Genomic DNA, 87422 nt, shown 5'->3' with positions numbered 1-87422 from the left:
GAGGCCGGCCATCCGTGGGATGGCCGGCCTCGCTGCCGGGCGCCTTCGGTGCCTCAGGCCCGCTCCGGATGGGAGAGAACCGTTTCGTCACCGGCCCCGAGGCCGCGTCGTGCGCGGCTGAGTCTGCTGCCGTGCCCCCGAGTAGGACGGCTGCGGTTGACGGCAGGGGCTACGACCCCGCCGACAGCGGGGTGTGACCACCTCCGGTCGGGGTCAGCTTTCGGCGAGGATGTGGGACAGCTCCCGGTCGAGGTCGAAGTGACGGTGTTCGGTGCCGGGGGGAACGGCGGCGTCCGTCCGCTTGAGGAACGACTCAAGCGCCCGGGCCGGTGCCTCCAGCAGGGCTTCTCCTTCCGGAGAGCTCAGGGCGATGCAGACCACCCCTTGCCCGTGGCTTCGCGACGGCCACACCCGGACGTCACCCGTACCGGTGGGTCGGTGCAGCCCCTCCGCAAGGAGATCTCGGGCGAACACCCACTCCACGGTCTCGTCGGCGCCGGTGTGGAAGGTGGCGTGCACGGCATAGGGGTCGGCGGTGTCGTAGCGCAGGCCCGCGGGGACGGGCAGTGAGGACTCGCTGGACACGATGAGGCGCAGGTGCAGCTCGCAGCTGACCGTGGTGTTCATAAGCGCCATGGCCTTTCGCTCAGTGTGCGCTCGGGGAATCGCACGTCGGCGAACGGACCATCCCACCTCCACGACCGATGTAAACCCCTCTGTCCCGATTCGGGCGCGAGTCGTACCCCTTACGGCGCATTGCGGAATCGCCACAGAGTGCCCTGCGGGCGATTACCGGGTCCCTTCTCGGTTAGTTTCCTGGCATGACTGTGCGAAGCGACGAGGCACGCGGGGACGCGGGCGGGAACACCGGAACGGGGGACGGGATCGTGCCGGACGACACGGGGGTGCCGACGGGTGCGGGTGACGAGGGCCGCGGGCCCGGTGCCGGGGGAGGCCCGGAGGGCGGCGCCGACGGCGAGAAGCCGCTCGGCTCGCGCGCGCCGGGCTTCATCCGCCGCTCCCGCCCGCTGCACCTGAGCTGGCAGGTGGCCGTCTTCCTGATCGGCCTGGCCGTGGTGGTGCTCGGCGTGATCATGCTCCCGCTGCCCGGCCCGGGCTGGGTGGTCATCTTCCTGGGCATGGGCATCTGGGCGACCGAGTTCGTCTGGGCCCAGCTGGCACTGCGGTGGACCCGCCGCAAGGTGGCCGAGGCCGCGCAGAAGGCCCTGGACCCGCGGGTCCGGCGCCGCAACCTGACGCTCACCGTGATCGGCCTGACGCTGATCGCCGCGCTCGGCGGCTGGTACCTGTGGAAGTACGGGCTGGTCATGCCCTGGAAGATCAACGAGGACTGAGCCGCCGGCCCGGCCCGCCGCCTCCCGCGGGCGGGGCGGGGTGGGGCGCTCCGGTGGCGGGCGGTGTGTTCGGACCACCCCCCGGGATGCGGTAATGTTTTCCCTGCACCCGGGCGATTAGCTCAGCGGGAGAGCACTTCGTTCACACCGAAGGGGTCACTGGTTCGATCCCAGTATCGCCCACCGGAATGCATTGTGATATGTGAGGCCCAGTCGATTATCGGCTGGGCCTCACATGTATTTCCGCAATCCGGTGAACGGTGCCGGGAATGTGCTGAGGCTCAGTCATCTTCCGCCGTCCGCAGGAGTTCTGCGGACGCGTCGGGCGGCACACCCGAACGAGTTGTACGGCACCCCCCGAATGGTGCTACAGTTCTTCTCGTTGCCCGGGCGATTAGCTCAGCGGGAGAGCACTTCGTTCACACCGAAGGGGTCACTGGTTCGATCCCAGTATCGCCCACCGGACAGCACGCAGGCCCTGATCGGGAGACCGGTCGGGGCCTGCGGCGTTTCCGCGCGCCCGCCCCGGCGGGTCGCCCCGGCCGGTCAGGCCGCCACCTCGCACTCGTGCTCCGGCGACAGCCGGCGGCCGCAGCCGCACCGGGCCGGCCGCAGCGGCCAGGACAGGTCCACCCGCTCGTCCGCCCCCGACCGGTCGAACCACGCCTGCAGCCCCCGCGCCTGCGCCGCGTGCCAGACCGCCTGCCGCAGGTGCAGCTCCGCCGCCGTCAGTCCGCCCAGCGCCCCCGGGTACCGCGCGCCGATCGTCCGCACCACCTCCAGCGCCGCCGTCGCGTCGGCCCCCGCGTCGTGCGCCCCGGTCAGCTCCACCCCGTAGTGCGCGCACAGGTCGGTCAGCGTCCGCCGGCCCCGGCGGTAGCGGTCCACGTACTTGTCCAGCACCCGCGGATCCAGCACCAGCAGCGGCGCCGGGCCGATCGCCTCGGCCAGCGACACCCCCCGGTGCCGGCGCAACTCCCGGTCCAGCAGCGTCAGGTCGTACGGCGCGTTCATCACCACCACCGGCCGCCCGGCCCGCGCCTGCTCGGCGAGCGCGGCGGCCACCTCGGCCACCACCACCGGCGCCGGCCGCCCGTGCGCCCGCACCCGCTCGTCGCTGATCCCGTGCACCGCGCGGGCGCCGTCGGGTATCGGCACGCCGGGATCGGCGAGCCAGCCGGTGGCCACCAGGGCCGCGCCCGGGGCGGATTGGACGACCACGGCGGCCGAGACGATGCGATCGCTCTCGACGTCCACGCCGGTGGTCTCGGTGTCGAAGGAGGCGAGCGGGCCGGTGAACCAGTGCTGTTGCATGACTGCCCCTCCGAAAACGGCGCGTTCCCGACCCGGTGATACCCGCTCCTGACGCTCCCTCAACCGTTTGGCGCAGCACCGGCCGGGCACCCTGCCCACGGGCCCCTGTTCGAATCGGACGGGCCCGGGGGACGGGGGAGGACGGACGGCCATGGCGCTGACGCAGCCGCAGCCCGAAGAGGCGGCGGACGTCCTGCGGGGCGACCTCGCGGTGACCGCCTGCATGGAGACCCTGCAGGTCGGCTACCTGCACGCGGTCGTCGCCGCGGCCGGCTGCTCGCTCTCCCAGCCGTTCCCCGACAACGGCATCGACTGGCAGGTCAGCCACGGCTCGCGCAGCCACGAGGTCGACGACGAGGTCACCGTCAAGATCCAGCTGAAGGCCACCCAGCAGATCGCACCCGACCCGCGCGGCGCGTTCTTCTCCTTCACCCTGGACAACGACCACCTGCGCAAGCTCGCCCGCCCCAGGGTCGCCGTGCCCCGGATCCTCGTCGTCATGCTGCTGCCCCGCCGCGTCGACCGCTGGCTGGCCGCCCGCCCCGACGCCCTCGAACTGCGCCACTGCTGCTACTGGGTCAACCTGGCCGGCCACCCCGTCACCGGGCAGCGCCGGACCAACGTCCGCGTCCCCACCGCGAAGGTCTTCGACGACCGCGCCCTGTGCGACATCATGGCCCGGGTCGGCGCGGGCGGCAGCCCGTGACCGCCGGGGCCCGGCCGGGAGGAGCCGCCCCCATGACACTGCCCCACGGGCCGACGCGTCCCACCCCCGGCGCGCCGCCGCCGACCGGGCCGCTGCCCGATCCGGCCGCCGTCGACCCCGCGGTGCTCGCCACCCTGCTCGCCCGGCACGGCTGGGTCCGGCGCGGCGGACCCTCCGCCCGCTACGGCCGCTGGACGCCCCCCGAGGGCACCGACCCCGGCGTCAGCCTGCTCGTCCCCGCCGGCGACGGCTTCGACGACGCCGTCGAACTGCTCACCGACGCCGTCACCGCGCTCTCCCGCTCCGCCAGCCCCTCCGCCCGCGCCATCCTGCTGGCCCTGGCCCTGCCCGGCGACGAGCTCCAGTGGCACCGCGACCTCGCCGCGGCCCCCGGTGCCACCGCCTCCGGCGCCGCGCCCTGGGACGACACCGAACGGCTCCGGCACGCGGCCCGCGCCATGCTCGCCGCCGGCGCCAAGGCCGGCCGCACCCGCGCCGCCTACTTCGGCGCCCGCCTCGACGCCTGGGCCGGCGACTACCTCGACCGGGTCCTGGTCGTCTCCGGCGGCCCGGGCCTGACCGCGTACACCCCCGCCCCCGAGGGCCGGGCGGCGGTCACCACCCTGGTCCGCGCCCTGGAGGCGCTGCGCGACGCCGTCGACTACCGGCGGGTCAGCGGCGGCGGCGAGGCCTTCGAGAACGCCGTCCAGTCCGGGGTCAGCCGCGAGCTGGTCGAATCCGTCCAGGACCTGGTGCGCGGCGCCACCGCCGGCCGGTTCACCGTCGCCTGGTCGCCCGCCGCCGGCACCCCGGGCGGCTTCGGCGACCGCCGGATCGCCGTCGAGTTCTCACCCGGCGACCTGCCCGCCCTCGACGAGGCCGCCGAACTGCTGGAGCGCATCGAGCCCGCCGTCGCCGTCACCGTCGTCGGCCTCGTCGTCCGCCTCAAGCGCGCCGACCCCGCCGGGCCGGGCAGCGTCCGGCTGCGGGTGCTCGGCGGCGCCGAGGTCGACGAGGTCAAGGTCCGGCTGCCCGATCCCGCCTACCGGATCGCCGCCGAGGCCCACCTCGGCGGCACCCCGGTGCGGATCAGCGGCCGCCTGGAGCGCCGCGGCGGCTTCCGGCGGCTCACCCGGCCCACCGCCCCCGAGCCGTGCGGGCTGGAGGAGGCCGAGCGCGAGCGCCTGCTCAAGACCCTGGGGGAGGGGCGGGGCGAGTAGCGAGGGACGGAGGTGACGGTGGGGTCACCGGTCTCGGTACCATCGTCAGGCGCAGCGCTGTGCTGCGCCCTCTGAATCCAGCACGTCAGGAGAGACCGGTGACGGACGTCCGGGTAATCATCAACCGCGAACCCGATCGGGAAGAGCGCGTGGTGACCACGGGCACTACGGCCGCCGAGCTCTTCGCCGACGACCGCTCGATCATCGCCGCCCGCGTCGGCGGCCAGCTGAAGGACCTCGCCCACGCCCTCCAGGACGGCGACGAGGTCGAGCCGGTCGCGATCTCCAGCCCGGACGGCCTCGACATCCTGCGCCACTCCACCGCGCACGTCATGGCCCAGGCCGTGCAGCAGCTCTTCCCGGAGGCCAAGCTCGGCATCGGCCCGCCGGTCAAGGACGGCTTCTACTACGACTTCGACGTCGAGAAGCCGTTCCACCCCGATGACCTCAAGGCCATCGAGAAGCGGATGCAGGAGATCATCAAGCGCGGGCAGCGGTTCTCCCGCCGGGTGGTCACCGACGAGGCCGCCCGTGAGGAGCTGGCCGGCGAGCCGTACAAGCTGGAGCTGATCGGCCTCAAGGGCTCCGCCGCCACCGCCGGTGAGGGCGCCGACGTCGAGGTCGGCGCGGGCGAGCTCACCATCTACGACAACCTGGACGCCAAGAGCGGCGAGCTGTGCTGGGGCGACCTCTGCCGCGGCCCGCACCTGCCCAGCACCCGGATGATCCCGGCGTTCAAGATCATGCGCTCGGCCGCCGCCTACTGGCGCGGCAGCGAGAAGAACCCCATGCTCCAGCGCCTCTACGGCACCGCCTGGCCGAGCAAGGACGAGCTCAAGGCGCACCTGGAGTTCCTGGAGGAGGCCGCCAAGCGCGACCACCGCAAGCTCGGCAACGAGCTCGACCTCTTCTCCATCCCCGAGGAGATCGGCTCCGGCCTCGCCGTCTTCCACCCCAGGGGCGGCATCATCCGCCGCGCCATGGAGGACTACTCGCGCCGCCGGCACGAGGAGGAGGGCTACGAGTTCGTCTACACCCCGCACGCCACCAAGGGGAAGCTGTTCGAGAAGAGCGGCCACCTGGACTGGTACGCGGACGGTATGTACCCGCCCATGCAGCTCGACGAGGGCGTGGACTACTACCTCAAGCCGATGAACTGCCCGATGCACAACCTGATCTTCGACGCGCGCGGCCGCTCGTACCGTGAGCTGCCGCTGCGCCTGTTCGAGTTCGGCACGGTGTACCGGTACGAGAAGTCCGGCGTGGTGCACGGCCTGACCCGCGCCCGCGGCTTCACCCAGGACGACGCGCACATCTACTGCACCCGTGAGCAGATGGCGGACGAGCTCGACTCGACCCTCACCTTCGTGCTCAACCTGCTGCGCGACTACGGTCTGACCGACTTCTACCTGGAGCTGTCCACCAAGGACCCGGAGAAGTTCGTCGGTGACGACGCGACGTGGGAGGAGGCCACCGCCGTCCTCGCCGCGGTGGCCGAGAAGCAGGGGCTGCCGCTGGTCCCGGACCCGGGCGGCGCGGCCTTCTACGGTCCGAAGATCTCGGTGCAGGCGAAGGACGCCATCGGCCGCACCTGGCAGATGTCGACCATCCAGCTGGACTTCAACCTGCCGGTCCGTTTCGACCTCGAGTACACGGCGGCGGACGGCTCGCGCCAGCGGCCGGTCATGATCCACCGTGCGCTGTTCGGCTCGATCGAGCGCTTCTTCGCGGTGCTGCTGGAGCACTACGCCGGTGCGATGCCGCCGTGGCTGGCCCCGGTCACCGTGACCGGCATCCCGATCACCGACGAGCACGTGCCGTACCTGCTGGAGGTCGCGGCCGAGCTGAAGAAGCGCGGGATCCGGGTCGAGGTGGACACCTCCGACGACCGGATGCAGAAGAAGATCAGGAACGCCCAGAAGACCAAGGTGCCGTTCATGCTGATCGCCGGCAACGACGACGTCGAGGCGGGCGCGGTCTCCTTCCGCTACCGCAACGGCGAGCAGAAGAACGGTGTCCCGGTGGCCGAGGCCGTCCAGGAGATCGTGGACGCGGTGGAGCGCCGGATCCAGGTCTGAGCCGGAGAACGGGTGTGAGCGCGGGGCGGGCTCCTCAGGGAGTCCGCCCCGCGCGGCTCTGCAAGCACGGTTGGGCGAATATGCTGATCAGCATGACGACTGAGCCGGAACTGCAGCAGGGCGTCGGGGAGCCGGACGGCTTCCGCCGCCTGTGGACCCCCCATCGGATGGCCTACATCCAGGGCGAGAACAAGCCCACCGGCCCGGCTCCGGACGACGGCTGCCCGTTCTGCTCGATCCCGTCGCTGAGCGACGAGGACGGGCTGGTCGTCGCGCGCGGGAACGCCGTGTACGCGGTGCTCAACCTGTACCCGTACAACGGCGGACACCTCATGGTGGTCCCGTACCGGCACGCGGCGGACTACACCGAGCTGGACGAGGCGGAGACGGCCGAGCTGGCGGTGTTCACCAAGAAGGCGATGACGGCGCTGCGCGCGGCCTCGGGTGCGCACGGCTTCAACATCGGTATGAACCAGGGCGCGGCGGCCGGTGCCGGCATCGCCGCCCACCTGCACCAGCACGTGGTGCCGCGGTGGGGCGGGGACACCAACTTCATGCCGGTGGTCGGCCACACCAAGGTGCTGCCGCAGCTGCTGGCGGACACCCGCAAGATGCTGGCCGAGGCCTGGCCGCAGGGCTGAGGCGCACAGCGGGGAGGGCCCCCGCCGGCCATCGGGTCGGCGGGGGCCCTCCGTCGTGTCCGGTCAGGCGTCGTACCGGTCGACCTTGAACGGGCGGCTGCCCTGGGCCTCGGCCTTGAGACCGGCCGCGCGGCCCTTGAAGGCGCGCTCGGTGTCGAGGTCGTGCTCGGCGAGGAACTCCAGGGTGGCGGTGTGGACGGCGGCGAGCACCGGGTGGGAGGCGTTGAGCGCGTTGTCGGCCATGGTGCGGGTGCCCCAGGGCTGGCCGGCCCAGGTGTGCCGGAAGCCGAAGGGCTCGGGCAGGCCGAGGCCGCCGCCGAGCCAGGAGAGCAGGCCGGGCAGCCGGTAGAAGGGGGCGCGGACGGCCTGCCGGACGACCTCGTCGTTGTCGATCAGCCGGAGCTTGACCGTGCGCTCCTCCCAGAACCGGAAGGTCTTGGCGACGGACTTCTCCTTGTCCTTGGGCTTGTCGCCGAAGAAGCCGTCGATGGGGCCGAGGGCGTAGCCGGCGACGGTGATGTTGAGGGTGTTGGCGAGCAGCACCACGGTGACCGTGAAGGTCAGGACGAGCTTGCCGTCGTGGGTGATGAACTGGGTGGCGAGGTAGTGGCGGGGGCCGCCGCCGAAGGTCTGCTTGTCGGCGATGGCCTGGACGGCGAAGTCGCGCATGTGGTCGCCGTCCATGTCGGCGTTGCCGGGGCGGCTGATCTCGTCGGCGCTCTCGCCGACCTCGTAGACGACCCACTGCTTGACCTGGACGTTGGGCATGCCGCTGTTGGCGACCTCGCTGATGCCCAGTGCCTTGAGGTGGCCGGAGATCTTGCGGACGAGGTCCCAGGGGTGGAACTGGCGGAAGTCGATCTGGCCCTCGGCGGGGCGCAGGGTGTCGATGAGCTTCCACTCGCCCCAGCGGCGGCCGGCGCCGAGGATGCCCTTGGGGCCGGCGTAGTGCTGGATGTTGGTCTCCTGCTCGGACTCCAGGCGGCCGAGCTTGGCGCGCAGGTCGGCGGCCTTCTTGTCGAGGTCGTCGCGGGGGACGGCCATCGGGACGGTCGCGGCGACGGCGTTGCCCTCGGCCAGCGAGAGCCAGCGGGCCCGCAGGTCGACGGCGGTGCGTTCGACGATGCGGCGGGCGAGGTACCAGCCGATGACCGGGGCGAGCATGACCACGCGCAGGTAGAGGCCGAGGATGCCGCCGGCCGGGGGCTTGACGGCGAGCAGCACGGCGAGCGCGGCGGCGAGGACGAGGACGATCGCCCCGTAGACGCCGGCGTTCTTGGGGTTGTCGCGCCGGAGCCAGGCGCGCAGCTGGAAGGCGCCGAGCCAGACCAGGGTGCCGGGCAGGCAGAGCAGGCCGGTGACGACGGAGATGGTGGACAGCTGCCGGTCGCGGGTGCGGCGGATCTCCTCGGCGGCGAGGCAGTGTTCCACGATCTGGCGGGTTTCGATGCCGAAGGAGGGCACCAGGGGCTTGCGGTCGCCGCCGAGGGTGCGGGAGATGAGCGCCTTGCTCCAGGCCTCGCCGAGGTTGGGCTCGAAGAGGGCGAAGCGGCCCTTCTTGGCGGTGGTCCCGGCGAGCTTCGCGGCGCCCTCCTTCAGCGTGGTGTCGCGGTACGCCACCGAGGAGATCGCCTGGGTGCCGGCGGTCTGCGGGCCGGCGTCGGTCCGGGGTATCTGCGCACCCGGAGTCATGTCGAGTGTGGTCACGGTGGCGTCCCCTCCTCCCCTTTGTCCTGCGGCAGGTTACCGTGCCGGGGCACCGGCGCGGGCATGATCGTCTGAAGTGCCGTCACGAACGGGCCACGGTGGATCTGTGGGGCATGATGCCCAGGTTCCGGCTGTTCGACGCGCCCGGTGGCGGGCCATTGGCGGGGGATGGTGCACGATGGCGGCATGGAGAGCGGTGGGCTGACGGATCCGGTGCTGGTGTTCGACGGGGACTGCGGTTTCTGCACCACGTGTACGACGTGGGCGGAGCGCTACCTGCGGCAGACGCTGGCGTCGGGGGGCTGGGAGGCGGTGCCGTTCCAGTTCGCGGACCTGGCGGGGCTGGACGCGGTGGCCGGGGGGCGCGGGGAGGTGTCCTGGGAGCGCGCGGAGCGCGAGGTGCTGTGGGTGACGCCGGCGGGCCGGGTGTACGGCGGGGCGCAGGCGGTGGCGCGGCTGCTGCTGCGTTCGGGCGGGGTGTGGGCGTACCTGGGCGGGGTGCTGGCGCTGGCACCGGTGCGGCCGGTCGCGGGGCTGGTGTACCGGTGGGTGTCGCGCAACCGGCACCGGATGCCGGGCGGGACGCCGGCCTGCGCGCTGCCGCGCCGCTGAGACGAGGGCCTAGCCGTCGGTGAAGCGGGCGGCGAGGGCGGCGGGCATGGGTTCGTGGCGCAGGTGGGCGCGGGTGAACTCGGCGGTGCCGTGGGTGAGCGAGCGCAGGTCGACGGGGTAGCGGGCGAGTTCGAGTTCGGGGACCTCGGCGCGCAGCAGGGTGAGGCCGGGTCCGCCGGTCTCGCTGCCGAGGACGCGGCCGCGGCGGGCGGAGAGGTCGCCGAGGACGGCGCCGAGGTAGTCGTCGGGGAGCAGGACGCTGACGGCGGCGACGGGTTCGAGGAGCCGGATGACGGCGTGTTCGGCGGCGTCGCGCAGGGCGAGGGCGGCGGCGTTCTGGAAGGCGGAGTCGGAGGAGTCGACGGAGTGCGCCTTGCCGTCGGTGAGGGTGACGCGGACGTCGACGAGCGGGTGGCCGGTGGCGACGCCCTTGGCGAGCTGGGCGCGGACGCCCTTCTCGACGGAGGGGATGAAGTGCTTGGGGACGGAGCCGCCGACGACGTGTTCCTGGAACTCGAAGCCGGAGCCGGCCGGGAGGGGTTCGACCTCCAGGTCGCAGATGGCGTACTGGCCGTGACCGCCGGACTGTTTGACGAGGCGGCCGTGGCCGGCGGCGGCGGTGCCGAAGGTCTCGCGCAGGGCGACCTTGTGGTCGACGGTGTCGACGTGGACGCCGTGGCGGTTGCGGAGCCGGTCGAGGACGGCCTCGGCGTGGGCCTCTCCGGTGCACCACAGGACGAGCTGGTGGGTGTCGGGGTTCTGTTCGAGGCGCAGGGCGGGGTCTTCGGCGGCGAGCCGGGACAGGGCCTGGGAGAGCTTGTCGTCGTCGGCCTTGCTGTGGGCCTCGACGGCGACGGGCAGCAGGGGTTCGGGCAGGGTCCAGGTGTCGAGTTCGGCGCTGTGGCCGGGTTCCTGCACGGTGTCGCCGGCGCGGGCGGTGGTGAGTTTGGCGGCGCAGACGAGGTCGCCGGCGACGGCGTGCGGGACGGGCCGCTGGAGTTTGCCGAAGGGGCTGGTGAGGCCGGTGACGCGCTCCTCGGCGTCCTGGTCGGCGGGGTGCCCGGGGCCGGTGAGGCGGATCCGGGTGTCGGGGCGCAGGGTGCCGGCGTAGAGGCGCAGCAGGCTGATGCGGCCGACGTAGGCGTCGCCGGTGACGCGGACGACCTGGGCGGCGAGGGGGGCGTCGGGGTCGCAGGCGGGGGCGGGGCGGGTGCGTTCGGCGGGGGTGGGGAAGGTGGTGGTGATGAGGTCGAGGAGTTCGGTGGCGCCGAGGCCGTGTTCGCTGGTGGGGACGGCGGGGTGGAGGGTGCAGGCGAGGACCTCGCGGCGCATGCCGGCTTCGAGGGAGCCGGTGTCGGGGGTTTCGCCGGTGAGGTACTGCTCCATGAGGGTGTCGTCCTGGCCGGAGATGGCTTCGACGAGGCTCTCGCGGGCGGGGGCGGTGTCGGGCAGCGGGTCGGCCTGGCCGTAGGTGTGGCCGGTGAGGAGGTCGACGCTGCCGTCGGGGCGGCCGTCGTGGTGGACGGGCAGGAAGAGCGGGCGGAGGGTGTCGGGGCCCAGGCCGAAGGCGTCGTGGCAGGCGGTGAGGATGTCGTCGAGGCTGCCGCGGGCGATGTCGAGTTTGGCGACGGCGATGGCGCGGGGGATGTTCTCGGCGGCGCATTCGCGCCACAGGGCGCGGGTGGGCGCGGTGACGGGGTCGGTGGCGGAGACGACGAAGACGGCGGCGTCGGCGGCGTGGAGGGCGGCGCGCAGGTCGGCGGCGAAGTCGGGGTGGCCGGGCGGGTCGATCAGGTTGATCTTGGTGCCGCGCCATTCGAGGGGGAGCACGGAGAGCTGGACGGAGCGTTGCTGCTGGTGCTCGATGGGCTCGTGGTCGGAGACGGTGGTGCCGTCGGTGACCTTGCCGGGGCGGCCGACGGCGCCGGCGGCGTGCGCGAGGGATTCGGCGAGAGTGGTCTTGCCCACGCCGGCGCAGCCGATGAGGACGACGTTGCGCAGGTCGTCCGGTCCGGCGACGGCGGGGGCCTGGCCGGCTCTGGCGGTGCTGCGGTCGGGCATCGGGGTCTCCTCCCGTCGCGCCGAGGCTGTCGGTGAAAGTCTAGGGGCGGAGGCTTTGGGGGGCGCGCGGCGGCATGCGGGGGGCGGTGTGTGCGCGGGGGAGGTCGGTGGGCGTGGCTACGATGGGTGCGCCGGGTGGGCTGATCCACGCGGCCGTCTGCCGCGCACCTGGGCCGCAGGCGGGTACCAGGGAGATCGGAGCGGTCAGGAAGGCCATGCTCAACAAATACGCGCGTGCCTTCTTCACACGTGTTCTGACCCCGTTCGCCGCGTTCCTCATCCGTTTGGGTGTGAGTCCGGACACCGTGACGCTGGTCGGTACGGCCGGTTCGGTGGCCGGTGCGCTGGTGTTCTTCCCGCGCGGGGAGTTCTTCTGGGGCACCGTCACGATCACGCTGTTCATCTTCTCGGACCTGGTGGACGGGAACATGGCGCGGCAGCTGGGGCGGTCCTCGAAGTGGGGGGCGTTCCTGGACTCCACGCTGGACCGGGTCGCCGACGCGGCGATCTTCGGCGGCCTGGCCATGTGGTACGCGGGCAAGGGCGACAACAACCTGCTGTGCGCGGTGGCGGTGTTCTGTCTGGCGAGCGGGCTGGTGGTGTCGTACACCAAGGCGCGGGCGGAGAGCCAGGGGCTGCCCTGCGACGTGTCGGGGCTGGTGGAGCGGGCCGAGCGGCTGGTGATCAGTCTGGTGGCGGCCGGTGTGGCGGGTCTGCACACGTTCGGGGTGCCGTACGTGGAGTGGCTGCTGCCGGTGGCGCTGTGGCTGGTGGCGGTCGGCAGTCTGGTGACGGTGATCCAGCGGATGCTGACGGTGCGCCGTGAGGCGTTCGAGGCGGACCGCGTGGCGGCCGGGAGCTGAGAGGGGGCGGTTCCGTGGTGAGGGACCGACTGGTGGACCGACTGGTGTACACGGCGTACGCGGCGGGCTGGGGGGCGCTCAAGCACCTGCCCGAGCCGGCGGCGCGGGGGCTGTTCGACCGGCTGGCGGACTCGGCGTGGCGGCGGCGCGGCAAGCGGGTGCTGCAGTTGGAGGCGAACCTGCTGCGGGTGTGCCCGGAGGCGGACGAGGCCCGGCTGCGGGAGCTGTCGCGGGCCGGGATGCGCTCGTACATGCGGTACTGGCAGGAGTCGTTCCGGCTGCCGGTGTGGGGCCGCGGGCGGGTGCTGCGGGATGTTCGGGTCGAGGGTTTCGAGCTCCTCCAGGAGGCGCTGGAGTCGGGGCGCGGCGCGGTGATAGCGCTGCCGCACATGGGCAACTGGGACCTGGCGGGGGCCTGGGTGGCGACCCGGGGGTACCGGTTCACGACGGTGGCGGAGCGGTTGAAGCCGGAGCGGCTGTTCGACCGGTTCGTGGCGTTCCGGGAGAGCCTGGGCATGGAGGTGCTGGCGCTGACCGGCGGCTCGGTGAGCGTGGTCGGCACGCTGGCGCGGCGGCTGCGGGCGGGCGGGCTGGTCTGCCTGGTGGGGGACCGGGACCTCTCGGAGGCGGGCATCGAGGTGTCGTTCTTCGGCGAGGCGACGCGGATGCCGGCCGGTCCCGCGGCGCTGTGCCAGCGGACCGGGGCGGCGCTGCTGCCGGTGTCGCTCTGGTACGAGGGGCGGACCATGCGGGGCCGGGTGCACCCGGAGGTCGTGGTGCCCGCGGAGGGCGACCGGGCGGAGAAGACCCGGGCGATGACGCAGGCGATGGCCGGGGTGTGGGAGTCGGCGATCCGGGAGCACCCGGAGGACTGGCACATGCTGCAGCGCTTCTGGCTGGCCGACCTTCCGGTCCGTGGCACCGTGGAGGCGGGGGCCGGGGCCGCGGGCGCCGCCCGCCGGGCCGTCCGGGAGCCCGCCGCCGGGGAGCCGGCGGCCGAGGCCTCGGGGGCCTGAGGCCAGGCCTTCCCCCACCGTCCGCACCGCCCGCAGGATTTTCGAGGAGACCCGTGAAGATCGGCATCGTCTGCCCGTACGACTGGGACGTCCCCGGCGGCGTGCAGTTCCACATCCGGGACCTCGCCGAGCATCTGATCGGCCTGGGCCACGAGGTGTCGGTGCTGGCGCCGGCCGAGGACGACGAGGCGCTGCCGCCGTACGTGGTGTCGGCGGGCCGGGCGGTGGCGGTGCCGTACAACGGCTCGGTGGCGCGGCTGAGCTTCGGGATCCTGTCGGCGGCCCGGGTGCGGCGGTGGCTGCACGAGGGGCGGTTCGACATCCTGCACGTGCACGAGCCGGCCTCGCCGAGCCTGTCGATGCTGGCCGCGTGGTCGGCGTCGGGGCCGATGGTGGGCACCTTCCACACCTCGAACCCGCGCTCGCGGGCGATGATCGCGGCCTCGCCGATCCTCCAGCCGGGGCTGGAGAAGATGCGGGCGCGGATCGCGGTGAGCGAGTACGCGCGGCGCACCCTGGTGGAGCACCTGGGCGGGGACGCGGTGGTGATCCCCAACGGCGTGGACGTGGGGTTCTTCGCGGGGGCGGAGCCGGACGAGCGCTGGGTCGGCGGGGCCGCCGAGGGGCGGCCGGGGACGATCGGCTTCATCGGCCGGATCAACGAGCCGCGCAAGGGGCTGCCGACGCTGCTGGCGGCGCTGCCGCGGATCCTCGAACAGCGGCCGGGGGTGCGGCTGCTGGTGGCGGGCAAGGGCGACGAGGAGGAGGCGGTCGCCGGCCTGGCGCCGGAGGTCCGGGCGCAGGTGGAGTTCCTGGGCATGGTGAGCGACCGGGACAAGGCGCGGCTGCTGCGCAGCGTGGACCTGTACGTGGCGCCGAACACCGGCGGCGAGAGCTTCGGGATCATCCTGGTCGAGGCGATGTCGGCGGGGGCGCCGGTGCTGGCGAGCGACCTGGACGCGTTCAAGCAGGTGCTGGACGGCGGGGACGCGGGCGAGCTGTTCCCGGTGGAGGACGCGGACGCGCTGGCGCGGACGGCGCTGCGGCTGCTGGGCGACCCGGTGCGGCTGGAGGAGCTGCGCAAGGCGGCGTCCCGGCACGTGCGGCGGTTCGACTGGTCGACGGTGGGCGCGGACATCCTGGCCGTGTACGAGACGGTGACGGCGGGGGAGGCCGCGGTGGTGGAGGACGAGCGCAGCGGGCGGCGCGGCCGGTTCGGGCTGGCCCGGGACTGAGGCGCCGGGGAACCGGAGCCCTGGGGAACCGCGACGCCCGGGGCCGAAGCGCCCGGGTCCGACATCGTCCGCTACTGCACCGGGCCCGGGCGCGGTTAAGGTCGGACGGCTGACCCGTCCGCACGTTCCCGAGCCCCTGGAGGCCCCGGTGCCGCAGATCTCCGTCGACTACTCCCCGAGCCTGGCCGGCTCCTTCGACCGCCGCGAGCTGGGCCTGGCGATCAACCGGCTGGCGGTGGAGACCATCGACGCCAAGCCCGAGGGCTGCAAGACGATCTTCCGGCCGACCGACCCGGAGACCGTGGTCGGCCAGAGCGAGCGCCCCGAGGCGCAGGTGTTCGTGCAGTTCCAGATCTTCCCGGGGCGCACCCCGGAGGCGAAGGCGGCGCTCACCGAGGGGGTGCTGGCGCTGCTGGCGGAGCGGGTGAAGCCGGCCCCGGGGGAGCGGCTGCACCTGGCGGCCGACGTGCGCGACATCGACCGCGGCGCCTACCGCAACACGGCGATCGAGGGATGAACCGGTGGCACCCGGTAGCGTAGCGCCCCGTGACTACCTGGATCTGGGCCGGCGTGGCCGTGGTGCTGTTCGGTATGTACCTGAGCTGGACGGCCGGAAGGCTGGACCGGCTGCACGCCCGGATCGACGCCGCCCGCGCGGCGCTGGACGCGCAGCTGGTCCGCCGGGCGTCGGTGGCGATGGAGCTGGCGACGTCCTCGCTGCTGGACCCGGCGGCCTCGCTGCTGCTGCTGGACGCGGCGCACGCGGCGCGGCAGGCGGAGGACGAGCAGCGCGAGGTGGCGGAGAGCCAGCTGAGCCTGGCGCTGCGGGCGGTGTTCGCGGAGCCGGAGCAGGTGGCGGCGCTGGTGGCGGAGCCGGGCGGCGAGGACACGGTGCGGGACCTGACGGCGGCGGTGCGGCGGGTGCCGATGGCGCGGCGCTTCCACAACGACGCGGTGCGCGCGGCGCGGGCGGTGCGTGAGCACCGTCTGGTGCGGTATTTCCGGCTGGCGGGCAAGGCGCCGTTCCCGATGGCTTTCGAGATGGACGACGCGCCGCCGGTGGCGCTCACCCCGGAGGGCGCACCCGCCTAGAAGCCACCGGTGGTGCGGGTACCACCGGTCGGGAGGGGCGGGTCCGGATACGGCCTCTTTGTCGTATCCCGCCGGGTGGGCTGGACTTGGTGGCGCATGGAGGGGCGCCTTCTTCCGCCTACCATAGGGCGATAGCACTGGTTCATCTTCGAGTGAGGTCTCACGTGTCCACCACCCCCACCACCGCAGACCAGCCGCAGATCGGCACCGCCCGGGTGAAGCGCGGCATGGCCGAGCAGCTCAAGGGCGGTGTGATCATGGACGTGGTCAACGCCGAGCAGGCGAAGATCGCCGAGGACGCCGGCGCTGTGGCCGTCATGGCCCTGGAGCGGGTGCCCGCCGACATCCGCAAGGACGGCGGCGTGGCGCGCATGTCGGACCCGAACATGATCGAGGAGATCATCGAGGCGGTCTCCATCCCCGTCATGGCGAAGTCCCGGATCGGCCACTTCGTCGAGGCCCAGGTGCTGCAGTCGCTGGGCGTCGACTACATCGACGAGTCCGAGGTGCTGACCCCGGCCGACGAGGTCAACCACTCCGACAAGTGGGCCTTCACCACCCCCTTCGTCTGCGGTGCCACCAACCTGGGCGAGGCGCTGCGCCGCATCGCCGAGGGCGCGGCCATGATCCGCTCCAAGGGCGAGGCCGGCACCGGCAACGTCGTCGAGGCGGTCCGCCACCTGCGCCAGATCAAGAACGAGATCGGCCACCTGCGCGCCCTGGACCACAACGAGCTGTACGCCGCCGCCAAGGAGCTGCGCGCCCCGTACGAGCTGGTCAAGGAGGTCGCCGAGCTCGGCAAGCTGCCGGTCGTGCTGTTCTCCGCCGGTGGTGTGGCCACCCCGGCCGACGCCGCGCTGATGCGCCAGCTGGGTGCCGAGGGCGTCTTCGTCGGCTCGGGCATCTTCAAGTCGGGCGACCCGGCCAAGCGTGCCGCCGCGATCGTCAAGGCCACCACCTTCTTCGACGACCCGAAGATCATCGCCGACGCCTCCCGCAACCTGGGCGAGGCCATGGTCGGCATCAACTGCGACACCCTGCCGGAGACCGAGCGGTACGCCAACCGCGGCTGGTAATGCGCTCCGGACGGCCCGCCGCGCGGTGAGAACACCGGCGCGGCGGGCCGCCGCGCGTCGTCGAGTTCGAGAGTCGAGAGGTACGAGAAGTGTCCACTCCAGTCATCGGCGTCCTCGCCCTGCAGGGTGATGTTCGCGAGCACCTGATCGCGCTGGCCGAGGCCGACGCGCTCGCCCGCCCGGTCCGCCGCGCGGAGGAGCTGGCCGAGGTCGACGCGCTGGTGATCCCCGGCGGGGAGTCCACCACGATGTCCAAGCTGGCGCTGCTGTTCGGCGTGATGGACCCGCTGCGCGAGCGGGTCGCCGCCGGCATGCCGGTGTACGGGACCTGCGCCGGCATGATCATGCTGGCGGACAAGATCCTGGACGGGCGCGAGGACCAGGAGACGGTGGGCGGCATCGACATGACGGTGCGCCGCAACGCCTTCGGCCGCCAGAACGAGTCCTTCGAGTCCGGCGTCGCCTTCCGGGGCCTGGACGACGCCCCGGTGCACGGCGTGTTCATCCGCGCCCCGTGGGTGGAGGCGGTCGGCGCGGGCGTCGAGGTGCTGGCCGAGCTCCCGGCCGCGGACGGCCCGGACAGCCGGATCGTGGCCGTGCGCCAGGGCAACCTGCTGGCGACCTCGTTCCACCCGGAGCTCACCGGCGACCACCGGGTGCACGCCTACTTCGTGCGGATGGCCGAGGAGCACCTCGCCGCCGCGTGACCGCGTGTGCGTGACCGTGTGCGGGCGGGCGCCGGCCGCACCGGTAAGATCTCATCTGTTCATTTCCCTTTGGCGACGTAAAGGAGCTGGCGATGTCCGGCCACTCTAAGTGGGCTACCACCAAGCACAAGAAGGCCGTGATCGACGCCAAGCGCGGCAAGCTCTTCGCCAAGATGATCAAGAACATCGAGGTGGCGGCGCGCACCGGCGGCCCCGACCCGGCCGGCAACCCGACGCTCTACGACGCCATCCAGAAGGCGAAGAAGAGCTCGGTCCCGATCGACAACATCAACCGCGCCGTCAAGCGCGGTGGCGGTCTGGAGGCCGGCGGGGCCGACTACCAGACGATCATGTACGAGGGCTACGGCCCGAACGGTGTCGCGGTGCTTATCGAGTGCCTCACCGACAACCGCAACCGCGCCGCCTCCGACGTGCGCGTGGCGATGACCCGCAACGGCGGCTCGATGGCCGACCCGGGCTCGGTCTCCTACCTGTTCACCCGCAAGGGCGTCGTCATCGTCCCCAAGGCGGACGGCGTGGACGAGGACAAGCTCTTCGAGGTCGTCCTGGACCAGGAGCCCGAGGAGATCAACGACCTCGGCGACTCCTTCGAGATCGTCTCCGAGGCCTCCAAGATGGTCGCCGTGCGCACCGCGCTGGTGGACGCGGGCGTCGACTACGACTCGGCCGAGGCCAACTTCCTGCCGAGCATGCAGGTCGAGCTGGACGTCGACGGCGCCCGCAAGATCCTGAAGCTGATCGACGCCCTGGAGGACAGCGACGACGTGCAGAACGTCTTCGCCAACTTCGACATCAGCGACGAGGTCGGTGCGCAGCTCGACGCCGAGTGATCGTGCCCCTCCCGGCCCGGCGGTCCCCAGGACCGCCGGGCCGGTGTCGTTGGGGGCGCTGTCGGTGGCGGAGGGTAGCCTTCGCTGGTCGGAGGAGATCGTGACCGAGGGGGAGCTTTGGTGCGGGTGCTGGGTGTCGACCCGGGGCTGACCAGGTGCGGGGTCGGCGTGGTCGAGGGCGCGCCGGGCCGGCCGTTGCGGATGGCCGGGGTCGGCGTGGTGCGCACCCCCGCCGAGGCCGAGATCGGGCAGCGGCTGCTGCTGGTCGAGCAGGGTCTGGAGGCCTGGCTGGACGAGCACCGCCCCGACCTGGTGGCCGTCGAGCGGGTCTTCGCCCAGCACAACGTCCGCACCGTGATGGGCACGGCGCAGGCCAGCGCGGTGGCGATGCTCTGCGCGACCCGGCGCGGCATACCGGTCACCCTGCACACCCCGAGCGAGGTCAAGGCCGCCGTCACCGGCTCCGGCCGGGCCGACAAGGCGCAGGTCACGGCCATGGTGCAGCGGCTGCTGCGGCTGGACGCGCCACCGAAGCCGGCCGACGCCGCCGACGCGCTGGCGCTGGCCATCTGCCACATCTGGCGCGGCGGCGCCACCAACCGCCTGGAGGCCGCGATCAAGGCGGCCCGCACCACCCCCTCCCCGCACGGCCCGAAAGGAACCATCCGATGATCGCCTTCGTGCAAGGACCCGTGGCGGCGCTGTCCGGCGGCATCGCGGTGGTCGAGGTCGGCGGGGTCGGCATGGCCGTGCAGTGCACCCCGAACACGCTGGCCGGTCTGCGGCTCGGCGAGCCGGCCCGGCTGGCGACCTCGCTGGTGGTCCGGGAGGACTCGCTGACGCTGTTCGGCTTCGCGGACGACGACGAGCGCGGCGTCTTCGAGATCCTGCAGGCCGCGCCGGGCGTCGGCCCGAAGCTGGCGCAGGCGATCCTCGGCGTGCACAGCCCCGACGCGCTGCGCCTCGCGGTGGCGAGCGGGGACGAGAAGGCGCTGGTGGCGGTGCCCGGCATCGGCAAGGCCAAGGCCGCCAAGCTGCTGCTGGAGTACAAGGACAAGCTGGGCGCGCCGAGCGGCGCGGTCCCGGCGCAGAAGCCGGTCGCCACCGGCCCCGCGCCGTGGAGCGAGCAGCTGCACTCCGCGCTGGTCGGCCTCGGCTACGCGCCCCGCGAGGCGGACGAGGCGGTCGCCGCCGTCACCCCGCAGGCCGAGGAGCAGCCGGTGCCGGACGTGGGCGCGCTGCTGCGCCTGGCGCTGCGCGGCCTCAACCGATCTCGCTGAAGCCATCTGACGACCTGTCCTTTTGTCGACACCGATGTGGGAGCCCCCTCCGATGAGCCCGTACGACTCCGAGCCCGCCGACCGGCTGGTGACCGCCGCCGCGGACGGCGAGGACCAGGCCGTCGAGGCGGCGCTGCGCCCCCGGCTGCTGGACGAGTTCATCGGCCAGGAGCGGGTGCGCGAGCAGCTGTCGCTGGTGCTCCAGGCGGCCCGCCGGCGCGGCGCCGCCCCCGATCACGTGCTGCTCAGCGGCCCGCCCGGGCTCGGCAAGACCACCCTGTCGATGATCATCGCGGCCGAGCTGGGCGCCCCGATCCGGATCACCTCCGGGCCGGCGATCCAGCACGCGGGCGACCTCGCGGCGATCCTCTCCTCGCTCGGCGAGGGCGAGGTGCTCTTCCTCGACGAGATCCACCGGATGTCCCGGCCCGCCGAGGAGATGCTCTACATGGCGATGGAGGACTTCCGGGTCGACGTGATCGTCGGCAAGGGCCCCGGCGCGACCGCCATCCCGCTGGAGCTGCCGCCGTTCACCCTGGTCGGCGCGACCACCCGGGCCGGCCTGCTGCCGCCGCCGCTGCGCGACCGCTTCGGCTTCACCGGGCACATGGAGTTCTACGCGCCCGCCGAGTTGCAGCGGGTGGTGCACCGCTCGGCCGCGTTGCTGGACGTGGAGATCGACCCGGCCGGCGCCGCCGAGATCGCCGGCCGCTCCCGGGGCACGCCGCGGATCGCCAACCGGCTGCTGCGCCGGGTCCGCGACTACGCGCAGGTGCGGCACGACGGCGTGATCACCCCCGAGATCGCGGGCCGGGCGCTGGACGTCTACGAGGTGGACGCCCGCGGTCTCGACCGGCTGGACCGGGCGGTGCTGGACGCGCTGCTGCGGCTGTTCGGCGGCGGCCCGGTCGGGCTGTCGACCCTGGCGGTCGCGGTGGGTGAGGAGGCCGAGACGGTCGAGGAGGTCGCCGAGCCGTTCCTGGTCCGCGAGGGCCTGCTGGCCCGGACCCCGCGCGGGCGGATCGCCACCGCGGCGGCCTGGCGGCACCTGGGACTCACCCCGCCGGCCCAGCCCGGCCGCGGCGTGGCGGCTCAGCCGGAACTGTTCGCCCCGGACGGGGAGCGCGCCGCCGACCAGGGCTGACCGGCGCGTCGCGACGGAGGGCCGAACGGGTGACGGCGGAGCGTGTGCGGACCATGCGCCCCCGCCGCCGGGGCGCCGGGAGAAGCCGGGGGAGAAGTCCCGGGAAACTGTGCAGGCGGAGGCTCGCCACTTTCGGCGGCAGGATGCGATGCTTGGCGTTGTCCGATCACTTCGGGGTCGCCTAGACTCCGCCGGACCGCCCCTCTCACCCGACGGGACGACCATTACCACACAGGCCGCCGGCCGGCGGCCCGTAAAGGACCCTGGCTGCAGTGAACCTCATCATCCTTCTCCTCCCGATCCTCGCTATCGTGCTCATGTTCCGGGCGCAGAAGAAGCGCCAGGCGCAGATGCAGCAGATGCAGACCGCGCTGGAGCCGGGGGCGGGCGTGCGGACCATCGGCGGCCTGTACGCGCAGGTCAAGGCGGTCAACGACGAGACCGTCGAGCTGGAGATCGCGCCGGGCGTGGTCACCCACTTCACCAAGAGCGCGATCGCGGCGGTCCTGGAGCCCACGGAGTACGACGCGATCATCAACGGCCGTCCGGCCGAGGACGAGCCGCTCGACGCGTCGGACGAGGACACCGAGGTCGAGGCCGGGTCGGCCGACGCCAAGCCGCTGTCGTTCAGCAAGGACGACGCCGACAAGGGTGACGCGAAGGCCGAGGCCGAGGGCGGGGCTCCCGCGAGCAAGTAGTACGGTCGGGCACCCGCCCGGCCGCGCGGCGTTGTGCCGCGAGCCCACAGGACTCAGGGCCGCAGTTCCGCCACTCCCCGCCCGGCCGCGTGCCGGGCGGGGGTCGGTGGGGGGAAGTGGCATGGACAGGGAGAAACGAGCAAGGTGGCAACACCCAAGTCGCGCCCGCGCGACGGTTACCCAGGGCGGGCGCTGGCCCTCATCCTGGTCGTCACCGTCGGACTGGTCGCCCTCATGTTCGGGACGGGCAACACCAAGCCCCGCCTCGGTATCGACCTCGCCGGCGGTACCAGCATCACGCTGAGCGCGAAGTCGACCGACCCCAAGGCGATCAACAAGTCCAACATGGACATCGCCACCGGGATCATCGAGCAGCGCGTCAACGGTATGGGCGTCTCCGAGGCCGAGGTCCAGACCCAGGGCGACCGCAACATCATCGTGAACATCCCCAAGGGCGGTGACAAGCAGAGCGCGGCCGACCAGGTCGGCACCACCGCGAAGCTCTACTTCCGCCCGGTCCTCGCCCTCGCCCCGAGCGGCATCCAGGCTCCGGCCCCGACCGAGACCCCGTCGGCGGGCGCGAGCGGCACCCCGAGCGCCGCCGCCACCCCGAGCGCGACCGGCACCGGCACCCCGAGCGCCGCCGCGACCGGGTCGCCGAGCGCGAGCGCCACCAAGCAGGGCCGCCCGGCCGGTGAGGCCCTCGCGGCCGACAACCCGACGACGCCCGCCGCCACCACCGGCGCCACCGCCTCCGGCACCCCCTCGGCCGCCGCCTCCGGCGCCCCGAGCGCCGCCGCGACCGACCCGGCCGCCGCGCAGCAGGACCTCTCCGCGGCGATGACCTCCGGCACCGTCCCGCCGGAGCTGGCCGCCCAGTTCGCCGCGATGGACTGCACCAAGCCGGACCAGCGCAAGAACTACCAGACCGCCGAGGGCTCGCCGACCGTCGCCTGCACCCAGAAGGACGAGAACGGCGTCTACTACAAGCTCGCCCTCGGCCCGGTCGCGGTGTTCGGCGCGAACGTCGACAAGGCGCAGGCCACCATCGACACCCAGCAGGGCGGCGGCTGGCAGGTCCAGCTGCAGTTCGACGGCACCGGCACCGACGCCTTCACCGCCGTCACCGGCCAGCTGGCCACCCAGCCCGACCCGACCAACCAGTTCGCCATCGTGCTGGACGGCCAGGTCGTCTCCCACCCGTACGTGCGCAGCGCCATCCCCGGCGGCTCGGCCGTGATCTCCGGCAACTTCACGCAGAGCGAGGCGCAGAACCTCGCGAACGTGCTGAGCTTCGGCGCCCTGCCGCTGGAGTTCACCACCAGCGACGTCACCACCGTCTCCCCGCAGCTCGGCGGCGACCAGCTGAAGGCCGGCCTGGTCGCCGGTCTGATCGGCATGATCCTGGTGGTCCTCTACTCCCTGGTCTACTACCGGGGCCTGGGCCTGGTCTCGATCGCCGGTCTGATCGTCTCGGCCGCGCTGACCTACTCGATCATGAGCCTGCTCGGCTCCGGGATCGGCTTCGCGCTGAACCTGCCGGCGGTCTGCGGCGCCATCGTCGCGATCGGTATCACCGCCGACTCCTTCATCGTCTACTTCGAGCGCATCCGCGACGAGGTCCGCGAGGGCGCCCCGCTGCGCCCGGCGGTCCAGCGGGCCTGGCCGCGCGCCCGGCGCACCATCCTGGTGTCGGACTTCGTGTCCTTCCTCTGTGCCGCGGTGCTCTACCTGGTCTCGGTCGGCAAGGTGCAGGGCTTCGCCTTCACCCTGGGCCTGACCACGGCGCTCGACGTCGTCGTCATCTTCCTGTTCACCAAGCCGCTGATCACGCTGCTGGCCCGCCGGAAGTTCTTCTCCGACGGCCACCCGTGGTCCGGTCTGGACCCGAAGCGGCTGGGCGCCCGCCCGCCGCTGCGCAGCACCCGTCGTCGCACCCCCTCGTCCTCCGCCGCCGTGAAGGGGGCCTGACACCGTGTCGCGCTTCTCCAATCTGGGCCACAAGCTCTACCAGGGCGAGGTCAGCTTCGACTTCGTCGGCCGGCGCAAGCTCTGGTACAGCATCTCCGGGGTGATCGTCCTGGTCGCCGCGATCGGCCTGGCGATGGGCCTGCACCTGGGCATCGAGTTCAAGGGCGGCTCGGTCTACACCGTGTCCAAGCCGGGCCTGTCGGTGTCGCAGACCCAGGACGCGGTCGACAAGATCGTCTCCTCGCACCCGCTGGTGCAGTCGACCGACAACGGCAAGATCCGCATCCAGGTGTCCTCGGAGGACAAGACCACCTCCTCGGAGTTCACCGGCAAGCTGTCGCAGGAGATCGGCGTCCCGGTCGCCGAGATCGACACCCAGGTGATCGGTCCCAGCTGGGGTGAGCAGATCTCCAACAAGGCGCTCACCGGCCTGATCATCTTCATGATCCTGGTGACGATCTACCTGGCGATCGCCTTCGAGTGGCGGATGGCGGTGGCCGCCCTGGTCGCCCTCATCCACGACCTCCTGATCACCATCGGCGTCTACGCCCTGGTGGGCTTCGAGGTCACCCCGGGCACCGTGATCGGCTTCCTGACCATCCTCGGTTACTCCCTCTACGACACGGTCGTCGTCTTCGACACCGTGAAGGAGAACACCAAGGACCTCACCAAGCAGAACAAGCTCACCTACAGCGAGGCGGCCAACGCGGGCCTCAACCAGACCCTGGTCCGCTCGCTCAACACCACCGTGGTCGCCCTGCTCCCGGTGGCGGCGCTGCTGTTCATCGGTGGCGGTCTGCTCGGTGCCGGCACCCTGAACGACATCTCGCTGGCGCTGTTCATCGGTCTCGCCGCCGGTGCCTACTCCTCGATCTGCGTCGCCACCCCGCTGCTCGCGCAGCTGAAGGAGGAGGCGCCGGAGATGAAGGCCCTGGCCAAGCGGGTCGCCCAGCGCCGTGCCGCCGACGCCAAGGCCGCCGCGGCCAAGGAGGCCGGCGACAGCGAGGAGATCGCCGACGAGGACCTGCCGGCGGGTATGGTCGGTCAGCGCGGCGGCCGGGCCACCGGCACCACGCGTGCCAAGGGCCGTCCGTCCACCAAGCGCTGACCCCCGCCGACCCTAAGGACCCTTCGTGACCACCGCCGACACCGCCCTGGCCGAGCTGCTCACCAGCCGGATCCGGGACGTCCAGGACTACCCGAAGCCGGGCGTGCTGTTCAAGGACATCGCGCCGCTGCTCGCCGACGCCGAGGCCTTCGCCGCGCTCACCCGGGCGCTCGCGGACCGGGCCGCGGAGCTCGGGGCCACCAAGGTGGTCGGCCTGGAGGCGCGCGGCTTCGTGCTCGCCGCCCCGGCGGCCTTCGCGGCCGGGCTCGGCTTCGTGCCGATCCGCAAGCAGGGCAAGCTGCCCGGCGAGGTGTTCCGCCGCTCGTACGAGCTGGAGTACGGCTCGGCGACGCTGGAGGTGCAGTGCGACGCCTTCGCGCCCGGTGAGCGGGTGCTGGTGGTGGACGACGTGCTGGCCACCGGCGGCACCATCGGCGCCTCGCTGGACCTGGTCAAGGAGGCCGGGGCGGAACTGGTCGGCGTGGTCGTGCTGATGGAGCTGGGCTTCCTCGACGGCCGCGAGCGGCTGGCCCCGCACCTGGGCGGCGCTCCGCTGGAGACGCTGGTCACGGTCTGAGTCCTCGCAACGGTCCACCACGGCGGGCGGCGGTCGGAATGATCCGGCCGCCGCCCGCCGTTGTGACAGGCGTGTGTCCGCCGCGTGTGCGGGCCCGGCCGACCGAACGTCCCGGCGCAAGGCTCGGTACCATGAAGATTCATCCCCTCCCGGTTGCGCGGGCCGCGGCCCGAGCCGCGCGGCGCCCGCGAGGGGCAGGCCGAGCGCCCTGAGGAGTGTCCTTGCCCGACGAGGTTGTGCCCACGGCTGCGGCCACCCCCGAGAACCGGCCCACGCCCTCGGGGGCCACCCCGGCACGTCCGGCGCCGACCCCGTCCCGCCCGTCCGCCCAGGCCGGCCGGGGCTCCTCGGCCGGCGGCGGCATGCGCGCGCGCCTCGCCCGCCTCGGCGGCCAGCGCTCCAGTGTGCTCAACCCCGTCCTGGAGCCGCTGTTCCGCTCGATCCGGGCCAACGACCCCAAGGCCGACCCGGCGCTGCTGCGCGACATCGAGCGCGCGTACGCGGTCGCCGAGAAGTGGCACCGCGGGCAGAAGCGCAAGAGCGGCGACCCGTACATCACCCACCCGCTGGCGGTCGCGACCATCCTCGCCGAGCTGGGCATGGACGCCCCGACGCTGATGGCCGGCCTGCTGCACGACACCGTCGAGGACACCGACTACGGCCTGGAGACCCTGCGCCGGGACTTCGGGGACTCGGTGGCCCTGCTGGTGGACGGCGTCACCAAGCTGGACCGGGTCAAGTTCGGCGAGGCCGCGCAGGCCGAGACGGTCCGCAAGATGGTCGTCGCGATGGCCAAGGACCCCCGGGTCCTGGTGATCAAGCTGGCCGACCGCCTGCACAACATGCGCACCATGCGCTACCTCAAGCGGGAGAAGCAGGAGAAGAAGGCCCGCGAGACGCTGGAGATCTACGCCCCGCTGGCGCACCGGCTGGGCATGAACACCATCAAGTGGGAACTGGAGGACCTCGCCTTCGCGATCCTCTACCCCAAGATGTACGACGAGATCGTCCGGCTGGTCGCCGAGCGCGCCCCCAAGCGGGACGAGTACCTGGCGACCGTCATCGACCAGGTCCAGGGCGACCTGCGCGGCGCCCGGATCACCGCCTCCGTCACCGGCCGGCCGAAGCACTACTACTCGGTCTACCAGAAGATGATCGTCCGGGGCCGGGACTTCGCCGAGATCTACGACCTGGTGGGCATCCGGGTCCTGGTCGACACCGTCCGCGACTGCTACGCGGCGCTGGGCACCATCCACGCGCGGTGGAACCCGGTGCCGGGGCGGTTCAAGGACTACATCGCGATGCCCAAGTTCAACATGTACCAGTCGCTGCACACCACGGTGATCGGTCCCGGGGGCAAGCCCGTCGAGCTGCAGATCCGCACCTTCGACATGCACCGCCGCGCCGAGTACGGCATCGCCGCGCACTGGAAGTACAAGCAGCGCGCGGTGGCCGGTGCCTCCAAGGTGCGCACCGACACCCCGACCCAGACCCGCAAGGACGACAAGGCCGGCGCCGTCAACGAGATGGCCTGGCTGCGGCAGCTGCTGGACTGGCAGAAGGAGACCGCCGACCCCAGCGAGTTCCTGGAGTCGCTGCGCTTCGACCTGGCCAGCAACGAGGTCTTCGTCTTCACTCCCAAGGGCGATGTCATAGCCCTCCCCGCCGGGGCCACCCCGGTGGACTTCGCGTTCGCGGTGCACACCGAGGTCGGCTACCGCACCATCGGGGCCCGGGTGAACGGGCGGCTGGTGCCGCTGGAGTCGACCCTGGAGAACGGCGACACCGTCGAGGTGTTCACCTCCAAGGCGGAGAACGCCGGACCGTCCCGGGACTGGCTGGGCTTCGTCAAGTCCCCGCGCGCCCGCAACAAGATCCGCGCCTGGTTCTCCAAGGAGCGCCGCGAGGAGGCGATCGAGCAGGGCAAGGAGGCCATCGCCCGCGCGATGCGCAAGCAGGGCCTGCCGATCCAGCGGATCCTCACCGGCGACTCGCTGGTCACCCTCGCCCACGAGATGCGCTACCCGGACATCTCCTCGCTCTACGCGGCGATCGGCGAGGGCCACGTCACCGCGCAGAACATCGTCCAGAAGCTGGTGCAGGCGCTGGGCGGCGAGGAGGGGGCCACCGAGGACCTCGCCGAGACGGCCACCCCGACCCACGACAACCGGCGCGCGGTGCGCCGCCGGGCCAAGGGCGACCCGGGCGTGATCGTCAAGGGCGTCGAGGACGTCTGGGTGAAGCTGTCGCGCTGCTGCACCCCGGTGCCGGGCGACGCCATCGTCGGCTTCATCACCCGCGGCAACGGCGTCTCGGTGCACCGCGCCGACTGCGTCAACGTCGAGGCGCTCAGCCAGCAGCCCGAGCGGATGATCGAGGTCGAGTGGGCGGCCACCCAGTCCTCGGTCTTCCTGGTCGCCATCCAGGTCGAGGCGCTGGACCGCTCCCGGCTGCTCTCGGACGTCACCCGGGTGCTCTCCGACCAGCACGTCAACATCCTGTCGGCGGCGGTGCAGACCTCCCGCGACCGGGTGGCGATGAGCCGCTTCACCTTCGAGATGGGCGACCCCAAGCACCTGGGCCACGTCCTCAAGGCGGTCCGCGGCGTCGAGGGCGTCTACGACGTCTACCGCGTCACCTCGGCCCGCAAGTAGCGGCGCCGCCCGGCCGCGCGCGGCCGGACGCGAGACGGCGAGGGCCCCCGGGGATCGTCCCCGGGGGCCCTCGCCGTGTCGTCCGCGGCCGGATCAGCCGCTGAACTCCTCCTGGCTGCGGTGCGCCTGGTCCAGCAGCTCCTGGACGCCGGCCAGCTCGGACTCCAGCTTCGCCGTCCTGGACGCGTTGCCGGCCGCGCGGGCCTTGTCCAGGTCGGCGCGGAGCTTGTCCGCCTTGGCCTGGAACAGGCCGACCATGCCGGCGGCGCGGGCCTTGGCCTCCGGGTTGGAGCGCTTCCACTCGGTGTCCTCGGCCTCGCGGATGGCCCGCTCGACCGCGTTCAGCCGGCCGTCCAGCTTCGGGCGGACGTCGCGCGGCACGTGGCCGATGGCCTCCCAGCGCTCGTTGACCTCGCGCAGCGCGGCCTTGGCCGCCTTGAGGTCGGTGATCGGCAGGATCGCCTCGGCCTCGGCCGCCAGCGCCTCCTTGAGCTTCTGGTTGGCGACCTGCTCGGCGTCGCGCTCGCTGAACACCGCGGAGCGCGCCTGGAAGAAGACGTCCTGGGCGCCGCGGAACCGCGCCCACAGCTCGTCCTCGACGTCGCGCTGGGCGCGGCCGGCGGCCTTCCAGCGCGCCATCAGGTCGCGGTAGGCGGCCGCGGTGTCGCCCCACTCGGTCGACGAGGAGAGCGCCTCGGCCTCGGAGACCAGCTGCTCCTTGGTGAGCCGGGCCTGCTCGCGCTCGGCGTCCAGCGCCGCGAAGTGCGACTTGCGGTGCTTGGAGAAGACCGAGCGGGCGTGCGAGAAACGGTGCCACAGCTCGTCGTCGCTCTTGCGGTCCAGGCGGGGCAGGCCCTTCCAGGTGTCCACCAGGGCGCGCAGCCGGTCGCCGGCCTCCCGCCACTGGGTGGACTCGGCGAGCTGCTCGGCCTCGGCGACCAGCGCCTCCTTGGCGGTGCGGGTCTCGTCCTGGGCCTTGGCCCGGGCGGCCTTGCGCTCCTCGCGACGGCTCTCGATCTCGCCGGCGAGCGTGTCCAGCCGCTGGGCCAGCGCCGCCAGGTCGCCCACCGCGTGCGCCTCGGTGACCTGCTCGCGCAGGTGCTCCAGCGCGGCCTGGGCGTCCTTGGCGGCCAGGTCGGTGGTGCGCACCCGCTTCTCCAGCAGGCCGATCTCCACCTCGATGCCCTGGTACTTGCGCTCGAAGTAGGCGAGCGCCTCCTCGGGCGAGCCGGCCTGCCAGGAACCCACGACGCGTTCGCCGTCGGCCGTCCTGACGTAGACCGTGCCCTGCTCGTCGACACGGCCCCACGGGTCGCTGCTCATAGCGCGTCCTCCACATGACGTCGCGCCCGCGCCGGGGCGGTCCGCGTCCGTCGTCCACAGTTGATGTGCGGCGGACCGATGAGTCCGCCGTCCCCGTCCGCCGTGTCCTGCTGCCGAGGGTGACGGCCGGCGGGTCTGGGCACCCTACACAACGCCAACATAGGCGACCAGGCCCGGTGCTGTCCGCATCCGGGCCGGGCGATTTCGGGCCGGTGCCGCCCCCGGCGCGCCGCGGCGCGCCGGGGGACGGTTCCGGAGCGGATCAACCCTTGGCGGCCGTCACCGAGTTGAGGGTGACGTCGGCCATCGGGTGGCCGTCCGTGCCACCCTCCAGGGTGCCCGCGGCGGCGATCTTCTGGAGCACGTCCAGGCCGCCGGTGATCGTGCCGAACGGGGTGTAGCTCGGCGGCAGCTGGGTGTCCTTGTAGACCAGGAAGAACTGGCTGCCGTTGGTGCCCGGGCCGGCGTTGGCCATCGCCACGGTGCCGGCCGGGTAGGTGGCGCCGGTGAGGTTCTCGTCGGCGAACTTGTAGCCCGGGCCGCCGGTGCCGCCGGGGGCGGTGGCGCTGGCGGTCGGGTCGCCGCACTGCAGCACGAAGATGCCGCCGGTGGTGAGCCGGTGGCACTTGGTGTGGTCGAAGTACTGCTCGCCGGCCAGGAAGGCGAAGGAGTTCACCGTGTGCGGCGCCTTGGCGGCGTCCAGCGACAGCGTCACCTTGCCGCAGTTGGTGTCCATCGTCACGGCGTAGCTCGCCTTGGTGTCGACGGTCATGGCCGGCTCGGCCTGCCACTGCTTGCCGTTCGGGGTGCCCGGAGCCGGCTCCGCGCAGCCCTCGACCGGCTTGCGGGTCGGCACGGTGGGCTCGGTCGCCTCCGGGGTCGGCGCGGCCTGCGCGGTGGTGTCCTTCTTCTTGTCGTCCGAGTCGAAGGCGCCGGTCGCGAAGAGGGTGCCGCCTCCGGCCAGCACGACCACGGCGAGCGCGGCGCCGAGGATCGTGTTGCGGCGCTTGCGCGCGGCCACCTGCGCGGCCCGGCGCTCCATCTGGCGCTCGTACTTCTCCCGGGCGAGCTGCCGCCGCCGCTGTTCGCTGCTGACCACCGGCTCTGTCTCCTACGGATGTGCTGATCGCGGATGTGGGGGCTTCGTCTGTGTGCGACGCCGATGCGGATCATCGCACCCATTGGCGGCCAAGTGTAGGGACCGCGACCGTAAGAACGGGGTGAACCGTTCAGCTCGAAGTGAACCTGTCACGCGCATCTGGTTCGCAACCGGACCCGCACCGCCGGTAGGCTGCCCCTACATCACAGTTCGTAGCCGCAGCCGGGGCCGTCACGGCGCGCGACGCCGAAGACCCGAAGACCGACACCGAAGGACGCGCGTGTTCATCGCCGGATTCCCCGCTGGAGCCTGGGGCACCAACTGCTACCTGGTCGCTCCGGCGCCGGGCGAGGAGTGCGTCATCGTCGATCCGGGCCACCAGGCCGCCGCCGGCGTCGAGGAACTGGTCCGCGAGCACCGGCTCAAGCCGGTCGCCGTGCTGCTCACCCACGGCCACATCGACCACGTCGCCTCCGTGGTCCCGGTCTGCGGAGCCAAGGGCGTCCCGGCCTGGATCCACCCCGAGGACCGCTACATGATGAGCGACCCGGAGAAGGCGCTCGGCCGCTCGCTCGGCACCCAGCTGATGGGCGAGCTGACCGTCGGCGAGCCCGACGACGTGCGCGAGCTCACCGACGGCAGCGTGCTGGAGCTGGCCGGCCTGTCGCTCACCGTCGACCACGCCCCCGGCCATACCGGGGGGTCGGTGACGTTCCGGACGCCCGGCGCCGAGGACCTTCCCCCGGTGCTCTTCTCGGGCGACCTGCTCTTCGCCGGCTCCATAGGGCGAACCGACCTCCCGGGCGGGGACAGCGCCGCGATCATGCGCTCGCTGGCCCGGGTGTGCCTGCCCCTCGACGACGCCACCGTGGTCCTCTCCGGCCACGGCGGACAGACGACCATCGGCCGCGAGCGCGCCACCAACCCCTACCTCCGGCAGGCAGCGGGGGCGGCCGGCGCCCCGGCTTTCCCGCGACGAGGAATGTGACGGAAGAGAAGTTGAGCACCTTCACCGCCCCCAAGGGCACCTACGACCTGCTGCCGCCCAGCTCCGCGACCTTCCTGGCGATCCGCGAGGCGATCGCCGCGCCCGCCCGCCGGGCCGGCTACGGCTACGTCGAGACCCCGGTCTTCGAGGACGTCAAGCTGTTCTCCCGCGGCGTCGGCGAGTCGACCGACATCGTCACCAAGGAGATGTACACCCTCACCACCAAGGGCGGCGACGAGCTCGCGCTGCGCCCCGAGGGCACCGCCTCCGTGCTGCGCGCCGCGCTCCAGGCCAACCTGCACAAGCAGGGCAACCTGCCGGTCAAGCTCTGGTACTCCGGCTCCTACTACCGCTACGAGCGCGCGCAGAAGGGCCGCTACCGCCAGTTCTCGCAGGTCGGGGCGGAGGCCATCGGCGCCGAGGACCCGGCGCTGGACGCCGAGCTGATCATCCTGGCCGACGACGCCTTCCGGGCGCTCGGCCTGAGCGACTACCGCCTGCTGCTCAACAGCCTCGGCGACAAGCAGTGCCGCCCGGTCTACCGCGCCGCGCTGGTGGAGTTCCTGGCCGGCCTGGACCTCGACGAGGACAGCCGGCGCCGCGCCGGGATCAACCCGCTGCGGGTGCTGGACGACAAGCGCGAGTCGGTGCAGGCCCAGCTCGGCGGCGCGCCGATGCTGCGCGACTACCTGTGCGAGGACTGCAAGGCCTACGACGAGAAGGTGCGCGAGCTGCTCACCGCGAACGGCGTCGCCTTCGTCGACGACCCCAAGCTGGTGCGCGGCCTCGACTACTACACCCGCACCACCTTCGAGTTCGTGCACAACGGCCTCGGCGCCCAGTCCGCGATCGGCGGCGGCGGCCGCTACGACGGCCTGTCCGAGATGATCGGCGGCCCGGCGCTGCCCTCGGTCGGCTGGGCGCTCGGCGTCGACCGCACCTTCCTGGCGCTGGAGGCCGAGGGCGTCACCCTCGACCTGCCGGCCGCCACCTCCGTCTACGCCGTCGCGCTCGGCGAGGAGGCCAAGAACGTCCTGTTCGCCAAGGTGATCGAGCTGCGCCGGGCCGGCGTCGCCACCGACCTCGCCTTCGGCGTCAAGAGCATCAAGAACGCCATGAAGTCCGCCGACCGTTCCGGCGCCCGCTTCGCCCTCGTCGCCGGTGACCGCGACCTCGCCGAGGGCGTCGTCCAGCTCAAGGACCTCACCACCGGCGAGCAGAACCCCGTCGCCCTCGACGCACTCGTCACCACCCTGAAGGAGAAGCAGCTGTGATCCGCACGCACGACGCGGGCACGCTCCGCCCGGAGCACGCAGGCACCACCGTCACCCTGGCCGGCTGGGTCGCCCGCCGCCGCGACCACGGCGGCGTGGCCTTCATCGACCTGCGCGACGCCTCCGGCACCGTGCAGATCGTGGTCCGCGACCTCGACTCGGTGCACGGCCTTCGCGCCGAGTACTGCGTCAAGGTGGTCGGCGACGTCCGCGTGCGGCCCGAGGGCAACGAGAACCCGGAGATCCCGACCGGCGCCGTCGAGGTCGTCGTCAGCGAGATCGAGGTCCTCTCCGAGGCCGCCCCGCTGCCGTTCCCGGTCGCCGAGTACGAGCCCGGCACGGTCAACGAGGAGGTGCGCCTGCGCTACCGCTACCTCGACCTGCGCCGCGAGGGCCCCGCCAAGGGCCTGCGCCTGCGCTCCAAGGTCAACAACATCATCCGCCGGGTGATGGAGGAGAACGACTACCTCGACATCGAGACGCCGTACCTCACCCGCTCCACCCCCGAGGGCGCCCGCGACTTCCTCGTCCCGGTCCGCCTGCAGCCCGGCCACTGGTACGCGCTGCCGCAGTCGCCCCAGCTGTTCAAGCAGTTGCTGATGGTGGCCGGCATGGAGCGCTACTACCAGATCGCCCGCTGCTTCCGCGACGAGGACTTCCGCGCCGACCGCCAGCCGGAGTTCACCCAGCTGGACATCGAGGCCTCCTTCGTCGACCAGGAGGACGTCCTGGCCCTCGGCGAGAAGATCATCGGCGCCATCTGGCGCGAGGTCCACGGCTACGAGATCCCCAACCCGCTGCCGCGGATGACCTACGCGGACGCCATGGGCCGCTACGGATCGGACAAGCCGGACGTCCGCTTCGGCCAGGAGCTGACCGACCTCACCGAGTACTTCAAGGGCACCGACTTCCGGGTCTTCCAGGCCCCGTACGTCGGCGCCGTGGTCATGCCCGGCGGCGCCTCGCAGCCGCGCAAGCAGCTCGACGCCTGGCAGGACTGGGCCAAGGCGCGCGGCGCCCGCGGCCTCGCCTACGTGCTCATCGACGCCGAGACCGGCGAGCTGCGCGGCCCCGTCGCCAAGAACCTCTCCGCGGAGCACCTGGCCGGCCTGGCCGCCGCCGCCGGCGCCAAGAACGGCGACGCCGTCTTCTTCGCGGCCGGCAAGGAGCGCGCCTCCCAGGAGCTGCTCGGTGCCGCCCGTCTGGAGATCGGCCGCCGCTGCGGCCTGATCGACGAGTCCCAGTGGGCCTTCCTGTGGGTCGTCGACTTCCCGATGTTCGAGCCGATCGAGGACGACAAGGGCGCCTTCCAGGGCTGGCACGCCGTGCACCACCCCTTCACCGCCCCCACCGCGGAGTCGCTGGCCACCTTCGACACCGACCCGGGCACCGCCCTGTCCAACGCCTACGACCTGGTGCTCAACGGCTCGGAGCTGGGCGGCGGTTCGATCCGTATCCACCAGCGGGACGTGCAGAAGCGGGCGTTCGACGCGATCGGTCTCTCCGAGGAGGAGGCGGCCTCGCAGTTCGGCTTCCTGCTGGACGCCTTCAACTACGGCCCGCCGCCGCACGGCGGTGTCGCCTTCGGCCTGGACCGGATCGTCACCCTGCTCGGCGGGTACGACACCATCCGGGACGTCATCGCGTTCCCGAAGACGTCCACCGGCGGCGACCCGCTGACCGGCGCCCCCACCCCGATCACCCCGGCGCAGCGGCGCGAGGCGGGCGTGGACGCCCGGCCGAAGGTCCGCGAGGACGGCAAGTCCGAGGGCCAGGCGAACGCCTGACACCCCGTCGGCCGACATCGGCTAACCTTTCACGGCCCCGGACGGCATTTCCGCTGTCCGGGGCCGGTGCACAACGGCGTGCGACAGAGAGAGGGTTCCCTGTGAAGGTCAGTACCAGGATCGAGTGTCCTGAGGACGTCCCCGCCACCAGACGTGTCCACATGGCCGCCTTCCCCGGCCCCGACGAAGCCGACCTGGTCGACGCGCTGCGCCGCGACCCGGCCTGGCTGCCGGAGCTCTCGGTGGTGGCGGTCGACGAATCCGGGCTGGTGGTCGGTCACGCGCTGCTCACCCGGCTGCGGGTCGGCAAGGGCAAGGGGCTGGCGCTCGCGCCGGTCGCCGTCGCCCCGGAGTGGCAGCGCAAGGGCGTCGGCGAGCTGGTGGTCAGGGCCGCGCTGTCGGCCGCCGAGGACGCCGGCGAGAAACTGGTCGTCGTGCTCGGCGATCCCGACTACTACGGCCGTTTCGGTTTCGTCCCGGCCCAGGGGCACGAGGTGAGCGGTCCGTTCGAGGTGCCCGACGGGTACTTCCAGGCGCTCGCGCTGCCGGCCTACGACGGCTCGCCGCGCGGCCTGTGCCGCTACCCCGAGCCCTTCGAGGCGGTCTAGTCCCTACTGCGCCGCCCTGGCCGACCGGGCCGGCTTTCCTCCGAGACCCAGTGTGGCGCGGCAACTGCGCACGAACGCGGTCATGGCGGGCGTCGGCTCCCGGTCCTTCGGCCAGTACAGCCCGACCTGGCTCGGGCTCAACCCCCGCACCGGCCGGTACGCGACATCCTCGCGCGGTGCCAGCCGGCTCATCGTCTCCGGGGCGAAACCGACGCCCTGGCCGCACACCACCGCGGCCAGCCACTCGTCGGTGTTGTGCGCCACCGCGCCGATCCGCACAGGTCGCCCGCCCCGCTCCCGGACCGCCAGCCAGTAGTCGCGCCAGTGCCCGGCCTCGTGCGGGATCGCGACGAAGGGCTCGTCGAGCAACTCCTCGAACTCGATCACCGTCCGCGCTGCCAGCGGGTGCCCGGCCGGCAGCGCCGCGCAGCGCGCCTCCTCGCCCAGCACGGCCACCCCGTACCGCTCGGACAGCGACGGCGGGGCGTGCCAGAGCGTCAGGTCGATCTCGCCCGAGGCCAGGCCCGAGGTCGGGTCGAACCAGTTGTTCTGCCGCAGCTCCACCTGCCAGCCCGGCATCCGGCGGGCGAAGTCCGCCACCGTGCGCTGGGTCATCAGGTTGATGATGCCGCCCTCGAACCCCACCCGCAGCGTCGAGCCCTGGTCCGCCGCGGCCGCCCGGGTGGCGCGCAGCGCCTCCTCCCAGCCCGCCATCAGCGCCCCGGTGTGCGCGGCCAGCGCCCAGCCGGCCCGGGTGGGGGCCATGCCGCGCCGCGACCGTTCGAACAGCTCCACCCCGAGCAGGCTCTCCAGCTGGCGGATCTGCTTGGTCAGCGTCGGCTGGGAGACGAACAGCCGGGCCGCCGCCGCGGTCAGCTGGCCCTCCTCGCAGACCGCGGCGAAGCTGCGCAGCAGGCGGGTGTCGACATCCATGCCCCAAGGTTATGGAACCGGAAATTGGACCGGTCCGGCAGGTGTGGGTCATGGTGGGTCCTCCGGTCCCGGGGGCCGTCCGACGGGGGAGCCGGGCAGCGGCGGTTCAGGGGGCCGCCGCTGCCCGGCCGGACCCCCGGACCTGCGGGAACCCGTTCGAGGACGTACGGTGAAGGGTCATCAGCACCCCACCGAACGAAAGGCACCCGGGTGGCAGCGAAGGCCCAGCGCGAGCAGAGCGCCCCCAGCGGGCGGACCGGTCCGGGCGAGCGCCTGGCGAGGAAGCCCTACGAGCGCGAGCTGCTGCGGCTGCAGAACGAGCTGGTCGAACTCCAGGAGTGGGTGCGCGCCGAGGGCGCCCGGCTGGTGGTGGTCTTCGAGGGGCGCGACGCGGCCGGCAAGGGCGGCGCGATCAAGCGGGTGACGGAGTATCTGAACCCGCGCATCGCCCGGGTCGCCGCGCTGCCCGCGCCCACCGAACGGCAGCGCACCCAGTGGTACTTCCAGCGCTACGTCGAGCACCTCCCGGCCGCCGGGGAGATCGTGCTCTTCGACCGCAGCTGGTACAACCGGGCCGGGGTGGAGAAGGTGATGGGCTTCTGCACCGACGAGGAGTACTGGCAGTTCCTGCAGCAGTGCCCGACCTTCGAGCGGATGCTCATCGAGTCCGGTCTGCTGCTGCGCAAGTACTGGTTCTCGGTCAGCGACACCGAGCAGGAGCAGCGCTTCCGGGACCGCCTGGAGGACCCGATGAAGCGGTGGAAGCTCTCGCCGATGGACGTCGAGTCGATCACCCGCTGGGAGGACTACTCGCGGGCCAAGGACGAGATGTTCCTGCACACCGACACCCCCGAGTCCCCCTGGCACGTGGTGGAGAGCGACGACAAGCGGCGGGCCCGGATCAACATGATCGCCCACCTGCTCTCCACCGTCCCGTACCACGAGGTGAAGCCGCCCACACTGGAGCTGCCGGAGCGCCCGGCCTCCCGCGGCTACCAGCGGCCACCGCGCGACCTGCAGAAGTACGTCCCGGACCACGCGGCGGGCCTCGGCTCGTAGCGGGCCCCGTCCGGTCCGCGCCGTCCGTTCCCGCCGGGCCGTCCGGCCGCCCTGTCGGCGGGCTCGCATAGGCTTCCGGTGTGGACGAACCGGACCTCTTCACCGCCGCCGCCGAGGAACGCCAGAGCAAGGAGCCCGGCCGGGCGCCGCTCGCCGTGCGGATGCGCCCGCGCACCCTGGACGAGGTGGCCGGCCAGCGGCAGCTGCTCAAGGACGGCTCGCCGCTGCGCCGGCTGGTCGCGGGGGCGCGCGGTCCCGCGGCGACCAGCTCGGTGATCCTCTGGGGTCCGCCCGGCACCGGCAAGACCACCCTGGCGCACGTCATCAGCCAGGCGGTGGAGGGGCGGTTCGTCGAGCTTTCGGCGATCACGGCCGGGGTGAAGGAGGTCCGCGCGGTCATCGACGGCGCCCGTCGCGCGGTCGGCATGACCGGCCGCGAGACGGTGCTCTTCCTCGACGAGATCCACCGGTTCTCCAAGGCCCAGCAGGACTCCCTGCTGCCGGCCGTGGAGAACCGCTGGGTCACCCTGATCGCCGCGACCACCGAGAACCCGTACTTCTCGGTGATCTCCCCGCTGCTGTCCCGCTCGCTGCTGCTCACCCTGGAGTCGCTGACCGACGACGACGTGCGGGCGCTGCTGCGCCGCGCGGTCGCCGACGAGCGCGGCCTGGAGGGCGCCGTGGAGCTCAGCCCGGAGGCCGAGGACCACCTGGTGCGGCTCGCCGGCGGGGACGCCCGCAAGGCGCTCACCACGCTGGAGGCGGCGGCCGGCGCGGCGCTGGAGAAGGGCGAGGCGAGCATCACGCTGGCCACCACCGAGACCGCCGTCAACCATGCGGCCGTGCGCTACGACCGGGACGGCGACCAGCACTACGACGTGGCCAGCGCGCTGATCAAGTCGATCCGGGGCAGCGACGTGGACGCCACGCTGCACTACCTGGCCCGGATGATCGAGGCGGGGGAGGACCCGCGGTTCATCGCCCGCCGGCTGATGATCTCGGCCAGCGAGGACGTCGGCCTGGCCGATCCGACGGCGCTGCAGACGGCGGTGTCGGCGGCCCAGGCGGTGGCGCTGATCGGCTTCCCGGAGGCGCGGATCATCCTCTCCCAGGCGGCCATCGCGCTCGCGCTGGCGCCCAAGTCCAACGCGGCCTACCTGGCGATCGACGCGGCGCTCGCGGACGTCCGGCAGGGGCTGGCCGGTCCGGTGCCGCCGCACCTGCGGGACGCGCACTACGGCGGCGCGGGCAAGCTGGGGCACGGCAAGGGGTACCGGTACCCGCACGACCTGCCGGAGGGCATCGCGGCTCAGCAGTACGCGCCGGACGCGGTGCACGGCAAGGCGTACTACCAGCCGACCCGCCACGGCGGCGAGGCCCGCTACGCGGACGTGGTGGAGTGGACCCGGGCGCGGCTGCGGGGGGAGCCGAAGCCGGTTGCCAGGGCGAAGCCGAAGGGCGAGGAGAAGCCCGAGTCAAAGGGCGAGTGATCTGCCGGTATACTCGGGCGGAGTGCCATGTCCCGGGACGGCGGCGGGGGAGACCCAGCCGACCGGCCGCACCAGCGGGGCCGTGGCCGTAGACCTCCTCCGGGAGGTCCGCACCAGGAGCGTCGCGCACCGTTTCGGTGTCGCGGGCGACCCGGTTTCCGGTTCGATCCGTGTGACAAGCACACTTCGTGCCCGGCTCCGGAGAGCGGCTGATCGCACTGCCCTCGGGCGGTGGGGTTTTCTCCGGGCCGCGACGTGCGACCTCCGTCAACACCTGGTGAAGCCGTATTCGTAAGCAAGGAAGGTTTGGTTCATGGCGAACCAGAAGCGCCCCAAGGTCAAGATCGCGCGTGCGCTCGGCGTGCCGCTGACCCCGAAGTCCGTCAAGTACTTCGAGGCCCGCCCGTACCCGCCCGGCCAGCACGGCCGTGGCCGCAAGCAGAACTCGGACTACAAGGTCCGTCTGGTCGAGAAGCAGCGTCTGCGCGCTCAGTACGACCTGAGCGAGAAGCAGATGGCGCGTGCGTTCGACCGCGCGAAGAAGGCCGAGGGCAAGACCGGTGAGGCGCTCGTCGCCGAGCTGGAGACCCGCCTCGACGCCCTGGTGCTGCGTTCGGGCATCGCCCGCACCATCTACCAGGCCCGTCAGATGGTCGTCCACGGCCACATCGAGGTCAACGGCGGCAAGGTCAACAAGCCGTCGTACCAGATGAAGCCGGGCTTCGTGGTCACCGTCCGCGAGCGCAGCAAGGAGAAGGTCCCGTTCCAGGTCGCCCGTGAGGGTGGCAACGCGGGCGAGGGCCAGACCCCGAAGTACCTCGAGGTCAACCTGAAGGCCCTGGCCTTCCGCCTGGACCGCGCGCCGCAGCGCAAGGAGGTCCCGGTGATCTGCGACGAGCAGCTCGTCGTCGAGTACTACTCGCGCTGACCCGCGAGCGGTATCACCTGCGGTACCCAGCGAGCCCCCGTCGCCCTTGTGGCGACGGGGGCTCGCCCCTTGTGCGGGGGGTGGCGGCTCAGAGGTCCTCGCCGGTCATCGCGGCGGCCAGCCGCAGGTGCGGGCGGGCCTCCTCGGCGCGGCCCTGGCGCTCCAGGGTGCGGCCGAGCATCAGCCGGGCGTAGTCCTCGGTCGGGTCGGCCTCCAGCACCCGGAGCAGCTCGGCCTCGGCCTTGCGCAGCTGGGCGGAGTGGAAGTAGCTGCGGGCCAGCAGCAGCCGGACCGAGAGGTTGGTCGGCTCCTCGGCGAGCACGCCTTCGAGCATCCGGGCTGCGTCGGTGTACGCCTTGGACTCGAAGTAGAAGTTCGCCATGCGGTACTCGTCGGCGATGTTGGCCACGGGGTGCTCCTTCCGAACGGTGGTTCCGCCCGCTCCAGCAAGGAACAAGATTCAACTATTCCCGGGGTCCGCCGGTGGTCCTCACCGCCCCACCGGGGAGGGCTGCGGCGGCAGCGGTCCGGGGCCGGGCCGCGGGCCCGGACCGTCCGGGTGCCCGCCGCCCAGTGCCCGGTGCACGGCGGCGTCCAGGTCGAGCCGGGCGCCGGTGGCGAAGGACTCGGTGAACTCCTGCTCGGTCAGCCCGGCGACGGCGCGCTCCTCGCAGGCCCGGTGCGGGCCGTTGAAGGTGCGCGAGCCGAAGAACGGCTCGCCGACCGTCCGCCAGATCCGGTGCGCGGCGCCCTGCAGCACCCGGGCCTCGCGCAGGTTCCCCGGCTCGCCGGGACCGGTCGGCTCGGTCTCCAGCAGCGCCAGCAGGTCGATCGCCAGCACGATGCCCAGCGGGTCGTTGAAGAGGTGGTGGAGCCGCACGCTCTCCCGGGCCAGCGTCCGGGCCGGGCGGACCTCGCCGTTCATCCAGTGCGAGTACGCCAGCGCGTAGAGCCCGTACGCGTACGCCCACTGCTCGCCGTGCTCCTCGCACAGCTCGCGGACCCGGCCGAGCCAGAGCTCGGCGCTCTCCCGGTCGCCCTGGAAGAGGTGGGCGAGGCCCAGCTCGAACATCGCCATCAGCACGTTGCTGTCGAGCTCGCCGATCGTGCGGTAGTGCCAGAGCGCCTCCTCGAACAGCTCGGCGGCGCGGGCCGGCTCGTCGCCGATCAGAGCGGCGCGGCCCTGCCGGTGCACGGCGTGGGCGAGCGCGCGGTCGTCGCCGGTGGCCAGCGCCTGGCGGCGGCACTCCTCCAGGGCGGGGCGGGCGGCGGTCAGGTCGCCCTGCAGGGTGGCCGTGCAGCCGGTCACCCAGAGGGCCTTGGCACGGGCCTCGGTGGGCCGCGGGTCCAGGGCCAGCGCCCGGTCCAGCCAGTGCCGCCCCTCGCCGAGGTGGCCGCAGCCGACCCAGTAGAACCAGAGGGTGCCGGCCATCTGCAGGGCGATCTGCTCCTCGCCGGGTTCGGCCAGGCAGAACTCCAGGGCGGCCCGCAGGTCGGCGTGCACCAGTCCGGTGCGCTCGGCGGTCTCCGCCTGCCGGGGGCCGAACCACTCGACCTCGCCCCAGGTGGCCACGCCCAGGTACCAGTCCCGGTGCCGGCGCAGCAGCCGGCGCTCCTCGCCGGCCGTCCGCAGCCACCGCAGTCCGTACTCGCGGGCCGTGTCCAGCAGCCGGAACCGCGCGCCGTGGCGGCTTTCCACGCGCAGCACGACGGACTTGGCGACGAGCTCGGTGAGCAGGTCGAGCAGGTCGTCCGGGTCGACGCCCTCGCCGGTGCAGACGTACTCGGCCGCGTCGACGTCGAAGCCGCCGGCGAAGACCGACAGGCGCGCCCAGAGTAAACGTTCCTGCACTGTGCAGCGCTCATGGCTCCAGCCGATCGTCGTGCGCAGCGTCCGATGGCGCGGCAGGGCCGCCGGATCGCCGCCGGTCAGCTCGCGCTGCCGGCCGACGGAGCCGGTGGCCTCCGCCGGGAGCCGCCCCGGCGCCGGCCGGTCCGGCCGCGGTGTCGATTCCCCGTCCAAACCCTGCTCCCCGCTTCGAGGCCCGGGCCGGGGCGGCCCGGGCGTCCGTCCGTCTGGGCCGCCTGGGTGGCGGCCTGCCCGGCTGAACGAGGTGACCGGCGGGTAGGTTACGCGCGCGGATCGCACACCCGGTCGGATCGGCGCGCGGCCCCGCGCGGGAAACCCGGTCCGGAAAGTCCGTGCGGTCGCGATAGGGTTCCCTAGGGCATGGGTGCCCGATGAACCGCAAGGCGAGGGAGCGCGCAAAGGTGTCCGTGGGAGAGCTGGCCGGCCTGCTCGTCGCCGTGTTCTGGGCGGTCCTGGTCACCCTGCTCGCGGTCGTGCTGGTCCGGCTGTCGCGGGTGCTCAAGGAGGCCACCGTCCTGGTCTCCGCCGTCACCGAGCAGGCCGTGCCGCTGCTGACCGAGGCCGGGAGCGCCGTGCGCAGCGCCAACGAGCAGCTGGAGCGGGTGGACGAGATCACCGCCAACGTGCAGGACGCGGCGGCCAACGCCAACGCGCTCTCCTCCACCGTCGCGGCCACCCTCGGTGGCCCGCTGGTCAAGGTCGCGGCGTTCAGCTACGGCGTGCGCAAGGCGGTCGCCAAGCAGCAGGGCACCGCCACGCTGCCGACCCAGCCGGCCGAGCGCGAGGAGCTGGCCCGGCTGATCCGGGCCGAGGTGCGCGCCGCGACCGCGCCCAGGAACGGCCTGCTCTCCCGGGTCCGGCGCGCGGTGAGGGGCTGACGGCATGGTGCGACGCATCTTCTGGATGGCGGTCGGCGCCGGCGCCACCGTCTGGGCCGTGAACAAGGCCAACGAGGCCGTGCACCGGCTGACCCCGGACAGCCTCTCCGGCACCGCCGCCCGCGGCGCGCTGCACCTGGGCGACCTGGCCAAGCAGTTCGCCCAGGACGTGCGGGCCGGCATGACCGAGCGCGAGGAGCAGCTGCGCGAGGACCTCGGGCTGGACGGCACCGCCGTCGTCGAGCCGCGCCGCCGCAGCGGGGTGCTGCGCGGCGAGCCCCAGTACCGAGCTATCTCGGCGGCGCCCGGGAGCCCGGCCGCCGCCCTGCCTCCGCCCAGCCGTGCCCGCGGGTCCTCCGACGGGACCGGCACCACCCCCCAAGCCATCGAGAAAACGCCCCGGCGCGCGCTTCCGCCGCGGGGCGGTACCAACCGGAAGGACCACTAATGGAGTCGGCAGAGATCCGCCGCCGCTGGCTGCGCTTCTTCGAGGAGCGCGGCCACACCGTCGTTCCGTCGGCGTCCCTGGTCGCCGACGACCCCACCCTGCTGCTGGTCAACGCCGGCATGGTCCCGTTCAAGCCCTACTTCCTGGGCGAGGTCAAGCCGCAGTTCTCGCGCGCGACCAGCGTCCAGAAGTGTGTGCGCACCCTGGACATCGAGGAGGTCGGGAAGACCACCCGGCACGGCTCCTTCTTCCAGATGTGCGGCAACTTCTCCTTCGGTGACTACTTCAAGGAAGGAGCCATCAAGTTCGCGTGGGACCTGCTCACCAGCCCCGTCGCGGACGGTGGCTACGGCCTGGAGAAGGAGAAGCTCTGGATCACCGTCTACCAGGACGACGACGAGGCCGAGCAGATCTGGCGCGAGGTCATCGGCGTGCCCGCCGAGCGGATCCAGCGCCTCGGCATGAAGGACAACTTCTGGTCGATGGGCGTCCCCGGCCCGTGCGGCCCGTGTTCGGAGATCAACTACGACCGCGGCCCCGCGTACGGCGAGGAGGGCGGCCCGGCCGTCAACGGCGAGCGCTACCTGGAGATCTGGAACCTGGTCTTCATGCAGTACGAGCGCGGCCACGGCGACGGCAAGGACGGGTTCGAGATCCTCGGCGACCTGCCGAGCAAGAACATCGACACCGGCCTCGGCCTGGAGCGCCTCGCCGCCATCCTGCAGGGCGTCGACAACCTCTTCGAGATCGACACCAGCCGGATGATCCTGGACCGGGCCGCCGAGCTGACCGGCCACCGCTACGGGGCCGACCACAAGGCCGACGTCTCGCTGCGCGTGGTCACCGACCACATCCGCACCGCGCTGATGCTGGTCGGCGACGGCGTCACCCCCGGCAACGAGGGCCGCGGCTACGTGCTGCGCCGCATCCTGCGCCGCGCCATCCGCAACATGCGCCTGCTGGGCGCCACCGAGCCGGTGGCCAAGGAGCTCATCGACACCGCGATCAAGGCGATGGCCCCGCAGTACCCGGAGCTGGAGAGCGACCGCAAGCGCATCGAGACGGTCGTCATCGGCGAGGAGGCGGCCTTCCTGCAGACCCTGAAGGCCGGCACCAACCTGCTGGACGCCGCGGTCACCGAGACCAAGCAGTCCGGCGGCGTGGTGCTCTCCGGCGACCAGGCGTTCAAGCTGCACGACACCTACGGCTTCCCGATCGACCTGACCCTGGAGATGGCCGAGGAGCAGGGCCTGCAGGTCGACGAGGCCGGCTTCCGCCGCCTGATGCAGGAGCAGCGGGACCGTGCCAAGGCGGACGCCAAGGCCAAGAAGATGGGCCACGCCGACGTCGCCGCGTACCGCGAGGTCGCCGACACCTCGGGCGCCAGCGTCTTCACCGGCTACACCCTCACCGAGGGCGAGGCCACCGTGGTCGGCCTGCTGGTGAACGGCGCCCCGGCGCCGGCCGCCTCCGAGGGCGACGAGGTCGAGATCATCCTCGACCGCACCCCGTTCTACGCCGAGGGCGGCGGCCAGCTCGCCGACCACGGCCGGATCCGGCTGGACTCCGGCGCGGTCGTCGAGATCCGCGACGTGCAGCAGCCCGTCCCGGGCGTCATCGTGCACTCCGGCGGCGTGCTGTTCGGCGAGGTCGTGCTCGGTTCGTCCGCGTACGCCACCATCGACGTGGAGCGCCGCCGGGCGATCGCCCGCGCCCACTCGGCCACCCACCTGACCCACCAGGCGCTGCGCGACGCGCTCGGCCCGACGGCCGCCCAGGCCGGTTCGGAGAACGCCCCGGGCCGCTTCCGCTTCGACTTCGGCTCGCCCGCCGCCGTGCCCGGCAGCGTGCTGACCGACGTCGAGCAGAAGATCAACGACGTGCTGACCCGCGAGCTGGAGGTCACCGCCGAGGTCATGACGATGGACCAGGCCCGCAAGGCCGGCGCCATCGCGATGTTCGGCGAGAAGTACGGCGACGAGGTCCGCGTCGTCACCATCGGCGACTTCTCCAAGGAGCTGTGCGGTGGCACGCACGTCGGCAACACCGCCCAGCTGGGCCTGGTGAAGCTGCTCGGCGAGTCCTCGATCGGCTCCGGTGTGCGCCGCGTGGAGGCCCTGGTCGGCGCCGACGCGTACCGCTTCCTGGCCCGTGAGCACACCGTGGTCGCCCAGCTGACCGAGCTGGTCAAGGGCCGCCCGGAGGAGCTGCCGGAGAAGATCTCGGGCATGCTCGCCAAGCTCAAGGACGCCGAGAAGGAGATCGAGCGCTTCCGCGCCGAGAAGGTGCTCGCGGCCGCCGCGGGCCTGGCCGACTCGGCCGAGGACGTGCACGGCGTGGCCGTGGTGGCCGCCCGGGTCGCCGACGGCACCGGCGCGGACGAGCTGCGCAAGCTGGTCCTGGACGTGCGCGGCCGGCTCGGCTCGCGCCCGGCCGTGGTCGCCGCCTTCACCGTGGCGAACGACCGCCCGCTGACCGTGATCGCCACCAACGAGGACGCCCGCGGCCGCGGCATCAAGGCCGGCGAGCTGGTCCGCACCGCGGCCAAGACCCTCGGCGGCGGCGGTGGCGGCAAGGACGACGTCGCCCAGGGCGGCGGCACCAACCCGGCCGCGATCGACGAGGCCGTCACCGCGGTGCGCGGCCTCGTCGCGGAGCGTGCCTCCTGATGGGGTCCGCGTTCTGATGGAGTTCGAGGAGAAGCCCTTCCGGCGCGGGCGGCGGATCGCCGTCGACGTCGGGGACGCCCGGATCGGGGTCGCGTCCTGCGACCCCGACGGGGTGCTCGCCACTCCGGTGGAGACCGTCCCGGCGGGCGTGAAGTCGCAGGCCAGGATCGCCGCGATCGTCGAGGAGTACGGCGCGATCGAGGTGATCGTCGGGCTGCCGCGCTCGCTCAGCGGCAAGGAGGGCCCGGCGGCCGAGAAGGTCCGCGGCTACGCGGCCCGGCTGGCCAACCGGCTCTGGCCGGTGCCGGTCCGGCTGGTCGACGAGCGGATGTCGACGGTCACCGCGACCCACGGGCTGCGCGCCTCGGGGGTCAAGGCCAAGAAGGGCCGCTCGGTGGTCGACCAGGCCGCCGCCGTGGTGATCCTGCAGACCGCCCTTGAGTCCGAACGGGTGAGCGGACGCCCGCCCGGTGAGAGCGTCGAGGCGGCGGGCTGACCGGCCTGTTCTAACGTCCCGAAGAGGGGTCCGTACGGACGCGCGTCCGGCACGGACCCCTCTGCCGTTGCCGTCGCGCCGCTTGCCGCGCGGACCGCCGAGGGGACGCCGTGACCGACCTGGACCTCACACCCGGCCTGAGCCCCGGCCACCTCGGTGCGCCGCCGACCGAGCCGGAGGGCCGCCCGCCGGGCGCGCCCGCCCCGCGCCCCGACGGGCCCGATCCGCGCCGGCTGCGCACCGGACTGGCCTGCCTGCTGACCGCGCTGTCGCTGGTCGCGGTGTTCGGCGGGATCGGGCTGGCCGGGTTCAGCTGGCTCCAGGGGCAGCGCAAGCCCCCGGCCGCCGCCGACTACACGGGCGAGGGGGCCGGCGCGGTGCAGGTCTCGGTGCCGGAGGGTGCCGGGCTCAGCCAGATCGCGTCCGCGCTGGTGCGCAACGGCGTGGTCGCGAGTTCGCTCGCGTTCACCCGGGCCGCCAGGGGCAGCGCGGCGGCGGCCGGGCGGATCCAGCCCGGCACCTACACACTGCGGCAGAAGATGTCGGCGGCCGCGGCGCTCGCCGTGCTGATCGACCCCGCCAACGCCAACGGCCTCACCATCCCCGAGGGCTGGCGCGGCAGTCAGATCTACGCGGCGATCGACAAGAAGCTCCAGCTGCCCGAGGGCACCACCGAGAAGGCGGCCGAGGAGCAGGCCGCCGAGCTGGGGCTGCCGGAGACCGCGGGCGGCAACCTGGAGGGCTACCTGTTCCCCGCGACGTACGCCGTCACCGACGAGACCACCGCCGTCGACCTGCTGAAGCAGATGGTCGAGCGGGCCGGCAAGGAGTTCGTCCGGGACGACGCGGAGGTCGTCGCGACCAACTTCGGGCAGACCCTGTACGGGCTGGTGACCATCGCCAGCATGGTGCAGGGGGAGGCCGACAACGTCGAGGACATGGGCAAGGTGGCGCGGGTGATCTACAACCGGCTGGCCAAGAACATGCCGCTCCAGCTGGACTCCACCATCAACTACGCGCTCGGGCGCTCCACGCTCAACACCAGCGTCACCGACACCCGGCTCGACTCCCCGTACAACACGTACAAGCACGCGGGGCTGCCGCCGTCGCCGATCTCCAACCCGGGGCGGCAGGCGATCATGGCGGCGGTGGACCCGGCGCCGGGGGACTGGCTCTACTTCGTGACCGTGAAGCCCGGCGACACCCGGTTCACCGACAGCTTCGAGGTGCAGCAGAAGAACGTCGCGGAGTTCAACGCCAACCGGGCGGCGGCGAGCGCCTCGGCGTCGGCGAGCGCGTCGGCCTCCGCGTCCGCCCCGGCCTCGCCGGGGGCGCCCTGAGGGCCGGGCGGCGGCCCGGCCCTGGCGTCGACTGCGGTACGGTAGCGTCTCCGTCCAGGTGTTGCGCTAGCACGCCGGTTCGACAAGCAGCCGGGACGCCGTCCCGGGCGACCGGGCCGATCCTCCGGTCGTCTCCGTCGGTATAAGGGGATCAATGACCGATCTGGGTCGGGGCTACGGCCCCCAGGGCTCCGAGCCGTGGCATCCGGGAGACCCCGGGTACGGCGGTCAGCAGCCGGTCCCCGGCCAGCAGGACGGGCAGTGGCAGCAGCACCCCCAGCAGTCCCAGCAGCAGTACGGCGGTCAGCAGGGCTACCCCCAGCAGCAGATGCCGCAGCAGGGCATGAACCAGCAGGACATGGGCCAGCAGGGCATGGACCAGCAGGGCCTGGGTGGCCAGCAGCAGTACGGCGGTCAGCAGGCCTACGCGCGGCAGCAGATGCCGCAGCAGGGGTACCCGCAGCAGCAGATGCCGCAGCAGGGCATGGGCCAGCAGGGCATGGGTCAGCAGCAGGGCTACCCGCAGCAGGGCATGGGCGGCCAGCAGCAGTACGGCGGTCAGCAGGGCTATCCGCAGCAGCAGGTGCCGCAGGGCATGGGCCAGCAGCAGGGGTACCCGCAGCAGGGCGCGCCCCAGCAGGGCGTCCCGCCGCAGGGCGCCGCGGCCCGTCAGGAGCAGCCGGCCGCCGGGCGGTCCTCCGGTCCCGGGCCGGACGGCATCGACTGGGAGGCGGAGGCCGCCGCGCTGGAGGCCGGCGCCGACCCGGCCGCCCCCGCCGGCGGCGGTGAGTACGCCGAGGACGAGTGGGACGGTCACGAGGGCGAGTACGCCGAGGACGAGTACCACGGGGACGGCGCGGAGGACGACGGGCGCGGCGGCTTCCTCGGCGAGGAGGACGACTCCCGCGAGGCGAAGAAGAAGCGCAAGGAGAAGGGCAAGAAGTCCGGCCGGCGCAACGGCGGCGCCTGCCTGGTGGTCGCCCTGGTGCTGCTCGGGGCCATGGGCGGCGCCGGCTACTGGGGCTACGGCTTCTACAAGGACCACTTCGGCCCGCCGCCGGACTTCCCCGGCCCGGGCTCGGGCACCGTCAACGTGGAGATCAAGCAGGGCGCGGCCGGTACCCAGATGGGTCTGGCGCTGAAGCAGGCCGGCGTGGTCAAGAGCGTCGACGCCTTCAAGGCGGCGTGCGACAAGAACGTCAAGTGCACCACCATCCAGCCCGGTGCCTACAGCATGCCGAAGGAGATGTCGGCCGAGGGCGCCGTGCAGTTCCTGGTGGAGGCCAACGGCGGCGAGAAGCTGATCATCCGGGAGGGCCTGACCTCCACCGCCACCTACGTCAAGATCGACGAGAAGCTGGGCCTGCCCAAGGGCACCACCGCGACCGTCGCCAAGGAGCAGGTCAACAACCTCGGCCTGCCCGCGTACGCCAAGGGCAACATCGAGGGCTTCCTCTGGCCGACCCGCTACTCGATCACCCCGGGCATGAAGCCCGAGGACCTGCTCAAGGAGATGGTCAAGAACGCCACGGAGCGCTACGCGGCCCTGGACGCGGAGGCTTCGAAGATCGGCCTCAAGTCCGGCTACGAGGTGGTCATCGAGGCGAGCATCCTCCAGGCGGAGGGCAACAACAAGGACGACTTCGCCAAGATGGCCAAGACCATCCAGAACCGGCTGGCCGACAAGGGCAAGGTCAACGGCCGACTGGGCATGGACACCACGCTGCAGTACGCGCTGGGCACCAAGGACCTCGACAGGAAGCAGATCAACGACGGGTCCAACCCGTACAACACCTACATCAACCAGGGTCTGCCGCCGGGGCCAATCTCCAACCCCGGTGACGACGCGCTGAAGGCGACGCTGAACCCGGCGGACGGCAAGTGGCTGTACTTCATCGCGATGTCGCCGACCCAGACCCTGTTCGCGGAGACGGACGCGGAGCACGCCGAGAACGTCAAGGCGTACTGCACGGCGGCCGGCCAGAAGTTCGACGCGGCCTCCGTCCACTGCACCACCAAGTGAGGACGGCCCCACCGGGGCCGCACCGGGAGAGAACACCAGCGTGACCAGCAAGCACCGGGCGGCCGTCCTCGGCTCGCCGATCACCCACTCGCTGTCGCCCGCCCTGCACCGGGCCGCCTTCGCGGCGCTCGGGCTGGACGGCTGGCGCTACGACCGCTTCGAGGTCGACGAGGCCGGGCTGCCCGGTTTCGTCGCCGGGCTGGACGAGGCCGAGTGGGCGGGCTGCTCGCTGACCATGCCGCTCAAGCGGGCGGTCATCCCGCTGCTCGACGAGGTGAGTGCGACCGCCCGGTCGGTCGAGGCGGTGAACACCCTGGTGTTCACCGCCGACGGGCGCAGGTCCGGGCACAACACCGACGTGCCCGGGCTGGTCAACGCGCTGCGCGAGCGCGGCATCACCGAGGTGCCGGCCGCCGCGGTGCTCGGCGCCGGGGCCACCGCCTCCTCGGCGATGGCCGCGCTGGCCCGGCTCGGCGCCCGCGAGGTCACCGTCTACGTCCGCAGCCCCGAGCGGGCCCGGGAGATGGCGGAGCTCGGCGAGCGGCTGGGCGTGGCGGTGCGCACCGCCGACTGGGCGCGCGGCGCCGAGGCGCTGGCCCACCCGCTCACCGTGGCCACCACCCCGGCCGGGGCGACCGACGGCTTCGCCGGCGACCTCACCGCCGAGCCGGGCGCGCTGTTCGACGTGCTCTACCACCCGTGGCCGACCAAGCTGGCCGGGGCCTGCGCCGAGCGCGGGGCGACCGTGCTGGGCGGGCTCGACCTGCTGGTGCACCAGGCGGTGCTGCAGAACGAGCTGTTCACCGGGCGCACGCCCGGGCCGCTGGCGGCGATCCGGGCCGCCGGCGAGGCCGCGCTCGCGGCGGGCTGAGCGCGGGTCCGGGGACGCTCCGGTGGCGCGCCGGCCGGCCGTACCCGTCCGCCGGTCGGCCGAATGCTGTCCGGTGATCGGACTCCGAGGCCGGTCGGCCGGTCCGGCATGAAAGGATTCGGGGAGAAGGCACGCCCGGACGGGTGGCGGCAGCGCCGCGCCGGTCCGCTGATGAAGGAGCTCCGTTGGGTACGTTGCGCTGGCTGACGGCGGGGGAGTCGCACGGCCCCGCACTCGTCGCGACGCTGGAGGGCCTGCCCGCCGGTGTACCGGTCACCACCGCCATGGTGGCCGACGCGCTGGCGCGCCGCCGGCTCGGTTATGGTCGCGGCGCACGGATGAAGTTCGAGCAGGACGAGGTGACCTTCCTCGGCGGTGTCCGGCACGGCCTCAGCATGGGCAGCCCGGTCGCCGTCATGGTGGGCAACACCGAGTGGCCGAAGTGGGAGCAGGTCATGTCGGCCGACCCGGTCGACCCGGAGGTGCTCGCCGGTCTCGCCCGCAACGAGGCGCTGACCCGCCCGCGCCCCGGCCACGCCGACCTGGCCGGCATGCAGAAGTACTCGATCGACGAGGCCCGCCCGATCCTGGAGCGCGCCAGCGCCCGGGAGACCGCCGCCCGCGTCGCGCTCGGCGCCGTCGCCCGCTCCTACCTCAAGGAGACCTGCGGCATCGAGATCGTCAGCCACGTGGTCGAGCTGGCCGCCGCCAAGGCCCCGGCCGGTGTGCTGCCGCTGCCCTCCGACGAGCCCGGGCTGGACGCCGACCCGGTGCGCTGCCTGGACGCCGACGCCTCGAAGGCGATGGTCGCCGAGATCGACCAGGCCCACAAGGACGGCGACACCCTCGGCGGCGTCGTCGAGGTGCTCGCCTACGGCGTCCCGGTCGGCCTCGGCTCGCACGTGCACTGGGACCGCCGGCTGGACGCCCGGCTCGCCGCCGCGCTGATGGGCATCCAGGCGATCAAGGGTGTCGAGGTCGGCGACGGCTTCGAGCTGGCCCGCGTCCCCGGCTCGCAGGCGCACGACGAGATCGTGCCGACCCCCGAGGGCGCCAAGCGCGTCTCCGGCCGCTCCGGCGGCACCGAGGGCGGCCTGTCCACCGGCGAGCTGCTGCGGGTGCGCGCCGCGATGAAGCCGATCGCGACCGTCCCGCGCGCGCTGCGCACCCTGGACGTGCGCACCGGTGAGCCGGCCAAGGCCCACCACCAGCGCTCCGACGTCTGCGCGGTGCCGGCGGCCGGCATCGTCGCCGAGGCGATGGTCGCCCTGGTGCTCGCCGACGCGGTCAACGAGAAGTTCGGTGGCGACCACGTGTCGGAGACCCGGCGCAACGTGCAGAGCTACCTCGACAACCTGATCGTCCGATGAGCTGTCCGGCCATCGTGCTGGTCGGCCCGCCCGGCAGTGGCAAGTCCACCGTCGGGCGGGTCCTCGCCGAGCGCCTCGGCCTCGGCTTCCGCGACACCGACGCGGACATCGAGGAGCGGGCCGGCAAGCCGATCCCGGACATCTTCGTCGACGAGGGCGAGCCGCACTTCCGCGCCCTGGAGGCGGCGGCCGTGCGCGGCGCCGTCGAGACCCACGACGGCGTGCTCGCGCTCGGCGGCGGCGCCGTGATGGCCGGGGCCACCCGGGCCCTGCTGCGCGAGCTGCCGGTGGTGTTCCTGGAGGTGCCGCTCGCCGACGCGGTCAAGCGGGTCGGCCTGGACGCCCCCCGCCCGCTGCTGGCGGTCAACCCGCGGGCCCGCTGGCGCGAGCTGATGGAGGCCCGCCGCCCCCTCTACCTGGAGGTGGCCACCGCCGTCGTCGACACCGCCGGCCGCACCCCCGAGCAGGTCGCGGACGCCGTACTGGAAGCACTGGAGCTGAAGACCCCCCATGAGTGACACCGTCAGGATTCACGTCGGCGGCAGCGCCGGCCACGACCCGTACGACGTGCTGATCGGGCACCAGCTGCTCGGCGAGCTGGCGCCGCTGATCGGGACCCGGGCCCGGCGGGTGGCGATCATCCACCCCGAGGCGCTGTCCGCCACCGCCGACGCGATCCGCGAGGACCTGCTCGGCGAGGGCTACGAGGTGATCGCCCTCCAGGTGCCCAACGCGGAGGAGGCGAAGAGCGCCGAGGTGGCCGCGTACTGCTGGTCGGTGCTCGGGCAGACCGGGTTCACCCGCACCGACGTGGTCGTCGGCCTCGGCGGCGGGGCCACCACCGACCTGGCCGGCTTCGTCGCCGCCACCTGGCTGCGCGGGGTCCGCTGGGTCTCCATGCCCACCACGCTGCTCGGCATGGTCGACGCGGCGGTCGGCGGCAAGACCGGCATCAACATCGCCGAGGGCAAGAACATGGTCGGCGCCTTCCACCCCCCGGTGGGCGTGCTGGCCGACCTCGCGACCCTGGAGACGGTGCCCCGGCACGACTACGTCTCCGGTCTCGCCGAGGTCATCAAGTGCGGCTTCATCGCCGACCCGGCCATCCTCGACCTGATCGAGGCCGATCCGGAGGGCGCCAGGACCCCGGCCGGGCCGCACACCGTCGAGCTGATCCGGCGGGCCATCCAGGTCAAGGCCGACGTCGTCTCCGGGGACCTCAAGGAATCCGGGCAGCGCGAGATCCTCAACTACGGCCACACCCTCGGCCACGCCATCGAGCGCAACGAGCGCTACAAGTGGCGGCACGGCGCGGCGATCTCGATCGGCATGGTGTTCGCCGCCGAGCTCGGCCGCCTCGCCGGGCGGCTGGACGACGCGACCGCCGACCGGCACCGCACCGTGCTGGGCGCGGTCGGCCTGCCGCTCAGCTACCGCGCGGACGCCTGGCCCAAGCTGCTGGACGCCATGAAGATCGACAAGAAGTCGCGCGGCGACCTCATCCGCTTCATCGTGCTGGACGGCCTCGGCAAGACCTCCGTGCTGGAGGGCCCCGACCCGTCCCTGCTGGTGGCCGCCTACGCGGAGGTCTCCTCGTGACCCGGGTGATGGTGCTCAACGGCCCCAACCTCGGCCGGCTCGGCAGCCGCGAGCCCGACGTCTACGGCTCCACCTCGTACACCGGGCTGGTCGAGCGCTGCACCGCGCTCGGCAAGGAGCTGGGCTTCGAGGTCGAGGTGCACGAGACCAACTCCGAGCAGACCATGGTCGAGTGGCTGCACGAGGCGGCCGACGGCCGGGTGCCGGTGGTGATCAACCCGGGTGCGTTCACCCACTACTCGTACGCGATGCGGGACGCCGCCGCGCAGCGCACCGCGCCGCTGATCGAGGTGCACATCTCCAACCCGTACGCGCGGGAGACCTTCCGGCACACCTCGGTGATCTCCGCGGTGGCCTCCGGCACCATCGCCGGGTTCGGGATCGGCTCGTACGAGCTGGCGCTGCGCGCGCTGGCCGACCAGCTCGCCGCGGGCTGACGGGGCGGGCCGAGCGACCGGGCCGGCGGGCGTCCGGCCCGGGCCGTGGCCGGGTCGGGCCGGTGACCAGCGGCGGTGCGGCGGCGGACTGTGTCCACCGCCGCACCGCCGTGTAGTGTCCCCGCAGAAGGTGAGTCGGGAGGTGACCGTGACGCAGTACACCGGGGGTGGGCCCGTCCCCCCGCGTCCCGTCGCCGCGCCGGTCCCACCGGCTCCGGCGTACCCCGCGGCCGCGCCGGCCGCCCCCGCCGCCTCCTCCGGGCCGCCCACCGTTCCGGTGCCCGTGGTGCCGCCGGCCCCGCCCGCCGCTCCGGTCCCCGCGCCCGTTCCGGCCCGGGCCCCCGCGCCCGCTCCGGTGGCGCCGGTGCCCGCCGGGTCCACCGGACACTTCCTGCTGCCGTCCGGTGCGCCCGTCCAGCTGCCCGCCCGCCCGCCGCAGCAGCACGCGGCCACCGGGCCGATCGCGGTGCTGCTGATCGGCCCGGCCGGCGCCGGCAAGACCACCGTCGCCCGCCACTGGGCCGAGCGGCGCCCCACCCCGACCGCGCACATCAGCCTCGACGACGTCCGCGAGTGGGTGCAGTCCGGCTTCGCCAACCCGCAGTCCGGCTGGAACAACGCCTCCGAGGCGCAGTACCGGCTCGCCCGCCGGACCTGCGGCTTCGCCTGCCGCAACTACCTCGCCAACGGCATCTCCTGCATCATCGACGACGCCGTCTTCCCGGACCGCCCCGCCATCGGCCTCGGCGGCTGGAAGCGGCACATCGGTCCCGGCATGATCCCGGTGGTGCTGCTGCCCAGCCTGGACTCGGTGCTCGGCCGCAACGCCCGGCGCAGCGGCAACCGCCGGCTCGGCGACGAGGAGGTGGCCCGGATCCACGGGCGGATGGCCGGCTGGTACAACTCCGGGCTGCCGATCATCGACAACTCCCACCTGGACGTGGCCGCCACGGCCGCCGAACTCGACCGGGTGATCCTGGCCCGGCTGATGGGCATCCCGGTGCGCTGAGCGGCCGCGCGGGCCCCGGCGGCCGGGCCGGACTGTCGGTGCCGGCTGCGATGATGGACGGGTCCAGAACGAACCACCGGGGGGAGCCGCGCCCGTGCCGGAAGGCCACATCATCCACCGCCTCGCCGCCGAGAACCACCGCGCCTTCGGCGGCCGGCCGGTCCGCGCCGCCAGCCCGCAGGGCCGGTTCGCGGACGGCGCCAAGCTGATCGACGGGCGGGAGCTGACCGCGGCCGAGGCCGTCGGCAAGCACCTCTTCCTCGGCTTCGGCGAGGACGCCTGGGTGCACGTCCACCTCGGCCTGTACGGCGGCTTCACCTTCGGCGAGGTCGGCGACGGCACGGTGCCCGAGCCGGTCGGCCTGGTCCGGCTGCGGCTGGAGAACGACGAGCACTACGCCGACCTGCGCGGTCCCAACACCTGCGCACTGATCACCGATGCCGAGAAGGCCGCCGTGGCCGCCCGCCTCGGCCCCGACCCGCTGCGCGCCGACGCCGACCCGGACGCGGCCTGGCAGCGGATAGCCGGCAGCCGCACGACGATCGCCGCGCTGCTGATGGACCAGAAGGTGCTGGCCGGCGTCGGCAACGTCTACCGCGCCGAGGTGCTGTTCCGGCACGGCATCGACCCGCAGCTGCCCGGCCGTTCGCTGCGCCGTGCCGAGTGGGACGCGATCTGGGCGGACCTGGTCGCCCTGATGCGCGAGGGCGTCGGCGCGGGCCGCATCGACACCGTCCGCCCGGAGCACACGCCCGAGGCGATGAACCGCCCCCCGCGCGTCGACGACCACGGCGGCGAGGTCTACGTCTACCGGCGCGCCGGTCTGCCGTGCCTGGTCTGCGCCACGGACGTCCGCACCGAGGAGCACGCCTCGCGCAACCTCTTCTGGTGCCCCACCTGCCAGCCGGCCCGCGCGAGCGCGTGATCCCGGGCCGGGTTCGGCCGTAGGCTGGGGCCGGCATTCGGCCCGGCAGAGGGAGCGCGCTGATGACGGACGGCCACCGGACGGTCAACACCGTGTCGGGCACGGTCCACGGCACGGTGATGCAGGCCGGCACGATCGTCATGACGGCGGCGCCCGGACCCACCGTGCCGCGCCAGATCCGCGGACCGCGCCGGGCCTTCGTCAACCGGGAGGGCGAGCTCGCCCGGCTGGAGGCGGCGCTCGGCCGGCTGGACGACGTCCGGCCGGCCGTCGTGGTGTTCACCGGGCTCGGCGGCGTCGGCAAGACCGAGCTGGTCGCCCAGTTCGCGGCCCGGTCCACGGCGCACTTCCCGGGCGGTCAGCTCTACGCCGACCTCGCCGCCCACCGGCACCACGGCGGAGCGGACCTCGGCGAGGTGCTCGGCGGCTTCCTGCGCGGCTTCGGGCTCCCGTACGTGCCGGACACCCTGGCCGAACGGGCGGCGGCGTTCCGCACCGCGACGGCCGCCGGCCGCCGGGTGCTGGTCTTCCTGGACAACGTCGAGCACGCCGCCGAGGTCCGGGCGCTGCTGCCCGCCACCGGCCTGCTGGTGGCCGCCGGCCGGCGCCGGCTGCCCGGGTTGGCCCTGGACGGCGCCGAGCTGCTGCGCCTGGACCCGCTCACCACCGGCGCCGGGAGCGAGCTGGTCCGCGGCTGGCTGGGCCCGGGCCGGGGGACGGACGACGAGCTGGCGCGGCTGGTCGAGTTCTGCGGCGGCCTGCCGCTGGCGCTGAACGCGGTGGGCTTCCGTCTGCTCGACCGCGACGAGCTGCGGGTGGACCGGGTGCTGGCCGAACTGACCGACAAGGAGCACCGGTTGTCGTCGCTGAGCAATGAGGAGGGGGCGGTCGGGGACGTCCTGGACACCGTCCACGGGAGGCTGCCCGAGCACACCCGGCAGCTCTACCGGTTGTTGGGCGTCAACCCAGGCCCGCTGGTCTCGGCCGAACTGGCCGAGGCGGTGGGGGTGGAGCGGGTCGCGGACGGGCTGGCGGAGCTGCGCTCGGCGCACCTGCTGGACGACGTGGCGGAGGAGGGGCCGGAGCGCCGCTACCGCGCCCACGACCTGGTGCGGCTGCACGCGGCCGGGGTGGTCCGCGACCTGCCCGGCCGGCGGGAGCTGCTGGCCGGGATCGTCGCCTACTACCGGGGCCGCGCGGCGCTGGCCGACCGGGCGATCGGCGACCGCTTCCGGCTCCGGGAGATCGGTCGGCTCCGGGAGGGCGGCGCACCCCCTGCGGGCGGCGGGGACGCGGCGGCGCTGCCCGGGTTCGGGTCGGGGCCGGACGCGCTGCAGTGGCTGCAGAGCGAGCGGGCCAACCTGCTGGGCGCCGTGCGGGCCGCCGCCGAACAGGGGTGGCACGGCGAGGTGTGGCGGCTGTGCGAGTCGCTCTGGCCGCTCTACCACGGGCGCAAGCACTACGGAGACTGGGTCGAGAGCCACCTGCTGGCCGTCGAGGCGGCCCAGTGGGACAACCGGCCGGACGCGGTGATCCGGATGCGCAACCAGCTCGGGCGCGCCTACTACGAGCAGGCGCGGTACCCGCTCGCCGCGGAGCAGCTGGCGGCCGCGGCGGCCTTGCTGCCACAGGTGGACGAGCCGCGGCTGGCCGGTGTGCTGTGGGAGACGGACGGCCTGCTCTGCTTGGCCGACGGGCGGCCGGAGCGGGCGGTGGAGCTGTTCACCCTGGCCCGGCAGGCCAACGAGGGCGACGCGCACGGCGTGGTGGTGCAGAGCTACAACCTGGCCCAGGCCCTGGTGGCCGCAGGGCGGGCGGAGGAGGCGCTGGCCGTGCTCGGGGAGGCGGGCGAGCTGGCCGAACGGGAGGGCGACGCCCCGATGCTGATGCGGCTGCCGCTGGTCGAGGCCCGGGCCGAGCGGGCGCTGCACCGCCCGGCGGCGGCGGTCGGCGCGGCGGAGCGCGGCGCCGGGCGGGCCCGGGAGCTGGGCCAGCCCCGGAAGGAGGAGGCCGCCCGGGTGCTGCTGGTCGAACTCGCGGAGGAGCTGGGCGACGCGGAGCTGGCCGAGCGCAACCGGGCCCGCCTGCGGGAGCTGAGGGGGCGGTAGGGGGCGTCGTCGCGGGTCGGCTGTCGCGGGCCTGCCGCCGTGGGCCTGCCGTCGTGGGTCAGCCGGGTCGGCTCGGCCGGGGGGTGAAGGCGACGGTGGTGCGGTGGGGCCCGGTGTGCAGGGTCAGCCGGTCGGGGAGGCCGGCCGGGCCGGCGGTGGGCGGGGCGGGCGCGGTGAGCCGGTGGGCGACGGCGGAGCCGAGCAGGAGCGGGTCGAGGCGGGGGTCGGGGGCGCCCCAGGGGCGTTCCGCGTGGGCCTCCAGGAGCAGCCCGGTGGGCAGGCGCACCAGGTGGCGGGCCGGGCCGAGGGCGGCGACCGCGACGGCGAGGCCGGGGAGCTCGGCGGCGGTGGCGGCCAGCCAGGCCTCGGCGGGGTGCTCGGCGTCGGCCTCGGTGCGGGCCAGCACCTCGGCGGTGTGCCGCAGGGCGAGGCGGGGTTCCTCGTCGGCGACCGCGTGGAAGCCGCGCGGGGAGTGGTGGCCGGGGCCCACGGGGTAGCGGCGCAGGTGGATCGTGTCGCCCTCGCCGGTGGCCACCACGTCGTAGGCGGTGGGCCGTTCGGCGGCGAGCGGGACCGGCCGGGGGTAGGGCAGCGGCCGCGGGTCACCGGGCGGCTGCTCGATGCCGGGCAGGTGGGCGAGGAGCAGGTCGCGCAGCAGCCGGGCGGACTCGCCGCGCCGGCCCAGCGAGCGGTCGGTGACCGGGCGCAGGGCGGCCGGGTCCTGGTCGGCCATCGCCCGTTCGAGCTGGGCGAGCAGGTCGCCGTCGGGGTCGAGGGCCGGGGCGGTCTGGCCGAAGGCGTAGCCGGGGGAGCGGGGGTCGAGTTCGGCGGCGCCGGTGGCGACCAGCAGGGTGCGGCGTTCCAGGGCGGCGCCGTAGAAGGAGACCGAGCCGTGGTCGCCGATCACGCAGTCGGCGGCGATCAGGGTGGCCTGCCAGCCCTGGTCCGGCGGGACGAGCCGCAGGCCGCGGCGTTCGGCGGCGGCGAGCAGGGCACGCGGGTCGTGCCGGGCCCAGACGTTGGGGTGCAGGACGACGGCGACGGCGTACTCGTCGGCGGGCAGCTGTTCGACCAGTCGCAGCGGCAGGCCCGGATGGCGGCCCAGCAGCGAGTGCTCGCTCCAGGTGGAGTTGACCACGACGAGCCGGCGGCCGTCGACCGCGCCGAGGGCGGCCCGGTAGCCGTCGCGGGCGGCGAGTGAGGCGAGCATCCGGTCGAAGCACGGGTCGCCGACCTCGCGGGCGCGGGGCAGGGCCTCGGGGCAGGCGGCCCGCAGGCGCTCGAACTGTTCCCGGTGGGAGAGGCCGATGACGGCGGGGAAGACCCGGCCGCGGTGGGTGAGCTCGCGCCGGGAGAGCCCGGCGGAGGTCACCGTGTCGCCGGTGGACTCGGGGACCAGGCGGTTGTAGCCGGCGCCGTGCGGCAGGACGACGAGGGGTGCGCGCAGCCGGTGCATCGAGGCGTGGACGGCGCAGGCGACGGCGAGGTCGAAGGGCCTGCGGACGGCGTCCCGCCAGGGCAGGACGGTCAGGCCGGGCTGGGCGCGGAGGTAGTCGTCGAGGCCGGCGGCGAACGCGGAGCCGGGGTTGACGGTGACGGAGAAGCCGATGCCGTCCAGTTCGCGCAGCAGGGTGAGGACGTCCAGGACGCGGGTCGCCGAGGTGAGGGTGCGGGCCACCGCCAGGACACGGGCCCGGGCGGGCCGGGTGTTCCAGCGGTCGTCGTCGGGCCGGGCCCGGAGCCGGCGGCGGTTCAGCACGTCATGATCGTACGCAACGGGGCCCGGCCGGGCGCGGCGTCCGGACGGACGCCGGACGGGGGGTCAGCCCGCCGCCGCGGCGGGGGCGTCACCGGCGCACTGGTCGAGCAGGGGGCGCAGGGTGGCGTCCACGAGCCGGTAGCGCACGACACGCCCCTCCTTCTCCCCGGCGACCACACCGGCCGTCCGCAGCAGCCGCAGGGCCTGGGAGACGGCGGGGTCGCGCATGCCGGTGGCGACCGCGAGGTCGGTCACGGCGAGCGGGCCGGTGCGGTGCAGGGCGAGCAGGAGGGCGAGCCTGCCGGGGTCGGCGAGCAGGGCGAAGCGGTCGGCCCAGGAGCGGACGTGGGCCGTGTCGCCGATCGCGGCGATGGCCTCGCAGACCCGGTGGCCGTCGATGGTGCGGTGGCCCGCGCGGTCGGCCGGTACGAGATGCATACGGCCCATTCTGGCAGGCGGCGGGCTGTGATCCTGGACACCTGCGCAGGTGCGCAGCCTTGCAAGCGTTGTCCCTGGCCCCTACCGTGTTCCCCGCCGTGGTGCTCGGGAAGACCGGTGACGGACCCTCAGGGGTCCCAGTCCGGAGCGGCCCTCGCCACTGTGATCGGGGGAGAGTGTCCGTACCCACGACGCCACTGGGCGCCTCGCGCGGCTGGGAAGGCGGGTACGGGAGCCCCGTCAGCCAGGAGACCGGCCGCGGCATCTCACGAAGTCTTTCCACGAGGTGCTGGAGCGTGATCCGCAGATGACCCTGCCCGAAACCGCCGCGGCCGCGGCGCCGCCCGCCGCCCTGCCCGCCTTCCGCTGGCGCCGCGAGGACACCCTGCGCACAGCCGGACTGATGGGCGTGATCCTCGCCATGCACGTGGTGGCGTTCGGCACGCTGATCTTCCTGGTCGCACCGGAGAAGTACGAGGTGGGCACCCAGGTCTTCGGGGTGGGCCTGGGCATCACCGCCTACACCCTCGGCATGCGGCACGCCTTCGACGCCGACCACATCGCGGTGATCGACAACACCACCCGCAAGCTGATGGCGGACGGCAAGCGCCCGGTCTCGGTGGGCTTCTGGTTCGCGCTCGGGCACTCCTCGATGGTGGTGCTGATGGCCGCCCTGGTGGCGGGTGGCGCGCAGCTGGCCAACACGCTGATGGACGACGACTCGACCACCCACCAGTGGCTGGGCATGGTCGGCACCTCGGCCTCCGGCGTCTTCCTCTACCTGATCGGCGCGCTGAACCTGGCCGCGCTGTTCGGCATCCTCAGGGTGTTCCGCTCGATGCGGGCCGGGCGGTTCGACGAGGCCGAGCTGGAGGAGCACCTGAACGCCCGCGGCCTGCTGGCCCGGGTGCTGAACCGGGCGACCCGCTCGATCACCCGGCCCGGGCAGATGTTCCCGGTCGGCATGGTGCTGGGCCTGGGCTTCGACACCGCGACCGAGGTCACCCTGATGGTGATGGCCGGCTCGGGCGCGGCCTCCGGCCTCCCCTGGTACGCGATCGTCTGCCTGCCGCTGCTCTTCGCGGCCGGGATGAGCCTGTTCGACACGCTGGACGGCACCTTCATGAACTTCGCCTACCAGTGGGCGTTCTCCAACCCGGTGCGGAAGGTGTACTACAACCTGACCATCACCGGCCTGTCCATCGCGGTCGCCTTCATCATCGGCACCATCGAACTGGTCGGCGTCCTCCACGAGAAGCTGGACCTCACCGACCCGGTGACCGGCTGGATCGCGGACATCTCCCTGGACAACGTCGGCTACGCGATCGTCGGCCTGTTCGTGGTGGTCTGGGCCGCCGCCATCGCCTACTGGCGCCTGGCCGGCGTCGAGAAGAAGTGGGCCCCGAAGCCCGCCGGGGGCGCGGAGTACGCGCCCGCGAGCAAGCTGTAGCGGGGCCCGGCTCGGCGCCGGGGCGGGGCCCGGGTGGGGGCGTTCGGCGGGCGGATCGGGGGGCGGGTTCGTAGGCTCGACGCATGGCTGATGGGTACGCGGGCCGGCGGGAGCGGTTGCGGGAGCACTGTGGTGCGTCCGGGGCCGACGCGGCGCTGATCACCCGGGCGGCGAACGTGCGGTACCTCACCGGGTGCCCGCCGTGCGGGGCGAGCCTGCTGCTGACCCGGGACCGGGCGCTGCTCGCGCTGCCGGACGACCTGCCGCCGGACGACACCGGCGAGCACCTGATCGCCCCCGAGGTCACCCAGCTGCCGGTGGCGGCCGGGGCGGACACCGCGCTGGCCGCGGCCGCCGCCGCGGCCCGGCTGCGGGTGGCCGGGCTCGCGGTGGAGGAGCACGACCTGACGGTCACCCGGCACCGGGCGGTGGCCGGGCTGGCCGAGGGGGTGCGGCTGAGCGACGTGGGCCAGGCGGTGGAGCGGCTGCGGGTGGTCAAGGACGAGCACGAGATCGCCGACCTGCGGATCGCCGCGGAGATCGCCGACCAGGCGCTCGGCGAACTGCTGGAGTCGATCCTGGTCGGCCGCACCGAGCGGCACCTGGCGATGGAGCTGGAGCGCCGGATGATCGACCACGGCGCGGACCGGGCGGCCTTCCCGGTCTCGGTCGGCACCGGCAGCCACTCCGGCCAGCAGGCGCACCAGCCCACCGACCGGCGGGTGGAGGAGGGCGACTTCCTGACCGTGGTGCTCGGCGCGCAGTACCGCGGCTACGGGGTCTCCACCGCCCGCACCTTCGTGATCGGGGCGGCGCCGGCGCCCTGGCAGGTGGAGCTGCACCGGCTGGTGTTCCGCGCGCAGCGGGCCGGGCGGGAGGCGCTCGGGCCGGGGGTCGAGCAGTGCGTGCCCGACCGGGCCGCGCGGGAGATCCTCCGGGCGGCCGGGCACACCGAGGGCTCGCCGCACCCGGTCGGCCACGGCATCGGCCTGGAGATGAGGGAGGCACCGCGCCTCGGTCCCACGGACATGGGTAAACTGGACAGCCGCGTGCCGGTCACCGTCGGCCCGGGGGTCCACCTCCCGGGACGGGGCGGGGTCCGGATCGAGGACACGCTCGTCGTGCGCCCCCTGGAGGAGGGCGGGCCCGAGCTGCTCACCATCACCACCAAGGAGCTCCTCGCCCTGTGACGCAGGTGTGCCACAGGACGCGACCCCTTGGTTCCTTGACAGCTATATCCAGGAGTAAGTGCGCCCGTGGCTTCCACGAACGATCTCAAGAACGGCATGGTCCTCAAGCTGGAGGGCGGCAAGCTCTGGTCCGTCGTCGAGTTCCAGCACGTCAAGCCCGGCAAGGGCCCGGCCTTCGTGCGTACCAAGCTCAAGGAGGTCCTGACGGGCAAGGTCGTCGACAAGACCTTCAACGCGGGCACCAAGGTCGAGACCGCCAACGTCGACAAGCGCACCATGCAGTTCTCGTACAAGGACGGCGAGAACTTCGTGTTCATGGACATGGACACCTACGACCAGCTGGCCATCGAGCCGGTCGTCGTCGGCGACGCCGCCAAGTACCTGCTGGAGGGCTTCGACGCGCTCGTCGCCGTGAACGAGGGCGCGGTGCTGTACATCGAGCTCCCGGCCGCGGTCGAGCTCGTCATCGCCGAGACCGAGCCGGGCGTCCAGGGCGACCGCTCCACCGGTGGCACCAAGCCGGCGAAGCTGGAGACCGGCGCCGAGATCCAGGTGCCGCTCTTCATCACCACCGGCGAGAAGGTCAAGGTCGACACCCGCGACGGCAGCTACCTCGGCCGGGTGAAGTAAGTCCGTGTCGTCCGCACGCACCAAGGCCCGCACGCGAGCCTTCCAGATCCTGTTCGAGGCCGACCACCGCGGGGTCGACCCGCTGACGGTCCTCGCCGACTGGGTGGCCCGGGCCCGGGAGCCCAAGCCGGACGAGGGCACCCCGCAGGTCGGCGAGTACACCATGGAGCTGGTCGAGGGTTACGTCCAGCACGCCCGCCGGATCGACGAGCTGATCTCGCAGTACGCGGTCGGCTGGACGCTCGACCGGATGCCGATCGCGGACCGCAACGTCCTGCGGCTCGGCGCCTACGAGCTGATCTGGGAGGACCGCGTCCCGGACGCGGTCGTCCTGGACGAGGCCGTGGAGATCGCCAAGGAGTACTCCACCGACGACTCCCCGGCGTTCGTCAACGGCATGCTCGCGCGCTTCCTGGAGCTGAAGCCCGGCATCCGCCGCTGACCGCGCGCACGCCGCGCCGAGGGCCGCCCGACCGGAAACGGTCCGGCGGCCCTCGTGCATGGTCACCGGGGCGGCGTATGGTGGTGCCTACTCGTCAGTAACCCGGCGTGCCGGCGGCCCGCACCCGTCGGCGACCCGCAGCGAAGGGCAGGCCACCCCCATGACCACGGCGATCCGCAGCGAGTTCGACCAGGGCATCGCCCTCACCCCGCACCCGGACGAGCCGGGCCGGTACGACGGCGAACTCGGCGCCGGCTGGCAGATCGGCGGCGGCGTCAACGGCGGACTGCTGCTGGCCGTGGCCGGCCACGCGCTCTCGCTCGCGCACGCCGCCCACCCGGAGGGCGCCGGCCACGCCGACCCGGTCTCGATCAGCGGCTACTACCTCTCCGCCGCCACCCCCGGCCCGGTCACCGCGCGCACCGAGGTGATCCGCGCCGGCCGCTCGCTGTCCACCGGCACCGCCGCGCTCAGCCAGGACGGCGTGGAGCGGCTGCGGGTGGTCGCCACCCACGGCGACCTCGCCGCCCAGGACGGCGAGGTGCGCACCAGCGCCGTCCCGCCGCAGCTGCCGCCGCCCGACCAGTGCATCGGCGTCGAGCACGCGCCCAGGGAGCTGATCGCCCAGGCCGCCCTGCTGGAGCGCTTCGACATGCGGCTCGATCCGGCCACCATCGGCTGGGCGCTCGGGCAGCCCTCCGGCACCGGCCGGATCCAGGGCTGGTTCCGGCTCGCCGACGGCCGCGACCCCGACCCGCTGCTGCTCCTGCTGGCCGCCGACGCCCTGCCGCCGGTCAGCTTCGACCTCGGGATGCCCGGCTGGGCGCCGACCGTCGAGCTGACCGTGCACCTGCGCGCCAAGCCCGCGCCGGGCTGGCTGCGGCTGGTGCACGCCACCCGGAACGTGGCCGGCGGGTACTTCGAGGAGGACGCCGAGGTCTGGGACGAGACCGGCCGCCTGGTCGCCCAGTCCCGCCAACTGGCCCGGCTGCCCCGGTGATTCGCCCGCTCGACGGTGGGCCCTCGGCTCGCGCGGGGGCGGCCCCGGCCGGGACGGTGTGAGCGGGCGTGCACGGCGAGTGACCGGCGCGCCGCGCGTGGGGCGGGTGCGCGGGGCGTGAGCGGCGGGCCGCACAACCGTGCGTGACCCCAAGCGCCTGATTCACCCTCGGTTACAGTCCTGTGACACGTCGTACGTGTGCGCCACGCGGGGCGGGGGAGGACAAGGTCGGCGGTCCCACCCGCCGCCGCCCCGTCCGCCCCGTCCGAGGAGCCCCGATGAGCCGCAACGGCCGCGCCCGCCGCACCCCCGACTGCACCGCCGCGGGTGCCCGCCCCCGGGCCCGCTCGCGCGCCGCCGACCGGGAGGGGACCTGCGAGCGGCAGCGGGCCGAGGGCGCCGGCCAGGCCTTCGTGATCGGTGTGCTCACCAGCCCCGCGGACTTCGAACGGGCCCGCGCCTGGGGGCTGTCCGACGCGCCCGACCACGAGCAGTACCTCAAGGAGACCGCCGAACTGCTCGCCGACGCCCGGCGCCGCTTCGACACCGTCCGGGCCCGGATGTTCCACCCGCAGGACTTCGCGGAGTTCTGCCTGCTGCACGGCCTCGACCCGGCCGAGCCGGCCGCCCGCGACCGCTACCTGGTCAACCCGCCGCTGCGCACCCAGCTGCTCGCCTACCAGGGCGAGGAGCTGGCCGGCGACTTCGTCCCCCGGCTGGTCCGGGCCCGCGAGAACGGCCTGACCCTGCGCCACGCCGACCTGCTGCTCGACGGCCGGCTCTCCGGGGAGCGCGACGACCTCGTGCGCGGCGCCTACGAGCGCGGCGCCGAGGTGTTCCGCCGGATGCTGCTCGGCGCCGGCAGCGGGGTCTACGAGCTGCGCCTGTCGGTGGACGCTCCCGGCGGGCGGCTGTCCGCGGCCGCCCGGGTGCTCCAGTGGGAGGACGGCGTGGTGCGGATCAACGACGAGGACCTCGAACTGCTCTGCGCGGTGCTCTGCACCGGGCTGGCCCGCGAGCTGCCCGGCCTCGCGGTGCTGCACGGCGCCCAGGGCAGCGCCGCGGCCTGCGGGGAGTACCGCCCGACGGCCTGGGCCTGGGCCAGCGAGGGCCGGGTCTGGACGCCCGCCGCGGGGCCGGTGCGGCTGGACGGGGTGGCCGCCGAGCCGGGCTACCGGCTGGAGACGGTCTGCTGACCGCCCGGCAGCGCCCGACCGCCCCGGGGGCGCGCGCGACTGCCCGGGAGGTGCGACCGCCCCGGAGGCGCCTGGGCGCCCCGGGAACGCCGCGGCGCGGCACCCCTCGCGGGGGCCGCGCCGTGACGTTTCTGCAGGTGTCCGCCGTTCCCGTGGACGGGAGAACCGGCGGGGAGACCGGCCGGAGCCGGTACGGCGAGCCTCAGCTCGCGTCCTCCTCGCGCACCGCGCGGCGCGCGTCGGGGTTGAGCACGCCCCAGGAGATCAGCTGCTCGGTGAGGATCGACGGCGACTGGTCGTAGATCACGGCCAGGGTGCGCAGGTCGTCCTGGCGGATCGACAGTACCTTGCCGTTGTAGTCGCCGCGCTGGCTCTGGATGGTCGCCGCGTAGCGCTGCAGCGGGCCGGCCTTCTCGGACGGGACCTGGGTCAGTCTCTCCAGGTCGAGGACGAGGCGCGGCGGCGGCTCGGCCGCGCCGCCGGGCGTGCCGCCGGGCAGCAGCTCCTGCACCGGGACCCCGTAGAACTCCGCCAGTTCGGCCAGCCGCTGCACGGTGACCGCACGGTCGCCGCGCTCGTACGAGCCGACGACGACTGCCTTCCAGCGCCCCTGGGACTTCTCCTCGACACCATGCAGGGAGAGCCCCTGCTGAGTGCGGATGGCTCGGAGCTTGCCTCCGAGCTGCTTCGCGTAGTCGCTGGACATTGATCTCCCCGGACGAGATTGCTTCGCGTTCAGTGGTGGGTCACGGGCGATTGCCGACGCCGTTACCGGTGGGTTCGACGGCCGTCTCGTAACTCACTGTGAGGTTACGTAGAGTGAGGTAGTTGCGTCAAGCCGAATGGGGCAGTCGTGCGAATGGGCCGCATCACCCGTGCGTCCGGTGCGTGAACCACGGGGAGCGGAACGATGGCCGTCGGTTGGCCGCGGAATACACGCTGGTAGGATGACCGGAGCCCGCGCCGCAGTCCGGCGGGGGCGTCCCCAGACATCCTTTAAGGCCCGTCCCGTGAGGCGGGGAAGGAGGTCCGCTTCGGCATGACCGCACACCAGGAATCCGCTCCGAGGCCGCCGCACCAGGTGCTGGACGGCACGGACATCGCCCGGGTCATCACCCGGATAGCGCACGAGATCGTCGAGCGCGCCAAGGGCGCCGAGGACGTCGTGCTGCTCGGCATCCACACCCGGGGCGTCCACCTCGCCCGGCGGCTGCACGCCCGGCTCGCCCAGATCACCGGCCAGGACATCCCGCTCGGCACCCTGGACATCACCATGTACCGGGACGACCTGCGGCTGAAGCCCGCCCGCGCCCTGGAGCACACCGAGATCCCGCCCGGCGGCATCGACGGCAGGCTCGTCGTCCTGGTCGACGACGTGCTCTTCTCCGGCCGCACCATCCGCGCCGCGCTGGACGCCCTCAACGACATCGGCCGCCCGCGCGCCGTCCAGCTCGCCGTCCTCGTCGACCGGGGCCACCGCGAGCTGCCCATCCGCGCCGACTACGTGGGCAAGAACCTCCCCACCTCGCTGCGCGAAGCCGTCCAGGTGCGCCTGGCCGACCGCGACGGCGTCGACGCCGTGCTCGTCGGCGACCGCGACTTCGCCGCGCGCTCCTCCCAGGCCCTGGCCGCCCAGCCCACCGAACCGCACCTCCCGGAGTAACCCGCGTGAAGCGCCACCTCGTGTCCGCAGCCGATCTCAGCCGCGACGACGCGCTGCTCATCCTGGACACCGCCGAGGAACTCGCCCAGCTCTCCGGCCGGGCCGTCAAGAAGCTCCCCACCCTGCGCGGACGGACCGTCGTCAACCTCTTCTTCGAGGACTCCACCCGCACCAAGACCTCGTTCGAGGTCGCCGAGAAGCGCCTGTCCGCGGACGTCATCAACTTCTCCGCCAAGGGCTCCTCGGTCTCCAAGGGCGAGAGCCTCAAGGACACCGCCCTCACCCTGCAGGCCATGGGCGCCGACGCGGTCGTCATCCGGCACCACGCCTCCGGCGCGCCGGCCCGCCTCGCGCAGTCCGACTGGCTGCACGGCAGCGTCATCAACGCCGGTGACGGCACCCACGAGCACCCCACCCAGGCGCTGCTCGACGCCTTCACCATGCGCCGCCACCTCAACCCGGGCTCCGGCCACGACCTGGCCGGGCGGCGGGTGACGATCGTCGGCGACATCCTGCACAGCCGGGTCGCCCGCTCCAACGTCCACCTGCTCACCACCCTCGGCGCCCAGGTCACCTTCGTCGCCCCGCCGACCCTGGTGCCGATCGGCATCGAGAACTGGCCCTGCGAGGTCAGCTACGACCTGGAGCGCGTGCTCCCCAAGACCGACGCGCTGATGATGCTCCGGGTGCAGCGCGAGCGGATGAACGCCGCGTTCTTCCCCACCGAGCGCGAGTACACCCGCCGCTACGGCCTGGACGGCGTGCGGATGGCCCAGCTGCCCGAGCACGCCATCGTCATGCACCCCGGCCCGATGGTCCGCGGCATGGAGATCACCGCCGAGGTCGCCGACTCCCCGCGCTGCACCGTGGTCGAGCAGGTCGCCAACGGCGTCTCCATCCGGATGGCCGTGCTCTACCTGCTGCTCGGCGGAGCCACTCTCACCGACACCCCCCGCACCGACTCCGTGGAGACCGCTCAGTGACCACCTACCTGATCCGCAACGCCCAGATCCTCGGCGGTGCCCCGCAGGACCTCCACATCGCCGACGGCGTGATCCGGGAGATCGGCACCGGTCTGGTCGCCGAGGCCGACATCGAGATCGACGCCACCGGCCTGATCGCCCTGCCCGGCCTGGTCGACCTGCACACCCACCTGCGCGAGCCCGGCCGTGAGGACGCCGAGACCGTCCTCACCGGCACCCAGGCCGCCGCGAAGGGCGGCTTCACCGCCGTCCACGCCATGGCCAACACCTTCCCGGTGGCCGACACCGCCGGCGTGGTCGAGCAGGTCTGGCGCCTCGGCCAGGAGTCCGGCTACTGCGACGTGCAGCCGGTCGGCGCCGTCACCGTCGGCCTGGAGGGCAAGAAGCTCGCCGAGCTGGGCGCGATGCACGACTCCGCCGCCGGTGTCCGGGTCTTCTCCGACGACGGCAAGTGCGTCGACGACGCGGTGATCATGCGCCGCGCGCTTGAGTACGTGAAGGCCTTCGACGGCGTCGTCGCCCAGCACGCCCAGGAGCCGCGGCTCACCGAGGGCGCCCAGATGAACGAGGGCCAGGTCTCCGGCGAGCTGGGCCTGGGCGGCTGGCCGGCCGTCGCCGAGGAGGCGATCATCGCCCGCGACGTGCTGCTCGCCGCGCACGTCGGCTCCCGGCTGCACGTCTGCCACGTCTCCACCGCCGGTTCGGTGGAGATCATCCGCTGGGCCAAGGCCAAGGGCTGGGACGTCACCGCCGAGGTCACCCCGCACCACCTGCTGCTGACCGACGAGCTGGTCCGCTCCTACGACCCGGTCTACAAGGTCAACCCGCCGCTGCGCACCGCCGAGGACGTCCGGGCGCTGCGCAAGGCGCTGGCCGACGGCACCATCGACGCCGTCGCCACCGACCACGCGCCGCACCCGGCCGAGGACAAGGACTGCGAGTGGGCCGTGGCCGCGATGGGCATGGTCGGCCTGGAGACCGCGCTGTCCGTGGTGCAGCAGACCATGGTCGACACCGGCATGCTCAACTGGGAGGGCGTCGCCGACCGGATGTCGCACCGCCCGGCCCGGATCGGCCGGCTCGCCGGCCACGGCCGCCCGGTCTCGGTGGGTGAGCCCGCCAACCTGGTGCTGTTCGATCCCGCGTACCGTGGTGCCGTGAACCCCGACAGCTTCGCCACCCGCTCCCGCAACACCCCCTACAAGGGCCTCGACCTGCCCGGCCGGGTGCACGCGACCTTCCTGCGCGGCACCGCCACCGTGCTGGCCGGCGAACTGGTCGAGCAGGGCGGGCTCGCGTGAGTTCCGCCCTCCTGCTGGCCCAGGAACAGGCCAGGGTCACCAACTGGCCGGGCTACCTCGGCTGGACGGTCGGCCTGGTCCTGGTCATCGGCCTGGTCTACTGGCTGATGCGCCAGGGCTGGAACTGGCGGCGCACCCTGCAGTCCGGGCTCGCCCCGCTGCCGGCCGTGCCGGAACGCGCCGGCCGGACCATCCTGGAGACCAGCGGCCGCTACCACGGCACCACGACCGCCGGGAACTGGCTGGACCGGGTCGTCGCGCACGGCCTGGGCACCCGCAGCCGCGCCGACCTGACCCTCGGCGCGCACGGCCTGCTGGTGGAGCGCCCCGGCGACGTCGACTTCTGGATCCCCGCCGAGCACCTGACCGGTGCCCGGACGGACTCCGGGATCGCCGGCAAGGTCGTCCCCTCCGGCATCCTCGTGGTCACCTGGACGCACGAGGACACCGAACTGGACTCCGGGTTCCGGTTCGACCACCCCGACGAGCACACCGCCTGGGTCGAGGCGATCACCGAGCTCGCAGCAACACGTACGACGAAGAAGACGGAAGAGGCCGCGTCATGACCGCACCTGCCCCCACCACGCAGCGCCAACGGCGGGAGCGCCCGTTCTCAGAGCGTGCGGCCGCCGTGCTCGTCCTGGAGGACGGCCGGACCTTCCGCGGCCAGGCCTACGGCGCGAGGGGCGAGACCTTCGGCGAGGCGGTCTTCAACACCGGCATGTCCGGCTACCAGGAGACCCTGACCGACCCCTCGTACCACCGCCAGGTGGTCGTGATGACCGCCCCGCAGATCGGCAACACCGGCTGGAACGACGAGGACGACGAGTCCAAGCGGATCTGGGTCGCCGGGTACGTCGTCCGCGACCCCGCCCGGGTCGCCTCCAACTGGCGCTCGCGCCGCTCGCTGGACGAGGAGCTGGCCGAGCAGGGCATCGTCGGCATCAGCGGCATCGACACCCGGGCGCTCACCCGCCACCTGCGCGACCGCGGCGCCATGCGCTGCGGCATCTTCTCCGGCGACGCGCTGGCCGACCCGGCCGCGCTGCTCGCCAAGGTGCAGTCCTCGCCCGAGATGAAGGGCGCCGACCTGTGCGCCGAGGTGGCCACCACCGAGCCGTACGTGGTGCCCGCGATCGGTGAGAAGAAGTTCACCGTCGCCGCCCTGGACCTCGGCATCAAGGCGATGACCCCGCAGCGGATGGCCGAGCGCGGCATCGAGGTGCACGTGCTGCCGGCCGACGCCACCCTGGAGGACGTCTACGCGGTCGAGCCCGACGGCGTGTTCTTCTCCAACGGCCCGGGCGACCCGGCCACCGCCGACCACCAGGTCGCCGTGGCGCAGGGCGTGCTGGAGCGCAGGACCCCGTTCTTCGGGATCTGCTTCGGCAACCAGATCCTCGGCCGGGCGCTGGGCTTCGGCACCTACAAGCTCAAGTACGGCCACCGCGGCATCAACCAGCCGGTCCAGGACCGCACCACCGGCAAGGTCGAGGTCACCGCGCACAACCACGGCTTCGCCGTCAACGCACCGCTCGACAAGGTCAGCGACACGCCCTACGGCCGGGTCGAGGTCTCCCACGTCTGCCTCAACGACGACGTGGTCGAGGGCCTCCAGGCGCTGGACGTGCCCGCCTTCTCGGTGCAGTACCACCCGGAGGCCGCCGCCGGCCCGCACGACGCGGCGTACCTCTTCGATCGGTTCGTCGAGCTCATGCGAGGCGACAACAAGCACAGCGTGAAGCTCATGGAGGGCCAGCGTGCCTAAGCGCACTGACATCAAGTCCGTCCTGGTGATCGGGTCCGGCCCGATCGTGATCGGCCAGGCCGCCGAGTTCGACTACTCGGGCACGCAGGCGTGTCGGGTCCTGAAGGCCGAAGGCCTGCGGGTCGTGCTGGTGAACTCGAACCCGGCGACGATCATGACCGACCCGGAGATCGCCGACGCCACCTACGTCGAGCCGATCACCCCCGAGTTCGTCGAGAAGATCATCGCCAAGGAGCGCCCCGACGCGCTGCTCCCCACCCTGGGCGGCCAGACCGCGCTGAACACCGCGATCTCGCTGCACCAGGCGGGGACGCTGGAGAAGTACGGCGTCGAGCTGATCGGCGCCGACGTCGAGGCGATCAACAAGGGCGAGGACCGCGAGCTCTTCAAGGGCGTGGTGGAAGCGGTGAACGCCAAGATCGGGCACGGCGAGTCCGCCCGCTCGGTCATCTGCCACACCATGGACGAGGTCCTCGCCGGGGTCGACACCCTGGGCGGCTACCCGGTCGTCGTGCGCCCCTCCTTCACCATGGGCGGCGCCGGCTCCGGCTTCGCGCACGACGAGGAGGACCTGCGCCGCATCGCCGGACAGGGCCTGACGCTCTCGCCGACCACCGAGGTGCTCCTGGAGGAGTCCATCCTCGGCTGGAAGGAGTACGAGCTGGAGCTGATGCGCGACAAGAACGACAACGTCGTGGTCGTCTGCTCCATCGAGAACTTCGACCCGATGGGCGTGCACACCGGTGACTCGATCACCGTCGCCCCGGCGATGACGCTCACCGACCGCGAGTACCAGATCCTGCGCGACATCGGCATCGCGGTGATCCGCGAGGTCGGCGTCGACACCGGCGGCTGCAACATCCAGTTCGCCGTCAACCCCGTCGACGGCCGGGTCATCGTCATCGAGATGAACCCGCGCGTCTCCCGCTCCTCGGCGCTCGCCTCCAAGGCCACCGGCTTCCCGATCGCCAAGATCGCCGCCAAGCTGGCCGTCGGCTACACCCTGGACGAGATCCCCAACGACATCACCGAGGAGACCCCGGCCTCCTTCGAGCCGACCCTCGACTACGTCGTGGTCAAGGTCCCGCGCTTCGCGTTCGAGAAGTTCCCGTCCGCCGACGCCACGCTGACCACCACCATGAAGTCGGTCGGCGAGGCGATGGCGCTGGGCCGCAACTTCCCCGAGGCGCTGCAGAAGGCGCTGCGCTCGCTGGAGAAGAAGGGCTCCCAGTTCACCTGGGTCGGCCCGGTCGGCGACAAGGCGGAGCTGCTGGCCAAGGCGGTCGTGCCGACCGACGGCCGGATCAACACCGTGATGCAGGCGATCCGCGCCGGCGCCACCCCCGGGGAGGTGTTCGAGGCCACGAAGATCGACCCGTGGTTCGTCGACCAGCTCTTCCTGCTCGACGAGATCGCCGGCGAGCTGGCCGAGGCGCCCGAGCTCACCCCGGAGCTGCTGCGGCACGCCAAGCGGCACGGCTTCTCCGACCAGCAGGTCGGCGAGATCCGCGGGCTCAGGCCCGACGTGGTCCGCGAGGTCCGGCACGCGCTGGGCATCCGCCCGGTGTTCAAGACCGTCGACACCTGCGCCGCCGAGTTCGCCGCGAGGACCCCGTACTTCTACTCGTCCTACGACGAGGAGAACGAGGTCGCCCCGCGCACCAAGCCCGCGGTGATCATCCTCGGCTCCGGCCCGAACCGCATCGGCCAGGGCATCGAGTTCGACTACTCCTGCGTGCACGCCTCCTTCGCGCTCGCCGAGGCCGGGTACGAGACCGTCATGGTCAACTGCAACCCGGAGACCGTCTCCACCGACTACGACACCTCCGACCGGCTCTACTTCGAGCCGCTCACCCTGGAGGACGTGCTGGAGATCGTCCACGCCGAGCAGCAGGCCGGCCCGCTGGCGGGTGTGATCGTCCAGCTCGGCGGCCAGACCCCGCTCGGCCTGGCGCAGGCGCTGAAGGACAACGGCGTGCCGATCGTCGGCACCCAGCCCGAGGCGATCGACCTCGCCGAGGAGCGCGGCGCCTTCGGCCGCGTGCTGCGCGAGGCGGGCCTGCCGGCCCCCAAGCACGGCACCGCCTTCTCCTTCGACGAGGCCAAGGCCATCGCCGACGAGATCGGCTACCCGGTCCTCGCCCGCCCGTCCTACGTGCTGGGCGGCCGCGGCATGGAGATCGTCTACGACGAGGAGTCGCTCGCCTCCTACCTGGAGCGGCACGCCGGTCTGATCTCCGAGCACCCGGTGCTGATCGACCGCTTCCTCGACGACGCGGTGGAGATCGACGTCGACGCCCTCTACGACGGCACCGAGCTCTACCTCGGCGGCGTCATGGAGCACATCGAGGAGGCCGGCATCCACTCCGGCGACTCCGCCTGCGCCCTGCCGCCGATCACCCTCGGCGGGTACGACATCAAGCGGCTGCGCGCCTCCACCGAGGCGATCGCCCGCGGCGTCGGGGTGCGCGGTCTGATCAACATCCAGTTCGCGCTCTCCGGGGACATCCTGTACGTCCTGGAGGCCAACCCGCGCGCCTCGCGCACCGTGCCGTTCACCTCCAAGGCGACCGCGGTGCCGCTGGCCAAGGCCGCCGCCCGGGTCTCGCTCGGCGCCACCATCGCCGAGCTGCGCGCCGAGGGCCTGCTGCCGGCCGACGGCGACGGCGGCACGCTGCCGGCCGACGCGCCGATCGCGGTCAAGGAGGCCGTGATGCCGTGGAGCCGCTTCCGCGACGTGCACGGCCGCGGCGTGGACACCGTGCTCGGCCCGGAGATGCGCTCCACCGGCGAGGTCATGGGCCTGGACCGGGTCTTCGGCACCGCCTACGCCAAGTCCCAGAGCGGCGCGTACGGCGCGCTGCCGACCAAGGGCAAGGTCTTCGTCTCGGTCGCCAACCGCGACAAGCGCAACCTGGTCTTCCCGGCCCGGGCGCTGGTCGGCCTCGGCTTCGAGCTGCTCGCCACCGCCGGCACCGCCGAGGTGCTCCAGCGCGGCGGCATCCCCGCCACCGTGGTGCGCAAGCACAGCGAGGGCGAGGGCCCGAACGGCGAGAAGACCATCGTCCAGCTGATCCACGACGGTGAGGTCGACCTCATCATCAACACGCCGTACGGCACCGGCGGCCGTCTCGACGGCTACGAGATCCGCACCGCCGCCGTGGCCCGCGCCGTGCCCTGCCTGACCACCGTCCAGGCCATGGGTGCCGCCGTCCAGGGCATCGACCGGCTGCTGCGCGACGAGGTCGGCGTCATGTCGCTCCAGGAGCACGCCGAGCTGATCAACGCCGGCCGCGCCAAGTAGCACCACTCCAGTGGGGGGCACCAGTACCGCCGGGTGCCCCCCACTTCCATGCCCTGGGAGGACTTTGTGTACAAGCTGCTGTTCGACCTCGTCTTCAAGAAGATGGACCCCGAGAAGGCCCACCACCTGGCCTTCTTCTGGATCCGGCTGGCCTCCTCGGTGCCCGGCCTGCGCGGCCTCGTCCGGCTGGTGCTCGCCCCGCGCGACCGGGCGCTGCGCACCGACGCCCTCGGCCTCGCGCTGCCCGGCCCGTTCGGCCTGGCGGCCGGCTTCGACAAGAACGGCGTCGGCATCGACGGCCTGTCGATGCTCGGCTTCGACTACGTCGAGATCGGCACCGTCACCGGCGAGGCCCAGCCGGGCAACCCGCAGCCGCGGCTGTTCCGGCTGGTCGAGGACCGCGCCCTGATCAACCGGATGGGCTTCAACAACCAGGGCTCGGCCCGGGTCGCCGCCCGGCTCGCCGCCCGTCCGCACACCAGCTCCACCCCGGTGGTGGGCGTCAACATCGGCAAGACCAAGGTGGTCGAGGAGGCCGACGCGGTCGCCGACTACGTCAAGTCCACCGAGCGGCTGGCCCGTTACGCCGACTACCTGGTGGTCAACGTCAGCTCGCCGAACACCCCGGGGCTGCGCAACCTGCAGGCCGTCGAGCACCTGCGCCCGCTGCTGAGCGCGGTGCGCGAGGCCGCCGACCGGACCACCCCGCACCACGTGCCGCTGCTGGTCAAGATCGCCCCGGACCTGGCCGACGAGGACATCGACGGGGTCGCCGACCTCGCCCTGGAGCTGGGCCTGGACGGCATCATCGCCACCAACACCACGATCGGCCGCGAGGGCCTGCGCAGCGACGCCGCCCGGGTGAAGGAGATCGGCATGGGCGGCCTGTCCGGCGCCCCGCTCAAGGAGCGCGCGCTGGAGGTCCTCCAGCGGCTGCGCGCCCGCACCGGCGGCCGGCTGGTGCTGGTCTCGGTCGGCGGGATCGAGACCGCCGAGGACGCCTGGCAGCGCATCGTGCACGGCGCCGACCTGGTCCAGGGCTACAGCGCCTTCATCTACGAGGGCCCGCTCTGGTGCCGCCGCATCCACCAGGGCCTGTCCGCCCGCGTCCGGGCCGGCGGCTTCCGCGACCTGGCCGCCGCCGTCGGCAGCGCGGTGGACACGCGCACGGCCTCCTGAACCCTCCTCTCACGCTCTCCGGAAGGACGTCATGACCCTCGCCCCCTTCGGCACCCGCCTGCGCCGCGCCCTCGACACCCGCGGCCAGCTCTGCGTCGGCATCGACCCGCACGCCTCCCTGCTGGCCGCCTGGGGCCTGGAGGACACCGTCGCGGGCCTGGAGACCTTCAGCCGCACCGTCGTCGAGGCGCTGGCCGGGCAGGTGGCCGTGCTCAAGCCGCAGGCCGCCTTCTTCGAGCGCTTCGGCTCCCGGGGCGTCGCCGTCCTGGAGAAGTCCGTCGAGGAGGCCAGGGCGGCCGGCGCGCTCGTCCTCATGGACGCCAAGCGCGGCGACATCGGCTCGACCATGGCCGCCTACGCCGAGGCCTTCCTGTCGCCCGGCAGCCCGCTGTTCTCCGACGCCCTGACGGTCAGCCCCTACCTGGGCTTCGGCTCGCTGCGCCCGGCGCTGGACCTCGCCACCGCCAACGGCGCGGGCGTCTTCGCGCTGGCGCTCACCTCCAACCCGGAGGGCGCCGAGGTGCAGCGTGCCGTGGGCGCGGACGGCGAGCCGGTGGCGGCCGCCGTGCTGCGGCAGCTGGCCGCCGCGAACGCCGGTGCCGAGCCGCTGGGCTCGTTCGGCGCGGTGGTCGGGGCGACGCTGGCCGACGCCGGCGTGGACCTGGCGATCAACGGCCCGCTGCTCGCCCCCGGGATCGGTGCCCAGGGCGCGACCATGGCGGACCTGCCGCGGGTCTTCGGCGCCTCGGTGCGCAACGTGGTGCCCAGCGTCAGCCGGGACGTGCTGAGGCACGGCCCCTCGGTGGAGGCGCTGCGCTCGGCCGCCGACCGTTTTGTCCAGGAGTACGCCGACGCGGTCAAGTAGCGGACGCGGAGGCGGGGTTCGCTCCTGGCGAACGCCGCGCGGTGCCGCCGTGACGTGCTGCGACGGCCCGCGGGGACGGCGGCTTGACGTGAGCGCCGTCACATCGGTGGCGCCCAAGGTTCGCAATCACGGTCATTTTGCCCGGGAAAGTCCTGGTCGGCCTTGGCTGACCAGGACTTTTCGTGTTCTTTTCCTGACGTGGAGCCGCAATCCGGGTAGTGTCCGGCGATAGGTCACTGAAGAGCCGCGATTCCCGCTGCTCCCGCAGGTCAGGGGCGGCGAGTTCGCCCTCTGGCCGGTGTCCTGGGAACCACAACAGTCAGAGTTCAATCCCTTCCATCCACACCTGAGGTGAACGGCGTGGCTCTTCCGCCCCTTACCCCTGAACAGCGCACCGCCGCGCTCGCCAAGGCCGCCGAGGCTCGCCGGGAGCGCGCCGAGGTGAAGAACCGGCTCAAGCACTCCGGCGCCTCCCTGCACGAGGTGATCAAGGCCGGCAAGGCCGACAACGACGTGATCGGCAAGATGAAGGTCTCCGCGCTGCTGGAGTCCCTTCCGGGCGTGGGCAAGGTCCGGGCCAAGCAGATCATGGAACGGCTCGGCATCTCCGAGAGCCGCCGTGTCCGCGGTCTCGGAACCAACCAGATCGCCTCCCTGGAGCGGGAGTTCGGCGGCGGTGCCGCCTGACCGTGCCCCGTGGTCCCGGGATCGCCCACGATCCGGGATAATCGGTGCATGAGTGAGCGTCCGCGGCTGACCGTGCTCTCCGGCCCCTCGGGGGTCGGCAAGAGCACGGTCGTCGCTCATATGAGGAAGCAGCACCCCGAGGTCTGGCTCTCGGTGTCGGCGACGACCCGCCACCCGAGGCCGGGCGAGCAGGACGGGGTCCAGTACCACTTCGTCGACAACGACGAGTTCGACAAGCTGATCGCCAACGGTGAGTTGCTGGAGTGGGCCGTGTTCGCGGGGAACCGCTACGGCACGCCCCGCACGGCGGTCCAGGAGAAGCTGGAGCGCGGCGAACCCGTGCTGCTGGAGATCGACCTGCAGGGCGCCCGCCAGGTGCGGGAGTCCATGCCCGAGGCGCAGCTGGTGTTCCTGGCCCCGCCGAGCTGGGAGGAGCTGGTGCGCCGGCTCACCGGCCGGGGCACCGAGCCGCAGGACGTGATCGAGAAGCGGCTGGAGGCCGCGAAGGTCGAACTGGCGGCCGAGCCGGAGTTCGACACGACCCTGGTCAACACCTCCGTCGAGCAGGTGGCGGGCGAACTGCTAGCCTTGCTCGGTGTAGGCTGACCTGTTGTCTTTTCCATCCTTTCGGAAGGTTTTCGCGTGTCCTCTTCCATGACCGCGCCCGAGGGCATCATCAACCCGCCGATCGACGAGCTGCTTGAGGCCACCGACTCCAAGTACAGCCTGGTCATCTACGCGGCCAAGCGTGCGCGTCAGATCAACGCGTACTACTCCCAGCTCGGCGAGGGCCTGCTGGAGTACGTCGGCCCGCTGGTCGACACCCACGTGCACGAGAAGCCGCTGTCGATCGCGCTGCGCGAGATCAACGCCGGCATGCTGACCGCCGAGGCGGTCGAGGCCGCCTGAGGCGGTCCCACCTTCGTGCGAAGGGCCCGTCGGAGTCCGCTCCGACGGGCCCTTCGGCGTTCCCGGACGCGTGTGGGGGGTGCCACAGTGCGGGTGATCGTCGGCGCGCCGTAGGGTTGGCAGGCACCTGAGGACCGCCACGAGGAGAGCTGGGAACATGAGCGGCAGCACGGAGCGGACGGACGCGCCGCGGGTCGTCCTCGGCGTCAGCGGCGGGATCGCCGCGTACAAGGCGTGCGAGCTGCTGCGGCGGTTCACCGAGTCCGGCCACCAGGTGACCGTGGTGCCCACCGCGGCGGCGCTGCACTTCGTCGGCGAGGCCACCTGGGCGGCGCTCTCCGGCCGCCCGGCCGCCACCGAGACCTGGGAGAGCGTGCACGAGGTGCCGCACGTGCGGATCGGACAGAACGCCGACCTGGTCGTGGTCGCCCCGGCCACCGCGGACCTGATGGCCAAGGCGGCCCACGGGCTCGCCGACGACCTGCTGACCAACACCCTGCTCACCGCGCGCTGCCCGGTCGTCCTGGCGCCCGCGATGCACACCGAGATGTGGGAGCACCCGGCGACCCGGGAGAACGTCGCCACGCTGCGCCGCCGGGGCGTGATCGTGCTGGAGCCCGCCAGCGGGCGGCTGACCGGCAAGGACACCGGCAAGGGCCGGCTGCCCGAGCCGTCGGCGATCTTCGACGCCTGCCGCGCGGTGCTGCGCCACGGCGGGGAGCGCACCGACCTGGCCGGCCGGCACGTGGTGGTCTCGGCGGGTGGCACCCGTGAGCCGCTGGACCCGGTCCGCTACCTCGGCAACCGCTCCTCCGGCAAGCAGGGCTACGCGCTGGCGGTCACCGCGGCGGCCCGCGGCGCCCGTGTGACGTTGATCTCGGCCAATGCGGCGCTGCCCGATCCGGCCGGGGTGGAGGTGGTCCGGGTGGCCACCGCGCTGGAGTTGCGGGAGGCCGCGCTGAAGGCGGCCGGGGACGCGGATGCCGTGGTCATGGCCGCGGCGGTGGCCGACTTCCGGCCCGCGGTCTACGCCGAGGGCAAGATCAAGAAGGTCGAGGGCGTCGAGCCGGCGCCGGTCGCGCTCGTCCGCAACCCCGACGTCCTGGCGGAGCTGTCGGCCCACCGCACCCGTTCGGGGCAACTCGTCGTGGGGTTCGCGGCGGAGACCGACGACGTGCTCGCCAACGGCCGGGCCAAGCTCGCCCGCAAGGGCTGCGACCTGCTGGTCGTCAACGAGGTCGGCGACGGCAAGGCCTTCGGCCAGGACGTCAACGAGGCCGTGGTGCTGGGCGCCGACGGCAGTGAGACGCCCGTTCCGGTGGGCCCGAAGGAGGTTCTGGCGGACGTCGTCTGGGACCTCGTCGCGGAACGGCTCGATCCTTCCGTCGGGTGATCTCGAAGGGTGGGCGGACGGTCTTCAATTGCGGAATCGCGTGACGTTTCTCGGTAGCTGACCGTTACACTCCAGGAATCAAGTCTTTCCGGAAGCCCCCGGATCCGTCCGGGGTCTTTCAGTCAGCAGCCGCTGCAACCCCAGGGAGCGCTGTGTCTCGCCGCCTGTTCACCTCGGAGTCCGTGACCGAGGGCCACCCCGACAAGATCGCTGACCAGATCAGCGACACCATCCTTGACGCTCTCCTCCGCGAGGACCCGACCTCCCGGGTCGCGGTGGAGACGCTCATCACCACCGGCCAGGTGCACGTGGCCGGCGAGGTGACCACCAAGGCGTACGCGCCGATCGCCCAGCTCGTCCGGGACAAGATCCTGGAGATCGGCTACGACAGCTCCAAGAAGGGCTTCGACGGCGCGTCCTGCGGCGTCTCGGTCTCGATCGGTGCCCAGTCTCCCGACATCGCGCAGGGCGTCGACACCGCGTACGAGGCCCGTGTCGAGGGTGCCACCCAGAGGGACGACGCGGATGACCTGGACAAGCAGGGCGCCGGTGACCAGGGCCTGATGTTCGGCTACGCGTCCGACGAGACGCCCGAGCTGATGCCGCTGCCGATCACCCTGGCCCACCGCCTCTCGCGCCGCCTCACCGAGGTCCGCAAGAACGGCACCATCCCGTACCTGCGCCCCGACGGCAAGACCCAGGTCACCATCGAGTACGACGGCGACAAGGCCGTCCGCCTCGACACCGTGGTCGTCTCCACCCAGCACGCCAGTGACATCGACCTGGAGTCGCTGCTCACCCCGGACATCCGCGAGTTCGTCGTGGAGCCGGAGCTGAAGGCGCTGGCCGACCAGGGCATCAAGCTCGTCACCGAGGGCTACCGCCTGCTGGTCAACCCGACCGGCCGCTTCGAGATCGGCGGCCCGATGGGTGACGCCGGCCTCACCGGCCGCAAGATCATCATCGACACCTACGGCGGCATGGCCCGCCACGGCGGCGGCGCCTTCTCCGGCAAGGACCCGTCCAAGGTGGACCGCTCGGCCGCGTACGCGATGCGCTGGGTGGCGAAGAACATCGTCGCCGCCGGCCTCGCCCGCCGCGCCGAGGTCCAGGTCGCGTACGCGATCGGCAAGGCCGAGCCGGTCGGCCTGTTCGTGGAGACCTTCGGCACCGAGACCGTGCCGGTCCTCACCATCCAGAAGGCCGTCACCGACGTCTTCGACCTGCGCCCGGCCGCGATCATCCGCGACCTCGACCTGCTGCGCCCGATCTACTCGCAGACCGCCGCCTACGGCCACTTCGGCCGTGAGCTGCCGGACTTCACCTGGGAGCGGACCGACCGCGTGGAGCAGCTGAAGAAGGCCGTCGAGGCCTGATCGGCCGACCCGATCGTTTGACGGCAGGTGGTGGCCGCCCGGCACTCCGGGCGGCCACCACCTGCTGTTTTGTCGGTGGGACCTGGTACTACTTGGGGCGATGAGCAGCACGCAGGGGAGTGACGAGGGCGGGGCGCCGGAGCAGCTGGCGTTCATCCGGGAGACGGTCCGCCGGGCCAAGCCGCGCACCTGGCGCGGCGCCAAGCGGGCCGAGCACCTGCCGGTCGCCCGGGTGGTCGTCGACAAGGGCGTGCTCACCATCGACAAGTTCTTCGACTACGAGGTGCCCGCCGCGATGGCCGAGGAGGCCCGGCCCGGCGTGCGGGTGCGGGTGCGCTTCGGGGCGCGCGTGGTCAAGGGCCAGCGCGAGGGCGGGGAACTGCACGACGGCTTCATCGTCGCCCGGCTGGAGAAGAGCGACTTCCCCGGCCCGCTCGCCCCGCTCGCCCAGGTCCTCTCGCCCGAGCCGGTGCTCACCCCGCAGCTGCTGCGGCTGTGCCGCACCGTCGCCGACCGGTACGCGGGCACGCTGGCCGACGTCCTGCAGCTCGCGGTGCCGCCCCGGCACGCCAAGGCGGAGGCCGAGCCCTCGCCGCCGCCCCGCCCGCGCCCGGCGGCGCCCGCGCCCGGTGGCTGGTCCCGCTACCCGGCCGGCCCGGACTTCCTCGCCGCGCTGGCCGGCGGCGGCTCGCCCCGGGCGGTCTGGACGGCGCTGCCCGGCCCCGGCTGGCCGTACGAGATCGCCCGCGCCGTCGCCGCCACCCTCGCGGGCGGGCGGGGCGCCCTGGTGGTGCTGCCGGACGGCCGCTCGGTGGCCCGGGTCGACCGGGCGCTGACCGAACTGCTCGGCGAGGGCCTGCACGCCGTGCTGGCCGCCGACCTCGGCCCGCGCGAGCGCTACCGGCGCTGGCTCCAGGTGAGCCGCGGCTCGGTGCACGCCGCCGTCGGCACCCGGGCCGCGATGTTCGCGCCGGTGCACGACCTCGGGCTGGTGGTGGTCTGGTCCGACGGCGACTCCAGCCACAGCGACCCGCGCGCCCCGCACCCGCACGTGCGGGAGGTCGCCCTGCTGCGCGCCGCCGAGGAGGGCGCGGCCGTCCTGCTCGGCGGGCACGCCGTCACCGTGGAGGGCGCCCAGCTGGTGCGCACCGGGTGGGCCCGGTCGCTGGCCGCCGACCGGGAGACGGTGCGCCGCACCGCGCCGCGGGTGCGCACCGTCACCGACCAGGACCAGCACCGGGACGCCGCGGCGCAGGCCGCCCGATTGCCCTCGATCGCCTGGGAGGCGGCCCGCGAGGGCCTGGCGGCCGGCGGGCCGGTGCTCATCCAGGTGCCCCGGCGCGGCTACGTGCCCCGGCTGGCCTGCGGACGCTGCCGCACGCCCGCCCGCTGCCGCCGTTGCGAGGGCCCGCTGGAGGCGGCCGGGGCGGACGCGCCGCTGCGCTGCCAGTGGTGCGGGGAGGAGGAGCGGGACTGGCACTGCCCGGAGTGCGGCTCGTTCCGGCTGCGGGCGCAGGTGGTCGGCGCCCGGCGGACGGCCGAGGAGCTGGGCAAGGCGTTCCCGCGCGTCCCGGTGCGCACCTCGGGGCGGGACGCGGTGCTGACGACCGTCCCGGACGAGCCGGCGCTGGTGATCTCCACGCCCGGCGCCGAGCCGGTCGTCGAGGGCGGGAGCGGGTACGCGGCGGCGCTGCTGCTGGACGGCTGGGCGCTGCTGAGCCGGCCCGACCTGCGGGCCGGGGAGGAGGCGCTGCGGCTCTGGACGGCCGCCGCGGCGCTGGTGCGGCCGTCCGCCGAGGGCGGGACGGTGGTGGTGGTCGCCGAGCCGACGGCGCGGCCGGTGCAGGCGCTGGTGCGCTGGGACCCGCTCGGGCACGCCGGGCTGGAGCTGGACGAGCGCTCCCAGCTGCACTTCCCGCCGGTGGCCCGGATGGCCTCGGTGAGCGGCAGTCCGGCGGCGGTGGCGGACCTGCTGAACCTGGTCCGGCTGCCGGACGAGGCGGACGTGCTCGGGCCGGTGCCGGTGGCGGCGCTGCGGGGGGAGGAGCAGGAGCGGGCGCTGCTGCGGGTGCCGCCCGGGCAGGGCGCGGCGCTGGCGGCGGCGCTGAAGGCGGCGCAGATCGCGCGGATCGCGCTGCGGACGCCGGAGGTGGTCAAGGTGCGGATCGATCCGATGGACATCGGCTGACGGGCGCCGACGGACGGGCACCGGCTGGCCGGTGCCGGCTGGTAGGTGTCGGCGGGTGTGCGGGACCGGACGTCGGGTGAGGGGCGCGGTGTCGGTACCCGCGGCCCTCACCCGGCGTCCGGGGTGCGTCAGCCGCGCAGCGGGACGCCGGGGCGGTCCAGTGCGCCGCGGTCGATCGGGGGGCGGTCCAGCGGCGGGCGGTCCAGCGGGGGGCGGTCCAGTGCGCTCCGGTCCAGGCCGCTCCGGTCGAGGCTGCTGCGGTCCAGGCCGCCCTGGCGGGCGGCGGGGACGGTCGCGGCCAGGCCGGCCGGGGCGGGGGAACGGTCGTGCTCCGGCGCGTGGGCGGCGGTGTGCGCGGCCGCCGGGGCGGGGACGGGCAGCTCCTCGGAGCGGTCCGGACGGCCCTGGCCCGGCACCGCTCCGCCCGCCGCCAGCAGCTCGCTGGTCGGCCGGCGCATCCCGTACCGGCGGTGCACCGCCTGCTTGGTGACCCCGAGGGCCGAGCCCACCGAGTCCCAGGAGAAGCCCAGCGCGCGGTCGAACTCGACCGCCGCCGCCACCAGCGTCTCCACGCTCTCCCGCAGCTCCTGCGCCAGGCGCACCGTCGGCGCCGGGGCCCGCCCGTACACGACGAAGCCCGCCGAGGTGCTGGGCCGGCGAGGCCGGTAGACGTTGCCCAACTGGGCGGTGAGCGTCCGCAGGGCGTCGACCTGTCGCCTCACCCGCTCGATGTCCCGCACCAGCAGGTGCAGGCTCGCCCGCGCCCGGGCGTCGTGGTTGATCTGCTCGGCCATGGCCTACGTGCCACCTTCCGTACGGTTCGCTCGGCCGGAGCGCCCTTCCCGCGCGCTCCGGCCACGGTCAATCCCACTTGACCAACGCCGGACCGCCCGCCGGGGTCACGCAGGCGGGGCGAGCGGGATGTGCCGGAACCCGCGCGGGGCGGATTGCATAGACTGGCCGACGGCCGCGTGCACGCTGCTCGGCCCGCTCGTCAGGAGCAGCCCGACCCCCGCACCCGGACCCCGACGGACAGGAGCCCGCATCCGTGGCGATCCAGCCGATCCGCATCTTCGGAGACCCCGTCCTGCGCGCCACCGCCCAACCCGTCACCACCTTCGACAAGGAGCTCCGGACCCTCGTCAAGGACCTCACCGACACCATGCTCGACGCCCCCGGCGCCGGCCTGGCCGCGCCCCAACTCGGCGTCTCCCTAAGGGTGTTCACCTATCACGTGGACGGCGTCACCGGGCACCTGGTGAACCCGGACCTGTCGCTCAGCGAGGAGGAGCAGGAGGGCCCCGAGGGCTGCCTCTCGCTGCCCGGCCTGCGCTACGACACCCGGCGCGCGCACGGCGTCGTCGCCCGCGGCTTCAACGTGTACGGCGACCCGGTCACCATCGAGGGCACCCAGCTGCTCGCGCGCTGCATCCAGCACGAGACCGACCACCTCGACGGCATCATCTTCATCGACCGCCTCGACACCGAGCGGCGCAAGGCCGCGCTCAGGGCGATCCGCGAGGCCGACTGGGGCTCCGGCCCCGCGCCGGTGGTCAAGGTCTCCCCGCACAGCACCTTCGGCGCCGCGCGCTGAGCGCCGCCGCCCACGTCAACTCAGTACAGCAGAAAGGCACTTGATGCGCCTCGTGTTCGCCGGCACCCCCGAGGTCGCCGTTCCCGCCCTGGACGCCCTGCTGGCCTCCGACCGGCACGAGGTCGTCGCGGTGGTCACCCGCCCCGACGCCCCCGCCGGCCGCGGCCGCAAGCTCGTCGCCAGCCCCGTCGCCCAGCGCGCCGAGGAGGCCGGGATCGAGGTCCTCAAGCCGGCGAAGCCGAGCGACCCCGACTTCGTCGCCCGGCTCACCGAGCTCGCCCCCGACTGCTGCCCGGTCGTCGCCTACGGCGCCCTGCTGCGCCCCGGCACCCTGGAGATCCCCGCGCACGGCTGGGTCAACCTGCACTTCTCGCTGCTCCCCGCCTGGCGCGGCGCCGCCCCCGTGCAGCACGCGGTGCTGGCCGGCGACGAGGTCACCGGCGCGTCCACCTTCCTCATCGAGCAGGGCCTGGACTCCGGTCCGGTCTACGGCGTGATCACCGAGGAGGTCCGCCCCGCCGACACCAGCGGCGAGCTGCTGGAGCGGCTCGCCCACTCCGGCGCCCGGCTGCTCGCCGCCACCATGGACGGCATCGCCGACGGCAGCCTGCACGCCGTCCCGCAGCCCGCCGAGGGCGTCACCCTCGCCCCCAAGATCACCGTCGAGGACGCCCGGATCGACTGGACCGCGCCCGCGCTGCGGGTCGACCGGGTGGTGCGCGGCTGCGCCCCCGCGCCCGGCGCGTGGACCGGGTTCCGCGGCGAGCGGCTCAAGGTCACCGGCCCGGTGCGGCTGCTGCCCGGTTCCGCCGGCCTCGCGCCGGGCGAGCTGGCCGTCGGCAAGAACAGCGTCCGGGTCGGCACCGGCAGCCACGAGGTCGAGCTCGGCGAGGTGCGCCCGCAGGGCAAGAAGGCCATGCGGGCGGCGGACTGGGCGCGCGGCGCGCGCATCGAGTCCGGCGAGCGGCTGGGCGAGTCCGGCTGAGACCGGTTTTCCGCGTTACTGTTCGAGAGATCCCGCAATAACCCCCGCAGCACTTTGAGGCACATCCCATGAGCACGCCCAGCAGCACCCACGGCACCCCCGGCGCGTCCGGCGCAAAGCGCGCCCCGCGCCCGCACCGGCGCCCGAAGAAGGACCCGGCGCGGATCGTCGCCTTCCGCGCCCTGCGCGCCGTCGACGAGCGCGACGCCTACGCCAACCTGATCCTCCCCTCGCTGCTCCGGGAGGCCGAGCAGAAGGGCATGGACCGGCGCGACGCGGCCCTCGCCACCGAGCTGGTCTACGGCACCCTGCGGCTCCAGGGCACCTACGACGCGATCATCGCCGCCTGCATCGACCGCCCGCTCGGCAAGGTCGACCCGCCGGTCCTGGACGTGCTCTCGCTCGGCGCCCACCAGCTGCTCACCACCCGCATCCCCAGCCACGCGGCCGTCTCGGCCACCGTCGAGCTGGCCCGGGTGGTGCTCGGCGACGGCAAGGCCAAGTTCGTCAACGCCGTGCTGCGCCGGATCAGCGCCCACGACCTGGACACCTGGATCGAGCGGGTCGCCCCGCCGTACGACCAGGACGCCGAGGACCACCTCGCCGTCGTGCACTCCCACCCGCGCTGGGTGGTCGCCGCCCTGTGGGACTCGCTCGGCCGCTGGCAGCCGGACGCCGCCGGGCGCACCGCCGTGGAGCAGCTGCTGCGCGCCGACAACGAGCGCCCCGAGGTCACCCTGGTGGCCCGCCCCGGCCGGGCCACCGTCGGCGAGCTGGCCGACGCGCTGCCCGAGGCCGAGCCGGGCCGCTGGTCCCCGTTCGCGCTGCGGCTCGCCGAGGGCGGCGACCCGGCCTCCGTCGAGGCGGTGCGGGAGAACCGGGCCGGCGTCCAGGACGAGGGCAGCCAGCTGGTCGCGCTGGCCCTCGCCGCCGCGCCGCTGGACGGCCCCGACCGGCTGTGGCTGGACGGCTGCGCCGGCCCCGGCGGCAAGGCCGCGCTGCTCGCCGCGCTCGCCGCCGAGCGCGGCGCGGCGCTGGTCGCCAGCGAGAAGCAGCCGCACCGGGCCCGGCTGGTCGCCCGGGCGCTGGCCGGCAACCCCGGCCCGTACACCGTGATCGCCGCCGACGGCACCCGCCCCGCCTGGCGGGCCGGCGGCTTCGACCGGGTCCTGGTCGACGTGCCGTGCTCCGGGCTCGGCGCCCTGCGCCGGCGCCCCGAGGCCCGCTGGCGCCGCCGTCCGCAGGACGTCGCCGCCTTCGGCCCGCTCCAGCGCGACCTGCTGCGCTCGGCCATCGACGCCACCCGGATCGGCGGCGTGGTCGGCTACGCCACCTGCTCCCCGCACCTCGCGGAGACCCGCGCGGTGGTCGACGACGTCCTGCGCGCCGAGGGCGGCCGGGTCGAGTGGATCGACGCGCGGCCGCTGCTCCCGGGTGTCCCGGCCCTGGGCGAGGGCCCGGACGTCCAGCTCTGGCCGCACCTGCACGGCACTGACGCGATGTACCTGGCGCTGCTGCGCCGTACCAGGCGAAGACCGTGACGGCGACCCGGCCGTCCCGGCCGACCTGCTTGCGGGCGGCGCGGATCAGTGCGGCGTGGCCCTCGTGCAGGGCGCCCATGGTC

General features: G+C 73.2%; 79 protein-coding genes, 2 tRNA genes, 1 pseudogene and 1 riboswitch. Of the genes and pseudogenes, 68 read left to right on the top strand and 14 right to left on the bottom strand.

Features of this window, described 5'->3' with window-relative positions:
* Nucleotides 1–213: 213 nt before the first annotated feature.
* On the bottom strand, nt 214–627 hold the full coding sequence (locus ABT238_RS27810; RefSeq protein ID WP_030056266.1) for an SsgA family sporulation/cell division regulator: 414 nt from the start codon (nt 625–627) through the stop codon (nt 214–216).
* Nucleotides 628–821: 194 nt separating this feature from the next.
* Here ABT238_RS27810 and ABT238_RS27805 point away from each other — a divergent pair, with 194 nt between their 5' ends.
* The 3 genes from ABT238_RS27805 to ABT238_RS27795 all read left to right on the top strand — a co-directional run bounded on the left by ABT238_RS27805 (nt 822) and on the right by ABT238_RS27795 (nt 1815).
* Nucleotides 822–1355, top strand: a complete 534-nt coding sequence (locus tag ABT238_RS27805; protein WP_350570332.1) for a TIGR02611 family protein — start codon at nt 822–824, stop codon at nt 1353–1355.
* A 111-nt stretch (nt 1356–1466) separates the two neighbouring features.
* Nucleotides 1467–1538, top strand: a tRNA-Val gene (locus tag ABT238_RS27800).
* Between the two features lie 205 nt (nt 1539–1743).
* Nucleotides 1744–1815, top strand: a tRNA-Val gene (locus ABT238_RS27795).
* Between the two features lie 86 nt (nt 1816–1901).
* Here ABT238_RS27795 and ABT238_RS27790 read toward each other — a convergent pair.
* Nucleotides 1902–2669: a 3'-5' exonuclease gene (locus ABT238_RS27790; RefSeq protein WP_350570331.1), complete on the bottom strand. Its 768-nt coding sequence runs from the start codon at nt 2667–2669 to the stop codon at nt 1902–1904.
* Nucleotides 2670–2820: 151 nt separating this feature from the next.
* On the opposite strand from ABT238_RS27790, the gene ABT238_RS27785 reads away from it, so the two are divergent.
* The 4 genes from ABT238_RS27785 (at nt 2821) to ABT238_RS27770 (ending at nt 7314) form a co-directional block, all read left to right on the top strand.
* Nucleotides 2821–3375, top strand: a complete 555-nt coding sequence (locus ABT238_RS27785) for a DUF4365 domain-containing protein (RefSeq protein WP_350570330.1) — start codon at nt 2821–2823, stop codon at nt 3373–3375.
* 32 nt (nt 3376–3407) lie between these two features.
* Complete coding sequence (locus ABT238_RS27780; protein ID WP_350570329.1) at nt 3408–4595, top strand: hypothetical protein; 1188 nt, start codon at nt 3408–3410, stop codon at nt 4593–4595.
* Nucleotides 4596–4693: 98 nt separating this feature from the next.
* Nucleotides 4694–6673 carry a threonine--tRNA ligase gene (gene thrS, locus ABT238_RS27775; protein WP_350570328.1) on the top strand — a complete coding sequence of 660 codons (1980 nt, stop codon included), beginning with the start codon at nt 4694–4696 and terminating at the stop codon, nt 6671–6673.
* An 80-nt stretch (nt 6674–6753) separates the two neighbouring features.
* Nucleotides 6754–7314: an HIT family protein gene (locus ABT238_RS27770; RefSeq protein ID WP_350570327.1), complete on the top strand. Its 561-nt coding sequence runs from the start codon at nt 6754–6756 to the stop codon at nt 7312–7314.
* A 63-nt stretch (nt 7315–7377) separates the two neighbouring features.
* Here ABT238_RS27770 and ABT238_RS27765 read toward each other — a convergent pair whose 3' ends face one another.
* Nucleotides 7378–9021 carry an AbeC-like domain-containing protein gene (locus tag ABT238_RS27765; protein WP_350795931.1) on the bottom strand — a complete coding sequence of 548 codons (1644 nt, stop codon included), beginning with the start codon at nt 9019–9021 and terminating at the stop codon, nt 7378–7380.
* 186 nt (nt 9022–9207) lie between these two features.
* On the opposite strand from ABT238_RS27765, the gene ABT238_RS27760 reads away from it, so the two are divergent.
* Nucleotides 9208–9633: a thiol-disulfide oxidoreductase DCC family protein gene (locus ABT238_RS27760; RefSeq protein ID WP_350570325.1), complete on the top strand. Its 426-nt coding sequence runs from the start codon at nt 9208–9210 to the stop codon at nt 9631–9633.
* A gap of 9 nt (nt 9634–9642) precedes the next feature.
* Here ABT238_RS27760 and ABT238_RS27755 read toward each other — a convergent pair whose 3' ends face one another.
* Nucleotides 9643–11694 carry an elongation factor G-like protein EF-G2 gene (locus ABT238_RS27755; RefSeq protein ID WP_350795915.1) on the bottom strand — a complete coding sequence of 684 codons (2052 nt, stop codon included), beginning with the start codon at nt 11692–11694 and terminating at the stop codon, nt 9643–9645.
* Nucleotides 11695–11909: 215 nt separating this feature from the next.
* Here ABT238_RS27755 and pgsA point away from each other — a divergent pair, with 215 nt between their 5' ends.
* From pgsA to ABT238_RS27675, 16 genes are all read left to right on the top strand, one after another.
* Complete coding sequence (gene pgsA, locus ABT238_RS27750; protein WP_350570351.1) at nt 11910–12557, top strand: phosphatidylinositol phosphate synthase; 648 nt, start codon at nt 11910–11912, stop codon at nt 12555–12557.
* A gap of 29 nt (nt 12558–12586) precedes the next feature.
* The gene (locus ABT238_RS27745; RefSeq protein WP_502884364.1) at nt 12587–13573 is read left to right on the top strand and encodes a phosphatidylinositol mannoside acyltransferase; all 987 of its coding nucleotides are present in this window, start codon (nt 12587–12589) and stop codon (nt 13571–13573) included.
* A 53-nt stretch (nt 13574–13626) separates the two neighbouring features.
* Nucleotides 13627–14808 (top strand): glycosyltransferase family 4 protein, encoded by a 1182-nt coding sequence (locus ABT238_RS27740; protein ID WP_350570321.1) that lies wholly within the window; start codon nt 13627–13629, stop codon nt 14806–14808.
* A 148-nt stretch (nt 14809–14956) separates the two neighbouring features.
* Entirely contained in the window at nt 14957–15325 is a 369-nt protein-coding gene (locus ABT238_RS27735) for a 5-carboxymethyl-2-hydroxymuconate Delta-isomerase (protein ID WP_350570320.1), read from the top strand.
* 29 nt (nt 15326–15354) lie between these two features.
* On the top strand, nt 15355–15900 hold the full coding sequence (locus tag ABT238_RS27730; RefSeq protein ID WP_350570318.1) for a hypothetical protein: 546 nt from the start codon (nt 15355–15357) through the stop codon (nt 15898–15900).
* A gap of 164 nt (nt 15901–16064) precedes the next feature.
* Nucleotides 16065–16976 (top strand): pyridoxal 5'-phosphate synthase lyase subunit PdxS, encoded by a 912-nt coding sequence (gene pdxS / locus ABT238_RS27725; RefSeq protein WP_030286348.1) that lies wholly within the window; start codon nt 16065–16067, stop codon nt 16974–16976.
* 89 nt (nt 16977–17065) lie between these two features.
* Nucleotides 17066–17683, top strand: coding sequence for a pyridoxal 5'-phosphate synthase glutaminase subunit PdxT (pdxT, locus tag ABT238_RS27720; protein ID WP_350570317.1), 618 nt, complete (start codon nt 17066–17068; stop codon nt 17681–17683).
* A 92-nt stretch (nt 17684–17775) separates the two neighbouring features.
* Nucleotides 17776–18534 carry a YebC/PmpR family DNA-binding transcriptional regulator gene (locus ABT238_RS27715; RefSeq protein WP_049651428.1) on the top strand — a complete coding sequence of 253 codons (759 nt, stop codon included), beginning with the start codon at nt 17776–17778 and terminating at the stop codon, nt 18532–18534.
* Nucleotides 18535–18654: 120 nt separating this feature from the next.
* Complete coding sequence (ruvC, locus tag ABT238_RS27710) at nt 18655–19206, top strand: crossover junction endodeoxyribonuclease RuvC (RefSeq protein WP_350570316.1); 552 nt, start codon at nt 18655–18657, stop codon at nt 19204–19206.
* Nucleotides 19203–19814, top strand: a complete 612-nt coding sequence (ruvA, locus tag ABT238_RS27705) for a Holliday junction branch migration protein RuvA (RefSeq protein ID WP_350570315.1) — start codon at nt 19203–19205, stop codon at nt 19812–19814. The genes ruvC and ruvA overlap by 4 nt, the downstream gene beginning before the upstream one ends.
* A 52-nt stretch (nt 19815–19866) precedes the next feature.
* Complete coding sequence (gene ruvB, locus ABT238_RS27700; protein ID WP_350570314.1) at nt 19867–20958, top strand: Holliday junction branch migration DNA helicase RuvB; 1092 nt, start codon at nt 19867–19869, stop codon at nt 20956–20958.
* A gap of 272 nt (nt 20959–21230) precedes the next feature.
* Nucleotides 21231–21656: a preprotein translocase subunit YajC gene (yajC, locus tag ABT238_RS27695; protein ID WP_350795823.1), complete on the top strand. Its 426-nt coding sequence runs from the start codon at nt 21231–21233 to the stop codon at nt 21654–21656.
* 144 nt (nt 21657–21800) lie between these two features.
* Nucleotides 21801–23627, top strand: coding sequence for a protein translocase subunit SecD (secD, locus tag ABT238_RS27690; RefSeq protein ID WP_502891469.1), 1827 nt, complete (start codon nt 21801–21803; stop codon nt 23625–23627).
* A 4-nt stretch (nt 23628–23631) separates the two neighbouring features.
* Nucleotides 23632–24735 carry a protein translocase subunit SecF gene (gene secF / locus ABT238_RS27685; protein ID WP_350570311.1) on the top strand — a complete coding sequence of 368 codons (1104 nt, stop codon included), beginning with the start codon at nt 23632–23634 and terminating at the stop codon, nt 24733–24735.
* A gap of 25 nt (nt 24736–24760) precedes the next feature.
* A complete protein-coding gene (locus tag ABT238_RS27680; RefSeq protein WP_350570310.1) occupies nt 24761–25312 on the top strand; it encodes an adenine phosphoribosyltransferase in 552 nt (183 codons plus the stop codon).
* 236 nt (nt 25313–25548) lie between these two features.
* Nucleotides 25549–27966, top strand: coding sequence for a RelA/SpoT family protein (locus tag ABT238_RS27675; protein ID WP_502884363.1), 2418 nt, complete (start codon nt 25549–25551; stop codon nt 27964–27966).
* Between the two features lie 93 nt (nt 27967–28059).
* On the opposite strand, the gene ABT238_RS27670 is transcribed toward ABT238_RS27675, so the two are convergent.
* Both ABT238_RS27670 and ABT238_RS27665 read right to left on the bottom strand, forming a co-directional pair.
* A complete protein-coding gene (locus ABT238_RS27670) occupies nt 28060–29289 on the bottom strand; it encodes a DUF349 domain-containing protein (protein ID WP_350570309.1) in 1230 nt (409 codons plus the stop codon).
* Between the two features lie 262 nt (nt 29290–29551).
* Entirely contained in the window at nt 29552–30388 is an 837-nt protein-coding gene (locus ABT238_RS27665) for a peptidylprolyl isomerase (protein WP_350570308.1), read from the bottom strand.
* Nucleotides 30389–30668: 280 nt separating this feature from the next.
* Here ABT238_RS27665 and ABT238_RS27660 point away from each other — a divergent pair, with 280 nt between their 5' ends.
* From ABT238_RS27660 to ABT238_RS27645, 4 genes are all read left to right on the top strand, one after another.
* Nucleotides 30669–31376, top strand: a complete 708-nt coding sequence (locus ABT238_RS27660) for an MBL fold metallo-hydrolase (RefSeq protein ID WP_350570307.1) — start codon at nt 30669–30671, stop codon at nt 31374–31376.
* Between the two features lie 11 nt (nt 31377–31387).
* Nucleotides 31388–32650: a histidine--tRNA ligase gene (gene hisS, locus ABT238_RS27655; RefSeq protein ID WP_350795790.1), complete on the top strand. Its 1263-nt coding sequence runs from the start codon at nt 31388–31390 to the stop codon at nt 32648–32650.
* Nucleotides 32647–34437, top strand: coding sequence for an aspartate--tRNA ligase (gene aspS, locus ABT238_RS27650; protein WP_350570303.1), 1791 nt, complete (start codon nt 32647–32649; stop codon nt 34435–34437). The genes hisS and aspS overlap by 4 nt, the downstream gene beginning before the upstream one ends.
* Nucleotides 34438–34598: 161 nt before the next feature.
* Complete coding sequence (locus tag ABT238_RS27645; protein ID WP_350570301.1) at nt 34599–35045, top strand: GNAT family N-acetyltransferase; 447 nt, start codon at nt 34599–34601, stop codon at nt 35043–35045.
* 3 nt (nt 35046–35048) lie between these two features.
* Here the strand turns inward: ABT238_RS27645 and ABT238_RS27640 are convergent, their stop codons facing one another.
* Nucleotides 35049–35978 (bottom strand): LysR family transcriptional regulator, encoded by a 930-nt coding sequence (locus ABT238_RS27640; protein ID WP_350570300.1) that lies wholly within the window; start codon nt 35976–35978, stop codon nt 35049–35051.
* A 273-nt stretch (nt 35979–36251) separates the two neighbouring features.
* On the opposite strand from ABT238_RS27640, the gene ppk2 reads away from it, so the two are divergent.
* The 3 genes from ppk2 to rpsD all read left to right on the top strand — a co-directional run bounded on the left by ppk2 (nt 36252) and on the right by rpsD (nt 39455).
* Nucleotides 36252–37037: a polyphosphate kinase 2 gene (ppk2, locus tag ABT238_RS27635; protein ID WP_350570348.1), complete on the top strand. Its 786-nt coding sequence runs from the start codon at nt 36252–36254 to the stop codon at nt 37035–37037.
* An 80-nt stretch (nt 37038–37117) separates the two neighbouring features.
* A complete protein-coding gene (locus tag ABT238_RS27630; RefSeq protein ID WP_350570299.1) occupies nt 37118–38527 on the top strand; it encodes a replication-associated recombination protein A in 1410 nt (469 codons plus the stop codon).
* A gap of 313 nt (nt 38528–38840) precedes the next feature.
* Nucleotides 38841–39455 (top strand): 30S ribosomal protein S4, encoded by a 615-nt coding sequence (rpsD, locus tag ABT238_RS27625; protein ID WP_350570297.1) that lies wholly within the window; start codon nt 38841–38843, stop codon nt 39453–39455.
* Nucleotides 39456–39543: 88 nt separating this feature from the next.
* On the opposite strand, the gene ABT238_RS27620 is transcribed toward rpsD, so the two are convergent.
* Complete coding sequence (locus ABT238_RS27620) at nt 39544–39837, bottom strand: tetratricopeptide repeat protein (protein ID WP_350570346.1); 294 nt, start codon at nt 39835–39837, stop codon at nt 39544–39546.
* A gap of 108 nt (nt 39838–39945) precedes the next feature.
* Entirely contained in the window at nt 39946–41478 is a 1533-nt protein-coding gene (locus ABT238_RS27615) for an ATP-binding protein (protein ID WP_350570296.1), read from the bottom strand.
* Nucleotides 41479–41726: 248 nt separating this feature from the next.
* Here ABT238_RS27615 and ABT238_RS27610 point away from each other — a divergent pair, with 248 nt between their 5' ends.
* The 14 genes from ABT238_RS27610 to ABT238_RS27545 all read left to right on the top strand — a co-directional run bounded on the left by ABT238_RS27610 (nt 41727) and on the right by ABT238_RS27545 (nt 57498).
* Entirely contained in the window at nt 41727–42203 is a 477-nt protein-coding gene (locus tag ABT238_RS27610; RefSeq protein WP_350570294.1) for a DUF948 domain-containing protein, read from the top strand.
* A gap of 4 nt (nt 42204–42207) precedes the next feature.
* Complete coding sequence (locus ABT238_RS27605) at nt 42208–42651, top strand: DUF6167 family protein (protein WP_350795740.1); 444 nt, start codon at nt 42208–42210, stop codon at nt 42649–42651.
* On the top strand, nt 42651–45320 hold the full coding sequence (gene alaS / locus ABT238_RS27600) for an alanine--tRNA ligase (RefSeq protein ID WP_350795731.1): 2670 nt from the start codon (nt 42651–42653) through the stop codon (nt 45318–45320). The genes ABT238_RS27605 and alaS overlap by 1 nt, the downstream gene beginning before the upstream one ends.
* Nucleotides 45321–45336: 16 nt before the next feature.
* A complete protein-coding gene (ruvX, locus tag ABT238_RS27595; protein ID WP_344325577.1) occupies nt 45337–45816 on the top strand; it encodes a Holliday junction resolvase RuvX in 480 nt (159 codons plus the stop codon).
* Between the two features lie 110 nt (nt 45817–45926).
* Nucleotides 45927–47156, top strand: a complete 1230-nt coding sequence (mltG, locus tag ABT238_RS27590; protein ID WP_350570289.1) for an endolytic transglycosylase MltG — start codon at nt 45927–45929, stop codon at nt 47154–47156.
* Between the two features lie 154 nt (nt 47157–47310).
* Nucleotides 47311–49179 (top strand): endolytic transglycosylase MltG, encoded by a 1869-nt coding sequence (mltG, locus tag ABT238_RS27585; protein ID WP_350795696.1) that lies wholly within the window; start codon nt 47311–47313, stop codon nt 49177–49179.
* 40 nt (nt 49180–49219) lie between these two features.
* Complete coding sequence (locus ABT238_RS27580) at nt 49220–50050, top strand: shikimate dehydrogenase (protein WP_350795685.1); 831 nt, start codon at nt 49220–49222, stop codon at nt 50048–50050.
* A gap of 185 nt (nt 50051–50235) precedes the next feature.
* The gene (gene aroC, locus ABT238_RS27575; protein WP_350795678.1) at nt 50236–51420 is read left to right on the top strand and encodes a chorismate synthase; all 1185 of its coding nucleotides are present in this window, start codon (nt 50236–50238) and stop codon (nt 51418–51420) included.
* The gene (locus tag ABT238_RS27570; protein WP_350570285.1) at nt 51417–51938 is read left to right on the top strand and encodes a shikimate kinase; all 522 of its coding nucleotides are present in this window, start codon (nt 51417–51419) and stop codon (nt 51936–51938) included. Before aroC ends, ABT238_RS27570 begins: the two co-directional genes overlap by 4 nt.
* Nucleotides 51931–53019 carry a 3-dehydroquinate synthase gene (gene aroB / locus ABT238_RS27565; RefSeq protein WP_350570284.1) on the top strand — a complete coding sequence of 363 codons (1089 nt, stop codon included), beginning with the start codon at nt 51931–51933 and terminating at the stop codon, nt 53017–53019. The genes ABT238_RS27570 and aroB overlap by 8 nt, the downstream gene beginning before the upstream one ends.
* Before the next feature lie 8 nt (nt 53020–53027).
* Nucleotides 53028–53456: a type II 3-dehydroquinate dehydratase gene (gene aroQ / locus ABT238_RS27560; RefSeq protein ID WP_350570344.1), complete on the top strand. Its 429-nt coding sequence runs from the start codon at nt 53028–53030 to the stop codon at nt 53454–53456.
* A gap of 130 nt (nt 53457–53586) precedes the next feature.
* Entirely contained in the window at nt 53587–54465 is an 879-nt protein-coding gene (locus tag ABT238_RS27555) for an AAA family ATPase (protein WP_502884391.1), read from the top strand.
* A 94-nt stretch (nt 54466–54559) separates the two neighbouring features.
* A complete protein-coding gene (locus tag ABT238_RS27550; RefSeq protein ID WP_350795653.1) occupies nt 54560–55390 on the top strand; it encodes an Fpg/Nei family DNA glycosylase in 831 nt (276 codons plus the stop codon).
* Nucleotides 55391–55452: 62 nt separating this feature from the next.
* Nucleotides 55453–57498, top strand: coding sequence for an ATP-binding protein (locus ABT238_RS27545; protein WP_350795644.1), 2046 nt, complete (start codon nt 55453–55455; stop codon nt 57496–57498).
* Between the two features lie 58 nt (nt 57499–57556).
* Here the strand turns inward: ABT238_RS27545 and ABT238_RS27540 are convergent, their stop codons facing one another.
* Nucleotides 57557–59257 carry a hypothetical protein gene (locus tag ABT238_RS27540; protein WP_350795632.1) on the bottom strand — a complete coding sequence of 567 codons (1701 nt, stop codon included), beginning with the start codon at nt 59255–59257 and terminating at the stop codon, nt 57557–57559.
* A gap of 63 nt (nt 59258–59320) precedes the next feature.
* On the bottom strand, nt 59321–59695 hold the full coding sequence (locus ABT238_RS27535; protein ID WP_350571584.1) for an ArsR/SmtB family transcription factor: 375 nt from the start codon (nt 59693–59695) through the stop codon (nt 59321–59323).
* Nucleotides 59696–59777: 82 nt separating this feature from the next.
* Nucleotides 59778–59970: riboswitch (cobalamin riboswitch) on the top strand.
* Nucleotides 59971–60002: 32 nt separating this feature from the next.
* On the opposite strand from ABT238_RS27535, the gene nicT reads away from it, so the two are divergent.
* The 6 genes from nicT to ABT238_RS27505 all read left to right on the top strand — a co-directional run bounded on the left by nicT (nt 60003) and on the right by ABT238_RS27505 (nt 65603).
* On the top strand, nt 60003–61145 hold the full coding sequence (gene nicT, locus ABT238_RS27530) for a Nickel transporter NicT (RefSeq protein ID WP_350571583.1): 1143 nt from the start codon (nt 60003–60005) through the stop codon (nt 61143–61145).
* A gap of 83 nt (nt 61146–61228) precedes the next feature.
* Nucleotides 61229–62335, top strand: coding sequence for a M24 family metallopeptidase (locus ABT238_RS27525; protein WP_350571581.1), 1107 nt, complete (start codon nt 61229–61231; stop codon nt 62333–62335).
* A 66-nt stretch (nt 62336–62401) separates the two neighbouring features.
* Nucleotides 62402–62965 (top strand): elongation factor P, encoded by a 564-nt coding sequence (gene efp / locus ABT238_RS27520; RefSeq protein ID WP_350571579.1) that lies wholly within the window; start codon nt 62402–62404, stop codon nt 62963–62965.
* 4 nt (nt 62966–62969) lie between these two features.
* Entirely contained in the window at nt 62970–63407 is a 438-nt protein-coding gene (nusB, locus tag ABT238_RS27515) for a transcription antitermination factor NusB (protein WP_350571577.1), read from the top strand.
* A gap of 160 nt (nt 63408–63567) precedes the next feature.
* Nucleotides 63568–64407, top strand: a complete 840-nt coding sequence (locus tag ABT238_RS27510; RefSeq protein ID WP_350571575.1) for a thioesterase family protein — start codon at nt 63568–63570, stop codon at nt 64405–64407.
* Nucleotides 64408–64685: 278 nt separating this feature from the next.
* A complete protein-coding gene (locus tag ABT238_RS27505) occupies nt 64686–65603 on the top strand; it encodes a DUF8829 domain-containing protein (protein ID WP_350571574.1) in 918 nt (305 codons plus the stop codon).
* Nucleotides 65604–65805: 202 nt separating this feature from the next.
* Here ABT238_RS27505 and bldD read toward each other — a convergent pair whose 3' ends face one another.
* A complete protein-coding gene (gene bldD, locus ABT238_RS27500) occupies nt 65806–66309 on the bottom strand; it encodes a transcriptional regulator BldD (protein WP_030056198.1) in 504 nt (167 codons plus the stop codon).
* A 333-nt stretch (nt 66310–66642) separates the two neighbouring features.
* Here bldD and pyrR point away from each other — a divergent pair, with 333 nt between their 5' ends.
* The 14 genes from pyrR to ABT238_RS27430 all read left to right on the top strand — a co-directional run bounded on the left by pyrR (nt 66643) and on the right by ABT238_RS27430 (nt 83219).
* Nucleotides 66643–67266 carry a bifunctional pyr operon transcriptional regulator/uracil phosphoribosyltransferase PyrR gene (gene pyrR, locus ABT238_RS27495; RefSeq protein ID WP_350571572.1) on the top strand — a complete coding sequence of 208 codons (624 nt, stop codon included), beginning with the start codon at nt 66643–66645 and terminating at the stop codon, nt 67264–67266.
* 5 nt (nt 67267–67271) lie between these two features.
* On the top strand, nt 67272–68249 hold the full coding sequence (locus tag ABT238_RS27490) for an aspartate carbamoyltransferase catalytic subunit (RefSeq protein ID WP_350571570.1): 978 nt from the start codon (nt 67272–67274) through the stop codon (nt 68247–68249).
* On the top strand, nt 68246–69550 hold the full coding sequence (locus ABT238_RS27485) for a dihydroorotase (protein ID WP_350571568.1): 1305 nt from the start codon (nt 68246–68248) through the stop codon (nt 69548–69550). The genes ABT238_RS27490 and ABT238_RS27485 overlap by 4 nt, the downstream gene beginning before the upstream one ends.
* A complete protein-coding gene (locus ABT238_RS27480; protein ID WP_350571566.1) occupies nt 69547–70116 on the top strand; it encodes a PH-like domain-containing protein in 570 nt (189 codons plus the stop codon). The genes ABT238_RS27485 and ABT238_RS27480 overlap by 4 nt, the downstream gene beginning before the upstream one ends.
* Nucleotides 70113–71318, top strand: coding sequence for a glutamine-hydrolyzing carbamoyl-phosphate synthase small subunit (gene carA / locus ABT238_RS27475; protein WP_350571564.1), 1206 nt, complete (start codon nt 70113–70115; stop codon nt 71316–71318). Before ABT238_RS27480 ends, carA begins: the two co-directional genes overlap by 4 nt.
* The gene (gene carB, locus ABT238_RS27470) at nt 71311–74622 is read left to right on the top strand and encodes a carbamoyl-phosphate synthase large subunit (RefSeq protein ID WP_350571562.1); all 3312 of its coding nucleotides are present in this window, start codon (nt 71311–71313) and stop codon (nt 74620–74622) included. The genes carA and carB overlap by 8 nt, the downstream gene beginning before the upstream one ends.
* A gap of 66 nt (nt 74623–74688) precedes the next feature.
* Nucleotides 74689–75801, top strand: a complete 1113-nt coding sequence (locus ABT238_RS27465; RefSeq protein ID WP_350571560.1) for a quinone-dependent dihydroorotate dehydrogenase — start codon at nt 74689–74691, stop codon at nt 75799–75801.
* Between the two features lie 31 nt (nt 75802–75832).
* Nucleotides 75833–76666, top strand: a complete 834-nt coding sequence (gene pyrF / locus ABT238_RS27460; RefSeq protein WP_350795547.1) for an orotidine-5'-phosphate decarboxylase — start codon at nt 75833–75835, stop codon at nt 76664–76666.
* 360 nt (nt 76667–77026) lie between these two features.
* The gene (gene mihF, locus ABT238_RS27455; RefSeq protein ID WP_030056187.1) at nt 77027–77353 is read left to right on the top strand and encodes an integration host factor, actinobacterial type; all 327 of its coding nucleotides are present in this window, start codon (nt 77027–77029) and stop codon (nt 77351–77353) included.
* A gap of 48 nt (nt 77354–77401) precedes the next feature.
* Nucleotides 77402–77959, top strand: coding sequence for a guanylate kinase (gene gmk / locus ABT238_RS27450; RefSeq protein ID WP_350571558.1), 558 nt, complete (start codon nt 77402–77404; stop codon nt 77957–77959).
* A gap of 36 nt (nt 77960–77995) precedes the next feature.
* Nucleotides 77996–78262: a DNA-directed RNA polymerase subunit omega gene (gene rpoZ, locus ABT238_RS27445; protein WP_030056185.1), complete on the top strand. Its 267-nt coding sequence runs from the start codon at nt 77996–77998 to the stop codon at nt 78260–78262.
* 157 nt (nt 78263–78419) lie between these two features.
* The gene (coaBC, locus tag ABT238_RS27440) at nt 78420–79655 is read left to right on the top strand and encodes a bifunctional phosphopantothenoylcysteine decarboxylase/phosphopantothenate--cysteine ligase CoaBC (protein ID WP_350571557.1); all 1236 of its coding nucleotides are present in this window, start codon (nt 78420–78422) and stop codon (nt 79653–79655) included.
* 152 nt (nt 79656–79807) lie between these two features.
* Nucleotides 79808–81031, top strand: coding sequence for a methionine adenosyltransferase (metK, locus tag ABT238_RS27435; protein WP_350571555.1), 1224 nt, complete (start codon nt 79808–79810; stop codon nt 81029–81031).
* A 100-nt stretch (nt 81032–81131) separates the two neighbouring features.
* Nucleotides 81132–83219 (top strand): primosomal protein N', encoded by a 2088-nt coding sequence (locus tag ABT238_RS27430; RefSeq protein ID WP_350571553.1) that lies wholly within the window; start codon nt 81132–81134, stop codon nt 83217–83219.
* 128 nt (nt 83220–83347) lie between these two features.
* Here the strand turns inward: ABT238_RS27430 and ABT238_RS27425 are convergent, their stop codons facing one another.
* Nucleotides 83348–84013: a hypothetical protein gene (locus ABT238_RS27425; RefSeq protein ID WP_350795500.1), complete on the bottom strand. Its 666-nt coding sequence runs from the start codon at nt 84011–84013 to the stop codon at nt 83348–83350.
* A gap of 254 nt (nt 84014–84267) precedes the next feature.
* Here ABT238_RS27425 and def point away from each other — a divergent pair, with 254 nt between their 5' ends.
* The 3 genes from def (at nt 84268) to ABT238_RS27410 (ending at nt 87339) form a co-directional block, all read left to right on the top strand.
* Nucleotides 84268–84813 (top strand): peptide deformylase, encoded by a 546-nt coding sequence (gene def, locus ABT238_RS27420; protein ID WP_350571550.1) that lies wholly within the window; start codon nt 84268–84270, stop codon nt 84811–84813.
* A gap of 43 nt (nt 84814–84856) precedes the next feature.
* Complete coding sequence (gene fmt, locus ABT238_RS27415; protein ID WP_350795488.1) at nt 84857–85798, top strand: methionyl-tRNA formyltransferase; 942 nt, start codon at nt 84857–84859, stop codon at nt 85796–85798.
* Nucleotides 85799–85866: 68 nt separating this feature from the next.
* Nucleotides 85867–87339: an RsmB/NOP family class I SAM-dependent RNA methyltransferase gene (locus ABT238_RS27410; protein WP_350795478.1), complete on the top strand. Its 1473-nt coding sequence runs from the start codon at nt 85867–85869 to the stop codon at nt 87337–87339.
* A 28-nt stretch (nt 87340–87367) separates the two neighbouring features.
* Here the strand turns inward: ABT238_RS27410 and ABT238_RS38840 are convergent.
* Nucleotides 87368–87418 (bottom strand): annotated as a pseudogene (locus tag ABT238_RS38840) (pantoate--beta-alanine ligase); the annotation flags it as partial.
* Between the last annotated feature and the right edge of the window lie 4 nt (nt 87419–87422).

Origin of the sequence: Kitasatospora sp. NPDC001527, assembly GCF_040298605.1 — a bacterium.
In the GTDB taxonomy this organism is placed as follows: domain Bacteria; phylum Actinomycetota; class Actinomycetes; order Streptomycetales; family Streptomycetaceae; genus Kitasatospora.
Note: the sequence above shows the minus strand (reverse complement) of the source record. Positions and strands in the feature narration are given on the sequence as shown.

Coding starts and splice junctions, on each gene's coding strand:
- coaBC (WP_350571557.1), top strand. CDS start 78,420: ATGAGCGGCAGCACGGAGCGGACGGACGCGCCGCGGGTCGTCCTCGGC.
- pyrR (WP_350571572.1), top strand. CDS start 66,643: ATGACCGCACACCAGGAATCCGCTCCGAGGCCGCCGCACCAGGTGCTG.
- ABT238_RS27410 (WP_350795478.1), top strand. CDS start 85,867: ATGAGCACGCCCAGCAGCACCCACGGCACCCCCGGCGCGTCCGGCGCA.
- ABT238_RS27760 (WP_350570325.1), top strand. CDS start 9,208: ATGGAGAGCGGTGGGCTGACGGATCCGGTGCTGGTGTTCGACGGGGAC.
- carA (WP_350571564.1), top strand. CDS start 70,113: ATGACCGCACCTGCCCCCACCACGCAGCGCCAACGGCGGGAGCGCCCG.
- ABT238_RS27425 (WP_350795500.1), bottom strand. CDS start 84,013: ATGGCCGAGCAGATCAACCACGACGCCCGGGCGCGGGCGAGCCTGCAC.
- mltG (WP_350795696.1), top strand. CDS start 47,311: ATGACCGATCTGGGTCGGGGCTACGGCCCCCAGGGCTCCGAGCCGTGG.
- ABT238_RS27510 (WP_350571575.1), top strand. CDS start 63,568: ATGACCACGGCGATCCGCAGCGAGTTCGACCAGGGCATCGCCCTCACC.
- ABT238_RS27525 (WP_350571581.1), top strand. CDS start 61,229: ATGGCTGATGGGTACGCGGGCCGGCGGGAGCGGTTGCGGGAGCACTGT.
- ABT238_RS27640 (WP_350570300.1), bottom strand. CDS start 35,978: ATGGATGTCGACACCCGCCTGCTGCGCAGCTTCGCCGCGGTCTGCGAG.
- ABT238_RS27570 (WP_350570285.1), top strand. CDS start 51,417: ATGAGCTGTCCGGCCATCGTGCTGGTCGGCCCGCCCGGCAGTGGCAAG.
- ABT238_RS27780 (WP_350570329.1), top strand. CDS start 3,408: ATGACACTGCCCCACGGGCCGACGCGTCCCACCCCCGGCGCGCCGCCG.
- ABT238_RS27645 (WP_350570301.1), top strand. CDS start 34,599: ATGGCCGCCTTCCCCGGCCCCGACGAAGCCGACCTGGTCGACGCGCTG.
- alaS (WP_350795731.1), top strand. CDS start 42,651: ATGGAGTCGGCAGAGATCCGCCGCCGCTGGCTGCGCTTCTTCGAGGAG.
- pgsA (WP_350570351.1), top strand. CDS start 11,910: ATGCTCAACAAATACGCGCGTGCCTTCTTCACACGTGTTCTGACCCCG.
- ABT238_RS27805 (WP_350570332.1), top strand. CDS start 822: ATGACTGTGCGAAGCGACGAGGCACGCGGGGACGCGGGCGGGAACACC.
- ABT238_RS27505 (WP_350571574.1), top strand. CDS start 64,686: ATGAGCCGCAACGGCCGCGCCCGCCGCACCCCCGACTGCACCGCCGCG.
- ABT238_RS27810 (WP_030056266.1), bottom strand. CDS start 627: ATGAACACCACGGTCAGCTGCGAGCTGCACCTGCGCCTCATCGTGTCC.
- bldD (WP_030056198.1), bottom strand. CDS start 66,309: ATGTCCAGCGACTACGCGAAGCAGCTCGGAGGCAAGCTCCGAGCCATC.
- ABT238_RS27785 (WP_350570330.1), top strand. CDS start 2,821: ATGGCGCTGACGCAGCCGCAGCCCGAAGAGGCGGCGGACGTCCTGCGG.
- ABT238_RS27545 (WP_350795644.1), top strand. CDS start 55,453: ATGACGGACGGCCACCGGACGGTCAACACCGTGTCGGGCACGGTCCAC.
- ABT238_RS27670 (WP_350570309.1), bottom strand. CDS start 29,289: ATGAGCAGCGACCCGTGGGGCCGTGTCGACGAGCAGGGCACGGTCTAC.
- aroB (WP_350570284.1), top strand. CDS start 51,931: ATGAGTGACACCGTCAGGATTCACGTCGGCGGCAGCGCCGGCCACGAC.
- pyrF (WP_350795547.1), top strand. CDS start 75,833: ATGACCCTCGCCCCCTTCGGCACCCGCCTGCGCCGCGCCCTCGACACC.
- ruvX (WP_344325577.1), top strand. CDS start 45,337: ATGGAGTTCGAGGAGAAGCCCTTCCGGCGCGGGCGGCGGATCGCCGTC.
- ruvB (WP_350570314.1), top strand. CDS start 19,867: ATGAGCCCGTACGACTCCGAGCCCGCCGACCGGCTGGTGACCGCCGCC.
- gmk (WP_350571558.1), top strand. CDS start 77,402: ATGAGTGAGCGTCCGCGGCTGACCGTGCTCTCCGGCCCCTCGGGGGTC.
- fmt (WP_350795488.1), top strand. CDS start 84,857: ATGCGCCTCGTGTTCGCCGGCACCCCCGAGGTCGCCGTTCCCGCCCTG.
- ABT238_RS27620 (WP_350570346.1), bottom strand. CDS start 39,837: ATGGCGAACTTCTACTTCGAGTCCAAGGCGTACACCGACGCAGCCCGG.
- rpsD (WP_350570297.1), top strand. CDS start 38,841: ATGGCGAACCAGAAGCGCCCCAAGGTCAAGATCGCGCGTGCGCTCGGC.
- ABT238_RS27790 (WP_350570331.1), bottom strand. CDS start 2,669: ATGCAACAGCACTGGTTCACCGGCCCGCTCGCCTCCTTCGACACCGAG.
- ruvA (WP_350570315.1), top strand. CDS start 19,203: ATGATCGCCTTCGTGCAAGGACCCGTGGCGGCGCTGTCCGGCGGCATC.
- ABT238_RS27430 (WP_350571553.1), top strand. CDS start 81,132: ATGAGCAGCACGCAGGGGAGTGACGAGGGCGGGGCGCCGGAGCAGCTG.
- ABT238_RS27755 (WP_350795915.1), bottom strand. CDS start 11,694: ATGCCCGACCGCAGCACCGCCAGAGCCGGCCAGGCCCCCGCCGTCGCC.
- ABT238_RS27535 (WP_350571584.1), bottom strand. CDS start 59,695: ATGCATCTCGTACCGGCCGACCGCGCGGGCCACCGCACCATCGACGGC.
- ABT238_RS27770 (WP_350570327.1), top strand. CDS start 6,754: ATGCTGATCAGCATGACGACTGAGCCGGAACTGCAGCAGGGCGTCGGG.
- nicT (WP_350571583.1), top strand. CDS start 60,003: ATGACCCTGCCCGAAACCGCCGCGGCCGCGGCGCCGCCCGCCGCCCTG.
- aroQ (WP_350570344.1), top strand. CDS start 53,028: ATGGTGCTCAACGGCCCCAACCTCGGCCGGCTCGGCAGCCGCGAGCCC.
- ABT238_RS27715 (WP_049651428.1), top strand. CDS start 17,776: ATGTCCGGCCACTCTAAGTGGGCTACCACCAAGCACAAGAAGGCCGTG.
- ABT238_RS27605 (WP_350795740.1), top strand. CDS start 42,208: ATGGTGCGACGCATCTTCTGGATGGCGGTCGGCGCCGGCGCCACCGTC.